Origin of the sequence: Idiomarina aquatica, assembly GCF_003987185.1 — a bacterium.
Classification (GTDB): Bacteria; Pseudomonadota; Gammaproteobacteria; order Enterobacterales; family Alteromonadaceae; genus Idiomarina; species Idiomarina aquatica.
The window spans coordinates 1,091,472-1,206,814 of sequence record NZ_PIPS01000001.1; the positions used below are offsets into that span (position 1 = coordinate 1,091,472).

At 51.4% G+C, this 115,343-nt stretch carries 103 protein-coding genes and 5 tRNA genes (2 of these 108 cut by a window edge); 30 read left to right on the forward strand and 78 right to left on the reverse strand.

All coding sequences use genetic code 11. The features are described from left to right. The 4 genes in view from ptsN to mgtE are tightly spaced (at most 2 nt apart) and all read left to right on the forward strand, a layout consistent with a single transcriptional unit that may run on beyond the window. Nucleotides 1-407, forward strand: partial view of a PTS IIA-like nitrogen regulatory protein PtsN gene (ptsN, locus tag CWE23_RS05005; protein ID WP_105305562.1) — the 3' portion only. The gene continues 64 nt to the left of window position 1, outside the view; only the last 407 of its 471 coding nucleotides appear in the window; its start codon lies beyond the left edge, outside the window; its stop codon occupies nt 405-407. Then, nucleotides 398-1,243, forward strand: a complete 846-nt coding sequence (gene rapZ, locus CWE23_RS05010) for an RNase adapter RapZ (RefSeq protein ID WP_105305561.1) — start codon at nt 398-400, stop codon at nt 1,241-1,243. Before ptsN ends, rapZ begins: the two co-directional genes overlap by 10 nt. Beyond that, nucleotides 1,243-1,518 (forward strand): HPr family phosphocarrier protein, encoded by a 276-nt coding sequence (locus CWE23_RS05015; protein ID WP_105305560.1) that lies wholly within the window; start codon nt 1,243-1,245, stop codon nt 1,516-1,518. Before rapZ ends, CWE23_RS05015 begins: the two co-directional genes overlap by 1 nt. A gap of 2 nt (nt 1,519-1,520) precedes the next feature. After that, nucleotides 1,521-2,885 carry a magnesium transporter gene (mgtE, locus tag CWE23_RS05020; RefSeq protein WP_126819667.1) on the forward strand — a complete coding sequence of 455 codons (1,365 nt, stop codon included), beginning with the start codon at nt 1,521-1,523 and terminating at the stop codon, nt 2,883-2,885. A 3-nt stretch (nt 2,886-2,888) separates the two neighbouring features. On the opposite strand, the gene pmbA is transcribed toward mgtE, so the two are convergent. After that, nucleotides 2,889-4,235, reverse strand: a complete 1,347-nt coding sequence (gene pmbA, locus CWE23_RS05025) for a metalloprotease PmbA (RefSeq protein ID WP_105305558.1) — start codon at nt 4,233-4,235, stop codon at nt 2,889-2,891. Nucleotides 4,236-4,319: 84 nt separating this feature from the next. On the opposite strand from pmbA, the gene yjgA reads away from it, so the two are divergent. Then, nucleotides 4,320-4,847 carry a ribosome biogenesis factor YjgA gene (gene yjgA / locus CWE23_RS05030; protein WP_105305557.1) on the forward strand — a complete coding sequence of 176 codons (528 nt, stop codon included), beginning with the start codon at nt 4,320-4,322 and terminating at the stop codon, nt 4,845-4,847. Nucleotides 4,848-4,862: 15 nt separating this feature from the next. Here yjgA and tldD read toward each other — a convergent pair whose 3' ends face one another. From tldD to CWE23_RS05080, 10 genes are all read right to left on the reverse strand, one after another. Beyond that, nucleotides 4,863-6,308 carry a metalloprotease TldD gene (gene tldD, locus CWE23_RS05035; protein WP_105305556.1) on the reverse strand — a complete coding sequence of 482 codons (1,446 nt, stop codon included), beginning with the start codon at nt 6,306-6,308 and terminating at the stop codon, nt 4,863-4,865. Nucleotides 6,309-6,320: 12 nt separating this feature from the next. Then, complete coding sequence (locus CWE23_RS05040; protein WP_241970531.1) at nt 6,321-7,157, reverse strand: carbon-nitrogen hydrolase family protein; 837 nt, start codon at nt 7,155-7,157, stop codon at nt 6,321-6,323. After that, nucleotides 7,111-11,004: a YhdP family protein gene (locus CWE23_RS05045; protein WP_126819668.1), complete on the reverse strand. Its 3,894-nt coding sequence runs from the start codon at nt 11,002-11,004 to the stop codon at nt 7,111-7,113. Before CWE23_RS05045 ends, CWE23_RS05040 begins: the two co-directional genes overlap by 47 nt. Next, complete coding sequence (gene rng / locus CWE23_RS05050) at nt 11,004-12,470, reverse strand: ribonuclease G (protein ID WP_126819669.1); 1,467 nt, start codon at nt 12,468-12,470, stop codon at nt 11,004-11,006. Before rng ends, CWE23_RS05045 begins: the two co-directional genes overlap by 1 nt. A gap of 11 nt (nt 12,471-12,481) precedes the next feature. Continuing rightward, nucleotides 12,482-13,060 (reverse strand): Maf family protein, encoded by a 579-nt coding sequence (locus CWE23_RS05055; protein WP_126819670.1) that lies wholly within the window; start codon nt 13,058-13,060, stop codon nt 12,482-12,484. Continuing rightward, entirely contained in the window at nt 13,060-13,539 is a 480-nt protein-coding gene (mreD, locus tag CWE23_RS05060) for a rod shape-determining protein MreD (protein ID WP_105305552.1), read from the reverse strand. The genes CWE23_RS05055 and mreD overlap by 1 nt, the downstream gene beginning before the upstream one ends. Next, a complete protein-coding gene (mreC, locus tag CWE23_RS05065) occupies nt 13,532-14,392 on the reverse strand; it encodes a rod shape-determining protein MreC (RefSeq protein ID WP_105305551.1) in 861 nt (286 codons plus the stop codon). Before mreC ends, mreD begins: the two co-directional genes overlap by 8 nt. A 43-nt stretch (nt 14,393-14,435) precedes the next feature. Beyond that, the gene (locus CWE23_RS05070; RefSeq protein WP_105305550.1) at nt 14,436-15,479 is read right to left on the reverse strand and encodes a rod shape-determining protein; all 1,044 of its coding nucleotides are present in this window, start codon (nt 15,477-15,479) and stop codon (nt 14,436-14,438) included. A 58-nt stretch (nt 15,480-15,537) separates the two neighbouring features. After that, on the reverse strand, nt 15,538-17,409 hold the full coding sequence (locus CWE23_RS05075) for a formylglycine-generating enzyme family protein (RefSeq protein WP_126819671.1): 1,872 nt from the start codon (nt 17,407-17,409) through the stop codon (nt 15,538-15,540). A gap of 185 nt (nt 17,410-17,594) precedes the next feature. Continuing rightward, nucleotides 17,595-18,110 (reverse strand): prepilin-type N-terminal cleavage/methylation domain-containing protein, encoded by a 516-nt coding sequence (locus CWE23_RS05080; protein ID WP_126819672.1) that lies wholly within the window; start codon nt 18,108-18,110, stop codon nt 17,595-17,597. A gap of 49 nt (nt 18,111-18,159) precedes the next feature. Between CWE23_RS05080 and CWE23_RS05085 the strand changes: the two genes are divergently transcribed. From CWE23_RS05085 to CWE23_RS05100, 4 genes are all read left to right on the forward strand, one after another. Continuing rightward, nucleotides 18,160-18,780, forward strand: coding sequence for a type IV pilus modification PilV family protein (locus CWE23_RS05085; RefSeq protein WP_126819673.1), 621 nt, complete (start codon nt 18,160-18,162; stop codon nt 18,778-18,780). Then, entirely contained in the window at nt 18,780-19,598 is an 819-nt protein-coding gene (locus CWE23_RS05090; protein WP_126819674.1) for a PilW family protein, read from the forward strand. Before CWE23_RS05085 ends, CWE23_RS05090 begins: the two co-directional genes overlap by 1 nt. Before the next feature lie 61 nt (nt 19,599-19,659). Further along, nucleotides 19,660-20,079 (forward strand): hypothetical protein, encoded by a 420-nt coding sequence (locus tag CWE23_RS05095; RefSeq protein ID WP_126819675.1) that lies wholly within the window; start codon nt 19,660-19,662, stop codon nt 20,077-20,079. 7 nt (nt 20,080-20,086) lie between these two features. Next, on the forward strand, nt 20,087-24,223 hold the full coding sequence (locus CWE23_RS05100; protein WP_157982909.1) for a DUF6701 domain-containing protein: 4,137 nt from the start codon (nt 20,087-20,089) through the stop codon (nt 24,221-24,223). A gap of 106 nt (nt 24,224-24,329) precedes the next feature. Here CWE23_RS05100 and CWE23_RS13940 read toward each other — a convergent pair whose 3' ends face one another. The 15 genes from CWE23_RS13940 to CWE23_RS05175 form a co-directional block, all read right to left on the reverse strand. Continuing rightward, nucleotides 24,330-24,857 carry a prepilin-type N-terminal cleavage/methylation domain-containing protein gene (locus tag CWE23_RS13940; RefSeq protein ID WP_126819677.1) on the reverse strand — a complete coding sequence of 176 codons (528 nt, stop codon included), beginning with the start codon at nt 24,855-24,857 and terminating at the stop codon, nt 24,330-24,332. A 62-nt stretch (nt 24,858-24,919) separates the two neighbouring features. Next, nucleotides 24,920-25,531, reverse strand: a complete 612-nt coding sequence (locus CWE23_RS05110) for a prepilin-type N-terminal cleavage/methylation domain-containing protein (RefSeq protein ID WP_105305543.1) — start codon at nt 25,529-25,531, stop codon at nt 24,920-24,922. Between the two features lie 78 nt (nt 25,532-25,609). Beyond that, nucleotides 25,610-26,056, reverse strand: a complete 447-nt coding sequence (locus CWE23_RS05115) for a hypothetical protein (RefSeq protein ID WP_126819678.1) — start codon at nt 26,054-26,056, stop codon at nt 25,610-25,612. Further along, nucleotides 26,056-27,303 carry a type II secretion system F family protein gene (locus tag CWE23_RS05120; protein ID WP_126819679.1) on the reverse strand — a complete coding sequence of 416 codons (1,248 nt, stop codon included), beginning with the start codon at nt 27,301-27,303 and terminating at the stop codon, nt 26,056-26,058. The genes CWE23_RS05115 and CWE23_RS05120 overlap by 1 nt, the downstream gene beginning before the upstream one ends. Before the next feature lies 1 nt (nt 27,304). Next, complete coding sequence (locus CWE23_RS05125; RefSeq protein WP_126819680.1) at nt 27,305-29,068, reverse strand: GspE/PulE family protein; 1,764 nt, start codon at nt 29,066-29,068, stop codon at nt 27,305-27,307. Continuing rightward, a complete protein-coding gene (locus CWE23_RS05130; protein WP_126819681.1) occupies nt 29,049-30,125 on the reverse strand; it encodes a tetratricopeptide repeat protein in 1,077 nt (358 codons plus the stop codon). The genes CWE23_RS05125 and CWE23_RS05130 overlap by 20 nt, the downstream gene beginning before the upstream one ends. Then, nucleotides 30,122-31,045 (reverse strand): ExeA family protein, encoded by a 924-nt coding sequence (locus CWE23_RS05135; protein WP_126819852.1) that lies wholly within the window; start codon nt 31,043-31,045, stop codon nt 30,122-30,124. The genes CWE23_RS05130 and CWE23_RS05135 overlap by 4 nt, the downstream gene beginning before the upstream one ends. A gap of 20 nt (nt 31,046-31,065) precedes the next feature. Beyond that, the gene (gene mshL, locus CWE23_RS05140) at nt 31,066-32,763 is read right to left on the reverse strand and encodes a pilus (MSHA type) biogenesis protein MshL (RefSeq protein WP_126819682.1); all 1,698 of its coding nucleotides are present in this window, start codon (nt 32,761-32,763) and stop codon (nt 31,066-31,068) included. Then, a complete protein-coding gene (locus CWE23_RS05145) occupies nt 32,760-33,125 on the reverse strand; it encodes a hypothetical protein (protein WP_126819683.1) in 366 nt (121 codons plus the stop codon). Before CWE23_RS05145 ends, mshL begins: the two co-directional genes overlap by 4 nt. Beyond that, nucleotides 33,118-33,762, reverse strand: coding sequence for a hypothetical protein (locus tag CWE23_RS05150; protein ID WP_105305536.1), 645 nt, complete (start codon nt 33,760-33,762; stop codon nt 33,118-33,120). The genes CWE23_RS05145 and CWE23_RS05150 overlap by 8 nt, the downstream gene beginning before the upstream one ends. Then, nucleotides 33,762-34,397 carry a PilN domain-containing protein gene (locus CWE23_RS05155; protein WP_126819684.1) on the reverse strand — a complete coding sequence of 212 codons (636 nt, stop codon included), beginning with the start codon at nt 34,395-34,397 and terminating at the stop codon, nt 33,762-33,764. Before CWE23_RS05155 ends, CWE23_RS05150 begins: the two co-directional genes overlap by 1 nt. Continuing rightward, nucleotides 34,394-35,257: a type IV pilus biogenesis protein PilM gene (locus CWE23_RS05160; RefSeq protein ID WP_105305534.1), complete on the reverse strand. Its 864-nt coding sequence runs from the start codon at nt 35,255-35,257 to the stop codon at nt 34,394-34,396. The genes CWE23_RS05155 and CWE23_RS05160 overlap by 4 nt, the downstream gene beginning before the upstream one ends. 228 nt (nt 35,258-35,485) lie before the next feature. Further along, on the reverse strand, nt 35,486-37,105 hold the full coding sequence (locus CWE23_RS05165; RefSeq protein WP_105305533.1) for a methyl-accepting chemotaxis protein: 1,620 nt from the start codon (nt 37,103-37,105) through the stop codon (nt 35,486-35,488). 87 nt (nt 37,106-37,192) lie between these two features. Next, nucleotides 37,193-38,227 (reverse strand): dihydroorotase, encoded by a 1,035-nt coding sequence (gene pyrC, locus CWE23_RS05170; protein ID WP_126819685.1) that lies wholly within the window; start codon nt 38,225-38,227, stop codon nt 37,193-37,195. Between the two features lie 85 nt (nt 38,228-38,312). Next, on the reverse strand, nt 38,313-38,894 hold the full coding sequence (locus tag CWE23_RS05175) for a thymidine kinase (RefSeq protein WP_126819686.1): 582 nt from the start codon (nt 38,892-38,894) through the stop codon (nt 38,313-38,315). 56 nt (nt 38,895-38,950) lie between these two features. Between CWE23_RS05175 and CWE23_RS05180 the strand changes: the two genes are divergently transcribed. Continuing rightward, nucleotides 38,951-40,180, forward strand: coding sequence for an adenosine deaminase family protein (locus CWE23_RS05180; RefSeq protein WP_105305530.1), 1,230 nt, complete (start codon nt 38,951-38,953; stop codon nt 40,178-40,180). 75 nt (nt 40,181-40,255) lie between these two features. Here CWE23_RS05180 and ssb read toward each other — a convergent pair whose 3' ends face one another. Both ssb and CWE23_RS05190 read right to left on the reverse strand, forming a co-directional pair. Next, complete coding sequence (gene ssb / locus CWE23_RS05185; protein ID WP_105305529.1) at nt 40,256-40,849, reverse strand: single-stranded DNA-binding protein; 594 nt, start codon at nt 40,847-40,849, stop codon at nt 40,256-40,258. Between the two features lie 45 nt (nt 40,850-40,894). After that, a complete protein-coding gene (locus CWE23_RS05190) occupies nt 40,895-42,274 on the reverse strand; it encodes an MFS transporter (protein WP_126819687.1) in 1,380 nt (459 codons plus the stop codon). A gap of 92 nt (nt 42,275-42,366) precedes the next feature. Between CWE23_RS05190 and uvrA the strand changes: the two genes are divergently transcribed. From uvrA to glsA, 3 genes are read left to right on the forward strand one after another with little or no spacing between them, the layout of a single operon-like run. Then, nucleotides 42,367-45,189 carry an excinuclease ABC subunit UvrA gene (gene uvrA, locus CWE23_RS05195; protein WP_126819688.1) on the forward strand — a complete coding sequence of 941 codons (2,823 nt, stop codon included), beginning with the start codon at nt 42,367-42,369 and terminating at the stop codon, nt 45,187-45,189. A 15-nt stretch (nt 45,190-45,204) separates the two neighbouring features. Continuing rightward, nucleotides 45,205-45,612 carry an acyl-CoA thioesterase gene (locus CWE23_RS05200; protein WP_105305526.1) on the forward strand — a complete coding sequence of 136 codons (408 nt, stop codon included), beginning with the start codon at nt 45,205-45,207 and terminating at the stop codon, nt 45,610-45,612. Beyond that, on the forward strand, nt 45,602-46,558 hold the full coding sequence (gene glsA, locus CWE23_RS05205) for a glutaminase A (RefSeq protein ID WP_105305525.1): 957 nt from the start codon (nt 45,602-45,604) through the stop codon (nt 46,556-46,558). Before CWE23_RS05200 ends, glsA begins: the two co-directional genes overlap by 11 nt. Here glsA and CWE23_RS05210 read toward each other — a convergent pair. From CWE23_RS05210 to CWE23_RS05300, 20 genes are all read right to left on the reverse strand, one after another. Then, nucleotides 46,555-47,334 carry a type 2 periplasmic-binding domain-containing protein gene (locus tag CWE23_RS05210; RefSeq protein WP_241970532.1) on the reverse strand — a complete coding sequence of 260 codons (780 nt, stop codon included), beginning with the start codon at nt 47,332-47,334 and terminating at the stop codon, nt 46,555-46,557. The genes glsA and CWE23_RS05210 overlap by 4 nt on opposite strands. 358 nt (nt 47,335-47,692) lie before the next feature. After that, nucleotides 47,693-48,877, reverse strand: coding sequence for an elongation factor Tu (gene tuf / locus CWE23_RS05215; RefSeq protein WP_075610518.1), 1,185 nt, complete (start codon nt 48,875-48,877; stop codon nt 47,693-47,695). 60 nt (nt 48,878-48,937) lie between these two features. Beyond that, the gene (gene fusA, locus CWE23_RS05220) at nt 48,938-51,061 is read right to left on the reverse strand and encodes an elongation factor G (protein ID WP_105305524.1); all 2,124 of its coding nucleotides are present in this window, start codon (nt 51,059-51,061) and stop codon (nt 48,938-48,940) included. A gap of 30 nt (nt 51,062-51,091) precedes the next feature. Beyond that, nucleotides 51,092-51,562, reverse strand: coding sequence for a 30S ribosomal protein S7 (gene rpsG, locus CWE23_RS05225; RefSeq protein WP_105305523.1), 471 nt, complete (start codon nt 51,560-51,562; stop codon nt 51,092-51,094). 71 nt (nt 51,563-51,633) lie between these two features. Then, entirely contained in the window at nt 51,634-52,008 is a 375-nt protein-coding gene (gene rpsL, locus CWE23_RS05230) for a 30S ribosomal protein S12 (RefSeq protein WP_006956845.1), read from the reverse strand. A gap of 205 nt (nt 52,009-52,213) precedes the next feature. Further along, nucleotides 52,214-56,446, reverse strand: a complete 4,233-nt coding sequence (gene rpoC, locus CWE23_RS05235) for a DNA-directed RNA polymerase subunit beta' (protein WP_105305522.1) — start codon at nt 56,444-56,446, stop codon at nt 52,214-52,216. A 72-nt stretch (nt 56,447-56,518) separates the two neighbouring features. After that, nucleotides 56,519-60,547, reverse strand: a complete 4,029-nt coding sequence (gene rpoB, locus CWE23_RS05240) for a DNA-directed RNA polymerase subunit beta (RefSeq protein ID WP_105305521.1) — start codon at nt 60,545-60,547, stop codon at nt 56,519-56,521. Between the two features lie 212 nt (nt 60,548-60,759). Then, nucleotides 60,760-61,137: a 50S ribosomal protein L7/L12 gene (rplL, locus tag CWE23_RS05245; protein ID WP_105305520.1), complete on the reverse strand. Its 378-nt coding sequence runs from the start codon at nt 61,135-61,137 to the stop codon at nt 60,760-60,762. A 53-nt stretch (nt 61,138-61,190) separates the two neighbouring features. Further along, nucleotides 61,191-61,709 (reverse strand): 50S ribosomal protein L10, encoded by a 519-nt coding sequence (gene rplJ / locus CWE23_RS05250; RefSeq protein WP_105305519.1) that lies wholly within the window; start codon nt 61,707-61,709, stop codon nt 61,191-61,193. A 255-nt stretch (nt 61,710-61,964) separates the two neighbouring features. Next, complete coding sequence (rplA, locus tag CWE23_RS05255) at nt 61,965-62,660, reverse strand: 50S ribosomal protein L1 (protein WP_105305518.1); 696 nt, start codon at nt 62,658-62,660, stop codon at nt 61,965-61,967. Nucleotides 62,661-62,663: 3 nt separating this feature from the next. Beyond that, nucleotides 62,664-63,092 carry a 50S ribosomal protein L11 gene (gene rplK / locus CWE23_RS05260; protein WP_105305517.1) on the reverse strand — a complete coding sequence of 143 codons (429 nt, stop codon included), beginning with the start codon at nt 63,090-63,092 and terminating at the stop codon, nt 62,664-62,666. 137 nt (nt 63,093-63,229) lie between these two features. Next, the gene (gene nusG, locus CWE23_RS05265; RefSeq protein WP_105305516.1) at nt 63,230-63,769 is read right to left on the reverse strand and encodes a transcription termination/antitermination protein NusG; all 540 of its coding nucleotides are present in this window, start codon (nt 63,767-63,769) and stop codon (nt 63,230-63,232) included. 1 nt (nt 63,770) lies between these two features. Further along, nucleotides 63,771-64,151, reverse strand: a complete 381-nt coding sequence (gene secE, locus CWE23_RS05270) for a preprotein translocase subunit SecE (protein ID WP_105305515.1) — start codon at nt 64,149-64,151, stop codon at nt 63,771-63,773. Nucleotides 64,152-64,204: 53 nt separating this feature from the next. After that, nucleotides 64,205-64,280 (reverse strand) — tRNA-Trp (locus CWE23_RS05275). A 112-nt stretch (nt 64,281-64,392) separates the two neighbouring features. After that, on the reverse strand, nt 64,393-64,557 hold the full coding sequence (locus CWE23_RS13820) for a hypothetical protein (protein ID WP_157982910.1): 165 nt from the start codon (nt 64,555-64,557) through the stop codon (nt 64,393-64,395). 69 nt (nt 64,558-64,626) lie between these two features. Beyond that, a complete protein-coding gene (tuf, locus tag CWE23_RS05280) occupies nt 64,627-65,811 on the reverse strand; it encodes an elongation factor Tu (protein WP_075610518.1) in 1,185 nt (394 codons plus the stop codon). Nucleotides 65,812-65,885: 74 nt separating this feature from the next. Continuing rightward, nucleotides 65,886-65,961 (reverse strand) — tRNA-Thr (locus CWE23_RS05285). A gap of 13 nt (nt 65,962-65,974) precedes the next feature. Continuing rightward, nucleotides 65,975-66,049: transfer RNA gene (locus CWE23_RS05290), tRNA-Gly, on the reverse strand. 38 nt (nt 66,050-66,087) lie between these two features. Further along, nucleotides 66,088-66,172 (reverse strand) — tRNA-Tyr (locus CWE23_RS05295). 16 nt (nt 66,173-66,188) lie between these two features. Beyond that, a tRNA-Thr gene (locus tag CWE23_RS05300) sits at nt 66,189-66,264 on the reverse strand. A gap of 54 nt (nt 66,265-66,318) precedes the next feature. Here CWE23_RS05300 and CWE23_RS05305 point away from each other — a divergent pair. Continuing rightward, nucleotides 66,319-66,579, forward strand: coding sequence for a hypothetical protein (locus tag CWE23_RS05305; protein ID WP_126819689.1), 261 nt, complete (start codon nt 66,319-66,321; stop codon nt 66,577-66,579). An 89-nt stretch (nt 66,580-66,668) separates the two neighbouring features. On the opposite strand, the gene CWE23_RS05310 is transcribed toward CWE23_RS05305, so the two are convergent. The 10 genes from CWE23_RS05310 to CWE23_RS05355 form a co-directional block, all read right to left on the reverse strand. Beyond that, nucleotides 66,669-67,964 (reverse strand): adenylosuccinate synthase, encoded by a 1,296-nt coding sequence (locus tag CWE23_RS05310; protein WP_105305512.1) that lies wholly within the window; start codon nt 67,962-67,964, stop codon nt 66,669-66,671. Nucleotides 67,965-68,085: 121 nt separating this feature from the next. Then, nucleotides 68,086-68,979 carry a protease modulator HflC gene (hflC, locus tag CWE23_RS05315; RefSeq protein WP_105305511.1) on the reverse strand — a complete coding sequence of 298 codons (894 nt, stop codon included), beginning with the start codon at nt 68,977-68,979 and terminating at the stop codon, nt 68,086-68,088. After that, nucleotides 68,979-70,139 carry an FtsH protease activity modulator HflK gene (hflK, locus tag CWE23_RS05320; protein ID WP_105305510.1) on the reverse strand — a complete coding sequence of 387 codons (1,161 nt, stop codon included), beginning with the start codon at nt 70,137-70,139 and terminating at the stop codon, nt 68,979-68,981. Before hflK ends, hflC begins: the two co-directional genes overlap by 1 nt. 54 nt (nt 70,140-70,193) lie before the next feature. Beyond that, complete coding sequence (hflX, locus tag CWE23_RS05325) at nt 70,194-71,486, reverse strand: ribosome rescue GTPase HflX (RefSeq protein WP_105305509.1); 1,293 nt, start codon at nt 71,484-71,486, stop codon at nt 70,194-70,196. 26 nt (nt 71,487-71,512) lie between these two features. Continuing rightward, nucleotides 71,513-71,770 carry an RNA chaperone Hfq gene (gene hfq / locus CWE23_RS05330; protein WP_105305508.1) on the reverse strand — a complete coding sequence of 86 codons (258 nt, stop codon included), beginning with the start codon at nt 71,768-71,770 and terminating at the stop codon, nt 71,513-71,515. Nucleotides 71,771-71,911: 141 nt separating this feature from the next. Beyond that, a complete protein-coding gene (gene miaA, locus CWE23_RS05335; protein WP_126819690.1) occupies nt 71,912-72,862 on the reverse strand; it encodes a tRNA (adenosine(37)-N6)-dimethylallyltransferase MiaA in 951 nt (316 codons plus the stop codon). A 3-nt stretch (nt 72,863-72,865) separates the two neighbouring features. After that, a complete protein-coding gene (mutL, locus tag CWE23_RS05340; RefSeq protein WP_126819691.1) occupies nt 72,866-74,602 on the reverse strand; it encodes a DNA mismatch repair endonuclease MutL in 1,737 nt (578 codons plus the stop codon). Continuing rightward, nucleotides 74,602-75,939, reverse strand: a complete 1,338-nt coding sequence (locus CWE23_RS05345) for an N-acetylmuramoyl-L-alanine amidase (protein ID WP_105305505.1) — start codon at nt 75,937-75,939, stop codon at nt 74,602-74,604. Before CWE23_RS05345 ends, mutL begins: the two co-directional genes overlap by 1 nt. Beyond that, nucleotides 75,936-76,391, reverse strand: coding sequence for a tRNA (adenosine(37)-N6)-threonylcarbamoyltransferase complex ATPase subunit type 1 TsaE (tsaE, locus tag CWE23_RS05350; RefSeq protein WP_105305504.1), 456 nt, complete (start codon nt 76,389-76,391; stop codon nt 75,936-75,938). The genes CWE23_RS05345 and tsaE overlap by 4 nt, the downstream gene beginning before the upstream one ends. Nucleotides 76,392-76,409: 18 nt before the next feature. Continuing rightward, nucleotides 76,410-77,927 (reverse strand): NAD(P)H-hydrate dehydratase, encoded by a 1,518-nt coding sequence (locus CWE23_RS05355; protein ID WP_105305503.1) that lies wholly within the window; start codon nt 77,925-77,927, stop codon nt 76,410-76,412. A gap of 25 nt (nt 77,928-77,952) precedes the next feature. Between CWE23_RS05355 and queG the strand changes: the two genes are divergently transcribed. Then, on the forward strand, nt 77,953-79,092 hold the full coding sequence (gene queG, locus CWE23_RS05360) for a tRNA epoxyqueuosine(34) reductase QueG (protein WP_105305502.1): 1,140 nt from the start codon (nt 77,953-77,955) through the stop codon (nt 79,090-79,092). A gap of 9 nt (nt 79,093-79,101) precedes the next feature. Here queG and CWE23_RS05365 read toward each other — a convergent pair whose 3' ends face one another. Continuing rightward, nucleotides 79,102-79,305, reverse strand: coding sequence for a YheV family putative zinc ribbon protein (locus CWE23_RS05365; RefSeq protein WP_105305501.1), 204 nt, complete (start codon nt 79,303-79,305; stop codon nt 79,102-79,104). Nucleotides 79,306-79,385: 80 nt separating this feature from the next. Between CWE23_RS05365 and CWE23_RS05370 the strand changes: the two genes are divergently transcribed. The 3 genes from CWE23_RS05370 to CWE23_RS05380 are packed head-to-tail and all read left to right on the forward strand — an operon-like array spanning nt 79,386 to nt 82,536. Continuing rightward, nucleotides 79,386-81,308: an ATP-binding cassette domain-containing protein gene (locus CWE23_RS05370; RefSeq protein WP_126819692.1), complete on the forward strand. Its 1,923-nt coding sequence runs from the start codon at nt 79,386-79,388 to the stop codon at nt 81,306-81,308. Continuing rightward, on the forward strand, nt 81,305-82,294 hold the full coding sequence (locus tag CWE23_RS05375) for a hydrolase (protein WP_126819693.1): 990 nt from the start codon (nt 81,305-81,307) through the stop codon (nt 82,292-82,294). The genes CWE23_RS05370 and CWE23_RS05375 overlap by 4 nt, the downstream gene beginning before the upstream one ends. Beyond that, entirely contained in the window at nt 82,294-82,536 is a 243-nt protein-coding gene (locus CWE23_RS05380) for a YheU family protein (RefSeq protein ID WP_126819694.1), read from the forward strand. Before CWE23_RS05375 ends, CWE23_RS05380 begins: the two co-directional genes overlap by 1 nt. Here the strand turns inward: CWE23_RS05380 and cysQ are convergent. Both cysQ and nudE read right to left on the reverse strand, forming a co-directional pair. Continuing rightward, on the reverse strand, nt 82,508-83,320 hold the full coding sequence (gene cysQ / locus CWE23_RS05385; protein ID WP_105305497.1) for a 3'(2'),5'-bisphosphate nucleotidase CysQ: 813 nt from the start codon (nt 83,318-83,320) through the stop codon (nt 82,508-82,510). The genes CWE23_RS05380 and cysQ overlap by 29 nt on opposite strands. Before the next feature lie 4 nt (nt 83,321-83,324). After that, nucleotides 83,325-83,873 (reverse strand): ADP compounds hydrolase NudE, encoded by a 549-nt coding sequence (gene nudE, locus CWE23_RS05390; RefSeq protein ID WP_126819695.1) that lies wholly within the window; start codon nt 83,871-83,873, stop codon nt 83,325-83,327. Between the two features lie 156 nt (nt 83,874-84,029). Here nudE and sthA point away from each other — a divergent pair, with 156 nt between their 5' ends. After that, nucleotides 84,030-85,439: a Si-specific NAD(P)(+) transhydrogenase gene (gene sthA / locus CWE23_RS05395; RefSeq protein WP_126819696.1), complete on the forward strand. Its 1,410-nt coding sequence runs from the start codon at nt 84,030-84,032 to the stop codon at nt 85,437-85,439. Here the strand turns inward: sthA and envZ are convergent. The 8 genes from envZ to CWE23_RS05435 form a co-directional block, all read right to left on the reverse strand. Further along, entirely contained in the window at nt 85,436-86,743 is a 1,308-nt protein-coding gene (gene envZ / locus CWE23_RS05400; RefSeq protein ID WP_105305494.1) for a two-component system sensor histidine kinase EnvZ, read from the reverse strand. The two genes, sthA and envZ, sit on opposite strands and share 4 nt — an antisense overlap. Continuing rightward, nucleotides 86,744-87,469, reverse strand: a complete 726-nt coding sequence (gene ompR / locus CWE23_RS05405; protein WP_105305493.1) for an osmolarity response regulator transcription factor OmpR — start codon at nt 87,467-87,469, stop codon at nt 86,744-86,746. Nucleotides 87,470-87,565: 96 nt separating this feature from the next. After that, nucleotides 87,566-87,991 carry a potassium channel family protein gene (locus CWE23_RS05410; protein WP_105305492.1) on the reverse strand — a complete coding sequence of 142 codons (426 nt, stop codon included), beginning with the start codon at nt 87,989-87,991 and terminating at the stop codon, nt 87,566-87,568. Continuing rightward, the gene (locus tag CWE23_RS05415) at nt 87,988-91,200 is read right to left on the reverse strand and encodes an efflux RND transporter permease subunit (RefSeq protein ID WP_126819697.1); all 3,213 of its coding nucleotides are present in this window, start codon (nt 91,198-91,200) and stop codon (nt 87,988-87,990) included. Before CWE23_RS05415 ends, CWE23_RS05410 begins: the two co-directional genes overlap by 4 nt. Beyond that, entirely contained in the window at nt 91,193-92,230 is a 1,038-nt protein-coding gene (locus CWE23_RS05420) for an efflux RND transporter periplasmic adaptor subunit (protein WP_126819698.1), read from the reverse strand. Before CWE23_RS05420 ends, CWE23_RS05415 begins: the two co-directional genes overlap by 8 nt. A 155-nt stretch (nt 92,231-92,385) precedes the next feature. After that, on the reverse strand, nt 92,386-93,579 hold the full coding sequence (locus CWE23_RS05425; RefSeq protein WP_126819699.1) for a GGDEF domain-containing protein: 1,194 nt from the start codon (nt 93,577-93,579) through the stop codon (nt 92,386-92,388). A gap of 109 nt (nt 93,580-93,688) precedes the next feature. Next, the gene (locus tag CWE23_RS05430) at nt 93,689-94,117 is read right to left on the reverse strand and encodes a VOC family protein (RefSeq protein WP_198678803.1); all 429 of its coding nucleotides are present in this window, start codon (nt 94,115-94,117) and stop codon (nt 93,689-93,691) included. 58 nt (nt 94,118-94,175) lie between these two features. After that, a complete protein-coding gene (locus CWE23_RS05435) occupies nt 94,176-94,523 on the reverse strand; it encodes a hypothetical protein (RefSeq protein ID WP_126819700.1) in 348 nt (115 codons plus the stop codon). Nucleotides 94,524-94,688: 165 nt separating this feature from the next. Here CWE23_RS05435 and greB point away from each other — a divergent pair, with 165 nt between their 5' ends. Together greB and CWE23_RS05445 are read left to right on the forward strand one after the other, a co-directional pair. Then, on the forward strand, nt 94,689-95,168 hold the full coding sequence (gene greB / locus CWE23_RS05440; RefSeq protein WP_126819701.1) for a transcription elongation factor GreB: 480 nt from the start codon (nt 94,689-94,691) through the stop codon (nt 95,166-95,168). Nucleotides 95,169-95,231: 63 nt separating this feature from the next. Beyond that, nucleotides 95,232-97,568 carry a Tex family protein gene (locus tag CWE23_RS05445; protein ID WP_126819702.1) on the forward strand — a complete coding sequence of 779 codons (2,337 nt, stop codon included), beginning with the start codon at nt 95,232-95,234 and terminating at the stop codon, nt 97,566-97,568. Between the two features lie 9 nt (nt 97,569-97,577). Here the strand turns inward: CWE23_RS05445 and CWE23_RS05450 are convergent, their stop codons facing one another. The 3 genes from CWE23_RS05450 to CWE23_RS05460 all read right to left on the reverse strand — a co-directional run bounded on the left by CWE23_RS05450 (nt 97,578) and on the right by CWE23_RS05460 (nt 100,002). Next, nucleotides 97,578-98,438 (reverse strand): putative metalloprotease CJM1_0395 family protein, encoded by an 861-nt coding sequence (locus CWE23_RS05450; protein ID WP_126819703.1) that lies wholly within the window; start codon nt 98,436-98,438, stop codon nt 97,578-97,580. Between the two features lie 31 nt (nt 98,439-98,469). Continuing rightward, nucleotides 98,470-98,781, reverse strand: coding sequence for a flagellar basal body rod C-terminal domain-containing protein (locus CWE23_RS05455; protein WP_105305484.1), 312 nt, complete (start codon nt 98,779-98,781; stop codon nt 98,470-98,472). Nucleotides 98,782-98,868: 87 nt separating this feature from the next. Further along, complete coding sequence (locus CWE23_RS05460) at nt 98,869-100,002, reverse strand: fatty acid desaturase (protein ID WP_105305483.1); 1,134 nt, start codon at nt 100,000-100,002, stop codon at nt 98,869-98,871. Nucleotides 100,003-100,176: 174 nt separating this feature from the next. Between CWE23_RS05460 and fabR the strand changes: the two genes are divergently transcribed. Next, nucleotides 100,177-100,806: an HTH-type transcriptional repressor FabR gene (gene fabR / locus CWE23_RS05465; RefSeq protein WP_105305482.1), complete on the forward strand. Its 630-nt coding sequence runs from the start codon at nt 100,177-100,179 to the stop codon at nt 100,804-100,806. 47 nt (nt 100,807-100,853) lie between these two features. After that, a complete protein-coding gene (locus CWE23_RS05470; protein WP_126819704.1) occupies nt 100,854-102,881 on the forward strand; it encodes an alpha/beta hydrolase family protein in 2,028 nt (675 codons plus the stop codon). A 54-nt stretch (nt 102,882-102,935) separates the two neighbouring features. On the opposite strand, the gene CWE23_RS05475 is transcribed toward CWE23_RS05470, so the two are convergent. The 3 genes from CWE23_RS05475 to pckA all read right to left on the reverse strand — a co-directional run bounded on the left by CWE23_RS05475 (nt 102,936) and on the right by pckA (nt 106,782). After that, the gene (locus tag CWE23_RS05475) at nt 102,936-104,135 is read right to left on the reverse strand and encodes an ABC transporter permease (RefSeq protein WP_126819705.1); all 1,200 of its coding nucleotides are present in this window, start codon (nt 104,133-104,135) and stop codon (nt 102,936-102,938) included. Further along, nucleotides 104,132-105,064 carry an ABC transporter ATP-binding protein gene (locus tag CWE23_RS05480; RefSeq protein ID WP_126819706.1) on the reverse strand — a complete coding sequence of 311 codons (933 nt, stop codon included), beginning with the start codon at nt 105,062-105,064 and terminating at the stop codon, nt 104,132-104,134. The genes CWE23_RS05475 and CWE23_RS05480 overlap by 4 nt, the downstream gene beginning before the upstream one ends. A gap of 116 nt (nt 105,065-105,180) precedes the next feature. Next, nucleotides 105,181-106,782, reverse strand: coding sequence for a phosphoenolpyruvate carboxykinase (ATP) (pckA, locus tag CWE23_RS05485; protein WP_105305478.1), 1,602 nt, complete (start codon nt 106,780-106,782; stop codon nt 105,181-105,183). Nucleotides 106,783-106,985: 203 nt separating this feature from the next. On the opposite strand from pckA, the gene CWE23_RS05490 reads away from it, so the two are divergent. Then, on the forward strand, nt 106,986-108,302 hold the full coding sequence (locus CWE23_RS05490; RefSeq protein WP_126819707.1) for a sodium-dependent transporter: 1,317 nt from the start codon (nt 106,986-106,988) through the stop codon (nt 108,300-108,302). Between the two features lie 114 nt (nt 108,303-108,416). On the opposite strand, the gene coaD is transcribed toward CWE23_RS05490, so the two are convergent. Next, nucleotides 108,417-108,905 (reverse strand): pantetheine-phosphate adenylyltransferase, encoded by a 489-nt coding sequence (gene coaD, locus CWE23_RS05495; RefSeq protein WP_105305476.1) that lies wholly within the window; start codon nt 108,903-108,905, stop codon nt 108,417-108,419. 149 nt (nt 108,906-109,054) lie between these two features. On the opposite strand from coaD, the gene CWE23_RS05500 reads away from it, so the two are divergent. The 4 genes from CWE23_RS05500 to CWE23_RS05515 are packed head-to-tail and all read left to right on the forward strand — an operon-like array spanning nt 109,055 to nt 112,454. Continuing rightward, entirely contained in the window at nt 109,055-110,245 is a 1,191-nt protein-coding gene (locus CWE23_RS05500; protein WP_105305475.1) for a glycine C-acetyltransferase, read from the forward strand. A 20-nt stretch (nt 110,246-110,265) separates the two neighbouring features. Continuing rightward, nucleotides 110,266-111,291, forward strand: a complete 1,026-nt coding sequence (tdh, locus tag CWE23_RS05505; protein WP_126819708.1) for an L-threonine 3-dehydrogenase — start codon at nt 110,266-110,268, stop codon at nt 111,289-111,291. A gap of 33 nt (nt 111,292-111,324) precedes the next feature. After that, entirely contained in the window at nt 111,325-111,633 is a 309-nt protein-coding gene (gene glpE / locus CWE23_RS05510) for a thiosulfate sulfurtransferase GlpE (RefSeq protein WP_241970569.1), read from the forward strand. A 5-nt stretch (nt 111,634-111,638) separates the two neighbouring features. Further along, nucleotides 111,639-112,454, forward strand: a complete 816-nt coding sequence (locus CWE23_RS05515; protein WP_126819709.1) for a rhomboid family intramembrane serine protease — start codon at nt 111,639-111,641, stop codon at nt 112,452-112,454. On the opposite strand, the gene CWE23_RS05520 is transcribed toward CWE23_RS05515, so the two are convergent. Then, nucleotides 112,448-112,828, reverse strand: a complete 381-nt coding sequence (locus tag CWE23_RS05520; protein ID WP_241970533.1) for a flagellar basal body-associated protein FliL — start codon at nt 112,826-112,828, stop codon at nt 112,448-112,450. The two genes, CWE23_RS05515 and CWE23_RS05520, sit on opposite strands and share 7 nt — an antisense overlap. Before the next feature lie 118 nt (nt 112,829-112,946). Here CWE23_RS05520 and CWE23_RS05525 point away from each other — a divergent pair, with 118 nt between their 5' ends. Together CWE23_RS05525 and ubiA are read left to right on the forward strand one after the other, a co-directional pair. Continuing rightward, a complete protein-coding gene (locus CWE23_RS05525) occupies nt 112,947-113,534 on the forward strand; it encodes a chorismate--pyruvate lyase family protein (RefSeq protein ID WP_105305472.1) in 588 nt (195 codons plus the stop codon). Beyond that, nucleotides 113,527-114,381: a 4-hydroxybenzoate octaprenyltransferase gene (gene ubiA, locus CWE23_RS05530; protein WP_105305471.1), complete on the forward strand. Its 855-nt coding sequence runs from the start codon at nt 113,527-113,529 to the stop codon at nt 114,379-114,381. The genes CWE23_RS05525 and ubiA overlap by 8 nt, the downstream gene beginning before the upstream one ends. Here ubiA and plsB read toward each other — a convergent pair. After that, nucleotides 114,374-115,343 carry the 3' portion of a glycerol-3-phosphate 1-O-acyltransferase PlsB gene (gene plsB / locus CWE23_RS05535; protein WP_105305470.1) on the reverse strand. It continues 1,499 nt past the right edge of the window, so only the last 970 of its 2,469 coding nucleotides appear in the window; its start codon lies off the right edge, out of view; it ends in the stop codon at nt 114,374-114,376. The genes ubiA and plsB overlap by 8 nt on opposite strands.

The window sequence follows — 115,343 nt, forward strand, 5'->3', positions numbered from 1 at the left end:
AACGGCTATTAGAAACCATTAGCCAAATTGCGGCTCCCAAGCTGGTCGGCATTACCCGCCATGATATTTTTGAGAGCCTGTTAAATCGCGAACGTTTAGGCAGTACCGGTATTGGCCTTGGTATTGCGATTCCACATGGTCGCTTACCCAATGCAACTCAGCCTGTGGCGGTGTTGATAACGCTTGCCGAGCCGATTGAGTTTGACGCCATAGATAACCAGCCCGTAGACATTATTTTTGCCCTGCTGGTACCCGAATCTGAACACGAAAATCATCTGCAAACGCTGGCCACCGTAGCACGCCGCATGAATGATAAAGTGTGTACCCGTGCACTGCGAGCGGCACATAGTGACCAGGATCTTTACGACATTTTTGTTAATGAGGACAGTGACGGATCATGCAGTTAATCGTTGTTAGTGGCCGGTCTGGTTCAGGAAAAACCATCGCTCTTCGGGTTCTGGAAGATCTTGGCTACTACTGCGTTGATAACCTTCCGATCGCTTTGTTACCGACGCTGGTGCATGCCGTAATGGCGCAATATGATCGCATTGCCATCAGTATCGACGTAAGAAATTTACCCGAAAATTCGGAAGAATTACTCGAGTCGCTGGACTTTCTCCCGGCTGAAGTCGAGCCGGAAATTTTGTTCATTGATGCGGATGACCAAACCTTATTACAGCGCTTCGGCGAAACCCGCCGGCTACACCCGTTGTCACAAAAAGAACTGCCCCTCACTGACGCCCTACAGCTTGAACACAAGCTACTTGAGCCGATTATGGAGCGTGCCAACTGGCGCATCGACAGTAGCCACTTGTCGTTGCACCAACTGAGTGAGCAAGTCGCCGAACGAGTGCTGGGGCGGGCACAGAAAAAGCTCATCATCGTCTTTCAATCGTTTGGCTTCAAATACGGCTTACCCAAAGATGCCGACTTTGTCTTTGATGCGCGCATATTGCCAAACCCACACTGGCAGCCAGAGCTCAAACTGCTCAGTGGCCTGGATGATGATGTCCAGCATTACTTCCGGCAACAACCGCTGGTTGCTAAGTACATCCATCAGGTGGAAAACTTCCTGGCCACCTGGATTCCACATTTTCAGCGCAGCAACCGTAGCTATCTGACCATTGCCACAGGTTGCACCGGCGGTCAGCACCGTTCTGTTTACATCACCGAGCAGTTGGCAGAACGTTTTCGTCATACGGCGATTAATGTGCAAGTGCGCCACCGTGAGATAACAAAATAATGGCAACCCTCTGTAAAACACTGATCATTCGTAATAAACTTGGTCTACACGCACGCGCAGCCACCAAACTGGCGCAACTTACCCAGCGTTTCGATGCCAAAATCGCGGTTGAACAAGACGGCCAGCGTGTCGATGCAGCCAGTGTCATGTGTCTGATGCTGCTTGCCGGTAAACAAGGCAAAGCGGTTAATGTATATGCCGAAGGCAATGAGGCCGAAGCCGCGTTGGCAGCCGTTACCGAGTTATTTGAACAGCGCTTTGAGGAAGACGAATAAGCATGGTCGCCGAACTGACCGATAAAGAATATGCAATGCAGCGTATTCAAGAGGTGAATGCTGCCCTGGCGGACGGCATGTACGTGGCTGCCCGCCGTATGCTGCATAACATGCCGGCCTGTGACATCGCGCTGTTACTGGAGTCATCACCGCCGAAAAACCGTGCCATCGTCTGGAAGCTGGTCGATGTTGACGAACACGGTGAAATCCTCGAAGAACTCTCCGAAGAAGTACAGAAGTCGATCATCCGGCAAATGGCGCCGGAGAAACTGGCCGCCGCAACCGAAGGCATGGACACCGATGACCTTGCCTATGTTCTTCGTGGTCTTCCGGATCAGGTTTATCAGGAAGTGCTTAAGTCGATGGACGAGCGCGACCGCGAACGTGCAGAGACGGCACTGTCCTATGATGAGGATACCGCCGGCGGTATCATGAATACCGACACCATCACGGTTCGGGCCGACGTCAGCGTTGACGTGGTTCTGCGTTATTTGCGCTTGAAGGGTGAGTTACCCGAAGCCACTGACATGCTCTATGTTGCTGATCGCAACGACAAACTGATTGGTGAAATCTCGTTGGCGCGGCTGGTTACCGTTGATCCCAGCAAAATTGTTTCTGACATCATGTCGACCGAAGTGGTCAGTATCCCGGTCGATATGCAGGAAACCGAAGTCGCTAAACTTTTTGAACGCTTTGACTGGGTTTCCGCGCCGGTTGTTGACGCAGAACAGCAATTGGTCGGTCGTATCACCATCGATGACGTGGTTGATATCATTCGTGAAGAAGCCCAGCACTCGATGCTGAGCATGGCCGGTCTTGAGGATGATGAAGATACCTTCGCACCGGTACTGAAAAGTACCCGTCGCCGTACCGTATGGCTGGCGATTAACTTGCTGACCGCGTTACTGGCGGCAATGGTCAGTTCGTTGTTTGAAGACATTTTGGCGCAAATGGCAGTGCTCGCCATTCTCAATACCATCGTCCCAAGCATGGGCGGTATCGCCGGCAGTCAGACACTGACTCTGGTTATTCGGGGTATGGCGCTCGGCCACATCGGTACCAGTAACTCACGTTGGCTTATCGGTAAGGAGCTCGCGATTGGGGCGCTTAATGGCGTTATCTGGTCGGTCTTGATAGCCGCCGTTGTGGCGTTGTGGATGCAGAGCTGGCTGGTCGGTGGCATTATCGCCTTCGCGATGATGGCGAACTTACTGGCAGCCGCGCTGGCCGGGGTTACGGTGCCAATGATATTGAAGAAATTTAATATTGACCCTGCCCTTGCAGGCGGGGTCATTCTTACAACGGTTACCGATGTTGTCGGTATTTTTGCCTTCCTTGGCACCGCGACGTTGTTGCTTTCCGCCTAACCGTTAAACACCGGCAATTCGTAATTCATCCAGTAACACCGACCCGGTATGCAGCGCGTGCCGGGTGTCTGTGTCATTGCCAATAGCAACAATATTGCGCAACATATCTTTCAGGTTACCGGCAATGGTAATCTCTTCCACCGGATACTGTATTTCACCGTTTTCTACCCAGAAACCGGCGGCTCCGCGTGAATAGTCGCCATTCACCAGGTTCACACCCTGCCCCATGAGTTCGGTGACCAGCAGACCTTTACCCATTTGCTGGCACAGTTGCTGTAACGATTTATCCGAGTGGGTCATACGCCAGTTATGGATACCGCCGGCATGCCCGGTAGGCGTGCGATCCAGCTTTCGGGCTGCGTAACTGGTCAGCAGGTAAGTTTGCAGTACGCCGGCTTTAATGATGTCCTGCTTGCGAGTTGCTACTCCTTCATTATCAAACGGCGTGCTTGCCAGCCCACCAACCAAATGAGGGTCTTCCGTGATGGTTAGCCACTCGGGTAAGATGGTTTCTCCCAGCGCGTCCAATAGGAAGCTCGACTTACGGTACAGGTTGCCCCCACTGATGGCGGCAATCATATGGCCAAACAGACTGCTCGCGACGTCGGCACGGAAAATTACCGGTACCTTCGCCGTATCAATCTTACGCGCACCCAGTCGCGCCAACGTTTCTTCGGCCGCTTGCTCAGCAACCTGTTCAGCGGCCAGCAAGTCGTCCGTGCGGCGGGCGACGGTATAGCTCATGTCTCGCTGCATTTTACCGTCTTGCTCTGCAATCAGCACACAGCTGAGATTCTGCCGTGACTGCAGATAACCGCCGATAAAGCCGTGGCTGTTGCCGTAAACTTTAAAGCCACTGTGTGAACCATAGTGGGCGCCGTCTGAGTTGATAATCCGTTTATCCAGAGTTAACGCATGTCGCTCGCACCGTAGCGCTTGTTCAATAGCATACTCGGGACTTTGGTCGCCCGGATGGCAAAGCTCAAGCTCAGGGTATTCGAACGCCATCAGTTCCTTCGGTGCTAACCCGTTATAAGGATCTGCGGAGGTGTGGCGGGCGATTTCGCAGGCTTTATTAACCGCAGCACGAATCGCCTCGGTCGACAAATCGGTGGTCGACGCCGAGCCCTTCTGATGATCGCGGTAGACCGTAATGCCCAGTGCGCCATCCTGGTTAAACTCAACGGTTTCAACCTCACCCATGCGAGTACCCACCGAAATTCCCGAGCTCTTGCTGATCGAACATTCTGCATCGCTCGCGCCAAGCTGGCGAGCAATATCTAACGCCTCGGAAACGGCCTGCTTCACTTGCCCAAGCTGTTGCTCTAGTTGTTCGCGTTGTAATTTCAAAAAGCTCTCCTTAAACCGCTACCGGCTTGGTAGCGAAAACTGCTAAACTTAGTCTTCATTCATAACCTGTGTACTGCACTACTCATGACCAAGCACACTTCTGATGCCAACGATGGCCAACACGACGACGAGTCGTTTGTCAGTAAGTCCCAGATCAAACGCGAAATGGACGCGTTGCAGGATCTTGGCAAAGAACTGATCCAGTTGACCGATACCCAACTCAAAACCATCCCGTTAGATGACGAGTTGCGCGATGCTTTGCTGCTGGCCCGACGCATTCGGAACAAGCACGAAGGCTACCGTCGCCAATTGCAGTTTATCGGCAAACTGATGCGCCAGCGTGACCCACAGCCAATTAAAGAGGCATTGGCCGAATTGCAAGGACGTCACCAGCAGGCTACCGCCCAGTTTCATCACATTGAGCAATGGCGTGACCGCATTCTGGCTGAGGGCGCCAGCGCTATTGATGAACTGTGCCAACAGCAGCCCGAGGCTGACCGAGCACAGTTGCTGTCGTTATACGCTGAACACCTGCAACAGCAGCAACACAATAAGCCGCCAATGGCATCGCGTCGCATCTTTGTCGAACTGCGTAAGTTGATGAGCCGCTGAGCGGCTCATCCTCCGTTATTCGGTGCCGCCGACCGTCATTGCGTCCAGTTTGAGTGTCGGCTGGCCAACGCCAACCGGCAGACTCTGACCGTCTTTACCACACACGCCAACCCCTTCGTCCAGTTCCAGGTCATTTCCGACCATGGACACTTGAGACATGGCATCCGGGCCATTACCAATCAGCGTAGCGCCTTTAATCGGTGTCGTAATCTTGCCGTTTTCAATTAAATAAGCTTCCGACGCCGAAAACACAAACTGACCGGAGGTAATATCCACCTGACCACCGGCAAAATGTGGCGCATAAATACCGCGCTTAACACTGGCGATGATCTCTTCCGGCTCGTGTTCGCCCGGTAACATATAGGTGTTGGTCATGCGCGGCATTGGCAAATGCGCGTAACTTTCCCGACGCCCGTTACCGGTTAACGGCATATTCATCAAGCGCGCGTTCATCTTGTCCTGCATGTAGCCTTTGAGAACGCCTTTTTCAATCAACACGTTGTAGCCGCTTTCCGTGCCCTCGTCGTCGATGGTCATCGAACCCCGACGGTCGCTGAGGGTGCCGTCGTCGACAATGGTGCACAGCTCCGACGCTACTTTCTGACCAATTTTGCCGGAGTAGGCCGAAGATCCTTTGCGGTTAAAGTCCCCTTCCAGCCCGTGACCCACAGCTTCGTGCAACAACACACCGGGCCAGCCGGCTCCCAACACCACGGGCATCGTCCCCGCAGGTGCCGGCACGGCTTCCAGATTAACCAATGCCTGACGTACCGCTTCTTCGGCAAATTTCTGCCAGCGAGGCTTACCGTCTTGCAGCAGAAAATAATCATACCCGACACGCGCGCCGCCGCCAGCGCTACCACGCTCACGGCGACCGTCCTGTTCAGCAATCACACTGCAGTTCAGTCTCACCAACGGCCGCACATCGGAAGCCAAGGTACCATCGGTAGCGGCAACCGTAACGTCATCGTAACTAGCCGATAAACTCACCACCACTTGTGAAACTCGTGGATCTTGCGCACGGGCGTGCGCATCCACTTGCTTAAGCAACGCGATTTTTTCGCTTTCATTGAGCGACGTCAGCGGATTAATGCCTTGATAGCGCGGCGTGATAGCACGCGATGACAGCGCTTTCACCTGTTTACTCTGTCCCTGTCGGACAATACCGCGTGCCGCTTCGCACGTGCGTGAAAGCGCCTGCTCCGTTATCTCATCGGCGTACGCAAAACCGGTTTTTTCACCGTGTACTGCACGCACACCCATACCGGTTTCGATATGGTAAGCACCATCTTTGATGATTCCGTCTTCCAGCACCCAAGACTCATTGACGCTGTTTTGCAGATAAATGTCTGCGAAATCAATGTCGCCGGTATAGAGTTTGCCAAGTGCGGCCTGGAGTTGGTCTTCACCAATACCCCACTGGCTTAACCACGCCAGTGAGGGTTGACTGTTATTTGTCATGAAACCTCTTTATTACTGCGTTAACGCGACCTTTAAACGACTTTGCTCTGCCACCGGCATTTGTTGCCGGATCTCAGCAAGCCGAGCTCGCTCAAACGGGGCACTGATAACCCCTTCACCCTGCGCTCGTTCGGCCTGAATTTCGCCCCAGGGATCGACGATCAGTGAATGTCCATAGGTTTTCCGGCCGTTAGCATGTTCACCAACCTGCCCAGGCGCAACCACATAAACTTGTTGTTCGATGGCTCGGGCGCGCACCAGCGTGTGCCAGTGCGCCGCTCCCGTCACCTGAGTATACGCCGACGGCAGGGCAATAATATCGGCGCCGGCCTGTCGCAGCGCCTTAAATAACTCAGGAAAACGAACATCATAACATACCGCCATACCGACCACAGCAAAGCCACAGTCGATGGTAACAATCGAGCCGCCCGGTTTCGTCCATTTAGACTCCCGATACCGACGGGTGTTATCAGCGACATCGACATCAAACAGATGGATTTTATCGTAACGACCAATCCGTTGGCCTTGCGGATCGTAGGCCAGGGATGCAGCAGCAAAGCGTTCACCGGCCTGCAACGGAATGGTGCCACCAATCAGGTATACCCCATAGTGTTTCGCTAATTGCGCTAAGCGCTTCTGCACCGGGCCGTCGTTGTCAGGCTCAGCCATCGCCAATTGCGCGCGATCGCCTGCGCCAAAACAGCTAAAAGCCTCCGGCAGTACCACCAGTTGTGGCCGTTGTGAAGGCAGCTGTTGCAGCCAATGTTCGACACGTTCCAGGTTTTGCTCGGGCGTTTCGCGGCTACTTAACTGAACCGCCGTCAGCAGAGGTTGCGTTTGTTGGTTCACTCGGTTGGTCCTCCTGCGGGATATCAAGCTCCGGAATATCAACCGGGCGACTGTTGCGATCCACTTCGGTCACAACGGGTTCGCTAATGGTGCCGGTCACTTGATAACGTAACTGTGAAATAACTTCGGCGTCCTGCAATACCTTATCAATGAGCAAGGCGGCAAGTCCACTGGGCGGGTTCACCATCCAGGCAAGGATAACCGGTAAGCTGGAAGTCACCTTGGGCGCGTAGGTCAATTGATAGTTTAATTCTTCGGTCACCAGGTTGGTGGTGCCTTTGATTTCCATATTACCGGCCGAGCCGAGCATTTGGGTATCGTTGGTGGTCGCCACACCATTAGCCACCTGCACGCTACCTGACAAGTTAGTATAGAACATACCTTGAGAGAAGATATCACGGAAATCGAGGGTCAGCTTACGCAAAATACCGTCTAAGCTCAGTAACGAAAACAGTCGTGCGCCACCATCGCTGACTTCGGCAAGATAGCCCTGACCTAACTCCCAACTCATCGAACCACCGAGGCTGTCAAAATCCAGTTGATGCGGATGTCCGTCCCAGTTGAGTCCAAACTCAATCTCCGCAGCGCTGTCGCGAATCGCCGTTTCCAACCCATACTCTCGTAACAGATCACCAAAATCTTCGCTGCTGAGTTGGCCGCTGATTTGGGTATGAGGCTTACCATCATCAACCAGCCAATAACCAGAGCTGTTGATTTGTGAATTATTGCTGCGCGCGCTGAGGTTTGATAATTCGACCCCACCTTTCACCGGTTTTAACTGTGCCCGCACATCGACGAAGCTCTTATCGTCAAGTTTACAGGTTTTACAGTTAACGTTAATGGCCGGTAACCGCGTCACCCACTGCCACTCGCCTTCCGACTCGCGAACGGGATTATCCGTACCGCCATCTAACTCAGAGGAAAGCTGTACAAAATCCGCATCCACTTCAATGGGGCTTTCTATAAAGTCTTCCGGGATACGGATTTCTAAGGCCAAATCATTGGCAAATACTCGACCATTCCAAACCGTATTGTCAGGCCATATTTCAAATTCCGCGTCGGCAAACTGCTGTCCGGCCCACATCAACAATGGCGTTGTAACCGTAATATAGTCCGGCGCCAACGGCGGTATCGACGAGCCTTCAGCGGTATCATCGGTACCGTCATCGCTCTGTTGCATGAAATAAACCAAATCGTACCATTCACCAATATTAACCTGGGGTAAAACCGCTGAGATCACGAAGGCGCCTCGCCCCTGCGCCAATGTTGCCCGTTGCGAAGAGGGTTGCTCACCCAGCACCAGGCTAGCCTGCTGCCATTCAGCAACACCCGGTTGCCAACGACTGGACCAGTCCAACCGGTCGTCGACATTGACGTCCAGTTGCAGTTGCCCGGGGTCTCCGCTCAGGTTCAACTGCAACTGCCAGTTTTCGCCAAAGTCTTTCGCTAACGGTGCCGGCAAGTTCGATTCCAGTCCGGTCAAGTCGTATTGTGAAGTCCAGTCGACGTTAACTTGGTCACCCAATAATAATTCCAACTCACCGGTACCGTTGATGGCACCATAAAAATATTTCTGCCAACCGTCACTCGGTAAATTCTCCAGTAATGGCTCTAATTGCCAATCAATCGCCGTAGAAACGGTTAGTAAGTAGTCACCATCTTTGTTATTGCCGACAATTTCAGTGTTAATCGGACGCCCGTACCAGTTCATGATGAGATCACGGGTACTTACCTGCGCATTATCAATCATCAATGTGCCACGCTTCACGGCAAAGCTTTGATCGATCGCGGTCACATAAAAGGCTTGCCCGGCCAGATCGGCTCGCACCGACACATCGACATCCCGGGAGCCGTCGAAAGGAATATCCAGGCGAAAGTCACCTTTAATCGCTGACCTCGGTTGCACCTGAGTTAAGGTTTCTGCTACCGACTGCAATGGCGACGCATCAAAGACCGGTTTCAAGCTGCCGGCCTCCGAACTGACTGAACTTTGCAACTGCAGCCCGCGGCCGCCGTCAGTCAGATCGGGAATTTTTGCACTGACCGCGTCCACCGTGACGTCCATAAGCTGACCGGCGTCGCTGAACATAAACAGCCCGTGCTGGTAAAAATCAAGCCGTAGAGGCGTGTCCTGCAGCATCGGCCAATCGGCCTGAAACTGATAATCCAACCCTGCGAAGTCAACGCGGGCATTAAATACGCCGGCCATGTCATCATCGGGGAAGTGTTGCAGAGGGCCACGCCAGAGCACCTCCAGACCACGAATGTCACCAGCCACTAATGATTCGTTCAGATAGTTGCGAACGCCCTCGCCCATGGCACGCGGCAATAAATCACGTGCTGTAGCCACCGCGAATGATTGTTCAGCCGTCGCTAACAATGCAATGCTGGGGGTGTCATCACCCACTTGCTTAAGGCGACCCTGAAGTTGCAGAGCTAAATCCCCCAACTGCCACTGTCCGTCACCCAATTCAAATTGCCAGCCAGCGTCATCGTGATTCCAGTTGCCCGTTAAGCTGAACGCCTGCTGTTGCCAAATTGCAGCGTCCGATAAGCGGCTACTGGACAGCTGAAATTCATCGGCCTGTGCCGACCAATAACCGCGCTCATCGTTATGCCCTGCGACGGTAACAGCTATCGGCGAAAACGACGGCAGTTGCTCATCGCCGTCACTTTGAATACTGTCACTGTGTACCAGCCAGTCCCAATGTCCTTCGGCGTCGCGCATAACCTTAGCGTCAACAAAAGCCTGGGTGCCGGCATTGATTTGCTGTTCGATTACGCCGCGGGTGTCGGGCAATAGTAATGGCACGAACGGTGCCAGATCATGAATGGGAATACGTCGTGCTGAGAGTTGATGTTGTTGCTGGCTACTTTGCCAGGCAATCAGCGGCAGCTCGATTTGCTGTTCATTAATTTCCAGCGTCATTGGCAACACATTCAACAACCAACCCTGCTGGCGAGGCTGAATCGCAATTTGTCCTTGCGCAATGTGCAACTGCAGATCTTGCTCGTTAATACGAGCCGCCACGACGTTATCGCGCAACTGCAGCAGACCACTGGAAATATTGCCGTCGACCAGCGTCAACCAACTGGTGAAGTTCACTTTAGACTCGGTGATATCCACATTAGACAGCTGTTGTTCCAGCCATGGGCTGATATCAATCTGCCTTGAATCGACGTAAAACTGACCGTTGACGGTGCTGAGATCATTGCCATCCAGCTTGATGATGAAGTCGAGACTATTGCGGGTAAAGTCACGCACCCGGAATTGGCCAATCCCCTGGTGCTGGCGACCACGATTGAGCCAGGACAGCCGCTCAATCACAATCGAACGACGATTTCCGGCAAGATTAATGACGTTGAGCTCGCTCTCGGTTAATGAGAAACGCTCGAGCTGCTGCAGAAATAGACTTTCCAGCGTGTCTAAATTTAGCGCTTCACTGTCCTGCGCCTGCAAGCCCCGCAAATCAATGTCGATGGTCGCCTGATTTAAAATAAATTCCTGTGCTACCAATTGCTGCTGCAGCAGTGACTGCCAGAAATCCAGTACCACCGATACCTGACCCACATCCACTTGTACCGGCGAATCGGTTTGTCCGGCCAATTGAATGCCGGTTACGTCGAGCGCCGGTCCTTGCCGGTGCCACGACATCGCTAACGAGGAAATTTCAATCGGTTGCTGCAAACGCGCTTCGAGTTGCGCTTCCAATTGTTCAGAAACGTCCGGTATATGCGGTAATGCATAGCGCAATGCACTCATCAGCACAGCCGCAAGCACCAGAACAATGGCAAGTGAAAGCCACAGTTTGTTCAACAACCACAATAAACCTTTACTCGCGGACACTACATCATCACCACATCAAATTGCTCTTGGTTATAGAGCGTTTCAGTTTGTATGGTTATTTGACGCGAAACAAACAGCTCAAGTTCAGCCAGTGCGTGAGATTCTTCATTAAGTAGCGCTTCGCTCACCGCCGCCGAGGCGTAAACGACAAATTTATCGGCGTCATAGGCCTTATGCACACGGACGATTTCGCGCATGATTTCATAGCAGACCGTTTCGACGGTTTTCATTGAACCACGACCGCGGCACACCGGACACTCACCACACAAGACATGTTCTAAGCTTTCGCGCGTGCGCTTACGAGTCATTTCGACTAAGCCGAGGGTGGTAAAGCCATTAATCGACGTTTTTGCCCGATCTTTTGCCAATGCCTGCTCCAGGCTGTGCAACACACGGCGTTTATGTTCATCGTTCTGCATATCGATAAAATCGATAATAATGATACCGCCGAGATTGCGTAGTCGCAGCTGTCGTGCGATCGCCTGAGTGGCTTCGATGTTGGTGTTAAAAATGGTTTCTTCGAGATTACGATGACCAACAAAAGCCCCTGTGTTGATATCAATCGTGGTCATGGCCTCAGTCTGGTCAATGATCAACGAACCACCGGACTTAAGATCCACCCTTCTGTCCAGCGCACGCTGAATTTCATTTTCGATATCAAATAAATCAAAAATTGGCCGGTCACCGGTGTAATACTCCAGCACCGGGCTGAGTTCGGGAATAAAGTCCTTGGTGAACAACTTGAGCTGTTCCAGCGTGGTTCGGGAGTCAACCCGGATCCGCTCTATCTGCTCGCCGACAAAGTCTCTCAACACCCGGCAACACAGGTTTAAATCTTCATACAGCACGCCAACTTTACGTTGCGCCTTTTTGCGCTTCTTTATTTGTTGCCATAATCGTGTCAGAAACTCCGCATCGCCCTTTAACGCGGCCTCTTCGGCACCTTCAGCGGCGGTACGCACAATGAAATAACCATCCTCATTACTGAGCGACTCGGCTAGGCTGCGCAAACGCTCGCGCTCGTCAGCGTCATCAATACGTTGTGACACGCCGACGTGTGAACTCTGCGGCATGAACACCAGATAACGGGATGGCAGTGTGATATCCGTGGTTAGGCGAGCGCCTTTAGTGCCCAGCGGATCCTTTACCACCTGCACCATGATGTGCTGCCCCTGATGGACCAATGAGGTAATATTGGGTTCGCTGCGTTCTGCGCGCTCAATGGCATCACCATCAATACTGGTGACGATATCCGACGCATGCAGGAACGCGGCCTTATCCAGCCCAATATCAACGAACGCGGCTTGCATCCCCGGCAACACCCGCGACACCTTGCCCATATAAATATTGCCTACCAAGCCACGCTTAACCTGGCGCTCGATATGAACTTCCTGCAAGATGCCATTTTCGACGAGCACAACGCGACTTTCTGTGGGCGTCACATTCATCAACACTTCGACACTCATCGCGCTCCCCTTTAACTGTTCGCAACGGCCGACAATAATTGGTCGGTTTCATATAATGGCAAGCCAACAACTGCAGTATAACTGCCATTGATGCGTTTCACGAATCGCGCTGCACCACCCTGAATGGCGTAACCGCCAGCTTTGTCCTGCGGCTCTCCGGTATTCCAGTAGTGCTCTAACTGCTGATCATTGATGGCACCTAATTCGACATCGGTGACCACTTCCAGGACCTGTTCACGCTTTATCTGCCGACCATCAGTAACAACCACGGCAACGGCGGTACGCACCTGATGTACGTGCCCGGCAAGCTGTCCTAACATCTGCTTAAAATGCGGCTTGTCGAGTGGTTTTTCCATCACCTCACCGGCGTAATCGATGAGTGTATCGCTACCAATCACCAGCGCTGTGTCGTCCAACTGCCCGGCAACATAGCGTGCCTTATCGAGCGCCAGTCTCTGTACGTACGTCGACGGTGTTTCATCGGCATGACGCCGTTCTTCGATGTGTGACGGCAACACCTCAAACTGGGCGCAAATCTGCTTTAATAACTGCGCCCGCCTAGGCGAAGCCGATGCCAGGACAATCCTCATTAGGCCACCTTAAAGTGCCGACGAATTTTGCGTAACAATGGAAACAGCCACAGCCAGAAGACCGCAGAAGTAAACGCCGGCCAAAAGTAACTGGCGGTAAACTCAGCATCATGAATGAACACGTTAGCCTGAAACACAATCATCCGTTTTAACAAGATCAGAAACGCCACCAGAATGGCCTGCTGCGGTAACGAGAAGTTGCGGAAACGCTGGAAATGACGAGCCACGAAATAGGTAACCACCACCATACCAAGCGCATGTACCCCAAGCACAGAGCCGAGCAAAATATCACTGAGTACGCCCAGGATCAGCGCGGTGCCCATGTTCACACGGTGTGGAATCGCCAGTACCCAATACAGTAGTACCAGCGTCACCCAGTCTGGACGAAAGGTATCAAACGCTGCCGGCATCGGCATCACCATCAATACCAGCGCCACCAGATAGGTTAATATCAGCGTAAAGGTTCCGTGCTTAAGCATCTGGCTGATCCTCATAGATGGGCTGCTGTTGATCGTCACTGCGCCACAGCAACAACACATTTCGAACACGGTCAAGCGCCGAAATAGGATCGGCCTGAACCTGTGCAAACGGCAGCGATTCGTCACGCACAATGCTACGAATACGCGCGACCGGATAACCCTCGGGGTAGACACCGCCCAGCCCGGAAGACACCAGCAGATCGCCTTCCTTCAGGCCGGTACTGTGGGGCACGAACATTAACTGCAGGCGACCAATCTCACCGGTGCCCTGTGCCAGCACGCGAATGTCACTGCGCTCCGAGCGCAACGGAATGGCATGACTTTGGTCAGAAATTAACAACACCCGGGCGGTATTGCTGCCGACGTCCTGTACCTGACCGATGATACCGCGGTTATCGAGCACCGCCTGACCTTCGTAGACGCCATTCAGGGTGCCTTTATTGATCACTAATTGCTGACTGAATGGTTCCGAAGCAACAGCGATTACCTCGGCAACCATACGCCGGTTTGGAACCCTTTGTTCGGAACCCAACAGCTCGCGCAGACGCTTGTTTTCGTTGGTAATAAACTGAAATTGCTGCAACTGCCCCTGTAATTCCAGTAACTGCTTTTTCAGGCGTTGGTTTTCATCGCTGAGCTGATCCTGAGTTTTAATGCTTTCCGAAAAGCCACTCAAAATTTGCTCGGGCAGAATCGCCAAATATTGTACCGGCGTGACCAGTGAATTAAGGAACAAACGGACGGGTTGCATCGCTTGTAAGCGATGATCAATAAAGATCAATAAAAACGAACAGGCTAGTGCGAGCACTAGCCTGGATAACAGTGATGGGCCTCTGACAAATAATGTTTTCATCTTGGCGCTAGGTCACCTCGCATCGGTTGCATAAATCGCTCTGTTACTCGTAACTAAAGAGGTCACCACCGTGCATATCAATCATTTCGAGCGCTTTACCGCCACCGCGGGCCACACAAGTCAGTGGATCGTCCGCAATGATTACCGGAATCCCCGTTTCTTCCATCAACAGACGATCCAGATCTTTCAATAACGCGCCACCACCGGTCAGCACCATGCCACGCTCTGAAATGTCCGAAGCCAGTTCTGGCGGAGATTGTTCCAATGCGACCATAACCGCACTGACGATGCCCATCAGTGGCTCCTGCAGCGCTTCAAGAATCTCATTGCTGTTGAGCGTGAACGAACGCGGCACGCCCTCGGCCAGGTTACGACCGCGCACTTCGATTTCTTTCAGTTCCTCGCCCGGGAAGGCTGAACCGATTTCGTGTTTGATGCGTTCTGCCGTTGCATCACCAATCAGCGCACCAAAGTTGCGGCGTACGTAGTTGATGATAGCTTCATCAAACTTATCACCACCAATGCGAACCGATGACGAATAAACAACGCCATTCAACGAGATGATGGCGACTTCGGTCGTACCACCACCGATATCGACAACCATTGAGCCGGTCGCTTCAGACACCGGCAAACCGGCACCAATAGCCGCAGCCATAGGTTCATCGATGAGGTACACTTCGCGTGCGCCAGCACCCAATGCCGATTCCCGAATCGCACGGCGCTCAACTTGTGTTGAGCCACAAGGAACACAGACTAATACTCGGGGGCTGGGACGAAAGTAATGACTGTCGTGTACTTGTTTAATGAAAAACTGCAGCATTTTCTCGCACACATAAAAGTCTGCGATAACACCGTCTTTCATCGGGCGGATGGCTTTAATGTTGCCCGGCGTACGACCCAGCATCTGTTTCGCTGCCGCACCCACCGCGGCGATCGCCTTTGGACCGCCCGAGCGCTCTTGACGAATCGCAACGACAGAAGGTTCATTCAGGACGATGCCTTCGTCCTTAACGTAGATCAATGTGTTGGCGGTACCTAAGTCGATGGACAGGTCATTAGAAAAAAGGCCGCGAATTTTCTTAAACATGAAGCGGTAGATCCCTACTTAAAAAGCTAAAAACTGCAATGATAACGCAAGTCAGTACTTACTGCGCTCTTACCACACGAAAACCTATATAATTAGAGCTGAAATCCGCCGGAAGTTCCATCCGTGTCGAAACTCGCGCTAAACTGGGTGCAAAATTCCACGCACCACCACGGACGACAGAGCTCTGGTCAGACTGCGTCCATTCCCAAACGTTACCCACCGTATCAAATAATCCCCACGGGTTACGCTGAAAGCTGCCTACCGGCGCGGTACGCTGATTGGAGTAGTCCGAGCCACAGTTACGGCAGTTGGCTTTACCAAAACCGACGTCGTTGCCCCACCAAAAATCGGTTTCGGTACCCGCTCGCGCGGCATATTCCCACTGCACTTCGGTAGGAATCGTGTAGCTAAAGCCACTTTTCTGACTGAGCCATTGTGTATACGCCTGCGCGTCGTTCAAGCTCACACACACCACGGGCGAAGCGTCAGATTGAGCAAAACCGGCATTACGCCAGTTCAGGCTATCATCAAACTTCGGCATGCCATTTTCCAGCACCGCACAGCTGCCATTTTTCTCAGCTTCGGTCACATAGGCGGTGTCATTCACAAACTTACGGAAATCCGCAACGGTAATTTCAGTATCGGTAATGCCAAACGGACGTTCAATGGTTTCCGTCGTCGCAGGGCGTTCATTAGACATACCATTACCGGTTAAGTCGCCCATTTTGAAATTGCCCGATGGCATAACGACCAGCTCCGGGCCGCGAACATCCCGAAACAAGATATCCTGAATTTTTTCACCGCGCGTAAATGAGTATTCAGACTTTTCCAAGTCGGCACGAATCGACTGAGCGTCTTTTAAATTGATGGTTTGTGTGAACGCGGAGTAACCATACTTAATCACCTCGACTTCGTGTTCACCACCCGGCAACATCACTTCGATAGGCGTTGAACCATAACTCACGCCATCAATGATCACTTCGTCGTCGTAGACATTCGAACGAATCGTCAACGGATGCATAATAGAACTGTCAACCGGCGCTTCAGCAACCGGTTGGTTACTCTCACTGCGCTTTACCGCACAGTACCGAACGTCTATATCAAGCAACGTACAAGCCTGCGACTGCGGCAATTGTCCGCGTAATTCAACACCCATTTTAACGCCATAATTACCCTGCCCGCTAAAGCCATCACTTACCGTCTTTGAGCCGAGAATTTGTACGTTTGGACTAACACGGTCAAGGTTATCACGCGCCAACTGAGACTCGGATAAATTCGACAAGGTCTGATCCAGGTATTGCTTTGACGCTTTCTGTTTAGCCAGCAATTTACCGCGGTTTTCGCACTGGCTGAGCGTTTCCTGACGGTCACAAACGATGGACTGGCTGACTTCCAGCTCACCCGTGCGGTTAAACTCTTCCTGTAAACGTTCAACTCGGGCAACGTTGCGCTGATCTTTCAACGTTTCAATTTCATTAATCAGGCTGTGTTTGCTAACCCGCGCTTCTTCCACCTCACGGCTTTTCGCACTGACCAGTTGCACCTGAGTCTTAATGTCTTCTTTATTTTGCTGATGCGCCATCACCGCTTCTTTATAAGCTTCCTGAGCGCCAGCAATATCAATGCTGGGGTCATCAACCAACTGCTGATAGCGGTGATTCATCTCTTCCAACGCCGTCTGCCGTTGCTGTTCGAGCGCATTGTTACGCTCGCGCAGAGACTGTAGCTGCTCTCTTAGCTGCTGCTCTTCTCGCTGCAAGGTCGCGACGGTATCAGAAAAATTTTCGTATTCTGTCTCTAAGGTCGCAATTTGGTTTGATATTTCTTCGACAGACATTTGCGTTGCGTCTGACTCCTGTTGAGCCAATGCTGTCGAGGCGAATGTCAAAGTAGAGGCCATTATCACGGCCAGTCGAGCCAATCGCATCATGTTCCCATTCCAAGCTTGAAAATAACTCAGCGGCAGTAAGCTGTTGCTGCGTCCGCGCTATTGTTATTGTAGTTTTATTGAACGTTCGTCAACGTCGCGCATTTGTAATCACTGTGCTTTATGCTATGTGCTTGTCAATAAAAGCGCAAGAGGCAATGTAGGATAATGACGACAAAGTGGTGAGATCAATTAAGGGCTTGGATGTAACCTTGTTGGTTAATCATGATTTCACGGGTTGTTTCGCCATCTACTTCAATTATTATAGTTCCTTCTGCACACAACAAAGCGGGCTTACTGGCATTAGTATAAGGGCACCCCATGCTGTCAAAATTAATTCGTTCAGGCCCTCTGAACGTGACCGCATCTTGCTTCTCGACACGAACGCAATCATCTCTTTCTGCACAAATTTGCGAAATATTCTCAGGAGAAGGGCATTCAACGCCTGAGTTAAACGTAAACAGAGCAACATCTTTATCCGCGACACATGCACTGTAGAGCTTATCCGTTGCTGTATCCTGCATCGCTCGCTGCTGTTGCTGACGCAGTAGACTTACCAACTCTGCCTGATAAACTGCGACATCAACACCACTCCGGCCGCCCATCAGTGGGTAAGCGCTTACCGCTAAAATGCCTACAACGATAATAATGACGATGAGTTCAATGATGGTAAAGCCACGTGTTGGCATTAAAAAGTTACGCATACTGATACGCTAATCTAAATATTTTTAGGTACATTTTAGTATCGTGAACATGTTAACCTCGTTATCCCTGAACAATATATCAACAGCCGAAAAAAAAACAGTTAAACTCTGTACAAATAGCTACTTCGAGATAGTCATGCAGCAACGCGGGTTCACGCTTATTGAAATCATTGTCGGCATAGTCACGCTGAGTATTGCGCTCGTGCTGCTATCCACATTATTGTTCCCACAAGCGCCACGCAGTGCAGAACCCTTGTTGCAGGCCCGAGCATCAGCGCTAGGGCAGATGTTTATGAATGAAATCATGGGAAAAGCATTTGATGACAACAGTGATATGAGTGGCGGCTATGTACGTTGCAATGACACCACACCCGTGTCGTGCACTGAGCCAGGCTCATTATCAAGTGAGGAGCAGAGCCGAAGTGACTACGATGACGTCGATGACTTTCACGGATTAAGTAGCGATAGCGGCGATGACATCGACGATGTCTTATTACAAGGCGGTTTAGACGAGCGATTCGCTGGTTTTAGTTTCGAGATTTCAGTAGTCTACTCCAATGATAAAGGCGAGCAACAAACATCAATTCAACGCTACAAGCGAATTGATGTCACGATAACAGCACCCAACAATCAAGATTTCGTTTTTACTGCCATTCGGGGTGATTACTGATGCTGCGTTTGACTTGTAAAGGCTTTACGTTGGTGGAGCTGGTCATCGCTATTATTCTGCTTGCCATTGTCGGCACGTTCTCCTTCCGTTTCATTGGACTTGGAGCTGACGTTTTCCGTGATGCAAGTGCGAGGTCACAATTGGTATCACAGTCACGCTTCGCTCTCGAGCGTTTGTCACGTGAGCTGCGCAATGCATTGCCGTTAAGTGTGAGGGTTTATGATGGACAACACTGCATAGAATACACACCAATCTTAACCAGTGGTGAATATATTGACGCCCCCACTTCAGCAAACCCGGGCAATACGGTAACAGCGATGGCGCCACTACAAAGGAAAACACAGCCAGTACCGGCTCGTTATCTTGTTATCTACAACACGAAGTTAAATGCAATTTACGGAACCTCAGGCCAACGGTATCGAATTGATGCCCGACAAAGAGATGCAGGTAGTCATACGATCGACTTTACCTTAAGTGACAGTGAGAGCGACCCTATTGAGTTCAACCTTATCGGCCCATCAAGACGTTACTACGAAGTCAGCCCCCCGGTAAGTTGGTGTTATCTGCCTGACAACGGGCAAATTAGGCGGTATCAGTCAACTGATTTTAATGTGGCTCCCCCCGCTCCCAGCGTCGTTGCCAACGGAGAATTGATGGCAGAGCAACTGCGTAACGACAACTCAGAACCTGTTTTTGAGGTCGATAACATCACACTCAGCCAAAACAATTTGGTTTTGATTGATTTTGTATTTGAGCGAGATGATGCCCCAGAACCATTACGTTTGCTTTACGAGGTTCATGTCCCGAATGTGCCATAAATTAAGTTCAGAACAGTCAATAAAAGCTGTGCCTCGCAGCCAACGCGGTGCAGCATTAGCGATGGCAGTATTTATCATTGTTGTGCTGAGTTTAGTCGGTAGCGCTGTTATTACCATGCTAAATAATACATCGAAAGCAACCGTCAGTGAGGTTTATGGCGCTCGTGCATTGTTCGCAGCACGCAGCGGCGCCGAAATATTTCTTGCAAACAGGCTGTTAGAGAGCCCGGATAGCATTACGTTGGGTGATTGTACACCCCGTGAGGAGAACCAAGCGCCTAGCGAGCGAGATGAGCCTACCGAAATTCCTTTTATCAACGAAGGCGGTTTATCCTCGTGTCAGGCTTATGTTCATTGCGACCATGTGACTACGCCAACCGGTAGCATCCATGTACGGGTTGAATCCATTGGCAGTTGCGAGATAGGTGGTGAAAACTATACTCGCGTTCTTCTATTGGAGGCCAGTGATGCGGTGCTGTAGATCGCTATTGACCAGCTTAGTATTAATGACCTTACCCGTTATTGCGGCCGACTACGGCACTCAGAAAAACAATGTTCCTTCTGGGTGTGACCAACAGGGTAATGGCCCAGTCGAGTGCCCCAATGGCCTCACGCTACAATGGGGCGACACCATTAGTGCTACTAAAGCGACAATCATTAACGTAACCGGTAATGCAGATTTGCAAAATGCCAACATTAGTGGTGGTATCACCATCAATGTTGATAATGGTAATCTCAGCACTAATTCTGGTTTTTTTACCGATGGGGCTCTTAACGTTAGCGGCACAATTACCTTTGCCAATAACAACACGATTGCAGGCAACATCTCGGCCGGCACCATCAATGCGTCCAACGGCAGCAACAATAACTATCAAGCTGACGTTACAGTAACTAATAGTTTTACCGGAGGCTTCGGAACTACCATTGGTGGAAACTTATCGGGTGGCGATATCATCACCGGAAGCTCGACGGCGATTAGTGGGAGCCTAAGCGGTGATAATATCACTCTTGCGTATCAAACGACCGTAGCAGGTGACATTTCAGCCAACTCTCTCTGGACCGATTCGGCAACTGACATTGGTGGCAGTATTCAGGCAGGAGGCATAACCATTGGTTCAGCAAGCAATGTTGCCGGTTCGATTAGCGGCTCCAACTTCGTTCAGTTAGCCCCCAGCAACTCCACATTCTCCGGCAGTGTTAGCTCAAACGGTGATATTTATATTGGCAGTGGCAACAGTGTCACTGGAACTATATCGGGGAACAACATAACAACAGATAGTCCGGTAATTATTAACGGGAACATTAGCGCAAACGGTGATTTCGATTTAGCCAGTGGCAGTCAGGTTAACGGCGATGTTAATGCAAGCAATATCGTGATACGCGCCAGCAATTCCGAGATTGACGGAACCGTCGTTGCCAATGGTGACATCGTAATCGGTAGCGGTTCAGGAATTGACGGTTCGGCATCGGCAGACAGTATTGAAATGCAAGATTCTAATGCCTATATCACAGAAAATGCGTTTGCTGATACCCTCATTGATATTGGCTGGGGTGGGTCTATCGGAGGTGATGCCACGGCGCCAACCATCATTAACGACAGCGGTGACGAAAATGCTGTGGCTGGCGGTCGTTATTGCGATGACTCCAACAGTAGCGTAGACCCAAACGACGCCTTCGAGTGTCAAACGGGTTCTGGACCTGCGGACCCCGGTGACGATAACGGTGGCAACACAGATTACACACTCAGTTGCCAGCAACTTGCCGAACTCTCACAATACGGTATCGTCGGCTCTAGCCGTTTTACGGCAGGCTCTGGTTCAGTCATTAATAACAACGACATCGACGACGAAGATGGAAACACGCCTACACCACAAGGCACCATCGATACCGTCGACTTACCCTATCCCCCACTTGATCCGTCAACTTTCCCGACGTTCTCAGGCGGCAGTGACGTTACCAATGGTACAAATGTGTCCGCTGGCACATACGACGTAGTAAGAATTTCCGGTAATAACGGACAAACAACGTTTGCCGGCGGCACCTACTTTATCGAGGAACTTCGGTTCAGCACGCAAAATAACTCGGCAACGCTTGCTCCAGGCACTTATTATATCGGCGAATTAAATTTAGGTAATAATTCAAGCGTTAATATTGCTCCTGAAGGTCAAGTAAAAATATACATTCGTGATGGTGTTAACGGCGGCAACGATATCTCATTTAACAATAGCGGAAGAACGCGTGATTTAATCGTTTACCTCTACGATAATGCAGATTTTATTATTGGAAACTACTGCAACAGCGCTAATAATTGTCCAGAGTTTACCTTTAACGGCAGTATATACAGCCCATACGAAACGGTTGATATTGAATTCGGACAAAACACCAATTATAAGGGTAGCGCGTTGACTCAGGGCACTGTGAGTTTCGGAAGTAACACCGAGATTACCTATTCCGAACAAGATCAGCGCGACAGCCTGGAAGCCCAAGGATGCGATCCCGCCATATTGGATGATGAACCTACGAGCATAAACCACTACCGACTGTCTTTTCCATCATCCACGGTCAGTTGTCTCGCCGCAAATGTTGATGTTTTCGCCTGCAGTAATCAGCCCGACAACCCAGTTTGTGGCATAGTCACCGAAGCAGAAACCAGCATTACACTGAACTCATCCGCGTTGGGTAGCTCGTGGGGGAGCGGGAATAGCGAAAATATTAGTCTCGTTGAAGGCCAAGCCTCTGCAAATCTAAGCTGGGTAAGTGGCGGTACCACCTCCATATCAATAGCCAATCCTTCTGTGAGTGCGACCAATCCTTTTGTGTGTTATTCCAGCGGTACTCAAAATAGCAACTGTGAAATTGAATTTAAAACGGCCGGATTGATTATTACCGCAACCGATGGCATCAGCGACATCGCAGGCCAATCAGCCGGGAGTAACTTCTCAACCATGCTTCGCGCGGTGGAGACAAATACCACAACAGGCGCTTGTCAGGCTGCAATATCAGGCCAACAAACCGTAAAAATGGGCATAGAGGCAATCAATCCGACCAGCTTTGCTGGTAATGCCTATACAGTTTCCTCATCTTTGGACTCACAAACCCTTGAGCCATTTAATTTAGGGAGTGTCCCAGCAAATAAGGAAAATATCGTAACAACGTTGCAGGTTAACTTTGACACTAATGGCGAAGCAACTTTAGATAATCAATATCCCGATGTTGGACAATTGCGTCTGCACGCTGCTGTCGAAGTTGTCGGTCAGTCGCCCAATCCTTCATTCATCCTTTCGGGTACCAGCATCAATAACTTTGTCGTTAAACCGTTTGAGTTGCGTCTTACCGCCAGCAACAAACAAGGCCAGTTAGCACCAGGCAACGCAGACGGCTTTACCGCGGCCGCCGAAGCTTTTGAAGTAACCGTGCAGAGCCTTACAGAGAGCGGTGAACTAACAGATAATTTCGGTAACGAAACGACACCTTACACGCTTGATTTCAATCTAACCAGTGTCGTTTTTCCGACCCAAGGCGTGGGTGAAAACTCTCTCAGTAAAGGGGCTGAAACAGACTACGGAGCAGAAAAAACATGGGAATCGGTAAGCTGGCCTGAGGTGGGCAATATACTGTTACAACCAAGCCTATCAGACGGGAATCTAACCAACGATTATCTAGGCGCGGGCGATATCAACAACGCTACGCTCAATCGCGCAGCCATTAATGTAGGTCGTTTTTATCCGGATCATTTCAAACTGACCAGTAGTTCTCTCTCGAATACTTGCACCAATTTTAGCTACATGGGGCAGTCAAACATCGAGTTAAACTATACCGTTGCAGCGCGCAACGCCGACAATGTCACGACGAAAAATTACGATAACGAGACACGAAATTACCCGGTAGCAGAAGTCCTAGAAGGTGCATATTCAATGCCTCAAAGCGGCACCAACTATACCGATTTATCGTCGCGTTGGAGTTCATCAGGTACAGTCGTATGGGTCGACGGCGAGCTAATATATTCAAGCGACAATGGAGTGTTCGAGCGACGCTTAGATGATACACCCGATGGCCCCTATGATGAATTGACCGTTGGATTAATGATAGCCGCGGACAGTGAACCTCACGATCGCGACTTTAACGCTGTAGACAAAACCATAAACGGCTCTGCAGTGCCTTTGAGTGACACCCTTGACTTGCGCTATGGCCGCACCGTTTTGGCTAATTTATTTGGCCCCGCAAATACCGATCTCAGTATTGTACTCACAAACCAATACTACTCAGAAAACGGCAGATTTATCACCAACACCGACGACGATTGCTTTGAAGTGAGTCATGATAGCAGCGCGGTGTTAACCTCCGCCTTTGATGTCACCAACGATGAAAACATCACCAGCGGCACGGCAATTTTAGAGGATGGCCAACTGCCAGCAGATAGTTTTTTCCTTGCAGCGCCGGCTAGCGAAGGTCTTTATGATCTTTGTTTTGCTACAGAAGACTACCTAACCTTTGATTGGGGAGAATTACCAAACTCGCTTGATAGTGGTAATGCAGTTTGTAGCGATAACGATCCTCGCGCAACCGCTAACTTTGGTTTATACCGGGGGAATGATCGGGTGATTTATTGGTTGGAAAGGTGGTGAGTGTTCTTATCTCGCATACACTGCTTACCATAAAAAACCCGGCGCCCGCCGGGTTTTTTGTTCGTTATCCTAGAGTGATACTAGGGTGAAGATTTTCAGTAAGTGATTAACAACCATTAGTTACTGCGGTTATTACAGGCTTCGCTATGAAATCATCCTCTGTCCCTGCTGTATCATCAGAACCATCGTCAGCTACGGCAGCACGATAGACGACATAGCATTCAGCATCCGTACTTCCGTCTGCTGTCACATCTAAGTCTGTGGGGAAAATAACTAAATCATCATCTGACACATTAGTATTTCCAGACCAACCTGAAGCTACGACGTTGTCCCAGTCTCCTTCAACGTCTAAGGCTGCAAAAATTCCAGCTTCAGTTGCTGCTGGGTATCCATTCGTAACATCGACAGAGTTACCGTTACCTATACTAACTGAGGCATCATTAGAATTGATAAGAGCCTTTCCGTGAACCATCTCAGAAGCCGCTTTAGCACTGCCAAGTAGACCGTTAACTGTGCTCGTCCGAGCATCACTCGAAAAATTAATAAACTGAGGCGCAGCCGTAACCGCCAAAATCCCTAATACCACGATCACGATGATCAGTTCGATCAGTGTGAAACCTTTTTGATTGCGCATGATAGTACTCTCTCTTTGTTTTACTAAGTTAAAAAATAAGTCGTTAAACGCGGGCCACGCTATCAGTTATCGTTATTACTGAACACGGTGACACCACCATTTCTGGGGTTGTACACAAAGGCATTGCCGGTGGTGCGATAGTCCTCACCTGCCGGTTCTGCGGCCAAGTTTTTGATGGTGTTCGCCAGATAGTAAACACACAACTGATTATCCATACTGGGTTCTGGATTCGGGGTGGCGTAGGTGAAATAGCGATTTTCGCCTAAGCCATTATAGTCGTCGGTGACGGTGGGTGAGCCTTGCAGTATGCCCTGCATCAGGCTCACGCAATCGGCGCCGGTTAAATTGGCATCGTGAATGCTGTCATCGCCTCGTGCGGTAACCGGGTAACCGGTGTTGCCATCAACATAAATCGGCAACGAGTCCAGTTCGACCTGTGCGCCGGCACCATTGCTGTCATTGCCGCGCGGGCGGCCTCGCAGTTCCCATTCACCACGGGCGATACCAACCGCACTGGCAAAGCCACCGGCTACCCCTTCGATCGCTGAGTCTTCAGCATCGGCGGTTACGTCGGTAAAGCGCGGCAAGGCCGAGGCAGCAAGCAGCCCTAGTATGACCACCACAATGATCAACTCGATAATGGTAAAACCTGATTGTTGCTTTGCCGAAACCATCAGTTATTTCCTTAAAAAATGTAAGAATATTCTATAACGTAATGTTTACGTTTCATAGTCTTTACGGTCAAACTGTCATCATTTCAACTGCCCTGTGCGGGCGTCATAAACAAGCCGCAATGTCGCTTCAGCGTCTGTCGTAGCTACCCAAAACCAACATTGCTGCGACTGCAGTTCGACACGCGGATGCAAACGTCCGCCGGCTAACATTTGCCATAACCGTAGACAGCCATTGTCAATGCCGGGCCATCCCTGCCGATTCATGCGTACCTGAAAGTCCTCTCGTTGCGTTTGCAACGTTATTTGCGGAGGCTTTCCCTGCCGCAGCCATTCGGTCCGCGCCAGCATCGCGTTTTCATTAAAGCGCTTTTGCACGACCTCGCGTTCAGCAGCCTGCCAGCCCCAGCGGTCGTTAAATATACCCACCTCGAGCAACTTCATCACCAGCAGCGCCATCACCGTAATCACCACCAGGTTCTGCAACCAGCGCAATAACCGTGAGCGTGACTTTTCTTCGGCGCTCATCAGCCCCCCTGGTAAGCACTCATCATGTCCCACATTGGGGTAAAAATACCCAGCGCCAGAATCAGTACCATGACAGCGACCACCGCTATCATGGCGGGCTCGATGCGGGCCGTCAGGGTTTTCAGGTCGTAATCGGTTTCACGCTCATAATACTCGGCCACCTCTTTTAATAGCGTATCGATGCGTCCGGTTTCTTCCCCTACCACGATCATTTGCATCACTAGCGGTGTAAACAGGCTTGACTGCCTGGCCGCACGCGACAAATTGTCGCCCCGTTCGATGGAGCGGCGAATGTCGATGATTTTCTTTTCCATCCAGGCGTTGTCCACTGCCTCGGCTACCAGCGACAAGGCTTGGGTCAGTGGCACTCCCGCCCCCAGCATCACCGAAAACGATCGTGAAAACCGCGCCAGCATTGAACGTTCTAAAATGCTACCTATCACCGGCACCTTAAGTTTTAAACTGTCCCAAAACAGGCGTCCGGAGGGCTGACTGACGTAGTAGCGGATGCCGATAACGCCGCCCAGTATTGCCATCAGCATCAACGGCCAGTAATTGACAAAAACGCTGGAGGTACCTAACAACGCCCGTGTTGCCCAAGGCAACTCGACGTTGAAGCGGCTAAACATATCGGCAAAGGTCGGGATGACGAAAATATTCAGTACGAACATCGCCACAACCAGCGCAATCAGTACAAAGCTTGGGTAGCGGGTCGCCGCTTTAATGCGTTTACGCGTATCCTGTTCTTTTTCCAGATACAGCGCTAACTGCTCAAACGATTCTTCTAATTGACCGGTGTTTTCACCCACATGGACAATCGCAATCACCAGTTTAGGGAACACTTTTTTATGCTGCGACAGGCCGGCGGATAAGGTGCGTCCGCGCTCCAACTGACTATGAACGTCTTTCAACGCTTTTTTCATGCGTTTGTTGTGGGTGCTGTCGGCAAGTCCGTCTATCGCCCGCAAAATCGGGATACCGGCGTTAGTTAACGAATACATCTGCCGGCAGAAGATAATCAGTTGTTCAAGCTCAACACTGGGCTCTAGCGCATCCTTTAACACCTGCAACCAATCATTACCACTGCTTTTCGGCGCAGCGGCTCCGGAAGCCGTATTGGCCTCGACCTGTACCGGGACCAAACCGCGCGACATAATGGCTTTGGCGGCGGCCCGTGAGTCAGCCGCCTCAATGCTGCCCCTTTGCAACTTGCCTTGTTTGTCACGAGCTTGATAGCGAAACTTCATGTTAACGCTCCGCCTGCTCTACGTCGGCATCGGTATCCACCGTCGCCGGGGTAATGTTGTCCTCAACACTCTCAGCCAGGAACAGCGCTTCTTCGACACTGGTAATGCCTTGCTTTGCGTAATCCAGCGCCACCAAGGCCATCGAGCGAAAGCCAGTGGACTCATTGGCCGCTTCCGCAAAGCGCTGGGTATCGTTCATGCGCAGGGCATCCATCATTGCCCGGTTCATTTCCAGTAGTTCAAACACACCTATCCGGCCTTTGTAGCCGGTATGGTTGCAATGCTGACAGCCCCTACCTTTTTTGTAGCTATGCCCGGAGCTGCCCTTTTCGAGGTGTTCTAGTAGCGACTCCTGTTCTGGCTCTAATGGCGTATCCGTAGCGCAGCGTTCGCACACACGCCGTACCAGTCGCTGCGCAATAATGCCACGCAATGCGGCAGCAACCAGATAGGAAGGCGCGCCCATGTCAATCAAGCGCATAGCACTGGTAATGGCATCGTTGGTGTGCAAGGTCGACAACACCAAGTGACCGGTAATCGCACCACGTAAGCCGATTTCCACGGTTTCATGGTCACGCATCTCACCCACCATGATGATATCGGGGTCCTGACGCAGCGTGGTTCGTAGTACCCGGGCAAAGTCGAGACCGATTTTACTGCTGGTCTGCACCTGAGAAATCCGCGGCAACCGATACTCGACCGGGTCTTCAACGGTGATGACCTTTTTACTTTCGGTGTTAAGTTCACTTAATGCGCCGTAAAGAGTGGTGGTTTTACCCGAGCCGGTTGGTCCGGTTACCAGCAACATGCCATGGGGCCGGTTGATGAGCGCACGAACACGCTTCAGCAGCGGTTCCGGCATGCCGGTCTGATCCAGCGAGAGAATGCCACTGGTTTGGTCCAGCAGACGCATAACGCAGGACTCACCGTACTGAACGGGCATTGTCGATACCCGCACATCGATATTCTTCTTTTTGATCTTGATGTTGAAACGGCCGTCCTGAGGTAATCGGCGCTCTGAGATATCCATGCCTGACATCAGCTTTAAGCGCAACACCAAAGCACTGGCGATATTGGTCTCATCAAGAATGTTTTCCTGCAGTACTCCGTCGACCCGCTGACGGATCCGCAGCATATTCTCGTCGGGTTCGATATGAATGTCCGAGGCCCGCACTTGCACCGCATCTTCAAAGATGGACTGCAGCAGCTTGGCGACGGTCGCATCCTCTCCTTCCTCGTCGAGGCTCAGGGCGCCCAGTTCAAACTCAGCCGTGTCCTCGTATTCGTCCTGCAACTGGCTGGCGAAGGTTTCAATATCTTTAGTGCGCCGGTAGAGACTGTCAAACGCCTGCAACAGGTCGGTTTCTGCGACTACCGCAATATCCACTTCTCGCGGTGCCAGTTGTTGATTCACCTGGTCGATGGCGGCCAAATCCGCTGGATCGCTCATCGCCACTTTGGCGTGACCGTTATCAGCCTCGTAAACCAGCGCCCGGTGGCGGCGTGCCTGTACCTCAGGCAACAACTCAACGACCTGCTGTGGGATCTTCTGATCGCTTAACGACACCGTCGGAATTTTCAACTGCTGCGCAAGGAATTCCGTTAACTGTTGCTCACTGATAAAGCCAAGTTCAATCAGCGTTGCGCCAAGCTTACGGCCGGACTGCTTTTGCTCTTTCAGTGCCGAATCCAGTTGCTTCTCAGAAATGACTTGCTCGTGAACCAGCAAGTCACCCAAGCGCATTTTAAGGCGTGGACGTTGCATGCTGGCTCCTGAGTCGTTTGATCTGTTCGGCAATAAAATTCAGCGTCGGGGTGTGCTCGATCCGCGCGGCCGCCTGCTCAAATTCAGCCAATGCCTGCTGTGGGTGCTGTTCGCGCAGTGCCAGCGCCAACCCCAGTCGCCAACGACCATTATCCGGTTGAGCGTTAACCAGTGCGCGGTAGCTTTGCTGCATTGCGTCATTATCATCAAGTTGTTGCGCCAGTTCGGCTTGTAGCTGGTAATACTGGGGTAGCTCCGTCGCCGCAGGCTGATGCTGTACCAGTAACTGCAGAGCCAACTGCGGCTGGGCTTGTTTTTCCAGCATAGATGCCGCCAACAGTCGCAGTGAATGCGCCTGCGGGAACTGCTGCAGCCCTTCGCGCAAAATCGCAAGGGCTTGGGTGGTCTGCCCTCGGCCATATTCCAGCGCGGCCCACTCTTTGCGCACATCATGCCATTGTGGCTGGGCATTCAGGGCTGCTTCGTAGTGGCTGGCAGCATCCGTGAATAGCCCTTGTTTTTGTGCCTGCTCGGCTTTTTGTCGCTGGCGTTCGGCAACTTCTGCGGCAGTGAGCTGTACGCTTTGCTTGCTAAAGCTGCCAGTGCTAGCGCGTTGCTCACTTTCGCTTGCCGTGTCGTCTGATTGTTGCTGCTCATTTAGGGTTGGCTCAACCGCGATAGGCTCGGGTAATTCAAGCTCAGCAACTCGCGACGGCGCGGCTTCATTCTCTTCCGCCACTTCAGCAACGCGTTTATCACTCCCGGTATCCGGTTTGGACGCTGCTGCCTTCACCGGCTCTGATCGCTCGGACTGTGGCTGTTGCGATGGTCGTTGCTGAACCGGTTCAGTAGCCTGAGACGTTGACGAAACGGAGGCGTTATTCCAGACGTAATAGCCCACAGCAACGACCGTCACCATCACAACGACCAGCAACAGCCACAGCAGCCGGCTGCCGCTTCTGCTCGGCGGCGCAACGGCTGAGCCATGTCCACCGCCCGAGCCATTGTGCTGGTTGCGCTTATCCAGGTCATTCAATACTTTATTGATAATACTCAACCCAGTAACTCCCACGGCAGATAGTCGACAAACAGCGCTCCTAACGCGACCACTAGCCCAACGCTAAAAAGTAGAGTCCACAAGAACAGGCGATAACGGCGACTGCGGTAGATGACATCGTCGGTATCGGCAGCGGCCAGTTTGACATCATTCAGCGTGAGTTGATGGCGGCCTTCGCCAAACGCCAGCAGCAACATTTTATGGCACAACATGTTAACCAACCGCGGTATCCCTCTGCTGCATTCATAAATGGAAGCCACCACTTTGGCTGAAAAAATGGGCGCTCCGCTATAGCCGGCAATGCGCATGCGGTGGCCAATATATTCGCTGGTTTCATCAGCGTTCATTGCCGTTAATTGGTAGGAGAAGCTGATGCGTTGGCGCAACTGTCGAAACCGATGCTGTTGCAGTCGATCGTCTAACTCAGGCTGCCCAACCAGCACGATGTGCAGCAGTTTGCGGGATTGTGTTTCCAGGTTAGAAAGCAGCCGCACCGCTTCGAGGCTCTCTTCCGGCAACGCCTGTGCCTCATCAATGATCAGCACCACCGACTGACCATGTTGATTAATCTCCAGAAGGCGTTGTTGCAGTGCGCGCGCTAACTGATGCTCGCCGCCAATAGCCTGGGTATCCACTTCCAGCTCTTGCGCGATAGCTCGCCGCAGCTCTTCCGGGCTGAGGTAGGAGTCAGGCACGTAAGCGGTTTTAAAAAAGTCAGGTATGTCCTCAAGCAGCCGCCGACACAGCAAGGTTTTCCCGGTGCCGACCTCACCGGTTACTTTAATAAAACCCTCGCCGGTTTTCAGCGCCGTCAGCACCACCTTAGCCGCCTGATGATGGCTTTTAAGATCACAATAAAACTGCGTATTCGGCGTTATTGTGAACGGTAGCTGCTGCAGACCATAGTGATACAAATACATCCCGACGACACCCGCTTTCATTAATCCGTTAAATCAGGAAACCATGTTTTCAAGAGTTCCCGTGAACGTTCCAGTTCCTGTTGCCACGTATCCGCGCCAATGACCGTTGGTTTGATCAGAATGACCAACTCTTTTTTCTCGACCCGATTGGCACGGTTTTTAAACAAGTTACCCAATAACGGCAAGTCTCCCAGTAACGGTACTTGCTCGATGTCTTCGGTGGTGGTGGTTTGCATTAAACCGCCCAGTACCACAATTTCGCCGTTGCGAGCGCGGACAATGGTGTCGCTCTCACGAATATTACTGCGTGCCAGCGGCAAGCGCAGTGTTTCATCGCCTATTTCGATGACTTTTTCCTGCTCCGCAGTTTCTACCACGGACGGGTGAACATGCAGGGTGACCACATCGTCATCACTGATTTGCGGCGTCACATCCAACGAAATACCGGAGAAAAATGGTGTCAGTTCAATGTCCGAGCTGGTTAACGCATCATTAAGGCCCGTGGTGTTGGTCTGCGACTGAACGTCAGTAACGTAATACTCGTCTTCACCAATTTTAATGACCGCTTTTTGGTTATTCGATGCACTGACGCGAGGGTTCGACAGCACCTGCACGGAGCCCTGGGTTTGTAGCAGCTGTAAGAAGCTGGAAAAATTATTGTCGCTAAAGCGCAACCCGAATAAGCCATTGGACGTGGCGCTGGCAAGGTCTGCTGGGGTTGAGCCATTAAAGTTCACATCGAACCCCGACCCCAAACCATCGGCAAATTCATCCAGCTTGCTCCACTGTATGCCTTGCTCAAACCCATCGGCCAGTGTCACTTCAACAATCCGGGCTTCAAGAATGACCTGTCGCTGCAGGCGCGTTTGCAGCGTGGCCAGAAACTCACCCACTGCACGTAGCTTAGACGGCTGTGCGGTAACACTAACAATGCCAGCCTGCGGTGACATCACCACAGAACTGCCGTTGCCGGCCACTTTGCTGATCATGTCTTCGAGCTCGCCCCAGATATCCGTTTCGGACTGCGAACTGACACTGGCTCCGTTGCCGCCCTGCATCCGCTGGTTTGAGCTATTGCTGTTGCCGGAGCCTCCGCCCAACAGCCCTGGATTATTAAAATCACTGTTGGAATTATTAAAGCTGCCGCTGCTGTTGTTTTGGTTGCCGTTATTCGCGTTCTGGCTAACCCCGCCACTGGTAATCTGCGTTTGCGACATACCGAACCGTTTTAAGGACAAATAATCCAGCGAAAAGGTTTTGGTGCGCACCCCACTTGGAAACACCTGGACCATTCGGCCGGTTTGCTTAATCTCATAACCGTAAGTGTCTTCGATCACAGCAAGCGTTTCATCAATAGTGACGTCTTTTAAGTCCAGTGAGATTTCCCCCTCCACATCGGGGTGAACGATGATGTTATACGGGGTATCCACCGTCAGGCTGTAAAAGAACTCGCGTGCATCCATGGCTTTCGCTTGCAACACAAAGCGTTGTTCTTCCACCAGATTATTGGTGTCGGACGGACTGACCTGGATCGGTTGTGCTAAGTAGGCGGCAACCGCCTCAGGAATATCGTCATTGCTCGGCTGCGGGTTCGGCTTAGCCGTTGACGTCTGTTCCAACGCCTCGTAGGCTTGCTGAGGCGCTTGGTTCGGCTGATAAGCGCAGCCTGCCATTGAGCTCAACAAGGTGATACTGATGATAAAACATCCAACTCTCATTCAATTTCTCCTTGCTGACCACTACGACGCTTAATACCGCGGCTGTACATCGTCAGCTCAACTTCTTGTTGACCATTTTGCAAGCGCACCCGCTGATTCTCAATCGCAACAATTCTGAACCCGCGGATTTCATCATGATGCTGATAGCGTTGACCATTGATGATGGCATAACGGCGCTCGCCGAACACAATAATTTGGTCCAGTTCGAGCCCTTTCTGCGGTTTACCGCCGGCCGTTGCCGTAACCTGCGGTTGCCAACCATAAGGACGGGTGGGATCTTCAGTCGCAACAGCGGTGGTGCTGAGTGTCGACAGCATCAACGTTAGTGTCAAAGGGATGTACAGTTTGTTGCCTCTAGCCACCAATGATCTCCTTATCAACGCTTAACAGTTGCCAAACGATATCGACTTCTGCCTGCGGATAATCGAGTACCTGATAATGGAAACGGTGCCATTGTACTTCCGGATGCAACTCACGCAACTGCTGAAAAAACAACCGCAGTTCGGTGTAATTTCCCCGATACGTGGCATTAATCTGGTGCCGATACAGACTCACCGTGCCATCTTCTGCTTCAATCGGCTGTGGCGATTGCGATGCCAACGTCACCAACTGAAGCGCATCCGGGTACTGTAAGCTGCTCTCCAAAAACCGTTGACGCTCAGATTTATTCAGCAAGGTGTACGCATCAGACACGTCCTTCAATGACATCAAACGCGACTCTTTGCGCGAAATTTGTTGCCGCAGTGGCTGATTAATGTCTTCTTGTAATTGCTGCTGCAACACATCGATTGACTGCTGTTGCTGCGCCAGCTGTTGCTCAACATTGCTCAACTGTTGCTGGTTGCGTTGATGTTGTGCTTGCAATGGCAACAGCTGGTAGCTTAACAACGGCAAGGTAACCAGTAACCAGACGGCCACCCCGATGAGCACACGTCGCTCGCGAGGTAGCTCGCCGAATTGTTCCGCCCATTGATGCCAGCGTTGCAATAGCTTATCCATTACTTTGTCCCCGTAGCCGGCGCACCATAACTCACCGTATCACCGTTCGACGGGCTTTGCTGATTATTTAAAGAAAAGGTTTGTTGTTGCTGCTCGTTGCGATCCAGATCGACGACCGCAAAATGGCTTTGTGACAGCAGCGGCATTGACTGGAACCGTTGCATCCAGCGCGGGAGTAAATTAGCCCGAATCATTTTGCCGGATAACGAGACCCCATCAGGCGTAATGCTGAACTCCGTCAGCCAGAGGCCGTCAATATTGACTTGTGACAATTCCTGCATCAACTGATCCGGCGCTATCTGCCGCTCTGATTGCTGTGCTGCCAACTGTTGATTTAGCTGTTGTTGTGCCGCTATTGCCGCTTCTAAGGCTTGTTCCTGTTCTGTCAGGGCAGGGCTTGGTGAACGTTGTTCCAACTGTTGCTGTAATTGCTCGCGGCGCTGTTTTTGTTGTGCCAACTGTTCCTCCAACTGTGCCAGCGCCTGACGGCTTTGCTGTTGAAGCTGACTGGTGTACAGCACCGCTGCCAGCACGCAGACCGCCAAAACCAGGGTCACCAATGCCAACCGATTTAACGACAACCGTTGTACGATCGGTTTGAGTTCATCACGCAGTAAATTAATCGATTGCTTCATGAGGACTCCTTCGCCTGCGTCGAGTCTTCATGGGCCACTTTTGCGGCTGCAAAGGCATCGAGGTCGCTAAAGTCACCCTCACACAATTCACTCATCCAGTCTTCGTAATGGTAGCGCTGCACATCAACCGCCAACAACTCCGTCAGGGACTGCGTCACTTCGTCTAGTAACGAATGCTGCAATGCCAGCTTGATGGTCTTTACCGGTGCCTGACGTAGCTGACTTTCGTAGTAATCCATCGAGCGTTGGAGTTCGGTTGCCAGAGGTTCCAGCGCACCGAGCTTAATCTCTTCTTTGCTGTAGTGCTGGATCGACTGTAAACCACTCAGCGCACGGGTAAAACACAGTTTGCCGCGATGATAAATTTGCGCCAGATAGCCACGGGGTAATGGGTATAAGCACAACTCCGCGCGCTCCGCCTGGCTGTGCAACGTTGCTAATTCGATCTCGCTGACGCTGATTTTAACCGGCACCCAGCCGCACGCGACAATGTCGTGTGTCCATTGCTTAAGTTCCGCCTTGTTTGCTACCACCGCCACGACTTTATCCTGTCCGGACGCCTGATACGCCAGTTCGTAGTAATCGGTCACCATCTCTTCGGGTGCCAAATCGACCAACTCCCCCAGTTGGAAAGCGAGGCTGGCAGCAATATCCTGTGCCGGTACGTCAGGCCGGTCAACGGTCACAGACTGATAACGAGTTAACCCCAGCACTAACGTCACTTCGGCTTTTTTTAGATCCAGCTTGCTGTAGGTTTCGCTAAATTGTTGTAGCGCGTCAGCAAATGAGGAGGAGGACAGGTCGGTTGAATCATTCACAACCACTTCGGGCAGGTCAGCTTCGGTATGCCGCAACACCATGAGTCGCAGCTGCTTTACACCAAGTTGTAATATTATCCGGTAATTACCAGAACGCGCACGGGACGCTCCGATCAGCACACGTTAACCCTTTTCTAATTATTATCGGGAAATGATACCAGAGATGTGCTCAGCAAGTGAACAAAAAACGACAAAAAACAACAAAAAATGAAGGGCTATGACAGCGGCATAGCCCATACGTTACAGACGCTTAGCAGACTCAGTAACCGACTAGAAACGGAACTGACCTACAGCCCGACTCAATTTACCGGCAAGTTCCTGTAATTGATGTGCGGTAGCGCTGGTATGTTCCGTTGCTTCCTGGTTTTGATCGGCCATTGCCGAGAAACTCTCAACGTTACGCGCTACTTCATCGCTGGCGGCGTTCTGCTCGCCCAATGCGTCGCTGATGTCCTGCACCACCTGCAACACTCGGTCAAAGCTCTCGCGAATCTCATTAATCGCCTGACCGGTCATTGAAGCCAGCTCAACGCCTTCCTCAACCTCGTGCACACCATGCTCCATTTGCTTAACACTGGCCTGAGTGCCGCTCTGAATTTTTGCCACCGTGGCTTCGATTTCATCGGTGGATTCGCTGGTACGTTGCGCCAAATGACGAACCTCATCGGCGACTACGGAGAATCCGCGGCCTTGCTCTCCGGCACGAGCCGCCTCAATGGCCGCATTCAGTGCCAGTAAATTGGTTTGATCGGCAATCGATTTGATCACGTTAACGATGGAGCTGATTTGCTCGGACTGTTTATCCAGTTCAACCAACTGTGCCGACGCTTGCTGAACAGCGTCGCTGATGCGGTTCATTGAGGCAACCATCTGCTCCATAACGGAGGCACTTTGTTCAGCGTTTTTACTGGACTGTTCAGATATTTCACGTGCTTCTGAGGCGTTCTCTGACACATGGTTGATGCTGGTACTCAATTCTTCAATCGAAGTCGCAATCGTGGTTGATGCCCGCGTTTGTTCATTAGACGAGGCTGATAACTGTTCGGCGGTACTGGCCACCGAGTTACTGGCTGAATCCAGCTCCGACGATGCGGTTTTAATTTCACCCATCATATTGCGCAGTTGTGTCTGCATGGTGGCCATCGCTGACAACAGCTCTGCCACTTCATCACGGCCGCTATCATCAATCGTCGCCCGTAAGTTACCATCGGCAATGGTGGTTGCCACCCGCATGGCATCCTCAATGCGCCCCGCCAATTGACGTCGGAATAAGAGTGCGGCCACGACCGCGACCCCAGCGACCAGCAAGCCACCCAGCACCACGACCGAATAAACCAGTTTCGCGGCACTGTCTGCCGCGGCAGAGCGCTGTACCAACAATTGCTGTTCCGTCGCGATAAACTGATCCATCAGCTCGCGGAGTTGATCCATGCCTTCTTTGCCACGCCCCTGCTTCACAAGGTAAGCGGCCTGATCCAGACCCATAGCACCCGGTCCGTATTGAGTACGAATATCAATCGGAGGGTCGATCGCCTCGGTCAACCACTGCTGGTAGACCTCGCTGAGCTGTTGCAGCAATTGCTGTTGTTCCGGATTGTCAGCGGTCAACTCACGTAATGATTTGAGGTTGCGTTCAACACCTTCTTTACCGTCAATATAGGGTTGCTGAAAAGCTTCTTCACCACTGATGACATACCCCCGTTGGCCACTTTCAATATTGAGAAAGTGTTTAACCAGATCCTCCGCCTCGCTGATGACGGTGAAAGTATGTTCAGCGCGTTGCGTGGTTTGTTCCATGTTGGAAACGCTATAGACGACCGTGCCGATCAGTCCTGCCAAAACAACAATGATCACACCAAAGGCGATGATGAGTTTGTGAATGAGCTTCATCCGGCATCTTCCGAGTTATGGTTCTTGAGTAAAGGTTACACTTTATCTATCGGCCAGTCTCGGCGGTTCTTCAATAAACTTTAACGTTCATTCAGAAACTTGCCACTGCAGCGTATTACCGGCGTAATACGGCACCATTGGGCCATCAGCAGTATCCAGCGTTGCCGCCACTTGCCATGGCGACTGCGACAAGGTGATGGTTTCTTGATTCTTCTCAAAACCATAAAACGCCGCACCAAATACGGAAGCAAAATTTTCCAGTTTGTCGAGCGCCTGATGCTGAGCAAAAAACTCGGCATATAACTCAATCGCCGCCGGCGCCGAGTAACAGCCTGCGCAGCCACAAGAGGTTTCTTTATTCGCCTGTACATGCGGCGCGGAATCAGTACCGAGGAAAAACTTAGGATTGCCCGACAGTGCCGCCTGTTGCAGTCGCAACTGGTGCTCACGACGTTTTAAAATCGGCAGACAATAATTATGCGGACGTACACCGCCAACCAGCAAGTCGTTGCGATTCATCAACAAATGCTGCGGGGTCATAGTTGCTGCGACGTTCTCATTGGCCTCACTGACAAAGTCGACGGCGTCGCCGGTCGTGATGTGTTCCAGTATCAGCTTTAAGCCGGGAAACTGCTGAGTGATCGGTATCAGATGACGTTCGATGAAGACGCGCTCGCGATCAAAGATGTCGATCTCTTTATCGGTGACTTCCCCGTGAACCAGCAACGGAACCCCGTGCTGCTGCATCGCTTCAAGTACCGGAGCCAGCGCTTCCACCGATTTGACACCGGCCGCTGAATTAGTGGTTGCTCCGGACGGATACAGTTTAAAGCCGATGATGCGGCGGTCAGCTGCGGCTTTTTTCACTTCAGCAACCGAGGTATCAGCAGTCAGATACAGTGCCATTAGGGGTTCAAACGTCATCTCCGCTGGCAACGCCGCCATAATTCGCTCGCGGTAAGCCAATGCCATTTCGACCGTGGTCACTGGCGGCACCAGATTAGGCATTACAACCGCACGGTGGAAAACCCGCGCGGAAGCCGGAACCGTTGTTTGTAGTAATGCGCCATCGCGCAAATGGAGGTGCCAATCGTCAGGTCGAGCTATGGTTAACTGCTGCATCGGGGGAGCCTATCTCGTTGTCAATGTAAAAGCTTAGGCTGAAATTATATGCTGTTGCATAGCGCCCTGTCTAACCCGACGCCGATTAACGCAGTCCCATCGCTTCCTTCCAGTGCTTGCGACAGCAGGACACATAGCGATCATTTCCCCCGATAGCAATTTGCTGACCCATGGTAACGGCTTGCCCATTTTCATCGACGCGCAGCGACATCGTGGCTTTGCGGCCACAATGACAAATGGTTTTCATCTCCACCAGTTTGTCGGCGATGGCCAGCAAAACGGCACTGCCGGGGAAGGCATTACCAAACGCATCGGTGCGGATGCCATAACACATGACCGGAATGTCATGACGATCGACCAGTGTGCTCAACTGCCAAACCTGCTGCTCGGTTAAAAACTGTGCTTCGTCAATCAACAAACAGTCAATGGGTGTGCGCCGATGCTCAGCCAGCACTTTATCGATCAGGTTACAATCACTGCCAAAACTCATTGCCTGACGTTTTATCCCAAGTCGCGACGCAATTTTGCCGCTACCGGCGCGATCATCGATCGCCGGGGTCATTAACAACACCTGCTGATTGCGCTCTTCGTAATTGTGCGCAACCTGTAATAACGAGGTGCTTTTACCGGCATTCATCGCCGAGTAGGTAAAATACAAGGAAGCCATATTATTGTTTTTATGTCATCATGATAAAAAGCAAATCTTACCGAGGAGCCTGTGATATGCAATACCCAGCCGAATTTATCCGTGCCATTCCCAAAGCCGATCTGCACTTACACCTGGATGGTAGTTTACGTGCCAGCAGCTTGGTGGATATGGCGAAACGCTCCGGCGTCGAACTGCCCAGTTACACGGAAGAAGGCCTGTTCGAACAGGTATTTAAGTCGCATTACAATAACCTCGGTGAGTATTTAAACGGGTTTCAGTACACCTGTGCGGTACTGCGGGATCTGGAAAACCTGGAGCAAGCCTCGTACGAGCTGGCCATTGACAACCAAAACGAGGGCGTCACTTATATTGAGGTAAGGTTTGCCCCCCAGTTATTGATGGATCCCTCTAAAGGCGTCACCTTTGATACCATCATGCATGTCGTCAATGACGGTTTAAAGCGTGCCAAAGACGAATATAACCAACAGCCGGACGTAAAAAGCGGTGACAAGCCGGCCTTTAATTACGGCATCATTAACTGTGCCATGCGGATGTTTGGCAAAAAAGGGTTCTCCCCTTACTACACCCAACTGTTCCAGCACCTGCGTGACTTTGAACCCATGCAAGTTATTCGCACCGCTGCGATGGAGCTGGTGCGCGCCAGTGTCCGTATGCGCGACGAAGAAGGGCTACCGATTGTCGGGCTGGACATCGCTGGACAAGAAATTGGTTATCCCGCGGGTAAATTCAAAGACGTTTACGAATACGCCCATGAAAACTTTTTACTGAAAACCGTGCACGCTGGTGAAGCCTATGGCGCTGAAAGTATCTTTGAGGCACTGACTCAGTGTCATGCCGATCGCCTGGGTCATGGCTATTCGTTATTTTCACCGGAAATGACCTCTGATCCGAGCATTAACGATCCTAAAGCTTATGGTGAAAAGCTGGCGTCCTACATTGCTGACCAACGCATCGCTATCGAAGTCTGCTTAACGTCAAACCTGCAGACCAATCCTGCCATTGGCGACATTAAGAATCACAACTTCCGCCATATGCTGGATCATCGTTTGGCCACCGTCATCTGTACCGATAATCGGCTGGTTTCGCGCACCACCGTCAGTAACGAATATCAGTTGGCGGTTGATAACTTTGATATTCCGTTGCACCGACTGAAGGATTTGGTTGCTTACAGCTTCAAGAAGAACTTCTACCCCGGTGCTTACACCGAAAAGCGTGAATACACGAAGCAGAATCTGGCGTACTTTGACAAGATGGTCGCGAAGTTTGGATTAACCGAGGAATAAGCGTCAGTTTAACGAGGCTCGCCAGGCAGTCACTGCTGCCGGGCGAGCTTTCATGCCGTCATCATCTGTGACGAATTAGAACGGAATATCGTCGTCAAAATCCGCCGAGTCTGGCGAGAACGGCTGAGGTTGTGATGGTTGTTGAGGGCGCTGTTGTGGTGCATTACCCGGCGTCGGGGCCTGACCACCACCCTGTGGCTGCTGCGCTGGTTGCTGCGGCGGCTGTTGATAACCCTGCTGATAGCCACCTTGCTGTGCCGGAGCAGACTGATTCATGCCCTGGTTCATGCCTTGATTCATACCTTGGTTCTGACCCATGCCAGCACCACCGCGCGAATCCAGCATTTGCATGTCGTTAATGACGATTTCTGTGGTGTAACGATCCTGGCCATCCTGACCTTGCCATTTACGGGTTTGCAGTCGCCCTTCGACGTATACTTTTGAACCTTTTTTCAGGTATTCACCGGCAATCTCCGCCAAGCGACGATACGCCACACAACGGTGCCATTCGGTTTGCTCGCGCGGCTCGCCCGTTTGTTTATCTTTCCAGGTTTCGCTGGTCGCGATTGATAAATTCGCAATAGCCGTGCTGTTTTGCGTATAACGCACTTCTGGATCGGCACCCAGGTTACCGATTAAAATCACTTTGTTGACACCGCGACTGGCCATGCTTTTCTCCTGTTTTAAATCTTATCGTATTAATTAAAATTGTCGTTATTTTGCCGGTTCATGGGCTTGCAAGAGACCTTGCACGGTCTCTTCATCATACTGCTTTTTATCGACTTTTAAATAACTAATTTGGTCATCTGGTGCGTAACGAACTTCCTCAACGCCGGTTACTTGTAACAGCCGTTGATTTAATTCACTCCGCTGAGTTTCCGCCAAATGACCAAGGTTCAGCGCCACATTAGTCACCGCTTTCGGATTTTTCATCCATAAGGTTAACACTAACCAACAGCCTAATAGAGTCAGCGATAAAATGCCTAATCCCGTTGACTGATATGTTTGTAAGACCCAACCGCCGGTACTGCCACCGATAAAAGCACCTAAAAACTGACTGGTCGCATAAAGGCCGCTGGCACTGCCTTTACTACCGGCCGGCGCAATACGGGTTAAGAATGAAGGTAGCGAAGCTTCCAGATAGTTGAAGCCGGCGAAAAAAATCACCAGCGCCGCCACCAGCACCACCGCCGAAGCTCCCAACATATCGGCCAGCGCCACCCCAATGCACAGCATCAGCAATGCCAATCGGAACCAGAACACTTGATTATCAGTTCGCGAGCTGCGAATGATCATGGGCACCATGACGGCAATTGATGCCACCAATGTTGGCAGATAAAACCAGGCGTGGGTTGCTGGCTCAAAGCCGGCCTGCTGCAGTTGCGTCGGCAACGTGATAAACCAAGCCGTCAGCACCGCATGTAACACAAAAACGCCGACATTCAGCTGCCATAACTGACCATGTTTTAACAGGCTACGCAACTCGGATGCAACGGGTAGCGCATCTCGTCGTGCCGTTTGTGTTTGCACCTGTGGCACGCTGGCGACTAATACCACGATGCCTAACACGCCGGTTGCAGCGGTAAACCAAAAGATACCCGCCAAACCCAGCCAACTGCCAAGCAAAGGACCCGCCACCATGGCAACGGCAAAGGCGAGCCCGATACACATACCGATGATCGCCATGACTTTGGTACGTTGCTGTTCTCGCGACACGTCAGCAGCCAGCGCTAAAATGGCGGCTGCCACGGCACCCAAGCCCTGGATAGCCCGCCCGATTGCGACCCCAAGCAAACTGTCCGCCTGCGCCGCAACCACACTTCCGAGGATAAACACCAACAGCCCCAGGATAATGACCGGACGCCGGCCCCAACGATCCGACAACATGCCCATGGGGATCTGCAGCAGAGCCTGAGTGAGACCGTAAGCACCCAACGTTGCACCCATAAGGAAGGCACTATAATCTGGGTAGTCACGGGCATAAATTGCCAGCACGGGCATGATCAAAAACAGCCCCAGCATCCGTATTCCGAAGACGGATGCCAGCGCAACAGCGGCTCGTTTTTCCGTTTGATTTAGTGTTTGTTGTGACATCGACCACAGCTTTAGAATTCTTCAATGACAGCATTGTACCAGATGCGGCTGGGTGTGCGATAATGTGTTCAGCAGCCAATAGGAAGTAATGAATGGATACCATAGAAGTACGCGGAGCAAGAACACACAATCTTAAGAACTTTAATCTCTCGATACCGCGCAATAAGCTGGTGGTTATCACCGGTTTATCGGGGTCGGGCAAGTCTTCGTTGGCTTTTGATACCCTCTATGCGGAAGGCCAGCGACGCTACGTCGAATCGCTGTCGGCTTACGCGCGGCAGTTTTTGTCATTGATGGAGAAACCCGATGTGGACTCTATCGAGGGCTTGTCGCCGGCGATATCGATTGAACAAAAGTCGACCTCGCACAACCCCCGTTCGACGGTTGGTACCATCACCGAAATATACGACTATTTGCGGTTATTGTACGCCCGTGTCGGCGAACCTCGCTGTCCAACCCATGACGTGCCGTTAGCGGCGCAGACCGTTTCGCAAATGGTGGACAACGTACTGGCAGCGCCAGAGGGATCGAAGCTGATGATGCTGGCTCCCATTATTCAGAACCGCAAGGGTGAGCACCTAAAAGTATTAGAGAATCTTGCCCTGCAAGGTTTCATTCGTGCCCGTATTGATGGCGAAATATGTGACTTGAGCGATCCACCAACACTGGAGTTGCAGAAAAAACACACCATCGAAGTCGTGGTCGACCGGTTTAAAGTTCGTGAGGGGCTAGAACAGCGTCTTGCCGAGTCGTTCGAGACTGCGCTCGAGCTGAGCGGCGGCACGGCCCTGGTTGCACCGATGGAAGGCAATGACGATGAAATGGTGTTCTCGGCCAACTTCGCTTGCCCGCATTGCGGCTTCAGCATGCAAGAGCTAGAGCCTCGACTGTTCTCCTTTAATAACCCGGCCGGTGCCTGCGGTACCTGTGACGGCCTTGGCGTTGAACAATTTTTTGATCCAGCCAAAGTGGTCACTAACGCGGAGCTGTCATTAACCGGCGGCGCCATTCGGGGCTGGGATAAACGTAATTTCTACTACTATCAAATGCTGCAGTCTCTGGCTAAGCATTACGAATTTAAGTTGTCGACGCCGTTCAACGAGCTGGATGAAGACGTACGGCACAAAATTTTGTTCGGTAGCGGTCAGCAGCAGATTAAGTTTACTTATGTGAACGATCGCGGCGATAAAGTCGTGCGTGAACACCCGTTTGAAGGGATCATCCCGAACATGCAACGCCGCTACCGCGAAACCGAGTCACAGGCGGTGCGGGAAGAGCTTTCCAAGTACATTGCGGTACAACCCTGTAAAAGCTGTAATGGCTCGCGGTTACGCACCGAGGCTCGTCATGTGTTTATTAGTGACACCACGCTGCCGCAGGTCGCAGAGCGCTCGATTGGCGACGCCCTGAGCTTTTTCCAGACACTCGAACTAGAAGGCCAGCGCGCACAAATCGCGGAAAAAATTCTGAAAGAAATTAATGACCGACTGCGTTTTTTGGTGAACGTTGGTTTGAATTACCTGAGTCTGTCACGCAGTGCCGAAACGCTGTCGGGTGGTGAAGCACAGCGCATCCGCCTCGCCAGCCAAATTGGCGCGGGTCTGGTCGGCGTGATGTACGTGCTTGACGAACCCAGCATTGGCCTGCATCAGCGCGACAACGAACGCTTGCTCAACACGCTCACGCACTTACGGGATTTAGGTAACACGGTGATCGTGGTTGAGCACGACGAAGACGCCATTCGTCAGGCCGACCACATCATTGATATTGGTCCGGGTGCCGGGGTTCACGGCGGGGAAATCATCGCTCAGGGCAAGGTCGATGACATAATTGGTAGCAGCGATTCACTCACCGGTGACTACCTCTCCGGCAAAAAAGTGATCGATGTGCCGGCACAACGGCACGTACCGGATGATCGCCGACTGGTGATCAAAGGCGCACGCGGTAACAACTTGAAGGGTGTCGACTTTGAATTGCCGTTGGGCGTGCTGACCTGTGTGACCGGGGTTTCCGGCTCGGGTAAGTCAACGCTGGTTAACGATACGCTGTTCCACCTTGCGCATCTTGAGTTAAACGGTGCAACAACAGGTGAACCGGCTGCATACGACGAGGTGGACGGCCTGCAGTATCTGGACAAAGTCGTCGACATCGATCAAAGCCCGATTGGTCGCACACCGCGGTCGAACCCGGCCACCTATACCGGTATTTTTACCCCTATCCGTGAATTGTTCGCGGGGGTACCTGAGTCCCGAGCTCGTGGCTATAAACCCGGACGCTTTAGCTTTAACGTCCGCGGGGGCCGCTGTGAGGCCTGCCAGGGTGACGGTGTTATAAAAGTTGAAATGCACTTTCTGCCGGACGTTTATGTCCCGTGTGACATCTGTAAAGGAAAGCGCTATAACCGCGAAACGCTCGATATTCAATACAAAGGTAAGAATATCAACGAAGTGCTGGATATGACCATCGAAGAAGCCCGCGAGTTTTTCGAGCCCATCCCGGCCATTGCGCGCAAACTGCAAACGCTGATGGATGTTGGGCTATCCTATGTACGACTTGGTCAGTCTGCCACTACACTGTCGGGTGGTGAGGCACAACGGGTGAAACTGTCGCGCGAATTATCGAAGCGGGATACCGGCAAAACGCTGTATATTCTCGATGAGCCAACCACCGGCCTGCACTTCCACGACATTAAACAGTTGCTTGCCGTGATTCATCGCTTACGTGACCATGGTAATACAGTGGTTGTTATTGAACACAATCTGGACGTGATCAAAACGGCCGACTGGATCATTGATCTGGGACCAGAGGGCGGATCCGGCGGCGGCGAAATCATTGCGCAGGGTACACCCGAAGAGATTTGTGAAGTGGAGCGTTCGCACACTGCGCGTTTTTTGAAACCCATGTTAAGCAACTAGCAAGGATGCCATAAGATGTTAGAAGAACAGTTTAAAGTTCGTTTTTATGAAACCGACGCGCTGGGACACGTCAACAATACGGTGGTACCGATGTGGATCGAAACCGGCCGGTTGCCGATATTTGAGTTTTTCGGTGAAATGTCACCGGAAACTCAAAGCCTGATCGTGGCTCGGCTGGAAGTCGACTACCTTAGGCCGATCTTCTTTGGCAGTAACGTAACGGTAAAGACCTATGTCAGCCGTTTGGGCGGTTCGTCCTTTGATATCAGCACAGAGATTTGGCAAAAAGACGAACTCTGTGCCAAAGGCAAGACCGTGTTAGTTTATTTTGATTTCAGCGAGCAGACCTCGATTGCTTTAACCGACGGTTTACGCTCACGATTAGCAACACTCACTCATCCGGAGCATCCTCTTGACGCGTGATTTAGTTAGTGGTGGCCAACACATCCATGCACCTGACGACCTTAACCGGTTGTTGCAGGAGATATACGATGAGGCCATGACCATCACCTCTGGCAAAGTAGCGGATTATATCCCTGCTTTGGCCGAGGTAAACCCTGACTATTGTGCGCTAACCCTCGCGACGTTGGATGGCGAAGTCTTTAATGTTGGCGATACTCAGCAGCCTTTTTCGATCCAGTCGGTGTCAAAAATCTTTGGTTTAATGCTAGCCATGGAACGACTCGGCGATGAACTGTGGCAGCGGGTAAAAATGGAACCTTCCGGCCAGGCCTTTAATTCCATCGTTCAGTTAGAGTGGGAGAAAGGCATCCCGCGTAATCCAATGATTAACGCAGGCGCCATTCTTGTCAGTGACGTTCTGGTGAGTCGTTATTCGGCCAGTAAAAATGCGGTTTTAAGCCTGGTACGCACGCTCTGCGGCAATGAATCGGTGCATGCAGACCATGAAGTACACCTATCGGAAAAAGCCCATGGGCACCGCAACGCAGCATTAGCTCACTTGATGAAGAGCTTCGGCAATATCGAATCCGATGTTGATGAATTGCTGGATCATTATTTCTGGCAGTGTGCCTTAACGATGACTTGTGAAAACCTGGCTCGCTCCTTTACGTTCTTGGCTAATGACGGCGTATGCCCCTTTTCTAAGAACAGCATTATGTCAAAGCGCGATTCCCAGCGCATTAACGCGCTGCTCTCAACCAGCGGCATGTATGACCAAAGCGGTGAGTTTGCGTTTACCGTAGGAGTCCCGGCGAAAAGTGGTGTCGGTGGCGGTATTGTTGCCGTGGTACCTGATTTTGGTGTCATTGCCGCCTGGAGCCCGCGACTGAACGAATACGGAAATAGTGCCCGCGGTATGTTTATGGTTCGTGAACTGGCCAACCGCCTGGGCCTGAGTGTGTATTAACGGCGGTACAGTTGAAACCGCTGCAGGTTAAAGCGCGCAAACAGGTGATTAAACTTCTCATCACGTGACAACAACCGAACCAGTCGCTGTACTTCTTCAACGGATATGCCTTTGCCCGTCGCTACAACCACCCCGAGTTCGTACTCACTCTCGACACGATCTGAAATCAGTAATTGCTCGAGATAGTTAACCGAAGAATTTTTCAGAGCACTCAACAGTTCGTCATTAAGTACGGCAGCATCAATACGGCCGCCAAGCAGCATTCGTAAGTTGGTGATGCGGGAGTCGGACAGATAAATGGAATAACGTTTGGCAACCTCTTCGGAGTTCATCACGGTACCGCCAAAGAGATAATGATAGCCGCGCACACCGCCAAGCTTGAGCCCTTCGAGATTTTCAAAGAACGACTGATCCCTGCCAGCAACCTTCTTGGCCACTAAACGCTCAGAACCCCTTAGTAACGGAAATGTTGTGGCAACGTCCACTTGAGCGTTCTGCCAGCCCCAAAGTAATGACTCGAAAAAAATAACATCGCAACAGCCCTCGGCGGAAAGCGCCTGGTAACGGCCATTGGGAGGAATCGCCTGAATGATGAACTCGTACTCATTTTGATTATCGTTAAGCAGATTAACCAGTTCCGTGGTGACATCGGTTTCGAGCGTACCAGAAAAAAACGGCGGAAAATCATAGGCCGCCACATACACCGGTTCGCGAGACAAGGCGTTTCCGGTAAACAGTGAACAAACGATTAATAACGACAGGATATATCGATTCACGGCGTAACGTTGATTAACAAGGACGCAACCATAATACCTAACACAACGCGAAGCGCAAGCGCCTTGGCACTCACTTCGTTCGCGCTTGGCCCTCGCTCCGCTCGGTTGCCGGGCACCGGCTTCGCCGGTTTGCTTGGCGCGGCCAACGGCCGCTTGCTTGACGCCTCGTGCTTCGCACTCGCTTGCTGTTAAAAAAAGCAAGTGCGCGCAGCGCACGCGCGGACAAGCCGCGTCAGCGGTGCCTGGCAAGCCGAAGGCGCCTGGCAAGTGAGCAACGCGAACGCCAGACATAAAAAAACCCGGCCGAAGCCGGGTTTTTTAGCAAGCGGTAGCTTGCGCCTCTGGCGCAAGATACTGCTTAGTCGATGATCTTAGATACAACACCTGCACCTACAGTACGACCACCTTCACGGATGGCGAAACGCAGACCTTCGTCCATCGCGATTGGAGCAATCAGCTCTACCACGAATTTCAGGTTGTCGCCTGGCATTACCATTTCTACGCCTTCTGGCAACTCTACCGCACCGGTTACGTCCGTTGTACGGAAGTAGAACTGTGGACGATAGCCTTTGAAGAATGGCGTGTGACGGCCACCTTCGTCTTTGCTCAGTACGTAGACTTCTGCTTCGAACTTAGTGTGCGGAGTGATAGTACCTGGCTTCGCCAATACCTGACCACGCTCTACTTCGTCACGCTTCGTACCACGCAGCAACGCACCGATGTTCTCACCTGCACGACCTTCGTCAAGCAGCTTACGGAACATCTCAACACCCGTTACGGTTGTCTTGGTGGTTTCTTTCATACCTACGATTTCACACTCGTCGCCAGTGCGGATGATCCCGCGCTCGACACGACCGGTGACTACCGTACCACGACCTGAGATCGAGAATACGTCTTCGATTGGCATGATGAATGGCTTATCGATGTCACGCTCTGGCTCTGGGATGTAGCTGTCCAGGGCGTCTGCTAGTTCGATGATCTTCTTCGACCACTCTTCGTCACCTTCCAGTGCTTTCAGGGCTGAACCCTGGATTACCGGCAGGTCGTCGCCCGGGAATTCGTATTCTGATAACAGTTCACGAACTTCCATTTCTACCAGCTCTAACAGCTCTTCATCGTCAACCATGTCACATTTGTTCATGAATACTACGATGTAAGGTACGCCTACCTGACGTGACAGCAGGATGTGCTCACGAGTCTGTGGCATTGGGCCGTCTGTTGCTGCTACTACCAGGATTGCGCCGTCCATCTGCGCCGCACCGGTGATCATGTTTTTAACATAGTCAGCGTGTCCTGGGCAGTCTACGTGAGCGTAGTGACGTGCTGGCGTGTCATACTCAACGTGTGATGTTGAGATGGTGATACCACGCTCTTTCTCTTCTGGCGCGTTATCGATGGCTGCGAAGTCTTTCGCCGCACCACCGTATACTTTTGCCAAAACAGTTGTAATAGCAGCAGTCAGGGTAGTTTTACCGTGGTCAACGTGACCAATGGTGCCGACGTTTACGTGCGGCTTCGAACGTTCAAATTTTTCTTTAGACATGATAGTTCCTCAAACTTAAGTTAAAAGTCCGGTCTCGTAAAAAACCGGACCAGACCTTACTTATTTAGCGTTACGCTCAGCCATCACTTTTTCAGCGATGTTGTTTGGTGCTTCACCGTACTTCAAGAATTCCATTGAGTAAGATGCGCGACCTTGAGTTTGTGAACGCAAGTCAGTTGCGTAACCAAACATCTCAGAAAGAGGCACAACCGCGTTAACAGCTTTCAAGCCGCCTGGCGCTTCTTCCATGCCTTCGATCAGACCGCGGCGACGGTTTAAGTCACCAACAACATCACCCATAGATTCTTCAGGAGTGATAACTTCAACTTTCATCAGTGGTTCAAGCAATACTGGGTCAGCTTGTAATGCACCTTTTTTGAAGGCCATGCTACCAGCGATCTTAAACGCCATTTCTGATGAGTCGACGTCGTGGTAAGAGCCATCATACAGAGTCGCTTTAACACCCAATACTGGGTAGCCAGCCAATACACCCTGTTCCATCTGCTCTTGAACACCTTTATCAACAGCTGGGATGTACTCTTTTGGTACCACACCACCAACGATTTCGTTAACGAATTCGTAAGTGACATCATCACCGTTTTCGTCTTCTTCGATCTTCATCGGTTCAAGTTTCAGCCAAACGTGACCGAACTGACCACGACCACCTGATTGACGAACGAACTTGCCTTCAACTTCAACCGCTTTACGAATTGCTTCACGGTATGCAACCTGAGGCTGACCAACGTTACATTCAACTTTGAACTCACGCTTCATACGGTCAACGATGATGTCCAAGTGTAACTCGCCCATACCAGAGATGATGGTTTGGCCTGATTCTTCGTCAGTCTTAACACGGAATGACGGATCTTCAGCAGCCAATTTACCCAGGGCAATACCCATTTTCTCTTGGTCGGCTTTGGTTTTCGGTTCTACCGCAACAGAGATAACCGGCTCTGGGAATTCCATACGCTCCAGGATAATTGGATTGTTTGGATCACAAAGCGTGTCACCCGTTGTTACGTCTTTAAGACCGATCAGTGCAGCGATGTCACCAGCGCGCACTTCTTTGATTTCTTCACGGCTGTTTGAGTGCATTTGCACCATACGGCCAACACGTTCTTTCTTGCTCTTAACCGCGTTGATAACGCCGTCACCCTGATTAAGCACACCAGAGTAAACACGAACGAACGTCAAGGTACCTACGAATGGGTCAGTCGCAATTTTGAACGCCAACGCCGAGAACGGCTCTTCGTCGCTCGACTTACGAATGCCTTCGCTTTCGTCAGGCAAAATACCGCGGATCGCTTTAACTTCTGTAGGCGACGGCAAGTATTCGATAACAGCGTCAAGTACTGCTTGAACACCCTTGTTTTTGAACGCAGAACCAGCAGCTACCAAGCAGATTTCGTTCGCCAAAGTACGCGCACGCAGACCTTGCTTGATTTCAGCTTCAGTTAACTCGCCGTCTTCAAGGTATTTGTTCATCAGTTCTTCGTTGGCTTCGGCAGCAGCTTCAACCAACTCTGCGTGATATTCTTCACACAGATCAACCATATCTTCTGGGATGTCTTCATAAGTGAATGACGTACCCATGTCTTCTTCGTTCCAGTTGATGAACTTCATCTTGATCAAGTCAACAACGCCGCGGAAGTTATCTTCAGCGCCTACTGGAAGCTGCATTGGTACCGCTTGGGCTGCCAAACGCGTTTTCATTTGGTTTACAACAGACAAGAAGTCCGCACCAGCGCGGTCCATCTTGTTAACGAAAACCATACGTGGAACTTCATATTTGTTCGCCTGGCGCCAAACAGTTTCTGTTTGAGGCTGAACACCTGAAGATGCACACAGAACGACGACAGCGCCGTCAAGAACACGCAGAGAACGTTCTACTTCGATGGTGAAGTCAACGTGCCCAGGAGTATCAATGATGTTGATACGGTGCTCAGGGAACTGCTTGTCCATACCTTGCCAGAAACAGGTTGTTGCTGCCGAGGTAATGGTGATACCACGTTCTTGTTCTTGCTCCATCCAGTCCATGGTAGCTGCACCATCGTGCACCTCACCAATCTTGTGAGACAGACCTGTGTAGAACAACACACGCTCAGTAGTGGTTGTCTTACCGGCGTCTACGTGAGCACAGATACCGATATTACGATAGCGCTCAATGGAAGTTTTACGAGCCACAATAAACTCCTTACTCGGTTAACTGTGAATTTACCAGCGATAGTGAGCAAACGCTTTGTTTGCTTCAGCCATGCGGTGAACGTCTTCACGTTTCTTCACAGCTGACCCTTTGTTTTCTGATGCATCTAGCATTTCAGCTGCCAGACGCTGCGACATTGATTTTTCACCACGGGTGCGCGCTGCATCAACTAACCAGCGCATAGCCAGTGCGTTACGACGTACCGGACGAACTTCAACTGGAACTTGGTAGGTTGAACCACCAACACGACGAGATTTAACCTCGACGGTAGGACGCACGTTTTCTAGTGCGGCATCGAAAATTTCCAGATGATCTTTACCTGACTTCTCAGCCAGAATGTCCAGTGCACCGTAGATAATCTTTTCAGCGACTGCTTTTTTGCCGTCAACCATGACGACATTGATAAACTTAGCCAACAACTCGGATCCGAACTTAGGATCTGGAAGGATTTTACGTTGACCTATGACGCGTCTTCTTGGCATCTCAATATTCTCCGATTAATTCAGGGTATTACCCAAAACGTACAAAGTTTGGCCTTACTAACGGAGAACCGTTAAGACTTAGGCCGCTTCGCGCCGTACTTAGAACGGCCTTGTTTACGATCGTTAACACCTGAACAGTCAAGTGCACCACGAACGGTGTGGTAGCGAACACCTGGCAAGTCTTTTACACGACCGCCACGGATCAGTACGACTGAGTGTTCTTGTAAGTTGTGGCCTTCACCACCGATGTATGAAGAAACTTCATAACCGTTGGTCAGACGTACACGACAAACTTTGCGCATTGCAGAGTTTGGTTTCTTTGGGGTTGTGGTGTAAACACGGGTACAAACTCCGCGTTTTTGAGGGCACGCTTCAAGAGCCGGAACGTTGCTTTTCACAACCGGCTTCTGACGGCCTTTACGCACCAGCTGATTAACTGTTGCCATTCATTACTCCTAGTTTAGTTGATGTCGCTTTTTAGCGCGCACGAGGGTGCGTGAAAAATCGCTAAATCCTGACCATTAACGATCAGATCCCGAAAATCGGGAGCGGGAATTTTAATGGTCATATTTTCACCTGTCAAGGCTATATAAAAGAAGCCGGTACTGATATCAGTACCGGCTTCTGTACGCTGTCTAAACAGAACGTGCTTTATTCAGCACTATCATCGCTCTGGCCACCCGCATTTAGGGCGTCAGCCAGTTGCTGTTCTGCTTCTTCAGCCGTCATCTTAGGCGCTTCTTCTACCACCTGCATTTCGTCAAGGCGACGCTGCATGCGTTCCTTGTGATACGAATAGCCGGTACCGGCAGGAATCAGTCGACCTACGATAACGTTTTCTTTCAGTCCGCGCAGACTGTCTTTCTTGCCGCCAACGGCCGCTTCGGTCAGGACACGAGTGGTCTCCTGGAACGAGGCCGCAGAAATAAACGACTCAGTTGACAGTGATGCTTTGGTAATACCCAACAGCTGACGCTCGAAGGTCGCAGGCTGTTTGCCTTCTGCTTCGGCTTTTGCGTTTGCTGCCAGTACCTCAGACATTTCAACCATTTCGCCTTCCAGCAAGTTGGTGTCGTTAGCGCGCAGGATAAGTGCTTTACGCAGCATCTGACGAACGATAGTTTCGATGTGCTTATCGTTAATCTTAACACCTTGTAAGCGGTAAACTTCCTGCACTTCGTTAACGATGTAGTTTGCTACCGCGCTAACACCACGCAAGCGAAGGATATCGTGCGGCGCTTCCGGGCCGTCCGCGATAACTTCACCTTTCTCAACGTGTTCACCTTCAAACACGTTCAGCTGACGCCACTTCGGAATCATCTCTTCGTACTGATCACCGCCATCGGTTGGTGTGATCAATAGACGACGTTTACCTTTAGTTTCTTTACCGAATGACACCGTACCGGTGATTTCAGCAAGAATCGCAGGCTCTTTCGGACGGCGCGCTTCGAACAAGTCAGCAACCCGTGGCAGACCACCGGTGATGTCGCGAGTTTTCGAACCTTCTTGCGGAATACGTGCAAGGGTATCACCCACTTTCACTTCGGCGTTGTCTTCCAGGTTGATGATCGCGTTACCCGGCAGGAAGTACTGCGCTGGGATATCGGTACCAACGATGTTTACGTCGTTACCTTTCTCATCCACCAGTTTCACCATCGGACGCATGTCTTTACCGGCGCTGGTACGTTGACCTGTTTCCAGTACAACAACGCTTGAAAGACCGGTCAGTTCGTCGGTCTGACGAGTCATGGTGACACCATCAATCAAGTCAACAAACTTGATGCGACCTTCTACTTCGGTAATGATTGGGTGCGTGTGCGGGTCCCAGTTTGCAACGGTTTCACCGCCTTCAACTGCGTCGCCTTCACCTTTCTTCAGTACCGCACCGTAAGGCACTTTATAGCGCTCACGTTCACGACCATACTCATCAATCAGCGTCAACTCGGTCGAGCGTGAGGTAATCACGTGCGCTTTATCGCTGTTAACAACCCATTTCGCGTTGTGTAGCTTGATGGTACCCGGGTTTTTAACCTGGACACTGTTTTCTGCTGTCGCCCGTGATGCCGCACCACCAATGTGGAAGGTACGCATGGTAAGCTGTGTACCCGGTTCACCGATGGACTGAGCCGCGATAACACCAACTGCCTCACCTTGGTTAACCATGTGGCCACGAGCCAAGTCACGGCCGTAACAGTGAGCACAAACACCAAAGTCCGTGTCACAGGTGATGACCGAGCGAACTTTAACTTCATCGATGGAGTTCTCTTCGAGGATGTCGCAGTTCTTCTCGTCCAACAAGGTGTTGCGTGGCAGCAGCACTTCATCCGAACCAGGCTTGAGGACGTCTTCACAGACCACACGACCCAGTACACGTTCGCGCAATGGTTCAACAACGTCACCACCTTCGATCAATGGTTTCATGATAAGGCCTTCGAACGTGCCACAATCTTCTTCCATGATCACAACGTCTTGTGAAACGTCAACCAGACGACGGGTCAGATAACCTGAGTTCGCGGTCTTCAATGCAGTATCGGCCAAACCTTTACGCGCACCGTGGGTTGAGATGAAGTACTGAAGTACGTTCAAACCTTCACGGAAGTTAGCAACGATTGGCGTTTCGATGATTGAGCCATCCGGCTTCGCCATCAGACCACGCATACCGGCCAACTGACGAATCTGTGCGGGGCTACCACGAGCGCCCGAGTCCGCCATCATAAAGATAGAGTTAAATGATGCCTGCTCTTCTTCTTTACCGTCTTTGTTGATAACAATTTCTTTCGACAGGTTGTCCATCATCGCTTTCGAGACTTTCTCGTTAGCGGTTGACCAAATGTCGATAACTTTGTTGTATTTCTCGCCCGCGGTTACCAGACCTGATTCAAACTGCTCCTGAATCTCTGCCACTTCTTCTTCCGCAGCTTCAACGATTTCTTTTTTGGCATCCGGGATCACCATATCGTTGATACCAACCGATGCACCGGAGACCATTGCGTAATGGAAACCTGTGTACATAACCTGGTCAGCAAAAATAACGGTGTCTTTCAGACCTAAATCACGGTATGCCTGGTTTAGCATACGAGCGATTGGCTTTTTACCCATTGGCTGATCGATCAGCTCAAACGGTAAGCCTTTCGGCATGATCAGTGACAACAATGCACGACCGACGGTCGTATCACGCAATTGCGTTTTGGTTTCTTTGGTGCCGTCTTCGTGAATGGTGGTATCCGTGATACGTACCTTCACGCGAGAGTGCAGTTCAACCAAGCCGTTACGGTAGGCTTTTTCAGCTTCCGACGGGCTCTTAAACGCCATGCCTTCGCCTTTGGCATTGATCTTTTCTTTGGTCATGTAGTACAGACCTAAGACAACGTCCTGTGAAGGAACGATGATCGGATCACCACTGGCTGGCGACAGTACGTTGTTGGTCGACATCATCAACGCACGCGCTTCTAGCTGCGCTTCTAGCGTCAACGGTAAGTGAACGGCCATTTGGTCACCGTCGAAGTCGGCGTTATAGGCCGCACACACCAATGGGTGCAACTGAATTGCCTTACCTTCGATCAGTACCGGTTCGAATGCCTGAATACCCAAACGGTGAAGTGTTGGGGCACGGTTCAACAGCACCGGATGCTCTTTGATGACTTCATCAAGAACGTCCCAAACCTCTGCGGTTTCACGCTCAACCATCTTCTTCGCGGCTTTGATGGTTGTTGCCAAGCCACGGCGCTCAAGTTTGCCGTAAATAAATGGCTTGAACAGTTCCAATGCCATCTTCTTAGGCAGACCACACTGATGCAGGCGCAACTTAGGACCAACGGTAATAACCGAACGACCTGAGTAGTCAACACGTTTACCCAACAGGTTCTGACGGAAACGACCCTGCTTACCTTTGATCATATCGGCAAGTGATTTCAGTGGGCGCTTGTTCGAGCCAGTGATAGCACGGCCACGACGACCATTATCTAACAACGCATCAACGGCTTCCTGCAACATACGTTTTTCGTTACGTACGATGATGTCAGGTGCTGCTAAGTCAAGCAGACGCTTCAGACGGTTGTTACGGTTGATCACGCGACGGTACAGATCGTTCAGATCCGAAGTCGCGAAACGACCGCCGTCCAACGGTACTAATGGGCGCAAATCCGGTGGTAACACCGGTAATACTTTCAGAATCATCCACTCAGGCTTGTTACCTGACATTTGGAACGACTCAAGTAATTTCAGACGCTTGCTGATTTTCTTGCGCTTGGTTTCGGAATTGGTTTCCGGCAACTCTTCACGCAGCTGTTGGATCTCAGCATCGATGTCGATGGCGCGTAACAGATCAAGTACGGCTTCCGCACCCATCTTCGCGTCGAACTCATCGCCGTGCTCTTCCAACGCATCAAGGTATTCTTCTTCGGTCAGAATCTGGCCTTGTTCCAGTGACGTCAAGCCACCTTCGGTTACCACATAAGATTCGAAGTACAGCACGCGTTCGATGTCACGCAGCGTCATGTCCAGCATCAAACCGATACGAGACGGCAGTGACTTAAGGAACCAAATATGTGCAACCGGGCTGGCCAGTTCGATGTGACCCATACGCTCACGACGTACCTTGGTCAGTGTAACTTCAACGCCACACTTCTCACAGATAACGCCACGGTGCTTCAAACGCTTGTATTTACCACACAAACATTCGTAGTCTTTTACCGGACCAAAAATACGCGCACAGAACAAGCCGTCACGTTCTGGCTTGAAAGTACGGTAATTGATTGTTTCCGGCTTTTTCACCTCACCGTATGACCAACTGCGGATCATATCAGGTGATGACAGTTGGATTCGAATACCATCGAACTCTTCTGTCTGGTTAGCCGGTTTTAAAAACTTAAGCAAGTCTTTCACGATTTATCTCCTGTCGGAGTTCAAACCTCAGGGGAGTGCGAGCACTCCCCGAATTCATTCCGCAACAGCGTATTAGCCCTGTTCCAGCTCGATATTGATGCCCAGTGAGCGAATCTCTTTCAACAATACGTTGAAGGATTCAGGCATACCTGCTTCCATCTGCAGGTTATTATCAACGATGTTCTTGTACATCTTAGTACGACCGTTCACATCGTCCGATTTAACCGTCAGCATTTCCTGCAGGGTATACGCAGCACCATAAGCTTCCAGTGCCCAGACTTCCATCTCACCGAAACGCTGACCACCGAACTGTGCTTTACCACCCAGCGGCTGCTGAGTAACCAAGCTGTAAGAACCGGTAGAACGCGCGTGCATCTTGTCGTCAACCAAGTGGTTCAGCTTCAGCATGTACATGTAACCAACCGTTACATCACGCTCAAAACGCTCACCGGTACGGCCGTCGAACAAGGTGATTTGGCCTGATTCAGGGATATCTGCTAACTTCAACAGTTCCTTAATTTCAGCTTCTACAGCACCATCAAATGCTGGTGTTGCTGTCGGCAGACCGGCACGCAGGTTATTCGCCAAACGTAACACTTCGTCATCACTGAATTCCGCAATGTCGACCTTCTGACGGCAATCACCCAATGAGTAGACCTGCTGCAGGAAGTCACGAAGATCCTGCATCGCACGCTGTTGTTTCAGCATCTTATCAATCTTGATACCGATACCACGTGCCGCCATACCCAAGTGAGTTTCAAGGATCTGACCGATGTTCATCCGCGACGGTACACCCAATGGGTTAAGTACGATGTCGACCGGATTACCCTCGTCATCGTGTGGCATATCTTCGACCGGAATAATGGTCGAGATAACACCCTTGTTACCGTGACGTCCGGCAAGTTTGTCACCAGGCTGGATGCGACGTTTAACCGCAAGGTAAACCTTAACGATCTTCAGTACACCCGGCGCCAGGTCATCACCTTGAGTGATCTTGCGACGTTTGGTTTCGAACTTCTGATCGAAGTCTTCACGGATCTGCTGGTACTGCTCGGCGATCTGCTCTAACTGCTCTTGCGCGCTCTCGTCGCTCAGACCTTGCGTCAGCCAGTTGCTGCGATCCATGCTGGCCAGCTTAGCTTCATCAAAACCATTGGCCAGTAGCAGGTTACGGGCGCGGTTATAGATACCTTCTTCAAGGATCTTGAACTCTTCCGTTAAGTCCTTCTTAACCTTAGCCAGTTGCATCTCTTCGATGGCGATAGCGCGTTTGTCTTTTTCAACGCCGTCACGAGTAAATACCTGTACATCAATGACGGTACCATTAACGCCGTTTGGTACACGCAGCGAGCTGTCTTTTACGTCAGACGCTTTTTCACCGAAGATGGCACGCAATAGCTTCTCTTCCGGGGTCAGCTGAGTTTCACCTTTCGGTGTTACTTTACCAACCAGAATATCGCCGCCTTTAACTTCGGCACCGACATAAACCACACCGGCTTCGTCAAGCTTGCTCAGTGCTGATTCACCAACGTTTGGAATATCAGAGGTGATCTCTTCGGCACCCAGTTTGGTGTCACGAGCCACACAGTTCAATTCCTGAATGTGGATGGTGGTCATGCGGTCTTCCTGAGCGACACGCTCAGAAATAAGGATCGAATCCTCAAAGTTGTAACCATTCCAAGGCATGAAGGCTACGCGCATGTTCTGACCTAGGGCTAATTCACCCAGATCCGTCGACGGACCATCGGCCAGTACATCACCACGAGTTACCGGCTCACCAGGGTTAACCGTAGGCTTCTGGTTAATACAGGTGTTCTGGTTAGAACGGGTGTACTTGGTCAGGTTGTAAATATCGATACCCGCTTCTCCAGGTACCATTTCTTCTTCGTTAACCTTAACAACGATGCGTGCCGCGTCAACGTAGTCAACCACACCACCACGTTTAGCCACCACACAAACACCCGAGTCAACGGCGATGGTGCGCTCGATGCCAGTACCGACTAACGGCTTGTCCGCACGCAGCGTCGGAACCGCCTGACGTTGCATGTTTGAACCCATCAATGCACGGTTAGCGTCATCGTGTTCAAGGAACGGGATCATGCTCGCTGCGATCGATACGATCTGCTGCGGTGCAACGTCCATATACTCAACCTGTTCTTTACTGACCAGGGTGAATTCGTTCTTGTGACGGCAAGGAACCAAGTCTTCAACCAGCTTACCTTCGTCGTCAAGCGCTACGTTCGCCTGTGCGATAACGTAATTACCTTCTTCGATAGCGGACAAGTAAACCACATCATCGGTTACCTGACTGTTTTCGATGCGACGGTAAGGGGTTTCTAAGAACCCATATTCATTGGTGCGCGCAAAGGTCGATAGCGAGTTAATCAGACCGATGTTTGGACCTTCCGGAGTTTCGATAGGACACAGGCGACCATAGTGAGTCGGGTGTACGTCACGAACTTCGAAGCCGGCACGTTCACGCGTCAAACCACCCGGACCAAGCGCCGAGATACGACGTTTGTGGGTAACTTCTGACAACGGGTTGTTTTGGTCCATAAATTGCGACAGCTGGCTTGAGCCAAAGAATTCTTTGACCGCAGCGCTGATTGGTTTGGCGTTGATCAGGTCCTGAGGCATGGTGTTATCCAAGTCACCCAGTGACAAACGCTCTTTCACAGCACGTTCTACACGTACCAAACCAACGCGGAATTGGTTTTCCGCCATTTCGCCAACCGAACGGATACGACGGTTACCCAAGTGATCGATATCATCCACTTCATCAAGACCGTTACGGATCTCGATCAGCTTCTTCATCACTTCGATAATGTCTTCATTGGTCAGGGTGTTTGGACCGGTCAGGTCTTCACGACCCAAACGACGGTTAAACTTCATCCGACCTACGGTTGACAGATCGTAACGATCTTCGCTGAAGAACAGGTTGTCGAACAAGGCTTCAGCCGCGTCACGCGTGGGCGGCTCGCCCGGGCGCATCATGCGGTAGATTTCAACCAGCGCTTCCATACGGTTCGTTGTGCTATCAACACGCAACGTTTCGCTCATGTATGGACCGTGGTCGAGGTCGTTGACGAACAGGGTTTCAATTTTCTTGATGCCCGCTTCGCTTAATTTAGCGATCAGCTCTAAGGTCAGCTCGTCATTGGCATTGGCAACGATTTCGCCGGTTTTCTTGTCCGCGTAATCTTTAGCCAATACTTTACCGACCATGTACTCAACCGGTACTTCCAGTTCGGAAAGTTCAAGCTTTTCAAGTTGGCGAATATGACGTGCAGTAACACGACGGCCTTTTTCAACAATAACCTCACCATCAGGAGATTTGATGTCGAATTTGGCGGTTTCACCACGTAAACGCTCAGGCACCAATTGCATTTTTACTTTGGTCTTGAGAATTTCGAAATACGTGGTTTCGAAGAACATCTCGAGGATTTCTTCGGTTGTGTATTCTAGTGCACGTAAAATGATCGAGGCCGGCAACTTACGACGACGGTCAATACGCACAAATACGTTGTCTTTAGGATCAAATTCGAAATCAAGCCAGGAGCCACGGTAAGGAATAACGCGCGCGTTATACAACACTTTACCTGAGGAGTGTGACTTCCCTTTATCATGATCAAAGAACACACCCGGCGAACGATGCAGTTGTGACACGATGACGCGTTCGGTACCGTTGATGACGAACGTACCGTTCTCTGTCATCAGTGGGATTTCGCCCATGTACACTTCTTGTTCTTTGATGTCTTTAACTGTTCCAGCGGCTGCTTCTTTATCAAACAGAACCAGACGCAGTTTCACACGCAGTGGCGCAGAATACGTGATTCCGCGGATCTGACATTCTTCAACGTCGAACGCAGGCTCACCCATGTGGTAACTGACGTACTGCAGTTCCGCATTACCTGAGTAGCTGGCAATCGGAAAAACCGAACGAAAAGCTGCTTCCAGACCATTGTTAGCTTCTGGATCAACTTCAATAAATTTCTTAAATGAATCAAGCTGCATTGACAGCAAGTAAGGGACTTCCAGCACTTGTGGCCGTTTTCCAAAGTCCTTACGAATACGTTTTTTCTCTGAGTAGGAGTACGCCATGGGGTTCCTCAGCTAGCTGATTGATGACCCTAACCAACGAGTGGTTCGATGGTTAAATACAGAGTGTTAGTCTGTTGTTCCCGTTGTTCTGTACCGCTAACTTGTATCCCAACGACGGGCAAAAATGATACAAGCGTTAAAGCGCGAAAAGGCTGGTGGTCAATTAACCACCAGCCTAAGGCCGCTAGGCCAGATGTAGAGCTAAAGTTAAATTACTTAACTTCAACTTCCGCACCAGCTTCTTCAAGCTGCTTTTTCAGCTCTTCAGCTTCGTCTTTGCTTACGCCTTCTTTGACTGCTACTGGAGCAGACTCAACCATAGCTTTAGCTTCTTTCAAGCCAAGGCCAGTTGCGCCGCGTACTGCTTTGATCGCTGCAACTTTGTTGCTGCCTGCGCCTTTCAGTACTACGTCAAATTCAGTTTTCTCTTCAGCTGCTGCTTCGCCGCCAGCCGCTGGGCCAGCTGCTACTGCTACTGCTGCAGATGCGTCAACGCCGAATTTTTCTTCAGCTGCTTCGATCAGTTCAACCAGTTCCATAACTGGCATTTCAGCGATCGCGTTTAAGATATCGTCTTTAGTCAGAGCCATTACTCTAAACTCCTGGGTTGATAATTACAAAAAATGGTTTAAAAACCAACGTATTATTTAGCGTCTTTAATTGCCGCCAACGTACGCACAAACTTAGCAGGTACTTCGTTAACTGTTCTAACGAATTTGCTAACAGGTGCTTTGAAGGTGGCGAGCAATTTAGCCAATGCTTCATCACGAGTCGGAAGTGAAGCAACTGCGTCCAGTTTTTCTGGACCCATGATGCCATTACCGATCGACAGAGCCGTCACTTGCAGTTTCTTATTTTCTTTAGCGAAATCTTTGAACAAGCGAGCTGAAGCGCCCGGTGCGTCCAAAGAGAAGCCGTAAATAAGAGGTCCTTTAAGTGCATCCGCCATGTCGTCAAACTGAGTACCTTCGAAGGCACGCTTTGCAAGAGTATTACGTACAACTTTCACGAATACGCCTTGCTCACGAGCTTTCTTACGCAGCTCAGTCATGTCGGCAACTTCGATGCCTCGATATTCAGCAACGGTGACAGCTAGCGCGTTTGAAGCTACTTCGTTAACTTCCTTAACGATGGCCTTCTTTCCGGCTAAACCTATTGCCACTGATATCACCTCGTTTAAATTCGGGACCTAAGTCCCTCGTTACAAGTTAAGTGAGGTTACCCCCACCGCGTTGTCCCGGTGAATCTCTTACCCAGAGAGCCTGAGTCGGATATCACCATCTGCGTAGGAAATTAAGTGCCGCTATTCGATACTACTGAAATACTCGCGGTACACCTACGGTCTTGGATGAGAGCCTTGTGTCATTGTCTTTTGGACAACGGCACGGCAGCTCCAACCCACAAACCTTTACAGCAATTAACCGGCGCTTACCGTGCCTTGGTCAATGCTCACACCAGCACCCATCGTGGTAGACAGGCTGATGCGTTTAAAGTAAACACCTTTAGCAGAAGAAGGCTTCGCTTTCTTCAATGCAGCCAACAAGGCGTCTAAGTTTTCTTTCAATTTGTCGTTATCGAAGTCAACACGGCCGATGGTCGCGTGAACGATACCGTTTTTGTCGTTGCGATAGCGTACCTGACCGGCTTTAGCGTTTTTAACCGCTGTTGCCACGTCTGGTGTTACGGTACCGGTTTTCGGGTTAGGCATCAGGCCGCGTGGACCTAAGATTTGACCTAACTGGCCGACAACGCGCATCGCGTCTGGTGATGCAACAACAACGTCGAAGTTCATCTCGCCTTTCTTAACTTGCTCAGCAAGATCTTCCATACCTACGATGTCTGCACCAGCTTCTTGTGCTTTTGCTACGTTGTCACCTGAAGTGAACACAGCAACACGAACATCACGGCCAGTACCGTTAGGTAGTACAGTAGCACCACGAACGTTTTGGTCTGATTTACGTGCATCGATACCTAGGTTAACAGCAACGTCAACACTTTCAGTGAACTTGGCAGTAGCCAGCTCTTTCAACAGTGTGATTGCTTCGTTAACGTCGTAGTCACGGGCTTCAACTTTTTCGCGGATCAAACGAGCGCGTTTTGATAATTTAGCCATTGATTAGCCCTCCACATTTAGGCCCATCGCACGGGCAGAGCCGGCGATAGTACGAACTGCTGCGTCAAGGTCAGCGGCAGTCAGATCAGGTTCTTTCACTTTCGCAATTTCTTCTAATTGCGCACGAGTAACGGTACCCACTTTTTCAGTGTTAGGACGACCAGAACCGCTCTTGATACCGGCTGCTTTCTTCAGCAAGAAGGCTGCAGGAGGTGTCTTAGTGATGAACGTGAATGAACGATCTTCGAAAACTGTAATTTCTACAGGAACCGGTGCACCTTTTTCCAGGCTGTCGGTCTGTGCGTTAAACGCTTTACAGAATTCCATGATGTTAACACCATGCTGACCCAATGCAGGACCAACTGGTGGTGAAGGGTTAGCTGAACCAGCAGCTACCTGTAACTTGATGATGGCTGATACTTTTTTCGCCATGATTATCACCTCTGTTGTGGGTGTAACGCCTCGTAACTTGTCAGAGTCAAATTACTCAATCGGCTCCCCGTTAAAAAAGGACGCGAATTATAGGCGAATTCGCATCCACGATCAATGCCTTGTCGGCTATTTTTTACTCACGCTTTTTCGATCTGGCTGAACTCTAGCTCTACAGGCGTTGCACGGCCGAAGATAGAGACCGATACCGTAACGCGACTTTTTTCGTAGTCGACTTCCTCAACGGTACCATTAAAGTCAGCAAACGGACCGTCGTTAACACGCACGACTTCGCCCGGTTCGAACAAGGTTTTCGGTTTCGGTTTGTCTTGTGAGTCTTGTAAGCGATCCAAAATCGCGTCAGCTTCACGCTTTGAAATCGGTGTAGGACGCTCACTGCTACCGCCGATGAATCCTAATACCCGTGGTACGCTTTTCACTAAGTGCCACGTTTCATCATCCATGACCATCTCAACCAGCACATACCCCGGGAAGAACTTACGTTCGCTCTTACGGCGCACGCCGGCCTTCATTTCGACCACTTCTTCTTTTGGCACGAGTACTTCGCCAAATTTGTCTTCCAGGCCGTGCATTTTAATGTGTTCTTTCAGCGACTCAGCAACACGCGCCTCAAAACCGGAAAAAGCTTGTACAACGTACCAACGCTTCGTATCGCTCATATTAAATCTCCAATCCGGTTAAGAAACCAACCACGCGCACCAGAATGCCGTCTAAGCCCCAAAGGATAAGCGCAACGATAACCGTCGCCACAACGACAATCAACGTTGTCTGAGTGGCTTCCTGACGCGAAGGCCAAACCACTTTACGCACTTCTGTGCGGCTTTCTTTGGCAAACGACAGAAATTGCTGCCCTTTCGTTGTCATTGCTGCGGTAAAGCCCGCTAAGCCAACCAGAATCACTACACCAATCGCACGATAAAGCACGGAGATTTCTTCCGTGTAATAATGGTTGCCGCCAATAGCAACGACTAACAAGGCGATGGTAATGATCCATTTAACGCTATTTAAGGAACTGCTTTGCGTCTCGTTATTTGCGCTCATTCTAAAATCCTAATTGCGACTAGCCGTTTCGCTCAACGAACTTTCATAAAATCTGGCAGGGGCGGAGGGATTCGAACCCCCAACCGTCGGTTTTGGAGACCGCTGTTCTGCCATTGGAACTACGCCCCTATACTGTCCTGCGCCGAAATAAGGGCTCAGGATTGGACGCGGTATTATACCTAAGACTGCGCGAAGCGCAACACTCACTTCGTTCGCGCCTGGCCCTCGCTGCGCTCGGTTGCTAGGCACCGGCTGCGCCGGTTTGCTTGGCGCGGCCAACCGCCGCTTGCTTGGCGCCTCGTGCTTCGCACTCGCTTGCTGTTAAAAAAAGCAAGTGCGCGCAGCGCACGCGCGGACAAGCCGCGTCAGCGGTGCCTGGCAAGTGAGCAACGCGAACGCCAGACATAAAAAAAACCCGGCCGAAGCCGGGTTTTTTTAGCAAGCGGTAGCTTGCGCCTCTGGCGCAAGATACTGCTTAGTCGATGATCTTAGATACAACACCTGCACCTACAGTACGACCACCTTCACGGATGGCGAAACGCAGACCTTCGTCCATCGCGATTGGAGCAATCAGCTCTACCACGAATTTCAGGTTGTCGCCTGGCATTACCATTTCTACGCCTTCTGGCAACTCTACCGCACCGGTTACGTCCGTTGTACGGAAGTAGAACTGTGGACGATAGCCTTTGAAGAATGGCGTGTGACGGCCACCTTCGTCTTTGCTCAGTACGTAGACTTCTGCTTCGAACTTAGTGTGCGGAGTGATAGTACCTGGCTTCGCCAATACCTGACCACGCTCTACTTCGTCACGCTTCGTACCACGCAGCAACGCACCGATGTTCTCACCTGCACGACCTTCGTCAAGCAGCTTACGGAACATCTCAACACCCGTTACGGTTGTCTTGGTGGTTTCTTTCATACCTACGATTTCACACTCGTCGCCAGTGCGGATGATCCCGCGCTCGACACGACCGGTGACTACCGTACCACGACCTGAGATCGAGAATACGTCTTCGATTGGCATGATGAATGGCTTATCGATGTCACGCTCTGGCTCTGGGATGTAGCTGTCCAGGGCGTCTGCTAGTTCGATGATCTTCTTCGACCACTCTTCGTCACCTTCCAGTGCTTTCAGGGCTGAACCCTGGATTACCGGCAGGTCGTCGCCCGGGAATTCGTATTCTGATAACAGTTCACGAACTTCCATTTCTACCAGCTCTAACAGCTCTTCATCGTCAACCATGTCACATTTGTTCATGAATACTACGATGTAAGGTACGCCTACCTGACGTGACAACAGGATGTGCTCACGAGTCTGTGGCATTGGGCCGTCTGTTGCTGCTACTACCAGGATTGCGCCGTCCATCTGCGCCGCACCGGTGATCATGTTTTTAACATAGTCAGCGTGTCCTGGGCAGTCTACGTGAGCGTAGTGGCGTGCTGGAGTGTCATACTCAACGTGTGATGTTGAGATGGTGATACCACGCTCTTTCTCTTCTGGCGCGTTATCGATGGCTGCGAAGTCTTTCGCCGCACCACCGTATACTTTTGCCAAAACAGTTGTAATAGCAGCGGTCAGGGTAGTTTTACCGTGGTCAACGTGACCAATGGTGCCGACGTTTACGTGCGGCTTCGAACGTTCAAATTTTTCTTTAGACATTGCAGCCTCTCTAACAAAATTCTTTCGGTGTTTACCTTACGACCGGTGGTTTGTCAGATGGGCCAAATAAGAAATGGTGCTGATAGGCGGATTTGAACCGCCGACCTCACCCTTACCAAGGGTGCGCTCTACCAACTGAGCTATATCAGCACGGATTGTAGCTTGGAGCGGGTGGCGGGAATCGAACCCGCGTCATCAGCTTGGAAGGCTGAGGTAATAGCCACTATACGACACCCGCTGAACTATTTGGGCCACCTCAAAACCAAGGAAATTGCGTGGTGGAGGGGGCAGGATTCGAACCTGCGAAGGCTGAGCCGTCAGATTTACAGTCTGATCCCTTTGGCCACTCGGGAACCCCTCCCAAATGCAATTTGAATTGGTGCCGGCAGAGAGAGTCGAACTCCCGACCTACTGATTACAAGTCAGTTGCTCTACCAGCTGAGCTATGCCGGCACCCCGGTTAGGTGGAGCGCATTCTATGGTACTAATTTTGATAGTGCAATAGCTTTGCGCAAAAAAATTTATATTTTATGGTCAGTTGCTCAGTTTTTGACTTTTTCGCACAAAATCCCAGCAATTTTATCGCTGCCGCGATGGCCGTTTGTGCCTCCGGCACGGCTGTTTATTGCTACGCAATGGCTGTTTATCGCCTTCGGCGATGGCTGTTTGTTCGCTCGCTTTGCTTGCGTACGGCCTTTTGAGCCTGCGGCGCGGGAAAACATAAACACCCTCGCTTTGGGTTTTGCCGCCGCCCCAGGCGGCAAATAGCCGTAACCGCCGAAGGCAGGTTACAAACGGCCATCGCCGCAGGCGATAAAATGCCGCCCGGAACGGGCAAACGGCCGACGCCGCAGGCGTTAATTAAACGGGTGACGCAGGACGATCGTTTCCGCGCGATCCGGACCGGTGGAAATAATATCCACAGGTACGCCGGTCAAGGCTTCGATGCGAGCAATGTAGGCCAACGCTTCCGGCGGCAGTTCATTGTGCTGAGTCAGGCCAACGGTACTTTGCTGCCAACCTTTTAACGTTTCGTACACCGGCTCAACCACATCATAATCTTCTGCGGCAAGCGGTGGGTATTCGCTGATGGAACCGTCTGCCAACTTGTAACCCGTACAGATTTTCAACTCATCCAAGCCGTCGAGAACGTCAAGTTTGGTTAAGCAAAAACCACTGATTGAGTTAATTTGTACGGCGCGGCGCATCGCCACCACGTCTAACCAACCCGTACGGCGTTTACGCCCGGTCGTGGCACCAAATTCATGCCCTTTTACGCCAAGGTGTTCACCGACATCACAGTCCAGCTCGGTTGGGAACGGACCACTGCCGACACGGGTGGTATAGGCTTTGACAATGCCCAGAACGTAGTCGATGTAACGCGGACCAAAACCTGCGCCAGTAGCAACACCGCCGGCGGTGGTGTTGGACGACGTTACGTACGGATAAGTACCGTGGTCGATATCCAGCAAGGTACCCTGTGCGCCTTCAAACATGATCTTATCGCCGCGCTTGCGCGCTTGATCGAGAATCGCCGGTACGTCTGCGACCATCGGTTTCAGGACTTCAGCAAACTGCTTGCACTGCTGCAACACATCATCAAAGCTGATGGCATCGGTCTTGTAGTACTCGGTCAACGCGAAGTTATGGAAGTCGACCAGCTCTTTGAGCTTTTCGGCAAACCGTTCCGCGTTAAACAAATCGCCAACGCGCAGCCCGCGGCGTGCTACTTTATCTTCGTAGGCAGGACCAATACCACGTCCGGTGGTACCAATGGCTTCTTTGCCACGCGCTTTTTCGCGTGCCTGATCTAACGCAATGTGGAACGGCAGAATTAACGGGCAGGCTTCGCTGATGCGCAGACGCTCTTTCACCGGTACATCGCGCGCTTCCAGCATCGCCATTTCTTCCATCAGTGCTTCCGGCGACAACACCACCCCATTACCAATAATGCATTGCACATTGGAACGTAAGATGCCTGAAGGAATCAGGTGCAGGACGGTCTTTTCACCGTCGATGACCAATGTATGGCCGGCGTTGTGTCCACCTTGATAACGCACCACCAAAGTGGCCTTGTCCGTTAACAAGTCAACGATTTTACCCTTACCTTCATCACCCCATTGGGTGCCGAGAATGACGACGTTCTGACTCATGTTTGCCCCGCGTAAAAAAAAAGCGCGGCAATTCTAACCTGTTGCGGCGCTTTTGTACACGCGCATAAAAAAGCCCCGGGTGATTTTTTAATCACTACCGGGGCTTTTTCTCGACCAGGAACTAGTCTTCTAGCTGTCCCTGCATGTCCTGCAAGTACTTGAAGAAGTCGCTCTTGCCGTCCAGAACCAGTACATCGGTACCGGACTCAAACGACTTGGTGTAGGCTTCCATACTGCGGATAAAGGAGAAGAACTCAGGGTCCTGAGAATACGCGTCTGCGTAAATCTTAGCAGCCTGTGCATCACCTTCACCTCGCAGTTCACGCGACTGACGTTTGGCATCCGCCAACATTACGGTGACTCGTGCATCCACATCGGCGCGAATAAATTCCGCCTGCTCGCGACCTTCAGAGCGGTGCTCTGTTGCCACTGCCTGACGCTCAGCACGCATACGCTGATAGATCGACTGGCTGACTTCGTTTGGCAGGTTAATTTGCATCACCCGCACGTCAACCACTTCAACACCCAAGTCACTCGCGCTTTCAGCGCCTTTAATCAAGGCTTCACGCATCAGCTCATCACGTTCACCGGAAACGATGTCAGAGATGGTACGGCTACCGAATTCGCTGCGCAGACCACTGTTGATACGACGAGTCAGCAAGGCTTCCGCCTGCAACTTGTTACCGCCGTTGGTGCTCAGATAAAAGGTCGAAAAGTCGTTAATACGCCACATGACGTAGGTATCAACGATCAAGTCTTTCTTCTCACTGGTCACAAACCGATCCGGATCGCCATCCAGTGTCTGTAGACGAGCGTCCAAGCGTTTGACCGTTTCGATAAACGGAATTTTAAAGTGCAAACCCGGTTCAAATACCCGGGCTTCGCCGGTCTCGGCATCACGCTCAACTTTACCAAACTGGATAAGTATCGCGCGTTCGCCTTCTTTAACGACGTAAACCGATGACAGGCCGAGTGCAACAAGCACAACAACAATAATTGCAATTAGGTTTTTCATTAGTCTCGACCTCCACCACGATTGCTCGAACGGCCAGTACCTACCTCATTTGAGTTCATCGAGTTATTACTATTGCTCGAGCTCTCTAGCGGTACCCGCGACGGTGAGAACGATGTCACGTTACGTCCCTGCTTTTCCAGGATCTTGTCGAGTGGCAGATACATCATGTTGTTGCTACCTTCAACATCCACCAACACCTTAGGCGTTTTGCTGTACAGATCTTGTAAGGTATCCAGATAAATGCGTTCACGCGTTACCTGTGGTGCTTGTTTGTACTCCGGCAGTAACTCGTTAAAGCGAGCCACTTCACCTTGTGCTTCCAGGATAATCTGCTCCTTATACGCTTGTGCTTCTTGCAACATACGGCGAACCTGACCACGCGCCAAAGGCTCGACTTCACGTGCATAAGCTTCCGCTTCACGGATAAAGCGTTCTTCGTCTTCCTGCGCGGAGATCGCATCATCAAAGGCATCTTTTACCGCTTCCGGCGGACGTGCCGGCAACAGGTTAATGTCGACGATTTGCAAACCCATTTCATAAGGCATGACGGTACGCTCTAATAATTCCAGCGTTCTCGCACGAACGTCCTCACGACCGCGGGTCAGCACTTCATCCATGGTGGTATGACCGACAACATAACGCAGCGCACTGTCGGTTGCTTTCGACAGCACAGCATCAGCGTTAACCACGTTAAATAAGTAGTTGCGTGGGTCGACGACGCGATACTGAACGTCCAATTGCACAACGACCACGTTTTCGTCTTGCGTTAACATGAAGCCTTCGGTGCTGTCCGAGCGGATGTTGTTAACGTCCACGTGTTCCACGGTGTCGATAAAGACCGGACGCCAGTGCAATCCTGACTCAACCAGCGTGTGGAAATTACCAAACCGCAATACGACGCCACGATCCGCTTCCTTAACGGTGTAAAAGCCAGCAATAAACCAGACAATCAGGGCGATAATAGCGATTAAGCCAACGCCCTTTGCCGGAATCCCGGAGCTGCCGCCCGAGCCACCGCCTTTTTTGCCGCCAAAGCCGAATTTCGCAAACAGCTTGCGCAATGCTTCATCTAGATCAGGGGGGCCTTGATCATTTCCCCCTTGGTTTTTCCATGGGTCGCGGTCTTTATCACCGCCATTACCCGGTTGGTTCCAAGCCATGGACTACTCCACTTTAGTTTAAATACGCCAATTGTATCTTAGTAACAGTCTAAATTATCTTTGCCCATCTACAAACTGATCGAGCTGATAATCGTACTGCTTTTGTAATTTGCGCCAGTCAACGACCGACATTTTTATCGCAACATTCAGTTGCCCCGTCTCGTCAACGTGCTCAGCCGTGACACTGTTTAGGCTGTACAATGTACCACGTAGTTTACCCATCGACGGCGGTAATTTTAAGCGCAAATCGACCATTTGCTTACCCAGCCGCTCCTGCAACGCTTGCAGAATAAGCTCCAGCCCTTCCCCTTGTTGGGCTGAAACCCATACTCTGACCGGCTTGCCTTCATCATCGCGATCAATTTTCGGGGTAACGGCGTCGAGTTTATCGATTTTGTTGCAAATCATTAACTGCGGCACATCACCGGCGTCAATCTCGGTCAATACTTCGGTAACCTGATCAACGTTATCTTCGTGGTGTTCATCGGCAATATCGACGACATGCAGCAACAAGGTTGCATCTTGTGTTTCTTGTAAGGTCGCCTTAAATGCTGCCACCAGATCGTGTGGCAGATGACGAATAAACCCAACGGTATCCGCCAGGATAACAGTGCCAACCTCATCCACCTCGATTTTTCGAAGGGTCGGGTCAAGGGTGGCGAACAGCTGATCTGCCGCATAAACGTCGGAGCTACAGAGCTTGTTAAACAGCGTTGATTTACCGGCGTTGGTATAACCTACCAGGCTCACGGTCGGAATTTCTGCACGCTGCCGAGCCCGTCGTCCCTGCTCGCGTTGCTTCTGCACCTTTTCCAGCCGCTTAAGAATGTTTTTGATGCGCCCACGAATCAACCGACGGTCGGTTTCCAACTGGGTCTCACCGGGGCCGCGCAGGCCGATACCGCCTTTTTGACGCTCAAGGTGCGTCCAGCCGCGTACCAACCGGGTCGAGATGTGTCGCAACTGCGCTAGCTCAACCTGCAACTTACCTTCGTGAGTTCGTGCGCGCTGGGCAAATATATCGAGAATCAAGCCGGTACGATCAAGCACACGGCACTGACAAATTTTTTCGAGGTTACGTTCCTGCGTCGGAGACAATGCGTGATTAAAAATGACAATGCTGGCTTGCGTTTCCTTCACCAGCTCTGCGATTTCCTCGGCCTTACCACTGCCAACAAAGTATTTTGGACTCGGGGAACTGCGCGCAGCAGTCACCACGCCGAGTGTTTTTACACCTGCTGAGTCGGCGAGTAATTGTAATTCCGAGAGGTCTTCGCGGTCGACTTCGGCGGGTAAGTCCATATGGACCAATATAGCGTAATCGCCACCTTCATATCTGTCGAACAAGTTTGAGAGACCTCCTGCTTGAGTGATTATTCCGGTGCGTCAGCTAAATCCTGCGAGTTCTGCTGAGGCAAATAATTTTGTGGAATGCGCGCGGGCACAACCGTTGAGATTGCATGCTTGTAGACCATCTGACTGACTGTGTTTTTCAGTAACACGACGAACTGGTCAAAGGATTCAATTTGCCCCTGCAACTTGATGCCGTTTACCAAATAAATTGAAACGGGTATACGTTCTCTACGTAATGCGTTTAAAAAGGGGTCTTGTAGTGTTTGTCCCTTAGCCATGCTGGATTCCTTATTCTCGTTATTTATATCCAAGGTCTTTTAAAAAGGCGTCGTATTACAAGCAAGTACGACTCACATCTACCCTAGACCAGTCATTAATTTTTGCAACATAAATCTTATCTATGGGCGGATCGTAAAACTTCAATGCTGGTCAGGAAATCTTTTTGCCGGCTGCTGTAATGCTGCGGCAACCCGGGTTGACAGATCGGTGGCGCCCGTTTCCAACCATTGCACATCAGGCCAGCCCCGGAGCCAGGTTAATTGACGCTTAGCGAGTTGTCGGGTGGCAATAATACCGCGCTCACGCATGGTTTGATAATCATAGTCACCGGCAAGATACGACCACATTTGTCGATAACCGACGCAGCGAACGGACGGTAGATCCGGATGCAGATCGCCACGCTCATACAGCGCACGCACTTCAGCTTCGAATGGTTGCGCCAGCATTTCATCAAAACGCTGCTCGATGCGCTGATGCAACTGCTGACGCTCGCGCGGGGCGATGGCAAATTGATACAGCGGATACGGCAACCGGCCTTCCCGAGCTTGCGTCAGTTCCGTTAAGGTTTTTCCTGACACTCGGTAAACTTCCAGCGCACGCAGCGTTCGTTGCGGGTCATTAGGATGAATACGAGCGCCACTTGGCGGGTCGATGTGGCTTAACTGCTGATGCAGGTGCGCCAGTCCATACTGCGCCAACTCGTCGGTCAGTTGCTGTCGTACCGCCGCATCCGACTCAGGCAATTTCGACATTCCTTCCAACAGCGCTTTAAAATACAGCATGGTACCACCGACCAATAATGGCACCTTGCCGCGGCTGAGAATTTCCTCAATACACTGCGTTGCATCACGCTGAAACTCCGCGGCGGAATAGCTTTCTGCGGGGTCACAAATGTCGATCAAATGATGAGGGACCTGATTCAGTTCTTGCGCCGTAGGCTTAGCCGTACCTATATCCATACCACGGTATATCAGCGCCGAATCAACCGAGACGATCTCGCACGGTAATTGCTCACTCAACGTCAACGCCAGCGCGGTTTTACCGGCGGCGGTCGGGCCGTATAAACAGATCACAAAAGGGTTTGGTTTCATTGCTTACTCAGTTGCTGCCGCGGGCGGCTCCAGATCATACACCAATCCGCGATCAGCGCCCAACTGCTGTTGCCATTGATTGAGCCAGTACTCAGCCTGAGTTAACGAATAGCTCTCGTTGAGTCCGCGCATGGCAAGCCAAGCAGCCAGTTGCTCCAGTTGCTGGGTTTCCAGAACGGTGCGGATGAGACCAACACAATGATGCGCAACATTGCCCTGCCGTAACATCGAGGGCACGGTATCGACCACTAAACGAGACCCCTTTAATCGATAATTCAGGCCACAGCGATTGAGGGTATCGGCCTGCTCCAGCACCTGTTGAGGACTAATGCCAAACTGTTTCAGATCAACGCTCACCTCGACCAATAACGGTTGACCACTCAAGCCCTGCTGCAATTGCTGCTGTAACTGCCTGGTCAACACCTTTCGTTGCGTCGTTTGTAAATCCAGCCAGGCCACCTGCTCGTCATCCTTCATTAGTAACCAACGTTGCCTAACCACCGTTAACGCGCGCCAACTTGGCGTTTTCTCAACAACAGCAGCCGGCTCCGATTCGTCCCGCGGACGGACAACGGCGGCGGCATTTGGCAAAATACTCGGTCCTGCACGATACCCCGACAAACGCTCATTTAATGCGGACGTCTTGGTCTGGTAGCCATGTGCTGGCTTAGCATCCCCCGATGGCTGCGGCCTTGCGGCTTGTGCCTGTGGTGGTGTCTGATCCGCTGATTGCTGAGGTTGTTGACTGAGTGCGTTGGCAACCGCCTGCATGATAAAGTCATGTACCTGCCGCTGTTGATGGAACCTGACTTCGTGCTTGGCCGGATGAACATTAACGTCCACTTGCTGTGGCGGCAAGCAAAAATAGAGCACGTACGTCGGAACACGTTCCGGCAATAAATAGCGTTCGTAAGCCTGACGAATAGCATGACTCAGTAATTTGTCTTTCATCATGCGGCCGTTAACAAAACAATACTGAATATCAGCCTGATGCCGGCAGGCCTCCGCCGGTGCAATCCAGCCACTCAGTTGATAGGGTTCGGCGTTGGCTGATATTGCCAGTGCACTATCCGCAAAGCCTGCACCACAAACCTTCGCCACCCGTCGCCGTTGGCTGTTTTCGTCGGTCGCTTTGACGCGCGGGTAATGGCGTACCCGCTTACCCTGGTGGTTCAGTGTGATGTCGACATCAAAGCGGCTCAGAGCGATGCGCTTGAGCGTTTCGTCGATGTGCGCAAATTCGGTTTTTTCCGTGCGCAGGAACTTACGCCGCGCCGGCGTATTGAAGAAAATATCCTGAATATCGATGCTGGTACCGTCAGGGTGGGCCGCTGGCTCGATTTGTACCGCCATATCGCGACCGGCGGTCCAGGCTTGCCAGGCTTCGCTTTGCTGTGCCGGTTTAGAGGTTAACCTGAGCCGCGAAACCGAGCTAATACTGGCTAAGGCTTCCCCTCGAAAGCCGAGGCTTTGAATCGCCTCTAAATCATCTAAAGAGGCAATCTTACTGGTTGCATGGCGGCTCAGCGCCAACGCCAGCTCGTCTTTACTGATGCCACAGCCATTATCCCGAATCCGTATGCGTTTGATGCCGCCATTTTCGACATCAATCACCAGCTGGTCGGCGCCGGCATCTAACGAATTCTCGACCAGCTCTTTGACCACCGATGCCGGGCGCTCGACCACTTCACCGGCGGCGATCTGGTTAGCAAGCTCGATAGGAAGTTGGCGAATCGGCATCAGCGGCTCGGGATGGTCAGTTTTTGGCCGACTTGCAGCACCGAACTTTTCAGGTTGTTCTCGCGTTTGATCGCCGCCACAGTGGTGCCGTAACGCTCAGCAATCAGTGACAAGGCGTCCCCCGACTTCACCGTATATTCGATGGTGCCGTGATTGGCCAGGTAGGTGTTATCTAATGGGTTATTGACAAAATATTGTCGAATGCCGTTATAAATTGCACGCGCCAGTTTCTGCTGATGGCCGTTACTGTTCAGCAGACGTTCCTCATGAGGGTTAGAGATAAATCCGGTTTCCACCAGTAACGACGGTTTATCCGGCGATTTCAACACCGCAAAGCTGGCTGCCTGAGGCTTGCTTTTGTGCATTTTTGTGATGCGACTCATCTCGTCAATAATGTAACGAGAGGCCGAATACGCGCCGGCAATCGAACTGTCCATCGACATATCCAACAGCGTTTGCGCCAAAAACGGTTCATGCCCGGTATCACGAATAATGGTTTCCGCACCACCGAGCAGTTCCGATTTGCGCTCGGTGCCTTCCAACCAGCGACCCACTTCAGAATCCGCCCGCCGCTTCGACAGCACCCACACCGAGGCACCGCGCGGCTGTGGCGTACGGAACGCATCCGCATGAATTGACACGAAAAAATCGGCTTTTGCCTGCCACGCCTTTTGAGGGCGCAGGTTCAAATCAACATAGTAGTCGCCGGAACGAATTAAATAGGCCTGCATACCAGGATCGTCATTAATCATGCTGGCCAGTGCGCGTGCGATTTTTAGTACCACAGTTTTTTCGTAGGTACCGCTTGGACCAATTGAACCAGGGTCATCACCGCCGTGTCCGGCATCGATAGCGATGGTTACTTTACGATCCTTTAATTCAGCGATGGACTTGGCCGGGCCACTGCGCTCCGCTGACTTGCCCGGCAAATCAACGACTAAGCGGTCCGGATAGGATTCGTTCGCCGGCAACGGGAAAATTTGCGGTTCGCTCTTGGCCGCTAACTCAATCACTATGCGCGTGTCATTGTTATTTTTTGGGGTACTGGTACGAATGAGATCGACCAGCAAAGAATCTTCCCCCAGCTCGTCCAGCGACGTCTTAAGGCTGGTGTTACTAAAATCGATAACCAATCGTAAAGGGTCGCTACCGTACAGTGTAAAGTAGCTGTAGTCCGGCGCCTTCTTTAAGTCAAAGACAATCCGAGTTTTATCAGGCGACGGCCATACCCTGATACTTTCAATGCTGTTCTGGGCAGCGGCTAACGCCGGTGCCAAAGTAAGTATCAGCACCAGCGCAGATTGCCACACATTCCCGAAAATACGACGGTAATTCATAATTGTTGTAATAACGCTTCTGCGTCTTTATTTTTAGCGTCCAAAATAATGCGACGACCCTGCTCATAATAGCTTAGCGTGATTTCAATATCGGCTTGCGGAAGCCATCCTTCACCACGCTCAGGCCATTCGATCAGATTCAGCGTGTCATTGGCGAAGTAATCCCGAATCCCCATGTATTCGAGTTCCTCCGGATCCGCCAACCGGTACAAATCAAAGTGGTGCACTCGCCAGTTATTGAGCTGGTAGGGCTCAACTAAGGTGTAGGTCGGACTTTTTACCGCCCCTTGATGCCCCAAGCGGTTAATGATGCCGCGGCAAAACGTTGTTTTGCCAGCACCCAAATCGCCGTGTAAATAAATCACCACAGGCTGTTTTATCGCTTCGGCAAAACGCGCGGCGAAAGCCAGTGTGTCCTGTTCGTTTGCTAAATCTCGTTGAAGCCGTGTCACTGCGTATCCTATCAATAATTATTCGAGCGGCAGGCCGTTCACCAGGCGCCGTAACGGTAACAACAAATCGGTCGCCAGCGTGCCGCGTTCACCATCCTTTCCGGCCTCTTCACCCGCCACTGCATGCCAATAGGCACCTGCAACGAGTGCCTGCGCCGGTGCCAATTTCTGCGCCAGCAGTGAGCCAATCAAACCGGCCAGACAATCTCCCATGCCGCCGCTTGCCAGCGCTGGACTACCACGGCCGATGACGAAATTACCACGTTCAGAGCTGATCAGGCTACCCGCCCCTTTCAGCAGCACCTGGCCCCCAAACCGTTGGCGAAGTGATTCGACCGCGCTAAACCGATCTTGTTCCACGTCCTTTGCCGAGCTTTGCAATAAACGTCCTGCTTCACCGGGATGGGGGGTTAACACAAAACGATCCGAGCGTTGTGGCGATTGCGCCAGCAAATTCAGCCCGTCCGCGTCAACCACTTTGACATTATTATTGCCATTAATGACTTCGTTAAAACAGGCTTTGGCCCATTCGCTCTGACCAAGGCCCGGTCCAATCACCACCACCGTTGCCTGAGCCAGCAGCGGCTTCAATGCATCACTTGCATGGATACCATGAACCATCGCCTCGGGCTGCGCCGCGGCAATCACTCCGACATTATCCGGGTGACAGGCAACCGATACTTTGCCTGCGCCGGTGCGCAACGCGGTTTTCATTGCCAATATCACAGCACCGGGCATACCTTCGCCCCCGCCAACGACCAGCACATGACCAAAGTCACCTTTATGGGCATTCACCCGTCGTTTACCGAGCCAGTCATAATAGTTGTCACAACCTGCCAGCTTCCAATCGGCTTTATTCGCGTTGAAGAACGCCTCGCCGACACCCAAATCAGCGAGCTGCAGTTGCCCCACAAAAGCCGGTGCTTCACCCGTGTAGAGTCCGCGCTTGATTGCGACCATGGTAACGGTCAGCGTTGCCTTAATGGCTGCCCCCAATACGGCACCGGTATCAGCATCAATACCAGACGGAATATCCACCGCCAGTACCGGCAGCCCGGATTGATTAACATCACGCGTCCAGCGTAATAACCGACCTTCCAGCGGCCGACTCAAGCCAATGCCAAACACCGCGTCAACCACAATATCAAACTGCGTTGCCTCAAATTCGTCAAACCGGTGTTCTTGCTGACCTAGGTCGCGCCAGGCCTGACGCGCGTGTTGTGCATCATTGCTGGTAACCTGTTGCAGCTCTGCATCCGGCTTAAGCGCGAACACGCTTACCCGGTAGCCCTGCTGCTGTGCCAGGCGCGCTACCACATAGCCGTCGCCGCCATTATTGCCTTCCCCGCAAAATACCGCAACTCGGGCTCCTTGGTGGCACTGTTGCTGTAACTGCTGGAACACGGCTTTCCCGGCTGCGGCCATCAATGCACGCATGCTCAAACCGCTGCGCTCAGCCGCCTGCTGTTCCCCTTCACGTACCTGTTCTGCACGGTAAAGACTTTGTGATAAACTTACTGTTGCCGTTTCTGACATTATTGCCCCCAAAAGCGAGTAAGTCATGCCCAAGCAGCCGCTCACCGAACAACAACTGGCCCAACTGGCGACCGACATAAAACGTTGGGGCGCTGAACTCGGTTTTCAAAAAGTCGGTATTGCGGACTTAGACCTGAGTCGTCATGAAGCTAGCTTACAAGACTGGCTGGATAAAGGCTATCATGGCGAAATGGAGTTTATGGAACGGCACGGTATGCTCAGAGCACGCCCAGCTGAGTTGCACCCGGGTTCCGTGCGGGCCATTTCGGTACGGATGAATTACCTGCCCGTAGAAGCGGGCTTTGCGAAAACGCTTAACGACTCCAACAAAGCCTTTATCTCTCGCTATGCACTAGGCCGCGACTACCATAAGCTGATGCGCAAACGGCTGAAACAGCTGGGTGATAAAATTAAGGCCGCATTCGATGGCACCGATTTTCGTCCATTTGTCGATTCGGCACCGATCATGGAGCGTCCTTTGGCCGAAAAAGCCGGGCTTGGCTGGACCGGTAAGCACACACTGATCCTCGATCGAGACAGTGGCTCATGGTTTTTTCTTGGTGAGTTACTGATTAACTTACCGCTACCGGTCGACCAACCGGTGGAGGAAGGCTGCGGCAGTTGCACCGCCTGTATAACCATTTGCCCGACCCAGGCCATCGTCGGGCCTTATGAGCTGGATGCGCGCCGTTGTATTTCCTATTTAACCATCGAGTTACGCGGCGCGATTCCGGAACACCTGCGACCACTGATCGGTAACCGCATTTATGGTTGCGACGACTGCCAGCTGATTTGTCCGTGGAACCGCTATGCCCAGCTTACCGACGAGGCCGACTTCAACCCCCGCCAGTATTTACATAGCCCTGAATTACTTACCCTGTGGCAATGGGACGAACAAACCTTTCTGGAGCGGCTGGAAGGCTCACCGATTCGCCGGATTGGTTTTGACTGCTGGTTGCGCAACCTTGCTGTGGCACTTGGAAACGCCAACGCCGATGTCACCATTATTGAAGCATTGGAACAACGTAGTGGTGAAGTCAGCGACATGGTTCAGGAGCACATCGACTGGGCACTGGAGCGCCAACGTAGTGGTGTGGCAAAAACCACACAACAGTTAAAACGGCTGGTAAGAGCGGTCGAAAAAGGGTTACCCCGCGACGCCTGATGGCGCAGCTTATTCTGGTTTAAATACCCCGATGACCTGATCAAATTGACGTTGACTGCCGCCGCCTTGCTCCTTCGGTTCGCTGAAGCGATGCTTACATTCGACACACTCAACCTGTTCGACGTCGTTCTCGAGGAATAGCATGAGCGTATCCATCGCCTTGCATTTGGGGCAGGTTGCCCCTGCGATAAAGCGTTTTTTCTGTCGTGCCACAATGACTCCTGTGTCAGCTATCCGCGAAAATGGTAGACTGTGCCTATTCTACCTTAACGTAGGCAAACGATAAACAGACCATGATCACAGCCGAAAACCTCGCCTTGTTGAGAGGCGGTAGTACTCTGTTTGAAGACAGCAGCTTTCAAATATTTCCACAGCATCGCGTTGGCCTGGTCGGCAAAAACGGCTGTGGCAAATCATCGTTATTTGCCCTGTTTAGAGGCGAACTACAAGCCGATGAAGGGCAACTGCATGTACCGGCAAAATGGCGTTTTGCCAGCGTTGCCCAGGACACACCGGCACTTGAGCAAAGCGCATTAAGCTACGTGATCGATGGTGATCGCCCGTTTCGTCAATTACAGGCCGAGTTGGCACAGGCCGAGACCGCCGAAGACGGCCACCGCATGGCTGAGTTGCACGATCAGTTGGCGGCCATTGGGTCCTTTGATATCGAGGCTCGCGCCAGCGCGATGTTGGCCGGACTTGGTTTTGCACAGGAGCAGTTGCAGAATCCGGTCAAGGCGTTCTCCGGCGGCTGGCGAATGCGTCTTAATCTGGCGCAAGCATTGATGGCGCGGGCTGACCTGTTGTTGCTGGATGAGCCAACCAACCACCTGGACGTCGACGCCATTTTCTGGCTTGAAGACTATCTGAAACAGTTTTCCGGCACACTGATTTTGATTTCTCACGACCGCGACTTCCTTGATCAGGTGTGTACTGACATACTGCATATCGAGCATCAGCGGGTTAACGCTTATCGCGGGAATTACAGTCAGTTTGAAGCTCAGCGCGCGGAACAACTGGCGCAACAACAGAGCCAATACGAAAAAGCACAGGTGATGCGTCAACATCTGCAAAGTTATGTCGACCGTTTCCGCTATAAAGCCAGCAAAGCCAAGCAGGCCCAGAGCCGCTTAAAAGCTATCGAAAAACTGCCGACGCAGGCACCGCTGCGAGCGCAGTCAGACATCCAGTTCCGCTTTTTAGAGCCACCGCAACTGCCTAACCCCTTAATGACCCTGCGCGACGCCCAGGCAGGTTACGATGAAACGGTTGTACTTCACTCTATCAAGCTCAATTTAGTCCCCGGCACACGGCTTGGCCTGCTCGGCCGCAATGGCGCCGGTAAATCAACCTTAATTAAGCTGCTGGCCGGCGAGCTTCCGCCTTTAGGTGGTGAGCGCGTTGTCAGTCAGGGGCTGAGAATCGGTTACTTTGCCCAGCATCAATTAGAGACGTTAGACATGCAGGCCTCTGCACTGTTACACCTGCAGCGTTTAGATCGCCATGCCACAGAGCAGCAGTTACGCGACTTCCTCGGAAAGCTTGGCTTTTCCGGGGACGATGCGACACGCGCAGTTGAACCTATGTCAGGCGGCGAAAAAGCGCGCCTGGCACTGGCCATTATTATTTATCAAAAACCCAACCTGCTGTTGCTTGATGAGCCAACCAACCACCTTGATTTGAGTTTGCGCGATACGCTGGTTGATGCATTACAGGACTATCAGGGCGCACTGATCGTTGTGGCTCACGATCGCCATCTGTTACGCACCACCGTTGATGAATTCTGTCTGGTTGCCGGTGGTCAGGTACAGCCGTTTGACGGCGACCTTGACGATTACCATCGCTGGCTGCAGGAACAGGCCAGTGCCAGTAAGAGTAAGTCGGCTCCGGCGGCCGGCCAGCGGCAGGCGCCGGACCGCAAAGAGCAGAAACGCCGGGAAGCGCAATTCAGACAACAGGTTGCACCGCTGAAAAAGCGGATTGAACAGCGCGAGGCCGAAATCAGCCAGTTGGAACAACAGCTTGAGCAATTGCATGAACAACTCAGTGATGCCAGTTTGTATGATGACGCTAACAAAGCCCAACTGCAGGATTTACTGCAGCAGCAGACAGCGATCAAACAACAGCTGGAACAAGCCGAGGCGGACTGGATGGCCGCCGAGGAAGAGTTGGCCGAACACCAGCAACTCTTTGCCGACAGTCACGATACAATATGAACAGCGCGAGCTTTGTTGCCCCATTCGGGCTGAGCAACCCTCACCTGCAAACACTGACGCCGCGAATTCTGTTTAAGCCGCGCCAATGGTCAGGACATTGGCAGCCGTTTGAGCTCGCTGACGGTGACTTCGTCGACCTGTGCTGGCGACGGCCACCCGATCGCCGCAGCTCAAAACCAATCTTGTTGTTGTTTCATAGTCTGGAGGGCTCCGTTGACTCGCCTTATATTTGGCAAACCATGGAACTCGCTGACGCACTGGGCTGGCAAACCTTGGTAATGCATTTTCGTGGCTGCGGCAAGTCGGGCCTGAACCGTCTCCCCCGCGCCTATCACTCTGGCGATATCGGCGACGCCAGCGCGGTCATTGATTGGTTACAACAACGTTTTGGCAACGCGCGTCTATTGACCGCCGGCTTCAGTCTTGGCGGCAACATGCTGGCACAGTTACTGGCCAACTCCGTTAGCCAACATCTGCAAGCGGCCGCAATTGCCTGTGCACCATTGGATTTACACAGTTGCTCAGAACGCATTGATCGCGGATTATCGCGGATTTATCGGCGCTACCTGCTGACACCGCTCAAACAAAAATTTCGCCTAAAGCGTGAACAAGGCATTATTGCAGACGACCACCCACTGGCGAATGTCGATACCACGCCGATGCAGAGCTTTTTTGAGTTTGATAATGACATCACAGCGCCGCTGCATGGGTTTAAAAACGTTGATGATTATTATCACCGCGCCAGCGGACGGCAGTTCTTAGCCCATATCACTACTCCGACTCTGATTATCCATGCCCATGACGACCCTTTTATGGGCGCTGCGGTTGTGCCGACGGCAAAAGAGTTGTCTGCCGCCGTGACCTACGAAGTTAGCCATCATGGTGGTCACATGGGCTTTGTTGAACGCAAATACGGACGCTGGCAAAGCTGGCTTCCACAGCGCTTGATTGGTTTCTTACAGCATCAACTAATGGAGGCACGCTAATGCGAATTCCATGGCAGGAATTAGACCCAGAGACATTAAATAACCTATTGGAGTCGGTGGTACTGCGCGAAGGCACCGATTACGGCGAGCAGGAACTGAGTTTCGCTGCCAAGGTTGAACAATTACGCCATAAGCTTAAATCCGGCGAAGCCGTTATTGTTTACTCCGAACTGCACGAAAGCGTGGATATTGTCGATCCACAACAAGTGAGCGCTAACGAAAACGGGGCTGACGAGCAATAAATACGCTCTGCCAATCGACCCTTGGGTCGCCCAATACCAGAAAGTTGGGGTTCAACAGACTAACGGTCTGATTGTACGTGATAGGCTCAAAGTTTTCGTTGACGATGGTGCCGCCGGCCTCACTAACAATCACTTGTGCGGCGGCGGTGTCCCACTCGCCGGTCGGACCAAGCCGCAGGAAACAGTCGGCTTTTCCTTCGGCGATAAAACAGGCTTTTAACGAACAACTGCCAGCGGGTAATGGCTGCAACTCGCGATCCGTTTGAATGCGGCTGAGCACCGGAGCGCGTGGCTGGCGACGACTGATTGCGATGATGATGGGATCGGACTGAGGATCATCGAGCGCCCGCACCCGAATTTGCTGACTGCCTGCCGTCGTGGTTTTATAAGCGCCTTCACCGCGTTTGGCAGCATACAGACTGTTACCCGCCGGCCAAAAAATCACCCCGAGCGTGGGCTGATTATCTTCCACCAGCGCGATATTCACGGCAAAATCACCCGAGCGGGAAATAAATTCTTGAGTGCCGTCAATCGGGTCGATCAAAAAATAACGCTGCCAACCACGTCGCTGTTGATAACTTTCATGTTCGCTTTCTTCCGACAATACCGGAATATCAGGATACACCTGCTGCAGACGGTCAATGATGAGTTCACTTGCTGCCATATCGGCACTGGTAACCGGCGATTCATCCGGCTTTTGATAGGTGGAATAGTCGCGCCGTTCGTACAACTGCATAATACGTTCGCCCGCTTCCCGGGCAATACCAGCAAGGGTATCCAGCATGTGTTTACCGTCCTTTATTTCGCAACATCAGCAACAGTGCGGTCAAGCTGCGCGCTTCGCTAAAATCCGGTTGCGCCAGCAGCTTCTCGACCTCGTTAATGTTCCACGGCACTTTTTCCAGCGGCTCGGGTTCATCTCCCGGCAACGCTTCGGGGTACAAGTCTTCAGCCACAAATAAGGTCATCTTAGCCTGAAAAAATTGCGGCGCCATGGTGACCTCGGTCAAGCGCTGTAAGGACCGACAGCCGTAGCCAATTTCCTCTTTGAGTTCTCGTTGTGCCGCCTGCTCGGGGGTCTCGCCCGGATCAATCAAGCCTTTAGGGAAGCCCAATTGATACTCGTGCAGCCCGGCAGCATACTCCCGCACTAAGATCATGGTTTCATCATCGATAAACGGCACCACCATCACCGCACCTCGGCCACTACCTTGCATACGTTCAAACTGTCGTTGTTCGCCGTTACTAAAACGCAAGTCCACCGCTTCGATTTTTAACAGTCGGCTTTGCGCGACGACTTTCCGTGCCAATACCTTAGGAACTTGTCGAGATGCCATAATGCGTTACTACCATGATAAATATCAGCTTCTACTATAACGCCTCTGCAGACAGAAAACAGTAGCAATTAAGACTTAGATCTATGTGCTGATGACGTTACCCTGAGGCAATGCTAATCTATCAGCAATTTTCGTAAAATCGGCTGGAGAAGTTCTGTGGGTAAAAAAGTTGCCACTGAAACCAATTTTGATGTTGTTGTTATCGGTACCGGTCCGGGCGGCGAAGGTGCTGCGATGCAACTGGCAAAAAACGATAAGAAAGTTGCTGTTGTTGAACGCCACCAGTCCATTGGCGGTGGCTGCACGCACTGGGGAACCATCCCGTCGAAGGCGCTCCGTCATGCGGTCAGTCGCCTGATTGAGTACAACAACAACCCGCTGTTTACCGGTACCGGCTGGCAAAGTGGCATGACCTTTTCGCAAATTTTGCATTATGCCTCAGGCGTTATTCGTAAACAGGTTAAACTGCGCAGTTCGTTTTATCAGCGCAACGACGTTACCGTGATTCACGGCTCAGCCTCGTTCGTTGACGCCAACCGCATCAAAGTCACCAAAAATGACGGCTCCTTTGACTACCTTAATGTTGAGCAAGTGGTGATTGCCACAGGCTCTCGTCCATACCACCCCGGCGACATTGATTTTAAGCACCCACGCATCTACGACTCAGATACCGTGCTCTCGCTGGATAAGGATCCCAAAAACATTCTCATCTACGGAGCCGGTGTTATTGGTAGCGAATACGCCAGTATCTTTCGTGGTATGGGTGTTAAAGTCGATCTGATTAACCAACGCGATCGGCTGCTGTCGTTTCTGGATGCTGAGATTTCCGATGCGCTCAGTTACCACCTGCGTAACAATGGTGTGGTGATCCGTCACAACGAAGAATATGAAAGCATTACCGGCCATGACGACGGCGTTACGCTGAAAACCAAGTCGGGCAAAATCATGAAAGCCGATTGCTTATTATTCGCCAACGGCCGATCCGGTAATATTGAAGCGCTGAATTGCGATGCCGTCGGTCTTAAACCGAATCATCGTGGACAACTCGAAGTGGATCAAAATTATCGCACGGGCGTCGACAATATTTATGCCGTGGGCGACATCATTGGTTATCCAAGTCTCGCCAGCGCCGCCTATGATCAAGGACGCATCTGCGCCACCGCTATTCTTAATGGCCGTTGCGATGAAGAGCTTATCAGTGATATTCCAACCGGCATCTACACCATTCCGGAAATCAGTTCCGTCGGTAAGACGGAAGAGGAACTGACCGCGGCCAAAGTGCCTTATGAAGTTGGCCGGGCGCAATTCAAGCATCTGGCTCGTGCACAAATTTCGGGTAACAATGTGGGTTGTTTAAAGCTACTGTTCCACCGCGATACCCGAGAACTGCTGGGTCTGCATTGCTTCGGTGAACGGGCCTCGGAAATTATTCACATCGGACAGGCGATCATGGAACAGAAAAACGGGGGTAACAGCATCGACTACTTTGTTAATACCACCTTCAACTACCCGACCATGGCCGAGGCCTATCGTGTTGCCGCGCTAAACGGCATCAATCGACTTTAACTACGTTGAGGTAACTGAACGGTAACTTTAAGACCTTTACCCGGCACATTCTCCATGTCGATAGTGCCGTCATGGCGGTCAACAATGCGTTTGATGATCGCCAGCCCCAACCCCGAGCCGACGCCGCCGCGCGCTTTATCACCCTGAGTGAACGGTTGGAATAACTGCTGTTGCTGTTCCGGCGGGATGCCGGGACCATCATCGGTAACAGAAAACCAAACCTGACGGCGTTTCTTGTTGTAGCCCGATTCGATCCAAACATTGGCATTACCATACCGCTCAGCGTTCTCGAGCAGATTGATGACCACGCGCTTGATCGACAACGGCCGCAACTGGATACGCGGACAACGGCCTAAATTAACGTGAAATTGTTTCTGCCAGGAATCCGGAACGTTAGCCACGGTTTGTTCCAGCAACTCGTTCAATGACTCTTTGCTGGAGTTTTCCTGCTGATCCAACCGAACATAATCGATGAATTGGTCAATAATGTCATTCATGTCATCGATATCTTCAGCGATCCCCTGCGCCAGGTAATCCTCGGACTCAGGCATCATTTCCGCCGCCAGGCGAATCCGCGTCAGTGGTGTACGCAAATCATGGGAAACCCCGGCCATTAATAAGTTGCGGTCATTTTCCAATTCCTGAATGCCGCGCGACATACGATTAAACGCCCGTGTTACCGCCACGATTTCACTGGCGCCCCGCTCCGGCAACTGCGACGGAAATTCACCGCGACCAACCTGTTTGGCCGACTCTTCCAGCGCCTTTAACGGCCGGTTCAACCAGTTCGCGAAGAGGATGCCGCCGACCACACTGAGGATACCGATCACCAGCAAATAAATGACCAACGGAGAAAACTGCCCCGACGTGAGGCTGTTAAGCGGCACCCGAATCCAGTAGTCAGGTGCCTGCGGAGGTTTTACCCAGACAAAAAACTCCTCTCCCTGAGCAATCCGAACTTCCGCTTCGCCGCCCAGTTCCGCTGACATGATTTCCGACAAATAACCGTAGTAAGTGGTTAAGCGAAGTCCCTCTTCCTGCGCTTTTTCATCGTCAAATACGCGAATACCCGTTGCCTCATAGAACGCCACCGCAAGCGACTGTTCCGTCTGTCGCTCAGGAAGTGTCGTCTCACGAATGAACATGGTTTTTATTTGCTTGGCAACCAGCTGCGTGATCTGCTCAACCGAGGGTTTGACGACGTAGTTGCTCACCATCAGATAGGACACGACCTGATTCAGTAAGAGCACCAACGCCAACAATCCGACGGTTCGGGCAAACGCTGATTTAGGGAAAAGTGTCATTTAACTTTTTAATCGGCCGTCTGGCACAAACACATAACCCAGACCCCACACCGTCTGAATATAACGGGGCTTGGCAGGGTCCGCTTCCAGCATACGACGCAGACGCGAAACCTGGACATCAATCGACCGCTCGAGTGCACTGTAATCACGACCGCGGGCCAGATTCATGAGTTTGTCCCGTGACAAGGGCTCACGCGGATGAGTGACCAATGCTTTTAGCACCGCAAACTCGCCACTGGTGAGTGGCATTGGCGTATCACCATCAAACATTTCACGTGTTCCGAGGTTGAGGCGATAAGTGCCAAAGGTGACCTCTTCGTCGTCCTGACTGGGTGCTCCCGGAGCCTCATTACCACGACGGCGCAACACGGCACGGATACGGGCCAGTAGTTCTCGGGGATTAAAGGGTTTGGCAAGGTAATCGTCGGCACCGAGTTCGAGCCCGATAATACGATCAACCTCGTCGCCTTTGGCCGTTAACATAATAACCGGAATGGTATTATTGTTTTGCCGCAAGCGTTTACAGATAGATAGGCCGTCCTCACCCGGTAACATCAGATCCAGCACCATCAGATGGAAATTTTCCCGGGTTAACAGGCGATCCATTTGTTCAGCGTTTTGTGCTACACGAACCTGGAATCCCTGTTCGTTCAAATAGCGTTCTAATAAACTGCGCAGGCGGGCGTCGTCATCTACTACCAGAACCTTTAGGGTTTCTTGTGTCATGGTATTTTTCTCGGTCTTGGTATTTTGGTTATTAACATACACTCAGAAAAACGGATTAAGAAGCCTTTGAGTGTTAACAAATGTGTCCACAGGCTTTTATAAATCCGTCCAGTAACGCGTCATTTTTACGTATAAAAAAGACGCCGTCCAGGTAATCAATACCAGCCCGGTCAGGCTTTCAATGCCGGTTAGAAAGCGTAACTCGCCCTGCGGATAAATATCACCGAAACCAACCGTGGTATAAACCGTGAAGGAAAAATACAAACTGTCGAGGAAACTACCGTCAAAAGCACCGTGCAAGGTGCCAAAATCAGGGTGGTGATGCATAAAATAATAAGCCAGTGCAAAAATGGCCGCCTCACAACTGTGGACGATAAGTGCCAGCAACACGGCGATGCCGATGCGAAACTGCGCCAACACCCGCCACTTGTGAAAGACCAAACCAATTTGCCGTAGCGCTTCATAGTGAAACGCCACGACCAGCAACACCACCAGACTGTTGGCAAGAAACGATATGATCACGAGCGTTTACTGTCCGCTAAAAAGTTGTACAACCCGTAATACAATAGAGGAACGACAATCACCGTCAACACCGTTGACGCCGCCAGACCGAAAATCAACGAAATCGCCAGCCCGTTGAAAATCGGATCCGCAAGGATAAAATAGGCACCAATCATCGCCGATACCGCCGTCAGCACGATCGGTTTTAAGCGCACAGCGCCGGCGAGTACCACGGCATCTTCCAGTGAATAGCCCTCTTCCATCAGTTGGCGAATAAAGACCACCAACAGTATCGAGTTCCGCACGATAATGCCGGCCAATGCGATCATGCCGATCATTGATGTTGCGGTAAATTCTTTACCCAGCAACCAATGGCCGGGCAAAATCCCAACCAAGGTCAGCGGTATTGGCGACATGATGATCAATGGCATCAAATAGGAGCGGAATTGCGCGACCAACAACACGAAAATCATGAAAATCCCGACGCTGTAAGCGAGTCCCATATCACGGAACGTCTCGTAGGTAATCTGCCACTCACCATCCCATTTAATCGCCACGGGCCCGGTTGCCTCAGGCTGATTAATGAAAAACTGTTGCGGTGGATTATCCAGTTCATCAATCAGTGATACCAGTTGGAACATGCCGTAAATCGGAGAATCGGTCTCGCCCGCCATATTAGCCTGTACATAAGTGACGGGCTTTAAATCCTTATGATAACGGCTGCGTGGCCAGCGATCGGTATCAATACTGGCGATGGTCGACAACGGGATCATCGACCCATCCTGCGCCCGCACTTGTAACGACAAGATCTGTTGTTGCTGAGCTTTCGCACCGTCATTGAGTTGCACCAGGATGGGTACCGCGTACTTTGCGGTATCCTTATGCAGATAACCGGCCGGCTGCGCATTGACCAGCAAACTGAGGGTTTGCGTTACTTGTGACTGTGATACACCCAACTGCGCCGCTCGTTGCCGGTCAACGGTCAAAAACCAACGTGCTACTTCATCGGTGGTGCTCGAGTCGGCATCAACCAAGCCGTTTACCTGGCCTATTTTTTCCAGCAGTGTTTCCGCCAGTTCAATTTGCTGTTGACTAGTACCGCCATAGATTTCCGCAACCAACGGCGCCAGTACCGGTGGCCCCGGCGGCACTTCGACCACCTTGATACTCGCACCAAAGGGCTCAGCAATCGCGGTTAACTCTGCACGAATAGCCCGGGCAATATCGTGAGACGAACGCGTTCTGCTCTCCTTGTCCTTTAAGTTGACCTGCAGATCACCCTGATTAGGTTGGCTACGTAAGTAATATTGCCGCACCAGACCATTGAAGTTAATCGGTGATGCGGTGCCGGCATAAGCCTGCCAGTTCGCAACGTCATCGACGGTCGACAGGTAGTTGCCCATCGCCACCTGTAAGCGCTGGGTCTCCTCCATCGCTGCGTCATCCGGCATATCGACGACAATCTGCAGTTCAGATTTATTATCAAAGGGCAGCATTTTCAAAATCACACCCTGTGTGACTGGCAGCAACATCACCAGCAGTAACAGCGCCAGCACGGCGGCGCCGAATAATGCCCGCCGTAACCGCCGTTGCTGGCCTAACAACGGCCGCAGCAATTTTTCAAACAGCTGCTTTAACGCCGGCGAAGTACCCGCGGCAGAATCACTGGCATCATCACTGTCTTTGCCCCGCTCACGATTCAACATACGTAGCGCCAGCCAGGGCGCAACAATAAATGCCATCAACTGGGAAAACAGCATACCGGCAGAAGCATTAATCGGGATAGGGCTCATATAAGGCCCCATTAAGCCACTGACAAAGGCCATCGGTAGCAACGCCGCAATGATGGTTAAAGTCGCCATAATGGTCGGTGACCCGACCTCATCCACGGCCCGCGGAATCACCTCCGGCAAGGGTTTGGTGGAATTACGCACGCGCCGGTGAATGTTCTCAGTAATAACAATACCGTCGTCCACCAAAATACCGATGGAAAAAATCAACGCAAACAGCGACACACGGTTTAAGGTAAATCCCCAGAACCAGCTGAACACCAGGGTAAACAGCAGTGTTACCAGCACCGCGACACCGACAATAACCGCCTGACGCCAGCCCATCGTGAGTAACACCAAAATGATCACCGAGAGGGTGGCAGAAATCAGGTCGGACACCAGTTGTTCGAACTTTTCCGTCGCCGTTTCGCCATAATCGCGGGTTATGCTCACTTCAACATCGGCCGGCAATAGCTGGTTTTGTAAATCCACCAATTTCGCCCGCACGGCATTGGTAATATCAATGGCGTTTTCACCCGGCTTTTTCGCTATCGCAAGGGTCACTGCCGGATAAATAGCTGTGTCGCCGTCAAGTCCGCCCATCAATACCGACTGTTCGTTGGCGCTGCCACTGTCTTCAATCTCAGCAATATCGGCAAAGAAAATCGGCCTACCCTCAACCGTGCCAACCACCAAGTTACGGACGTCTTCGACGCTGGCAAGGAATGCTCCAGCCTGAAATGGAATGGACAGTCCCTGATCGGTAATACGTGACTCGGGCGCTGCAAGATTGGCGCTCTCGATCGCCTGTTGAATATCCAGCACCGTCAACCCATAACCGGCCAGCTTACTGGCCTCAAGGCGTGCATTAACGTGCTGCCCGGCAGCACCATAGGTTCTAATATCGCGCGTTCCGGGTATCTGTTTAAGAGCTATCTCCAGCCGGTGTGCCAGCGCCGTTAACTGTTCAGCGCTGGTCAGTTGGTCACGGTTATAAAGCGTTAGCGTCATGATCGGCACATCATCAATGCTACGCGGCTTCACCACCGGTTGCATGACCCCTAACCCCTGCGGAAACCAATCGGCATTCGATTGGATTTTATTGTACAACCTTACCAGCGCTTGCTGACGTGGAACACCAACCTCAAATTGAACGGTCAGAACAGCCTGCCCGGCTCGCGACACCGAATAAACGTGTTCAATGTCAGACATTTCGCTCAGAATTTGCTCACCAGGAATGGCTATCAGCTGTTCGACCTGCTGCGCCGAGGCACCAGGGAAGCCAACCAATACGTCAGCCATAGTGACATCAATTTGTGGTTCTTCTTCCTTCGGCGTGATGATGACCGCGACGATACCCATCACCAGACCCAGTAGACAGATGAGCGGTGTCAGCTCTGAATGCTGAAAAACTCTCGCGATAATACCGGAGGGGCCAAGCGGCTTTTCTGTATTACTCATTCAGTAACGCCTCCGCCTGCACTGCAATCTGCTCACCGGCATTTAAGCCCGCCAGGATTTCAACCTCACCATTGTGTTGGCGTCCCAGCCGCACTTGCCGAAGCTGTGCTTGCCCTTGCTCATTTTTCACATAGACTGCCCGCAGTTCGCCGCGTATGAGCACTGCTGAGGAGGGAATCAGTAATGCGGACTTCTCGCCGACGGCCACTCTCACCGTCACCAGCATACCCGGGAACAGGGTGCCGTTAGGATCCGTCAGGTTGAGCCGCAACCGGAAAGTATGCGACGCCTCATCGGCGTAGGGGTAGAAAATCATCGACGCAATCCCCAGTGCGCGACCGTCGTCGGTAATGACTTCCGCGCCGCGATTGTCGCGAACGTACTGAGCATATCGTTGTGGTAAGTCAGTAATCACTCGCAAGTGCTCGAGGGATAATCCGCTGATGAGGGGTTGTCCCGGCTGTACCGACTCGCCAAGCTCAACAAAACGTTCGGTGACAATACCGGCATAAGGCGCACGCACTTCGGTATAGCTCAGTTGTTTGCTGGCTTCTTCGGCAACGGCCTGCGCTTCGGCGACCGCCGCCTCGGCCGTTTCTAACTGAGTCTGGGCATCATCCAGTTCGGACTGAGAGGCTACTTCCTGTTCATAGAGATCTCGTATCCGGTTAAACCGACGACGAGCGTCATTAAGCGTTGCCTCGGCACTCTCTAAATTCGCTTCGGCACGATGTAAGCGAGCTTGTTGCTCGGTATCGTCAAGTCGTACAATCAACTCGTTCGCCTGCACCGCATCGTCCACATCCACCGGTAGCTCAATCACCGTACCGGCGGTCTGAGCCGAAACCGTGCTCTGCTGCACTGCCTCAATTTTCCCATCAAGCGCTAAGGTCTCGGTTATCTGCCGGTGCTCAGCGGTTATCCACTGCTGCGCCAATAGCGAGGGAGACGCGATAAACGAGAAAACAATCAGTAAAACCTGAAACCCGGAGTGAAGTCGATTTGAACAACCAAAAGCCGTCGTATCCATGGTGTTTGCCCTAACAATATGCTTTAAACTTAATTAATGATATCACCGCTTCCAATCGTGTGCCATTGCAATGTTTTGGTAACCCAATTGCACTAAGTATGGTTCAGATACAGCTAAGACGTGAAAAAAATGCACTCAATGGCAATTAATGTGGCTTAAGTTGATTCACCACACATGACGACCTGATTTCTGCCATCCCGTTTGCCGACGTAAAGCAGGTTATCAGCGTGCGCTATCAGGTCATCGAGATCATCTTCAGGGGTAGCAATTGCAACACCGATGGTGACACTCAGTTGTACCCCGGCAAGTTCACCGGATAACGCAATTGCCGCAACGTTTTGCTTCAAGCGCTCGGCGACGGCATAGGCGTCATCGGGCAGCGTATGTGGAAGCCCCACCACAAACTCCTCGCCGCCAAAACGGCCGATGATATCCGATGGTCGCAACGACTGCTGACAAACCGATGCAATGGTGCTGAGAATAAGATCCCCGCGAGTGTGGCCCCACGTGTCATTAATGCGCTTAAAGTGATCAACGTCTATCATAAAAAAGCAAAACGGTGTTTGCTCCAGGCGCGAGCGCTGCAATAACGCCTTAGCCCGTTTCATAAAATGTCTGCGACTGTCAACACCGGTCAGATCGTCATGCTCGGCGACCATCCGTAACTGCGCCTCCAGTGATTTTCGGTGTTTAATTTCGCTCAGCAATACGCGGTTTTGGCTCCGCTCTTCATTCAATAGCAGATATTGCTTACGTTGCAGTCTCTCTAGCCGCCGCAATGCTGAATACCCAACAATGTTGCTCATGATCAGTAACAGTCCCAAACGGACCACATCGCCCGCTGAAATGCCTGCGTAGATATAGGCGGCAACCAAAAAGCCACTACTCAAAAAGAGGCTCGCCAGAGCGGCGATGGTGAGTAGGTTGGGTATCAACAGATAGAACGCCATAATAGCGACCACAATAGCGGTGATTTGAGTGGACAAACTCTCGGGACGCAACGGCACAATCAGAATAGTACCAGCGGCCAGTATCCACAGCGGTAATGCGTGCAACCACGGCGTACTGGCATAGCCGCCGCGGCGACCGATGATGAAAGCCAACAGCAGACAGGTACCAACCACAGTGATGCGCATGCTTAGCAACCAATAATAGTCGGTGGTTGTGCCCAGCAGGTTATAGTCGGTGATGCCAAACATGGCAAACACGACGGAAACCAGCAACAGCGCAAGCCGCGAATCCGATCGAACGCCTGATTCAATCGCACGCCGGTACTCTGACTCTTTACTCTGATCGCGAAACTGCCCTGTTAACCAGTGTATGTCGTATTGTTTTTGTTGTGACAACACTCTGTCCCTTATAAGCGCTAATTGGGTAAATCGAGGAGACCCTGAGTTTGCTCCTTTTTTCACCACTTTGCAGTAGTTTTTTTAACGGAACGGCCAACCCTCTATCGGCTTAATTTACCTGCACCAGAACAAACTTGTTTCCATACAAATCAGAAAAGTGCGCCGAAACGGCTCCGTCCGCCGCCAATGGCTCGCCAAGAAACTCAACGCTGGCGTTTTTCAGGCGCTCAAATTCCCTATCAAAATTGTCCGTATAAATAACTACGATGGGCTGATCTCCTGCTTGCTGTCCTATTGCCTCCCGATCTTTTTCGGTCTCCGCCTGTAAAAGCCACAGTCCGGCATTCGGCTGATCCGGGAAGGTTAAATGAACAAAACGGCGCTCGCCAGCATCAATATCGGTCGCCAGCGTCAAGCCAAGCTTATCAACATAGAATTTGAGCGCGCGTTCGTAATTGTCTACCAGAATAACGGTTCGTCCGAAAGAGAGCATAGAGCCTCCATTGAGTGTTTCGTTGGCTGTACTGCAAACAAGCATACCGATAGCGTTTATTCATGTTAACGCCTTAACCAACCCGAAAAGTCGTCGGCCGCCGCTAGTCGCCCGCTTTGCTTACATTCAGCGTTATTTTTTCGGAACCTATTTCGATGGTTGCTTCTTTGTCGTAGGCAAGAGTTACTGTGGGATTGAGCGTCTGACCTTTGATGGAAACGGCGGTAATGACATCTGCGGTTTCATCGTGGTTCGGTTTGACCGTTAAACGGTAACTAAAGTCTTCACCGATTGTTATTGACGACATTTTGTCTGCTTCTACAACCATAACCGGTGACGCGACCCACTCGCCGTTTGAATAGACCGAGGTTGAAACTTGATAGGTATCAGCGGCAACGCTCGATACCGAGCCGAGTAACGACGTGATGCATAGTATGGTTTTAATCTTCATTGTAATCTCCTTTTCACAATTGAGCGCAATAAGTAAGTCATTTACAGTTATAGAGCATACGGCTATAAGTTGCACGCGTCCGGATTATTGTCACAAGCATTCCTTTCAAAACGAGAACCCAGTAAAATCGGCTCATCATTCAACGCCGGTACAACCCTTCAGCGTATGAAAACCAATTTAATCACCCGCTCGGGTTACGAGCGGTTACAACAAGAGCTGCAACACCTTTGGCGGGTGGAGCGTCGTGAAACCGTAGAGAAGGTGTCCTGGGCGGCGAGCCTTGGTGACCGCTCAGAGAACGCGGACTACAAATACAATAAACAGAAATTGCGTAAAATTGACAGCCGCATCCGTTACTTAACCAAACGTATCGAACAGGTAAAGGTTGTGGACTACTCACCACAACAGGATGGCAAAGTATTTTTCGGTGCCTGGGTGGAAATTGAGGATGAAGACGGCCATGTTCGTGCGTTTCAGATTGTCGGCCCCGATGAAATTTATGATCGCAAAGATGCGGTGTCGATTGATTCACCGATGGCACGTGCGCTGCTTAAAAAACAAGTCGATGATGAAGCCGAGGTTCGCACACCACAAGGCACTAAGGTCTGGTTAATTAATAAGATAAGTTACCAACAGCCCGCGTAGCCAATTCGTGATAGTATTCGTCCCCATTATTTGTCGTAACGTTTTAAAACCAAGAGATGTCCTATGAGCCAGATACCGCAAATACTTGCTAATGAACTGAAGGTGGATCAGCGCCAGATCGCAGCCGTTATCCAGTTGCTGGATGAAGGCTCAACGGTGCCATTTATCGCCCGTTACCGAAAAGAGGTGACGGGTGGACTAGACGATACCCAGTTACGTCAGTTGCATCAGCGCCTGAACTACCTGCGCGAGCTGGACGACCGCCGTCAGGTCATCCTCAAGTCAATTGACGAGCAAGGTAAACTGACCGACGAGCTGGCTCAGCGTATTAAGGCTGCCGACTCAAAAACCGAGCTTGAAGACTTATACCTACCCTATAAGCCTAAACGCCGTACCAAAGGCCAAATTGCTATCGAAGCCGGTATTGAACCGCTGGCCGACCTGCTTTGGAATGATCCCACGCAACAGCCGGAACAGGCCGCGGCAGATTATATTGACGCTGACAAAGGCTTTGCCGACAGCAAAGCGGTACTGGACGGCGCCCGCGCTATTTTAATGGAGCGCTTTGCCGAGCAAGCTGAACTGTTGAAGCGGCTACGCTCGCATTTGTGGCAGACGGCCCATTTAACCAGTACCGTTGCGCCGGGCAAAGAAAAGGAAGGCGCTAAATTCCGCGATTATTTCGAGTTTTCTGAGCTGTTCAAAACCATTCCGTCGCATCGCACTCTGGCGTTGTTACGGGGACGTAACGAAGGCTTCCTGCAATTATCAATGGACGCCGATCCCGGTGAGGACGACAAAACCGCCGGCTCACACTGCGAAGTCATTATTGCGGATTTCCTGAACTTTGAACATCAGGGGCGTGCTGCGGACGACTGGCTACGACAGGTGATTCAATGGACCTGGCGAGTAAAACTGTCGTTGCACATGGAAACCGAATTGATGGCTAAAGTGCGGGAGCGCGCTGAAGAAGCCGCCATTCAAGTGTTTGCCAGTAACTTAAAAGATCTACTGATGGCGGCACCGGCCGGCGCCAAAGCCACCATGGGTTTAGATCCGGGTGTTCGCACCGGGGTTAAAGTTGCGGTGGTGGACGAAACCGGCAAGGTGCTTGCTACTAATACGGTATTCCCGTTCCAGCCGCAGAATCAAATGGATAAGGCCATGCGAACACTGGCAATGTTGTGTAAACAGTACAAAGTGGAACTGATCAGCATTGGTAACGGCACCCACTCACGTGAAACCGACAAAATGGTTGGTGACATGCTCAAGCAGCACAGTGAGATCAAGGCAAGTAAGGTGATTGTTAACGAAGCCGGTGCCTCCGTTTACTCCGCTTCTGAACAGGCGGCGCTGGAATTTCCGGACATGGACGTATCCCTGCGTGGGGCGGTATCAATTGCCCGGCGCTTACAGGATCCGCTGGCGGAGCTGGTTAAAATTGAACCTAAGTCCATCGGTGTTGGCCAATACCAGCACGACGTCAGTCAGTCACAACTGGCTCAGAGCCTCGATGCGGTGGTTGAGGATTGTGTGAACGCTGTTGGGGTAGATGCGAACATGGCTTCAGCGGCGCTGTTGCAACGCGTATCCGGTCTATCAAAGACATTGGCCAAGAACATTGTCGACTACCGTGACAATAACGGCGCTTTTGCCAACCGCAAACAGTTGTTGGAGGTGCCGCGGATGGGACCCAAAGCCTTTGAACAAGCGGCGGGCTTCCTCCGCATCAACAAGGGTGAGCAGCCGCTGGATGCCTCTGCGGTTCACCCGGAAGCTTACACGGTGGTGGAGCGTATCGCCGCCGCAAATAATGTGCCGGTACAAGAACTGATAGGCAACCAGTCATTGATCAAAGGGCTCAATGCCGCGGACTATACCGATGAGCGTTTTGGGTTACCGACAGTAACCGATATCCTCGCCGAACTGGAAAAGCCGGGGCGAGATCCACGTCCTGAATTCAAAACCGCGAATTTTAAAGACGGTGTGGATAAAGTCAGCGATCTGAAGCCAGGTATGACGCTCGAAGGCGTCGTAACCAATGTCGCCAACTTCGGCGCGTTCGTCGATATCGGCGTGCATCAAGACGGTTTAGTGCATATCTCGGCGTTGTCGAACAAGTTCGTCAGTGATCCACGCGAAGTCGTTAAAGCCGGCCAAATTGTTAAGGTGAAAGTGGTTGAAGTGGATCTCGAACGCAATCGTATTGGCCTGACCATGCGCCTTGACGATGAAATCGCCGCAACGTCCACCAGCACCAAACCGACAGCCAAAAAAGGCAGTGGCAAAGCGGGTGGTAAATCCAGTGGTACGGGTAAAGCCAAGTCACGCCCGCAACCGGCTAATTCGGCAATGGGTAATGCCCTGGCGGATGCCTTTGCAAAGGCTAAGAAGGGATAATAATCCGGTTTAGGCGGTCGCGCTGAAGCCCGTTTCTGACGGGCTCACGCGGCGGCTATAAAAATCAGCAATCAGCGTACCGCGTTCAGCAGCGGAAAGCGTCTTTCGCTGTGTTCCGGCAAGCTCACCAGCACTGCCGACGGAAGAGCTGTCGTTGCCCTCACCTTCGAGCGATTTGCGCACGGGACCCTGAATACGACTGCCGTCTCCGGCATCATTACGGCCTTGCGACGATTTAGTCTCTTCCCCATCAGTAGCTTCTGCCGCCTTAGAGGCACCCGGAGCGTCGCTTTTAGCCAGTTCGGCACGGGCTTCCGCTGCCTTTACCGAGGCTTCTGCAGCAATCGAGCGGTCAGCAGAAGAGGGTTCCGCCGGGGCCAATGCCGCACGCCGAACCACCTGCATTTTCTGGATGGTTGCCTGGGGATCGCCGGGAACGACGCTGACGTCGATTTGTACTTCACCGCCCACGGCATAGGATTTACCATCCGGGCCGCGTTCATATTCATAGCTGGGACTACCGGCATACTGACCACCCACAGCGGCGTGTGCCTGCTCGTGCGTGCGCACTTCCGCATCACGGTTTTTTAGTTCCCGGACTTCCTCTTGGATTTCACGCTGTTCTTCGGGAGTACGCTCGGATTCACGCTTATCTTCCGCTTTGCGACCGTCGGCTTTGGTGGACTCAGAAGCGCTCTGTTGCTCTTTTTTGCCGTCTGTCTTACGCGCTTGTTTATCGGTTGATGTGCCAGCCTGGGGGGAGGATGCAGGCTCTTTAATGGCTGCACGTTGCTGGTTTTCACGGCCAACAGCATCCGACGCCGGCATCGGTGCCGGAGGAATCGTCGGAAGTGCGGTTGTGATATTCATGGCCGTTACATACGCGAGTTTATCTTGAGCCTTACGCGCTGGTATCGATTAACGTACCGAGTACTTCATCGGCCGTTTCGACGGTGCGGGTATTGGCTTCGAAATTAGTCTCGCCTTGCTGTAAAGACACCAGTCCGTCAGTGGCGTTATTTGCGCTTACCGACTGACTGGTTTCGCTGGCCGACTCCGTCGCAGCGTTAACGCCGCTTGACTGTGCATTGCTTTGTTGTTGCACATCATTACGTGCACCCGCATTTGCAATTTCTGCACTGGCTTCGTTAACTTGCTGGCTGGCTCGTTGCAAGCCTTGCAGGCCTGCGTTCATTGCACCATTGATTTCCATAGCTGCCTCCAATGACTGCGGCAAAATGTTGCCACCAGTATTGTATAAAAAGCAGGCAAATGCAAGCCAGCGTCAGCGTTCTTTACGTTAAGCGTGCTGCTTAATCTGTGACACCAGTTCTTTCCAGTGACGGCGCTGTTGCTCTAGCGACGCTTTAAGCTCGTCGACCTGGGCTTTCAGTGCATCCATGTTCACTTGCTCGCGCAAGTGTTTGGCTTTACTGTCCAACAGCTTTTTTCGCGCCTGGTAGTATTGACGTAACTGAACCGCCATATCGTCATAATGCTGTTGGGCCATTTCGAGCAACGTATGCGGTGCAGACTTCGCTTTCTTCTGTAACCGCTGTAACTGCATCTGCAGACGCGCTTTTTCGACCTGATAACCTGAGCTGCGCTTAAGGTTAGAGGCTAATCCTACCCAGGATAATGCGCGAATCAGCCACTTAGTTGGATCAAACTGATACCAGCGAATGCCGTTACGGTAGTCGGCCGAGAAAATGTGATGGTAGTTGTGGTAGCCTTCACCAAAGGTCAGGAACGCCAGTACGCCGTTGTCACGCGCGGTATTTTTATCGGTATAAGGTTGTTTGCCCCAAACATGCGCCAACGAATTGATGAAAAACGTGGTGTGATGATTAAGTACCAGACGTAAAACACCAACAACCAACAGTGCAGCCCACACATCGCCCACCATCAGACCCACCAGAATTGGCCAGCCGAAGTTGGTCAATAATGTCAGCGCCAGATAGTGACGATGCTGCCACATAACGATGGGATCTTTCTGCAAATCCTTAACATTGTCGTAATCCGAATAACGACTGGCCTGATACTCACGTAACATCCAGCCAATGTGCGAATACCAGAAGCCACGTTTTGCCGAATAAGGGTCTTTATCATTATCGTCGACGTGGGTGTGGTGAACGCGGTGATCCGACGACCAGTGCAAGGCACTGTTCTGTAACGCCAGTGCACCACCGATAGCAAACAGAAAACGCACGACGGGATTGGCATCATAAGTTTTGTGCGACCACAGACGGTGGTAGCCGGCGGTAATGGAAATGCCTGCAAAACAAATTGTACCCAGCATAATCCACCATAATGCACTATCAATACCAACAAGATAGCCATACAGCGGCACGCCGACGGCAGCAATCACGAAGGTTGATAAAAAGACAATGGTGTTAAGCCAGATAATTGGGGGTTTGGTATTTAATTCGGTCATTCAAATTCTTGCCATGTAACTGCGAGTAAAACGGTGCAAACCAAAATAGCGTACACGTGTTCGCTGAATTTACGGGTTTTTGCTTCAGAATACAAGCAATAATTGTGTAAAATCCTGTGATACTATGACCGTTTAATGGGCAAAACGTTTACTCAAACATAAAGTGAGAGCACAGTGGCAAAGCAAGCGACGAACGGTATCAGAGCGCAACAAAAAGAAAAAACCCGGCGAGCTTTAATTGATGCGGCGATGAATCAGCTCAGCGCCGAGACCGGCTTTTCCAGCCTGAGCCTGCGTGAAGTGGCCCGCGAAGCAAATATTGCCCCAACCTCGTTTTATCGTCATTTTCGTAATATGGACGAACTGGGATTAACCCTCGTCGACGAGTGTGGTCTGACGCTCAGACAACTACTGCGGCAGGCCCGCCAGCGTATCGAAAAAGGCGGTTCCATCATCCGCGTTTCGATAGAAACCTTTATGCAATACGTTGCCAGTAACACCGCCATCTTTCGGTTATTACTGCAGGAGCGCACCGGTTGCTCAAGGGAGTTTCGCAGTGCCGTGGAGCGTGAGCTTGAACATTTTAAGGCGGAACTGGAAGAATATCTGGTGATGGAACAGGGCTTTACCCACGAGCTGGCGTCACTGCAATCCGATGCCATTGTAAAAATCGTATTTAGCGCAGGCGCTGACTGTTTTGACGTCAGCGACGACGAACGCCGCCAGATCACCGAGGCGACCATTCAGCAAGTGCGTCTGGTCGCACGTGGCGCCGAAGCAACGCGCCGGCTTGCACAGACATAAGACCGTTTTACAATCAACAGAAAATCACAATAAACCAGGAGAATCCGATGTTATTCAGAACCCTTGGCACAGTCAGTTTACTGACCCTTGCGGTGACCGGACAAGCTCGCGAAATGACGCTGATGGAAACGGTAACAGCTCAGTCTGTTGCCAGCGTCGATTTATCGCCAAATGGCCAGTATACCGCGGTGTTAAAATACATCCCGCGTACGCCGTATAAAGACGACGACGGTAGCGGTTTTACCGAGCTCGTATTAATCGACGCGCAAGGTAACGAAACCGTCTATTTTAATCGCGACGATGAGTTCTCGCAGGTGTCCTTTGGTCCAAACAGTGAATACCTGTATTTCACCGCTAAGCGCGACGATGACAAATACAACGAACTGTACCGCCTGCCGATTAACGGTGGCGCGGTACAGTCATTTTATGAGTTTGAAGGTCATATCGGCGCTTATGACATCAGTGATGAGGGTCAGTCTCTGATTTTTACGTCACGCGGTAAACCGGATGCGGATGAACAGAAGCTGGCTAAGAAAGGCTTTAAAGCTGAGGTTTACGAAGAAGACCTTGATTACACGCATTTGTATCACGTTGACCTAAGCGCCGAACAAAAACAGGCGACTCAGGTATCGGCGGACGACCAACATATTTTGTCGGCTGAGTTCCACCCCGACAACACCCACATCCTGGTGCGTACTGCGCCAACGCCGCTGATCGATGATAACTACATGAGCAGCCAATATCAGCTCATCAATAAAGCCGGCGAACTGCAACAAGCGTTCGAAACTGCCGGCAAGCTAGGACAAGCAAGCTTCTCTCCGGACGGCCGTTATCTGGCGATGATCTCGGCGGCCAATTACAACGACCCGTCGGCGGGTACCCTGCTCGTCTGGGACTCGCAAACGGAAGAGTTGCGCAACGTCTTACCCGATTACCAAGGCTCTATCCGTGATTTCGCTTGGCGTACCGACCAGGAACTGGTTTGGTTAGGTCATCGTGGTACCGAATCCGAAGTACAGGCACTGACGTTAAAGTTCCTCGAAAACCGTATGCTGGTGGAGCCAGGCGAAGCGATTTTCAGCAGTCTTGACGGTGAATCCGGAATTGGACAAATTGCGTTGCGCGGTAACCGCCCCGAACATCCAAACGAAGCCTTCCTGCTGGACGACAGCGGCTTAGAGCGGTTAACGGTTTCCAATCCGTGGCTGGATGAAATCACCATGCCGCGTCAGGAAAGCATCACCTACGAAGCTCGTGACGGTTTGCAATTGGAAGGCATTCTGGTTTATCCAACGGACTATCAGGAAGGCCAAAGCTATCCTACCGTAATGGTCATCCATGGCGGTCCTGAGTCACATTACAGCAACGGTTGGCTGGATCGCTATTCCGCACCGGTTAAACACGCTGCTGCCAACGGCTATGCGTTGTTCTTCCCGAATTATCGGGGCAGCACTGGTCGCGGCGTAGAGTTCTCAATGCTGAGCCAAAACGATTATGCCGGTAAAGAGTTCGACGATATCGTTGACGCCAAACAACACCTGGTAGAAATGGGCATCACAGACCCTGAGCGTGTCGGTATCACCGGCGGTTCTTACGGTGGTTATGCCTCAGCCTGGGGCGCAACCAAACAAACTGAGCATTTTGCGGCCAGTGTCATGTTTGTCGGTATCAGCGATAACATCTCTAAGTTCGGCACGACGGACATCGCCAAAGAGATGCACGCCGTTCACGCTCGTAGCTACCCGTGGGAAAAGTGGCAGTGGTACTTAGAACGCAGTCCTATTTACTATGCTGAGCAGGCTCGTACGCCGATCTTAATCATGCACGGTAAAGAAGATACCCGTGTTCATCCGTCACAGTCGATGGAACTCTACCGCTACCTGAAAACTCACGGTAATGTGCCGGTACGACTGGTTCTTTATCCGGGCGAAGGCCACGGGAACCGGAAAATGGCAGCGCAGCTGGATTACGGTATGCGGATGATGCGCTGGATGGACACCTTCCTGGTAGAAAAAGCGGAAACCAAACCTCCGTTTGAGCTACCACATGTTGAGCATATGCAAGCAGACGACTAATGCTGCGAATACAAAAAGGCCGGCTCACAAGCCGGCCTTTTTTAATGGCAGTTGTTACCCCTTAATGGCATTCCAGATGTCTTTCCAACTGGGTTCTTTGCCGTAGAACTGAATACCCATCGCAAACAACCGGCCGGCTACGTTGCGCATCCAAATCACGAACACCACCAGCAGCGCCAGACTAAGCAACTGTTGCCACCAGGTGACGTCAGTTTGTAACAACCGCACCGGCATCATCACAAACGACGAAATGGGTAAAATGCTCATCACCTGAGCCAATCCACCGTCTGGATTATCGATGATGCTAAACGACAGAAATACCGGCAGTAAAGGCAACAGCATCACCGAGCTGCGTGACGAGTGATTGGGGTCATCGATGGTGGCCGAAAAACCGGCCAACATCGCATTGATCAACACCAGTCCCAGCAACACGAACACGACCGATAACACAGCACCGTAGTAGCGGTCGAAGCTGACACTGCTGTCGCCGCCACTGAACATCGAGGCCACCAGTCCAATACCGGTAAAAAATAAGCCCAGGAACACCATCGACTTGATGCTGTGCAAGGTAATACCAAGAATTTTACCGTCCATCCACTGTGTTGGCGATATGATGGTTAACAGCTGCTCAGTAACCCGTTGCTGTTTTTCTGCGGTAATCGACATCATCATCAAACCAAAGCCAGTGAAAACACCCACCGTAATCGCCACGGTGACCAGCATTGGCAAAGCTTCACTAAAACCACCTTCATCCTCATCTTGCGCACTGACATCGGTACTTTGCACCGTTGTCGTGATTGCCGGTGGTTCATTGATGACCTGCCGCTGTTGGTCGCTCAACGTTAGCTGTTTGATGCGCTGCTGTTGCAGTTGTTGCTCCAACGCCTTAACCAAGCCATCTTGCCAGTCGTCTTTCTCCCGTACTACCAGCTCAGCTTCTAACGACGGTGAAATGACCACCAGCACATCCAAATCGTCCGGTAATTGCTGTTGCCATTGCTGCACTTCCATCGACCCTGCAGCACGCAATGGCACATCGTCTGGTGCCTCGAAACGCCAGCTTTGCTCGGCTTTGTTTTGGTAAAAAATCGCGCCCTGATGTTGCTCGGAGAACACTTCCGTGATGACGCCCCAACCGGCACTGACCAGAAAGATAATCGCCAGCAACGCAATCGAGATAAGTTCCTGTTTCCATTTAAAGAAACGTTTAAATTCCCACCAAGCGATGGTCTTCAATTGTTGCGAACGGTTCATGCGGCATCTCCCTGTGCTTGTGAGCGTCCGATGGTGTCCAGATACAGTTCGTGCAATCCGGGTTTGCGCAATGCAAATGACTCAATCGCACAACGTTCGGCTAACCGAGGCCATAACATGGATGCGTCAACATCGGCTCCAAGCGTGAGTTCCAGCTCATTTTTGTCGATCGGGTGGAGGCGCTCGATTTCGCTAAAATCTGACCAGGCACTCTGTGCCGCAATGGCATCACAGTGCACACGATAGAGTCGTTGCGGCTGCAATGTCGCGCGAATTTCTTCCAGAGATCCCTGCGCCAGGGCTTTACCATGAGACATCAGTAACATTTTATCCGCCAAACGCTCGACCAGCGCCATCTGGTGGGCGCTCAACAACACGGTTTTACCTTGTTCTTTCAAATCGCTCAGCACCTTTAGCACGTGCTCCTGATTAACCGGATCAAGGCCAGAAAAAGGTTCATCAAGAATCACCAGGTCGGGATCGTGCAACAAAGTAGAAATTAACTGCACTTTTTGCTGATTACCTTTCGACAACTGCCGCATTGGCTCTTGTTTGCGATCGGTCAGATCAAAATGTGCCAACCACTTGTCAATGCGCGGTAAATACACACTCTGCTCGAGTCCTCGTAGCCTTGCTACGTATGACAGGTTATCGAGAATCGAACGATCCTGATAGAGACCGCGGTCTTCAGGGAGGTAAGCAAAATGCTGTGGACGCAGCTGAATATCGGCACCCCCCAGGTCTGTTATCTGAATCCGGCCACTGTCAGGTTGTGTTAAACCGACCAGCATCCGAACCAAGGAAGATTTACCGGCACCATTTGGCCCGAGTAAGGCGTAAATTTGCCCAGAACGCACATCCAAAGATATTGCGTCGACGGCTGTCACTGTCTTGTAACGTTTCGTTACCGTATCTATTGTTATATTCATGTTGCCAGACTGTTATGAGATCTGACGCTATGATAGCGAACGAAAAAGGCCTGTAACAGATGGTTACAGGCCTTTTATTGTTTCAAAATGTGACGTCAATAACGATAAGTTTGACGTTAAAGCTTAGGACCCGCGTCAACCAACGCTTTACCGTTATCGGTATCGGTAAACTTCTCGAAGTTAGCAACGAAACGTTTCGCCAGATCGCGCGCACGCAGATCCCACTCTTCCTTATCGTCATAAGTATTACGAGGATCCAGAATGTCGCTGTCTTCAACACCGGTTAATGCGGTTGGCATCGCCAGGTTAAAGTACGGTAGCTGAACAAACTCGGCGTCTTCAATCGAACCGTCCAAAATGGCGTCAATGATCGCACGCGTCGCTTTAATCGAAATGCGCTTACCGGTACCGTTCCAGCCGGTGTTCACCAAATAAGCTTCCGCGCCAGCGGCTTCCATACGCTTGACCAATACTTCAGCGTACTGGGTTGGATGCAAACTTAAGAAGGCCGCCCCAAAACAACTGGAGAATGTTGGTGTGGGCTCGGTTACGCCACGTTCGGTACCTGCGAGTTTCGCCGTGAAACCGGACAGGAAGTGGTACTGGGCCTGTTCTTTGGTCAACTTAGAAACTGGTGGTAACACCCCAAAAGCATCCGCGGTTAAGAAGATAACTTTTTTCGCGTGGCCTGCTTTGGAAACCGGCTTAACAATATTGTCGATGTGATAAATCGGGTAAGACACGCGAGTATTTTCTGTCTTCGAGTTATCATCAAAATCGACCGAACCGTCTTCGCGTACGGTGACGTTTTCAAGCAATGCGTCACGGCGGATGGCATTATAAATATCCGGCTCCGCTTCTTTCGACAGGTTAATGGTCTTCGCGTAACAACCACCCTCGAAGTTAAACACGCCATCGTCATCCCAACCGTGCTCGTCGTCACCAATCAACGCCCGTTTAGGATCCGTAGACAGCGTCGTTTTACCGGTGCCTGACAAGCCAAAGAAAATTGCTACATCGCCGTCTTTGCCGACGTTTGCTGAGCAGTGCATTGACGCAATACCTTGCAGTGGCAGGAAGTAGTTCATCATCGAGAACATACCCTTTTTCATTTCCCCGCCGTACCAGGTACCGCCAATTAACTGAATCTTTTCCGTTAAGTTAAAGGCGACAAAGTTTTCCGAGTTCAGACCCTGCTCTTGCCAGTTTGGGTTGATGCATTTAGCACCATTCATTACCACAAAGTCCGGCTCGAACGTTTCCAGTTCTTCTGCGCTCGGGCGGATAAACATGTTTTTTACGAAGTGAGCCTGCCATGCGACTTCGGTAATGAAACGAACGGCCAAACGAGTATCCTCGTTAGCACCGCAATAGGTATCGACAACAAACAAACGTTTGTTGGAAAGCTGTTCGGTAACAAGACCTTTTAGGCTTGACCAGGTTTCTTCCGACATCGGTTTGTTATCGTTTTTGCCTTGATCTGACCACCACACCGTATCGCGAGTGGTGTCATCACGCACAATGTACTTATCTTTTGGTGAGCGACCGGTGAAAATTCCGGTATCAACAGCAACAGCGCCCAAATCGGTCACGGTTCCTTTCTCAAACCCATGTAAGTCGTCACGAGTTTCTTCGGCAAATAACACATCGTAAGACGGGTTGTGGACAATTTCCTGGACGTTATTGATGCCATAGCGGCTCAAATCCAAATTTGGCATGACGTAAGGCTCCTGAGAATACGGTCTTTGCGTTAACGTTAACTTACTAGTGCGCGCAGCCATCCTGGTAGCGCTGATCTTGATTAAAATTCGGACGCGAATGTTACCGTTTATTGGCTAAAAAAGATAGGGCAAAATTCTCTCAGTTCGTTAGAATGCGCGCTCTGTCTTTTAATTTTTATACAAGTAGTAAGTGAGCAAGTATGCGCGAATCCTTCCACACCCGACTTGGCTTTATCCTAGCGGCCGCCGGCTCTGCAGTAGGTCTTGGAAACATTTGGGGCTTTCCTACTCAAGTGGCCAATCACGGGGGAGGCGCGTTCTTATTGGTCTACCTCATCGTCATTTTCATACTGGCCATACCAGCGTTGTATAGCGAAATGTTAATCGGCCATCATGGCCGCGCCAACCCGGTTCGGTCACTCGCCAAGCTCAGTGAAGGCCGTGCACAACCCGTTGGCGCCACCATGGGCTTTTTGAATGTTATCGGCTCGTGCCTGATGCTCAGCTTTTACCATATCGTGGCGGGCTGGATGGTTGTACATGCGTTGGGCTACGTGGCCGGCTGGCTCGGGCTGGCGGCCGTTGCCGAGTTTTTAATGAACAGCTCGTTAACGCGTGACCTTATGTTTACCGCACTGTTTTTGTGCACCACCGGCTGGGTGGTATTGCAAGGCATCGAAAACGGCATCGAACGCTGGTCGAAACGGTTGATGCCAACCTTGGTGTTACTGCTGGTGGGTTTGATCATCTACATGGGCACCCTGGCCGGCGCCAGTGACGGCTTCACCGTTTATCTGGTACCGGATTTTTCTCAACTGAGCGATCCATCGATTTACCTGGCTGCCATGGGGCAAGCGTTTTTCTCGCTGTCGATCGGCTTAGGCGGCATGATGATTTACGGTTCCTACTTGCTGCCGGGCGCCAAACTGGGGAAACTCAGTCTGTCCGTGGCGGGCCTTGATACCCTCATCGCATTTCTCGCTGGCTTACTGATCATTCCTGCGCTGTATGCCGGTATCGAGCTTGGCGTCACCGTCACCAACGGCGATGAACTGATCGGTGAAGGTCAGCTTATTTTCGCCGTCTTACCACAGCTATTTGCCAGCATGGGTGCAGTTGGTCCATTTGTCGGCTTTGCATTCTTCACCCTGCTCAGCATCGCCGCGCTCACCTCGACCATCGCTCAGGCAGAAGTGCCGGTTTCGTACCTGATTGAAGAAAAAAACCTGAACCGTAAAAAAGCCACGTTGCTGGCACTGGCAACCATCGCCGTATTAGCCTTCAGTCTAGTGATCTTTTTTGAGCCTCTGTTCGGTTGGGTAGTGACAGCAGTAACCCAGTTCCAGTTACCGATTTCGGGCATCTTCTATCTGCTCGTGGTCGGCTGGCTATGGCGGAAAAGTAACCACTTACACACCATCGCGCAGGGCAGCTTCTGGCTGACCGCTTTGCGCTGGCATTTGCGCTATATCTGTCCTGTGTTGATGACGTTGGTGTTTATAAATACGGCTTTTTAGCGTCTATCGGCGCTGGCTGTTAGTAGCTTCGCCACGGCTGTTTGCCGACTCGCTTCGGGTGTCGGCGGCTCTTGAGCGCAAAAAAGCCATGGCGAAGCCACAAATAGCTTGCTGTTAACTGCGGTTGGCAAATTTCTGCTTTAAAGCATCGGCGACGCGATTGTCGACAAAGCCGGTGACATCGCCGCCATGCAGCGCGACTTCTTTCACCAGAGTGGAGGAAATAAATGAGTTTTCTTCCGCCGGAGTGAGAAACACACTTTCCAAATCCGGAAACAATCGGCGGTTCATGTTGGCCAGTTGAAACTCGTATTCAAAATCCGATACCGCACGCAGGCCGCGCACCAGAACCGTGGCTTCCTGTTCTTTGGCAAAGTTAACCAGCAAGCCGGAAAAGCCGACAACGGATACGTTATCCAAGGTCTCAGTTACTTGTTGCGCCAGAATCACTCGCTCCTGCAACGAAAACAGTGGTTTTTTACTCGGGTTTTCGGCAATACCGACCACCACATGCCGAAACAGCTTTGCCGCACGCTCGATCAAGTCATAATGCCCATTTGTAATTGGATCGAAGGTTCCCGGATAAATGGCTTTACTGTGCATGGTTGCCTCGTGTCACGTAATTTTCGCTAAAGAGTACACCTTATTGAACGGCTGACTCAAACGCTAATTCAAAATTAAGGGTGCGAACACACCATAACATCAGTAAAATAGAGCATAAATTTGCCACTATCGGACGATATGGAGCATCCATGAATTCAGCATTTTATCAGCAGTTAAGCGAACAGCTCGAAGCCACCCGCAACGAGGGACTGTATAAGAAAGAACGTATCATTACCTCTGATCAAAGTTCAGAGATTACCGTTAACGGACAGCAAGTATTGAACTTCTGTGCCAACAACTATCTGGGTCTGGCCAATCACCCGGATCTCATTGCAGCCGCTAAGAAAGGTCTGGATGAGCACGGTTTTGGTACCGCGTCAGTACGATTCATCTGCGGTACGCAGGATATTCATAAAGAACTCGAACAGAAACTGAGTCACTTCCTGGGCACTGAAGACACCATCCTTTACTCATCTTGCTTCGACGCTAACGGCGGTTTGTTTGAAACGCTAATGGGACCTGAAGACGCCATTATCAGTGACGAATTAAACCACGCCAGCATCATCGACGGTATCCGCCTCAGCAAAGCTAAGCGTTATCGCTACAAAAATAACGACCTGGCCAGCCTTGAAGAACAGTTAAAACAGGCCGACGCTGATGGCGCACGATTTAAGTTGATCGCGACTGACGGCGTATTCTCTATGGATGGCGTTATCGCCGACCTTAAAGGCATTTGCGACCTCGCCGACAAGTACGACGCGCTGGTGATGATGGACGACTGCCACGCAACCGGTTTCTTAGGTGAAAACGGCAAAGGAACTCACGAATATTGCGACGTCATTGGTCGCGTTGACATTATTACCGGTACTCTGGGTAAGGCATTGGGTGGCGCGTCTGGTGGTTACACGTCCGGCAAGAAGGAAGTCATCGACTGGTTACGCCAACGTTCACGCCCTTACTTGTTCTCAAACTCGGTTGCGCCGGCTATCGTACAAGCGTCTATCAAAGTTCTGGATATGCTCGCGGACGGTCACGAGTTACGCAGTAAACTGTGGGACAATGCTCGTTATTTCCGTGAGCAAATGACCGCTGCGGGCTTTACCTTAAGCGGCGCTGATCATGCCATTATCCCAGTGATGATCGGTGATGCGCGACTGGCTTCTGAAATGGCGGACCGGTTGTTGGAAGAAGGCATTTACGTGATCGGTTTCTCCTTCCCGGTAGTACCTAAAGGCAAGGCCCGTATCCGTACCCAGATGTCTGCTGCACACACACGTGCACAGCTGGATCGCACCATTGAAGCCTTTACACGTATCGGTAAGGACCTCGGCATTATTTAATGCCGGGCCAAGGAGAAGTTATGAAAGCGTTAGCGAAGCTGCACGATAAACCCGGCATCTGGATGACCGACGTTGATAAACCGGAATACGGTTACAACGACATCCTGATTAAAATTAAGAAAACTGCGATTTGCGGTACCGACGTGCACATCTATAAGTGGGATGAGTGGTCACAGAAGACCATTCCGGTGCCGATGGTCGTTGGCCACGAATACGTTGGCGAAGTAGCAGCCATGGGTGAAGGCGTGCGTGGTTTTGAAATTGGCGACCGCGTCTCCGGTGAAGGTCATATTACCTGCGGCCATTGCCGTAACTGCCGTGCCGGCCGCCGCCACTTATGTCGCAATACCTACGGCGTAGGTGTAAATCGTCCCGGCGCATTTGCTGAGTACCTGGTGATTCCGGCTGATAATGCCTTTAAACTGCCTGACGATGTCAGCGATGACATGGCCGCCATCATGGACCCCTTCGGGAACGCCGTGCACACTGCGTTGGCGTTTGATCTGGTGGGTGAGGACGTGCTGATTACCGGTGCTGGTCCTATCGGTATCATGGCGGCAGCTGTCGCTCGTCACGTTGGCGCACGCCATGTCGTCATCACCGACGTTAATGAGTTTCGTCTGGACCTTGCCCGTAAAATGGGCGTTACCCGAGCGGTTAATGTGTCTGAGCAAAAGCTCACCGACGTGATGGACGAACTGGGCATGAAAGAAGGTTTCGATGTCGGGCTGGAAATGTCAGGGGTACCGTCGGCGTTTTCACAAATGTTGGCGACCATGAACCACGGCGGCAAAATTGCCATGTTGGGTATACCGCCGGAGAATGTCGCCATTGACTGGAACCAGGTTATTTTTAAAGGCTTGGTGATCAAAGGCATTTACGGACGCGAAATGTTTGAGACCTGGTATAAAATGGCGAGCCTGCTACAGTCAGGTTTAGATATTTCACCGATTTTGACACACCAGATGCACGTCGATGACTATGAACAAGGCTTCGAAACCATGATCAGCGGTCATTCCGGCAAAGTGATTTTAAACTGGGATTAAGCGACGCCTGCAGGAGGCTTTTTGGCACAAGAAATCAGTTTACTCGACGCCCATCAATTATGGGCGTCAGAGCAACCACCGGTATTTGTCGATATCCGCGACGGGCAGTCCTTTGCGCTCGGTCATATACCGGGTGCACAGCCGCTTAATAACGACAATGTCGCCGAGTTTATCGATCAAACTGACGCCGATACCACGGTCATCGTTGTTTGCTATCACGGCATCAGCAGCCAACAGGCGGCCGATGTATTGCAGCAACACGGCCTCAACAAGGTGTTGAGTATGCAGGGAGGCTTCACCGCCTGGCAAACTCAGTTCACCACCGATATCGAGACGAGCTAACGCCCATGCGCAGATTACTGACCTCTACCGACAGTGAATTCATCGGTCAGCTGTACCAGTATCTGCGCCAGCACGGCATCCCCGTCAGTGTTACTGAGCAAGGTCAGCAATTAGAACTCTGGCTGCACCAAAGTAGCTACGAAGCCGCAGCCAAAGAACTGATTCAGACCTTCAAAAATAACCCGCCAACGTCACAGACAACGCCATCACAAGGTCAGATACGCTCATCATTATTGTCGGATCTGTTGCGCAATACCGGCTGGCTGACCCGTGTCACGGCGGGTATCGCGGTACTGATGTTCTTGCTGCTCAATATGGCACCGGAAGCGATACTCGGAAGCCTCCGCATCAGTCATTATTACGATGCCTACCCGTTTGCGCAGCCGTGGCGATTTTTAACACCGGTACTGTTGCACTTTTCCTTGATGCACTTGGTATTCAATGTGTTCTGGTGGTGGTATCTAGGCGGCCGCATTGAGCGCTACCTGGGAACCTCCTGGCTACTGGCCTTATTGCTGTTCAGTGGTGTTACCGCTAACGTCGCACAATACGCCGTCAGTGGTCCCAACTTTGGTGGCTTATCTGGCGTGGTCTATGGGCTGCTCGGGTTCTGTTGGATATACAGCTTCGGACGCCGCACTGCCCTGTGGCTCCCGCCCGGGTTAATCGTTTTTATGATCGGCTGGTTGTTGTTAGGGTATACCGGTGTGCTCTGGGTCAATATTGCCAACGAAGCACACCTGGCGGGTCTGCTCTCGGGCTGCCTCGCCGGTTTTGTCGTGCGGGTACTCAATCCGACACCAAAGCAGCCGCTTTACTGATAAATATATTTGGTGAAGAGCACTTCCTGTATTACCGGGTTACCGGTCTCTTCGCGCATCAGTTCCTGCGCTTTTTCCAGACACTTTAAACGCAGTTGATCGCGTCCGGTCATGGTTTTTATCTGCCGCTCCGGTGCCGAGCTTAAAATGCGAATAAACGCATCACGCAGCAGTGGTGCATGATGCTCAACAACCCCCACATATTGGGGATCGGGCACCATGACTTCGATAGCGACACGAATAAAGCCAAGCCGGTAGTCATTACCTTCTTTAATAAAATTGGTGGTGATATCCGGTTCAAAGCCATAATAGGACACATTACTCTGCCAGGCTTTTACCGGTGCCGTCATCATCAGCATGAGGGAAACGGCCACTGCTATCCCTAGTTTTCTCATTCGCTGTTATCGCCTCTCATCTTGGTGCTGTTATGCTACTGCGTATCGCCTGTAGCTTTGCTATGATACTGACAGGACTTAATTAATTAAAACCCATATGGATCTTCAATTCCCTGTTGCTCAGCCATGCCAGTGGACTCGCCCTGATCGTCTGAGCATCCCCGCTGCGGCGAAAGAATGGCTCCTCGAGGAAGGTTCGCTAACACAAAAGCTGAAACAACACTGTCAGCAGTTTACCGTCGAGCTCATTGGCCAGCAAGCAGCGCCCATTTTTGACAGCGAGTTTGAACTGTTTCGCCGGCATCATACCCGTGTCCCTTTCGAAGCCACGGTACGCGAAGTGCTGCTGTGCTGTGACGGCAAGCCCTGGGTGTTTGCCCGCAGTCTTTTCCCTGTATCGGCACTGCAGCATAAAAACCTAAATTTATCCTCGCTGGGCTGCTCGTCACTCGGGCAGTCGTTATTTGATCAAGCGGATCTGTTACGCAGCCCTTTCGATGTGACACGGCTGGACAGCTCGCATCCGCTCGCTAAACTTAATCAGACACTACACGGAAAAGCACATTCGTTATGGGGACGCCGCAGCCTTTTTCTTACCGCAGGACAACGCGTGCTGGTCAGCGAACTGTTTTTGTCGCCTTTGCCCTTTTATGGTCGGCAGAATAACGGGAGTCAAGATGAATAAATTGGATGCCTATTGGCGCTTAATGCGGGCAGACCGCCCTATCGGTACCTATTTATTAGCGTGGCCTACCGTCTGGGCATTACTGATAGCCGCCGATGGCTACCCGTCACTGAAAGTATTTGTACTGTTTATGGTGGGTACGTTTTTAATGCGCTCGGCCGGTTGTGTCATCAACGATTTTGCGGATCGCAATCTCGACGGCCATGTACGTCGTACGCATCAACGACCATTGCCGGCCGGCGAAGTGACTCCGACCGAAGCCGTGTTGGTGTTTGCGTTACTGCTATTTGCCGCGTTCATCATCGTGTTGCAATTTAACACCCAAACCGTGATGTTAAGCTTTTTTGCCGCCGGCGTTGCCGCCTTGTATCCGTTCTGCAAGCGCTGGACGCACCTGCCACAAGTGGTACTGGGGATAGCCTTTAGCTTTGGTATCCTGATGGCATTCAGCGCGCAGGACGCGAATCAATGGTTTATCGCCGGCGTCTTATTCATCGCCAACGTCATCTGGACGGTGATGTATGACACCGAGTACGCGATGGCCGATCGAGAGGACGATCTGCAAATCGGTATTCGCAGCACGGCAATACTGTTTGGCCGCCACGATAAACTGATCATAGGCCTGTTACAGCTCATCACGCTGTTGTTGCTCGCTTATGTCACTCATTGGTTCGACTGGAGCTGGCCTATTGTGCTGGCGTTGCTGATTATCGTCGGATTATTCGGCTATCAGCAGTGGCTGATAAAAGAGCGCGAACCCAGCAAGTGTTTTCGCGCTTTTCTCCACAATCATTATGTCGGCATGAGTTTCGCCATCGGTCTTGCCTGGCACTACTGGTTTATTTAGTATTATCGGTCTTACCGGTTTCCACCAGCAGTTGTTGTACCGACTGACGAATGGTTTGTAACACCGGTGGATCGATAAGTTCATCAATAGCGTCACTCAGCTCACCAATGGCTGGAGCCGCTATTTGCTGACCGTCATCATTCACCTGTAATAGTTCCTGCGCCTTGAGGCTGGCGATGAAGGTGGTCATCACCTTCTTATCGTAAAACTCCGGTGCGTTAATGCCGTGAATGGCGCTTAGCCGCTCGGCCAGAGTAATCGAATGGCGTTCCAGTTCAGCCCGCTGAATCGGTTGTGCCTGCTGCAACAATTCCAACACAATACTGTAGCGTTGCAGCGTTTCGCTGGCACTGCGCGCCAGCAATTGCAGTTGCATCCACTGTGCCGATTCGCGCGACGCCATATGCCAGGTTTCGCCGTTTTGTGTAACGAGATCCTGACGCTGAAGTTCTTCGATAACAGCAGCAACCCAGAGCGGCACATCGTCAATTTCATGGGATAAAAACAGTTCTTTTTGCAGCATCGGATAAATTTGCTGCACGCGCTCTGCCAACTGCGCCGTCGTCTGCTGCTTTTTGGCCACCATAATCGTCGCAACGATACCGGGAATGATCATTAAATGCAGAATATTATTACGATAATAGGTCATCGCTATCGCATTAACGTCCTGTAGCGAGATAACCTGCCCCATAGTATCGTCTTGAACGCTAAACTTACCGGTCCGCTGTGCCTGTTGCCATAACGCTTCCGCACTGTCCGAGGGCACGTTAACTTCGCTGGTATAAGGCACTTCACGTAATACACCCTGATAAACTGACAATTGTTGCAGTAGCTCTTCCTTCGTCAAGGCATGATGCTCAGAACTCAAAATCGCCAGCGCTGTCAGGTTGACACTGTTGGCGGCTGCAGCGTCATTGATTCCACGCATAACAGTCTCTGCCAGGCGGTTCACGGTCGGCGTG

Excerpts from the sequence above, each read along its gene's own strand:
- CWE23_RS05420 (WP_126819698.1), bottom strand. The coding sequence starts at position 92,230 with ATGGATACGACGGCTTTTGGTTGTTCAAATCGACTTCACTCCGGGTTT.
- rpoB (WP_105305521.1), bottom strand. The coding sequence starts at position 60,547 with ATGGCGTACTCCTACTCAGAGAAAAAACGTATTCGTAAGGACTTTGGA.
- queG (WP_105305502.1), top strand. The coding sequence starts at position 77,953 with ATGCCCAAGCAGCCGCTCACCGAACAACAACTGGCCCAACTGGCGACC.
- rplA (WP_105305518.1), bottom strand. The coding sequence starts at position 62,660 with ATGGCTAAATTATCAAAACGCGCTCGTTTGATCCGCGAAAAAGTTGAA.
- CWE23_RS05455 (WP_105305484.1), bottom strand. The coding sequence starts at position 98,781 with ATGGAAATCAATGGTGCAATGAACGCAGGCCTGCAAGGCTTGCAACGA.
- CWE23_RS05345 (WP_105305505.1), bottom strand. The coding sequence starts at position 75,939 with ATGAATTACCGTCGTATTTTCGGGAATGTGTGGCAATCTGCGCTGGTG.
- CWE23_RS05125 (WP_126819680.1), bottom strand. The coding sequence starts at position 29,068 with ATGCAACGTCCACGCCTTAAAATGCGCTTGGGTGACTTGCTGGTTCAC.
- mreC (WP_105305551.1), bottom strand. The coding sequence starts at position 14,392 with ATGAAAACATTATTTGTCAGAGGCCCATCACTGTTATCCAGGCTAGTG.
- hflK (WP_105305510.1), bottom strand. The coding sequence starts at position 70,139 with ATGGCTTGGAACCAACCGGGTAATGGCGGTGATAAAGACCGCGACCCA.
- CWE23_RS05380 (WP_126819694.1), top strand. The coding sequence starts at position 82,294 with ATGCGAATTCCATGGCAGGAATTAGACCCAGAGACATTAAATAACCTA.
- CWE23_RS05200 (WP_105305526.1), top strand. The coding sequence starts at position 45,205 with ATGTTAGAAGAACAGTTTAAAGTTCGTTTTTATGAAACCGACGCGCTG.
- hfq (WP_105305508.1), bottom strand. The coding sequence starts at position 71,770 with ATGGCTAAGGGACAAACACTACAAGACCCCTTTTTAAACGCATTACGT.
- CWE23_RS05375 (WP_126819693.1), top strand. The coding sequence starts at position 81,305 with ATGAACAGCGCGAGCTTTGTTGCCCCATTCGGGCTGAGCAACCCTCAC.
- CWE23_RS05070 (WP_105305550.1), bottom strand. The coding sequence starts at position 15,479 with ATGTTTAAGAAAATTCGCGGCCTTTTTTCTAATGACCTGTCCATCGAC.
- CWE23_RS05515 (WP_126819709.1), top strand. The coding sequence starts at position 111,639 with ATGCGCAGATTACTGACCTCTACCGACAGTGAATTCATCGGTCAGCTG.
- CWE23_RS05110 (WP_105305543.1), bottom strand. The coding sequence starts at position 25,531 with ATGGTTTCGGCAAAGCAACAATCAGGTTTTACCATTATCGAGTTGATC.
- CWE23_RS05490 (WP_126819707.1), top strand. The coding sequence starts at position 106,986 with ATGCGCGAATCCTTCCACACCCGACTTGGCTTTATCCTAGCGGCCGCC.
- CWE23_RS05135 (WP_126819852.1), bottom strand. The coding sequence starts at position 31,045 with ATGTATTTGTATCACTATGGTCTGCAGCAGCTACCGTTCACAATAACG.
- CWE23_RS05310 (WP_105305512.1), bottom strand. The coding sequence starts at position 67,964 with ATGAGTCAGAACGTCGTCATTCTCGGCACCCAATGGGGTGATGAAGGT.
- miaA (WP_126819690.1), bottom strand. The coding sequence starts at position 72,862 with ATGAAACCAAACCCTTTTGTGATCTGTTTATACGGCCCGACCGCCGCC.
- CWE23_RS05120 (WP_126819679.1), bottom strand. The coding sequence starts at position 27,303 with ATGAAGTTTCGCTATCAAGCTCGTGACAAACAAGGCAAGTTGCAAAGG.
- CWE23_RS05165 (WP_105305533.1), bottom strand. The coding sequence starts at position 37,105 with ATGAAGCTCATTCACAAACTCATCATCGCCTTTGGTGTGATCATTGTT.
- mreD (WP_105305552.1), bottom strand. The coding sequence starts at position 13,539 with ATGCTTAAGCACGGAACCTTTACGCTGATATTAACCTATCTGGTGGCG.
- CWE23_RS05470 (WP_126819704.1), top strand. The coding sequence starts at position 100,854 with ATGTTATTCAGAACCCTTGGCACAGTCAGTTTACTGACCCTTGCGGTG.
- envZ (WP_105305494.1), bottom strand. The coding sequence starts at position 86,743 with ATGACACTTTTCCCTAAATCAGCGTTTGCCCGAACCGTCGGATTGTTG.
- rplK (WP_105305517.1), bottom strand. The coding sequence starts at position 63,092 with ATGGCGAAAAAAGTATCAGCCATCATCAAGTTACAGGTAGCTGCTGGT.
- CWE23_RS05080 (WP_126819672.1), bottom strand. The coding sequence starts at position 18,110 with ATGCGTAACTTTTTAATGCCAACACGTGGCTTTACCATCATTGAACTC.
- secE (WP_105305515.1), bottom strand. The coding sequence starts at position 64,151 with ATGAGCGCAAATAACGAGACGCAAAGCAGTTCCTTAAATAGCGTTAAA.
- CWE23_RS05190 (WP_126819687.1), bottom strand. The coding sequence starts at position 42,274 with ATGTCACAACAAACACTAAATCAAACGGAAAAACGAGCCGCTGTTGCG.
- CWE23_RS05445 (WP_126819702.1), top strand. The coding sequence starts at position 95,232 with ATGAGCCAGATACCGCAAATACTTGCTAATGAACTGAAGGTGGATCAG.
- CWE23_RS05175 (WP_126819686.1), bottom strand. The coding sequence starts at position 38,894 with ATGGCTTCCTTGTATTTTACCTACTCGGCGATGAATGCCGGTAAAAGC.
- ompR (WP_105305493.1), bottom strand. The coding sequence starts at position 87,469 with ATGACACAAGAAACCCTAAAGGTTCTGGTAGTAGATGACGACGCCCGC.
- tuf (WP_075610518.1), bottom strand. The coding sequence starts at position 48,877 with ATGTCTAAAGAAAAATTTGAACGTTCGAAGCCGCACGTAAACGTCGGC.
- tdh (WP_126819708.1), top strand. The coding sequence starts at position 110,266 with ATGAAAGCGTTAGCGAAGCTGCACGATAAACCCGGCATCTGGATGACC.
- pckA (WP_105305478.1), bottom strand. The coding sequence starts at position 106,782 with ATGCCAAATTTGGATTTGAGCCGCTATGGCATCAATAACGTCCAGGAA.
- ubiA (WP_105305471.1), top strand. The coding sequence starts at position 113,527 with ATGAATAAATTGGATGCCTATTGGCGCTTAATGCGGGCAGACCGCCCT.
- rapZ (WP_105305561.1), top strand. The coding sequence starts at position 398 with ATGCAGTTAATCGTTGTTAGTGGCCGGTCTGGTTCAGGAAAAACCATC.
- CWE23_RS05370 (WP_126819692.1), top strand. The coding sequence starts at position 79,386 with ATGATCACAGCCGAAAACCTCGCCTTGTTGAGAGGCGGTAGTACTCTG.
- cysQ (WP_105305497.1), bottom strand. The coding sequence starts at position 83,320 with ATGCTGGATACCCTTGCTGGTATTGCCCGGGAAGCGGGCGAACGTATT.
- CWE23_RS05415 (WP_126819697.1), bottom strand. The coding sequence starts at position 91,200 with ATGAGTAATACAGAAAAGCCGCTTGGCCCCTCCGGTATTATCGCGAGA.
- rpsL (WP_006956845.1), bottom strand. The coding sequence starts at position 52,008 with ATGGCAACAGTTAATCAGCTGGTGCGTAAAGGCCGTCAGAAGCCGGTT.
- CWE23_RS05095 (WP_126819675.1), top strand. The coding sequence starts at position 19,660 with ATGGCAGTATTTATCATTGTTGTGCTGAGTTTAGTCGGTAGCGCTGTT.
- pyrC (WP_126819685.1), bottom strand. The coding sequence starts at position 38,227 with ATGCAGCAGTTAACCATAGCTCGACCTGACGATTGGCACCTCCATTTG.
- CWE23_RS05075 (WP_126819671.1), bottom strand. The coding sequence starts at position 17,409 with ATGATGCGATTGGCTCGACTGGCCGTGATAATGGCCTCTACTTTGACA.
- CWE23_RS05430 (WP_198678803.1), bottom strand. The coding sequence starts at position 94,117 with ATGCTTGTTTGCAGTACAGCCAACGAAACACTCAATGGAGGCTCTATG.
- CWE23_RS05015 (WP_105305560.1), top strand. The coding sequence starts at position 1,243 with ATGGCAACCCTCTGTAAAACACTGATCATTCGTAATAAACTTGGTCTA.
- CWE23_RS05480 (WP_126819706.1), bottom strand. The coding sequence starts at position 105,064 with ATGAATATAACAATAGATACGGTAACGAAACGTTACAAGACAGTGACA.
- uvrA (WP_126819688.1), top strand. The coding sequence starts at position 42,367 with ATGGATACCATAGAAGTACGCGGAGCAAGAACACACAATCTTAAGAAC.
- mshL (WP_126819682.1), bottom strand. The coding sequence starts at position 32,763 with ATGAGAGTTGGATGTTTTATCATCAGTATCACCTTGTTGAGCTCAATG.
- CWE23_RS05500 (WP_105305475.1), top strand. The coding sequence starts at position 109,055 with ATGAATTCAGCATTTTATCAGCAGTTAAGCGAACAGCTCGAAGCCACC.
- CWE23_RS05525 (WP_105305472.1), top strand. The coding sequence starts at position 112,947 with ATGGATCTTCAATTCCCTGTTGCTCAGCCATGCCAGTGGACTCGCCCT.
- CWE23_RS05180 (WP_105305530.1), top strand. The coding sequence starts at position 38,951 with ATGCAATACCCAGCCGAATTTATCCGTGCCATTCCCAAAGCCGATCTG.
- nusG (WP_105305516.1), bottom strand. The coding sequence starts at position 63,769 with ATGAGCGATACGAAGCGTTGGTACGTTGTACAAGCTTTTTCCGGTTTT.
- CWE23_RS05355 (WP_105305503.1), bottom strand. The coding sequence starts at position 77,927 with ATGTCAGAAACGGCAACAGTAAGTTTATCACAAAGTCTTTACCGTGCA.
- CWE23_RS05055 (WP_126819670.1), bottom strand. The coding sequence starts at position 13,060 with ATGAGGATTGTCCTGGCATCGGCTTCGCCTAGGCGGGCGCAGTTATTA.
- CWE23_RS05155 (WP_126819684.1), bottom strand. The coding sequence starts at position 34,397 with ATGAAGCAATCGATTAATTTACTGCGTGATGAACTCAAACCGATCGTA.
- CWE23_RS05160 (WP_105305534.1), bottom strand. The coding sequence starts at position 35,257 with ATGGTGTTGCGGCATACCGAAGCTGACCTGCCCGAAGTGGTTGTGAAT.
- CWE23_RS05435 (WP_126819700.1), bottom strand. The coding sequence starts at position 94,523 with ATGAAGATTAAAACCATACTATGCATCACGTCGTTACTCGGCTCGGTA.
- nudE (WP_126819695.1), bottom strand. The coding sequence starts at position 83,873 with ATGGCATCTCGACAAGTTCCTAAGGTATTGGCACGGAAAGTCGTCGCG.
- CWE23_RS05460 (WP_105305483.1), bottom strand. The coding sequence starts at position 100,002 with ATGACCGAATTAAATACCAAACCCCCAATTATCTGGCTTAACACCATT.
- CWE23_RS05475 (WP_126819705.1), bottom strand. The coding sequence starts at position 104,135 with ATGAACCGTTCGCAACAATTGAAGACCATCGCTTGGTGGGAATTTAAA.
- ssb (WP_105305529.1), bottom strand. The coding sequence starts at position 40,849 with ATGGCCAGTCGCGGTGTCAACAAAGTGATTTTAATCGGTAACCTGGGT.
- CWE23_RS13820 (WP_157982910.1), bottom strand. The coding sequence starts at position 64,557 with ATGTCTGGCGTTCGCGTTGCTCACTTGCCAGGCACCGCTGACGCGGCT.
- rplL (WP_105305520.1), bottom strand. The coding sequence starts at position 61,137 with ATGGCTCTGACTAAAGACGATATCTTAAACGCGATCGCTGAAATGCCA.
- CWE23_RS05150 (WP_105305536.1), bottom strand. The coding sequence starts at position 33,762 with ATGGATAAGCTATTGCAACGCTGGCATCAATGGGCGGAACAATTCGGC.
- greB (WP_126819701.1), top strand. The coding sequence starts at position 94,689 with ATGAAAACCAATTTAATCACCCGCTCGGGTTACGAGCGGTTACAACAA.
- rng (WP_126819669.1), bottom strand. The coding sequence starts at position 12,470 with ATGAGTGTCGAAGTGTTGATGAATGTGACGCCCACAGAAAGTCGCGTT.
- CWE23_RS05085 (WP_126819673.1), top strand. The coding sequence starts at position 18,160 with ATGTTAACCTCGTTATCCCTGAACAATATATCAACAGCCGAAAAAAAA.
- mutL (WP_126819691.1), bottom strand. The coding sequence starts at position 74,602 with ATGCCGATTCGCCAACTTCCTATCGAGCTTGCTAACCAGATCGCCGCC.
- coaD (WP_105305476.1), bottom strand. The coding sequence starts at position 108,905 with ATGCACAGTAAAGCCATTTATCCGGGAACCTTCGATCCAATTACAAAT.
- tuf (WP_075610518.1), bottom strand. The coding sequence starts at position 65,811 with ATGTCTAAAGAAAAATTTGAACGTTCGAAGCCGCACGTAAACGTCGGC.
- rpsG (WP_105305523.1), bottom strand. The coding sequence starts at position 51,562 with ATGCCAAGAAGACGCGTCATAGGTCAACGTAAAATCCTTCCAGATCCT.
- yjgA (WP_105305557.1), top strand. The coding sequence starts at position 4,320 with ATGACCAAGCACACTTCTGATGCCAACGATGGCCAACACGACGACGAG.
- CWE23_RS05115 (WP_126819678.1), bottom strand. The coding sequence starts at position 26,056 with ATGAGCGCCGAAGAAAAGTCACGCTCACGGTTATTGCGCTGGTTGCAG.
- CWE23_RS05090 (WP_126819674.1), top strand. The coding sequence starts at position 18,780 with ATGCTGCGTTTGACTTGTAAAGGCTTTACGTTGGTGGAGCTGGTCATC.
- tldD (WP_105305556.1), bottom strand. The coding sequence starts at position 6,308 with ATGACAAATAACAGTCAACCCTCACTGGCGTGGTTAAGCCAGTGGGGT.
- hflC (WP_105305511.1), bottom strand. The coding sequence starts at position 68,979 with ATGAAAAACCTAATTGCAATTATTGTTGTTGTGCTTGTTGCACTCGGC.
- mgtE (WP_126819667.1), top strand. The coding sequence starts at position 1,521 with ATGGTCGCCGAACTGACCGATAAAGAATATGCAATGCAGCGTATTCAA.
- CWE23_RS05450 (WP_126819703.1), bottom strand. The coding sequence starts at position 98,438 with ATGAATATCACAACCGCACTTCCGACGATTCCTCCGGCACCGATGCCG.
- CWE23_RS13940 (WP_126819677.1), bottom strand. The coding sequence starts at position 24,857 with ATGCGCAATCAAAAAGGTTTCACACTGATCGAACTGATCATCGTGATC.